100 protein-coding genes and 3 pseudogenes (1 of these 103 only partly in view) are annotated in these 114,189 nt (G+C 63.0%); 52 read left to right on the top strand and 51 right to left on the bottom strand.

Annotated features, from left to right (window positions below; genetic code table 11):
* Positions 1–386: the final stretch of a GlxA family transcriptional regulator gene (locus tag ACNFCH_RS00515; RefSeq protein ID WP_167358094.1), read on the top strand. It extends 511 nt beyond the left edge of the window; the window shows 386 of its 897 coding nt (coding positions 512–897); its start codon lies off the left edge, out of view; the stop codon is at positions 384–386.
* Positions 387–492: 106 nt separating this feature from the next.
* Here the strand turns inward: ACNFCH_RS00515 and zapE are convergent, their stop codons facing one another.
* From zapE to ACNFCH_RS00500, 3 genes are all read right to left on the bottom strand, one after another.
* Positions 493–1,587 (bottom strand): cell division protein ZapE, encoded by a 1,095-nt coding sequence (gene zapE, locus ACNFCH_RS00510; RefSeq protein ID WP_070092326.1) that lies wholly within the window; start codon positions 1,585–1,587, stop codon positions 493–495.
* 217 nt (positions 1,588–1,804) lie between these two features.
* Positions 1,805–3,151, bottom strand: coding sequence for a tryptophan--tRNA ligase (locus ACNFCH_RS00505; protein ID WP_337158563.1), 1,347 nt, complete (start codon positions 3,149–3,151; stop codon positions 1,805–1,807).
* A gap of 25 nt (positions 3,152–3,176) precedes the next feature.
* Positions 3,177–3,812 (bottom strand): alpha/beta hydrolase, encoded by a 636-nt coding sequence (locus tag ACNFCH_RS00500; protein WP_416742081.1) that lies wholly within the window; start codon positions 3,810–3,812, stop codon positions 3,177–3,179.
* A 135-nt stretch (positions 3,813–3,947) separates the two neighbouring features.
* Here ACNFCH_RS00500 and ACNFCH_RS00495 point away from each other — a divergent pair, with 135 nt between their 5' ends.
* On the top strand, positions 3,948–4,385 hold the full coding sequence (locus ACNFCH_RS00495) for a YhcB family protein (protein WP_070092323.1): 438 nt from the start codon (positions 3,948–3,950) through the stop codon (positions 4,383–4,385).
* A 144-nt stretch (positions 4,386–4,529) separates the two neighbouring features.
* On the opposite strand, the gene mdeB is transcribed toward ACNFCH_RS00495, so the two are convergent.
* Positions 4,530–7,211, bottom strand: coding sequence for an alpha-ketoglutarate dehydrogenase (gene mdeB, locus ACNFCH_RS00490; protein WP_416742150.1), 2,682 nt, complete (start codon positions 7,209–7,211; stop codon positions 4,530–4,532).
* A 154-nt stretch (positions 7,212–7,365) separates the two neighbouring features.
* Entirely contained in the window at positions 7,366–8,562 is a 1,197-nt protein-coding gene (locus ACNFCH_RS00485; RefSeq protein ID WP_337158560.1) for a methionine gamma-lyase, read from the bottom strand.
* 127 nt (positions 8,563–8,689) lie between these two features.
* Here ACNFCH_RS00485 and ACNFCH_RS00480 point away from each other — a divergent pair, with 127 nt between their 5' ends.
* Positions 8,690–9,169, top strand: coding sequence for an Lrp/AsnC family transcriptional regulator (locus tag ACNFCH_RS00480; RefSeq protein ID WP_043207451.1), 480 nt, complete (start codon positions 8,690–8,692; stop codon positions 9,167–9,169).
* 357 nt (positions 9,170–9,526) lie between these two features.
* Here the strand turns inward: ACNFCH_RS00480 and ACNFCH_RS00475 are convergent, their stop codons facing one another.
* On the bottom strand, positions 9,527–9,730 hold the full coding sequence (locus tag ACNFCH_RS00475; protein WP_416742080.1) for a hypothetical protein: 204 nt from the start codon (positions 9,728–9,730) through the stop codon (positions 9,527–9,529).
* Between the two features lie 597 nt (positions 9,731–10,327).
* Positions 10,328–10,441: pseudogene (locus tag ACNFCH_RS00470) on the bottom strand (hypothetical protein); the annotation flags it as partial.
* A 156-nt stretch (positions 10,442–10,597) separates the two neighbouring features.
* Between ACNFCH_RS00470 and ACNFCH_RS00465 the strand changes: the two are divergent.
* Both ACNFCH_RS00465 and ACNFCH_RS00460 read left to right on the top strand, forming a co-directional pair.
* A complete protein-coding gene (locus ACNFCH_RS00465; protein WP_416742079.1) occupies positions 10,598–12,946 on the top strand; it encodes an S-type pyocin domain-containing protein in 2,349 nt (782 codons plus the stop codon).
* Positions 12,943–13,206 carry a bacteriocin immunity protein gene (locus ACNFCH_RS00460; protein ID WP_043207449.1) on the top strand — a complete coding sequence of 88 codons (264 nt, stop codon included), beginning with the start codon at positions 12,943–12,945 and terminating at the stop codon, positions 13,204–13,206. Before ACNFCH_RS00465 ends, ACNFCH_RS00460 begins: the two co-directional genes overlap by 4 nt.
* A gap of 285 nt (positions 13,207–13,491) precedes the next feature.
* Here ACNFCH_RS00460 and cysN read toward each other — a convergent pair whose 3' ends face one another.
* The 3 genes from cysN to ACNFCH_RS00445 form a co-directional block, all read right to left on the bottom strand.
* On the bottom strand, positions 13,492–15,393 hold the full coding sequence (cysN, locus tag ACNFCH_RS00455; protein WP_416742078.1) for a sulfate adenylyltransferase subunit CysN: 1,902 nt from the start codon (positions 15,391–15,393) through the stop codon (positions 13,492–13,494).
* Between the two features lie 15 nt (positions 15,394–15,408).
* Entirely contained in the window at positions 15,409–16,326 is a 918-nt protein-coding gene (cysD, locus tag ACNFCH_RS00450) for a sulfate adenylyltransferase subunit CysD (protein ID WP_023378799.1), read from the bottom strand.
* A gap of 351 nt (positions 16,327–16,677) precedes the next feature.
* Entirely contained in the window at positions 16,678–17,436 is a 759-nt protein-coding gene (locus ACNFCH_RS00445; RefSeq protein WP_070576226.1) for a Nif3-like dinuclear metal center hexameric protein, read from the bottom strand.
* A 309-nt stretch (positions 17,437–17,745) separates the two neighbouring features.
* On the opposite strand from ACNFCH_RS00445, the gene algW reads away from it, so the two are divergent.
* Complete coding sequence (gene algW, locus ACNFCH_RS00440) at positions 17,746–18,906, top strand: Do family serine endopeptidase AlgW (RefSeq protein WP_196163028.1); 1,161 nt, start codon at positions 17,746–17,748, stop codon at positions 18,904–18,906.
* A 170-nt stretch (positions 18,907–19,076) separates the two neighbouring features.
* Here algW and ACNFCH_RS00435 read toward each other — a convergent pair whose 3' ends face one another.
* From ACNFCH_RS00435 to ACNFCH_RS00420, 4 genes are all read right to left on the bottom strand, one after another.
* Complete coding sequence (locus ACNFCH_RS00435) at positions 19,077–19,841, bottom strand: amino acid ABC transporter ATP-binding protein (RefSeq protein WP_043207442.1); 765 nt, start codon at positions 19,839–19,841, stop codon at positions 19,077–19,079.
* Positions 19,842–19,851: 10 nt separating this feature from the next.
* Positions 19,852–20,949, bottom strand: a complete 1,098-nt coding sequence (locus tag ACNFCH_RS00430; RefSeq protein ID WP_337158558.1) for an amino acid ABC transporter permease — start codon at positions 20,947–20,949, stop codon at positions 19,852–19,854.
* 10 nt (positions 20,950–20,959) lie between these two features.
* Entirely contained in the window at positions 20,960–22,138 is a 1,179-nt protein-coding gene (locus ACNFCH_RS00425; RefSeq protein WP_196163026.1) for an amino acid ABC transporter permease, read from the bottom strand.
* Between the two features lie 65 nt (positions 22,139–22,203).
* Complete coding sequence (locus tag ACNFCH_RS00420; RefSeq protein ID WP_043207439.1) at positions 22,204–23,232, bottom strand: amino acid ABC transporter substrate-binding protein; 1,029 nt, start codon at positions 23,230–23,232, stop codon at positions 22,204–22,206.
* A gap of 338 nt (positions 23,233–23,570) precedes the next feature.
* Between ACNFCH_RS00420 and ACNFCH_RS00415 the strand changes: the two genes are divergently transcribed.
* From ACNFCH_RS00415 to ACNFCH_RS00395, 5 genes are all read left to right on the top strand, one after another.
* Positions 23,571–24,227, top strand: coding sequence for an alpha/beta hydrolase (locus tag ACNFCH_RS00415; protein WP_070092314.1), 657 nt, complete (start codon positions 23,571–23,573; stop codon positions 24,225–24,227).
* A 102-nt stretch (positions 24,228–24,329) separates the two neighbouring features.
* The gene (gene rhlB, locus ACNFCH_RS00410) at positions 24,330–25,769 is read left to right on the top strand and encodes an ATP-dependent RNA helicase RhlB (protein WP_337158557.1); all 1,440 of its coding nucleotides are present in this window, start codon (positions 24,330–24,332) and stop codon (positions 25,767–25,769) included.
* 225 nt (positions 25,770–25,994) lie between these two features.
* Positions 25,995–26,945: an ornithine cyclodeaminase family protein gene (locus ACNFCH_RS00405; RefSeq protein ID WP_416742077.1), complete on the top strand. Its 951-nt coding sequence runs from the start codon at positions 25,995–25,997 to the stop codon at positions 26,943–26,945.
* Positions 26,946–26,955: 10 nt separating this feature from the next.
* Positions 26,956–28,086, top strand: a complete 1,131-nt coding sequence (locus ACNFCH_RS00400) for an NAD(P)/FAD-dependent oxidoreductase (protein ID WP_416742076.1) — start codon at positions 26,956–26,958, stop codon at positions 28,084–28,086.
* 74 nt (positions 28,087–28,160) lie between these two features.
* A complete protein-coding gene (locus tag ACNFCH_RS00395; protein ID WP_337158554.1) occupies positions 28,161–28,787 on the top strand; it encodes a helix-turn-helix transcriptional regulator in 627 nt (208 codons plus the stop codon).
* Positions 28,788–28,863: 76 nt separating this feature from the next.
* Here the strand turns inward: ACNFCH_RS00395 and ACNFCH_RS00390 are convergent, their stop codons facing one another.
* The 6 genes from ACNFCH_RS00390 to ACNFCH_RS00365 form a co-directional block, all read right to left on the bottom strand.
* Entirely contained in the window at positions 28,864–29,640 is a 777-nt protein-coding gene (locus ACNFCH_RS00390) for an ABC transporter substrate-binding protein (protein ID WP_337158553.1), read from the bottom strand.
* A 185-nt stretch (positions 29,641–29,825) separates the two neighbouring features.
* Positions 29,826–30,272, bottom strand: a complete 447-nt coding sequence (gene moaE / locus ACNFCH_RS00385; RefSeq protein ID WP_337158552.1) for a molybdopterin synthase catalytic subunit MoaE — start codon at positions 30,270–30,272, stop codon at positions 29,826–29,828.
* Positions 30,273–30,274: 2 nt separating this feature from the next.
* Positions 30,275–30,520 carry a MoaD/ThiS family protein gene (locus ACNFCH_RS00380; RefSeq protein WP_337158609.1) on the bottom strand — a complete coding sequence of 82 codons (246 nt, stop codon included), beginning with the start codon at positions 30,518–30,520 and terminating at the stop codon, positions 30,275–30,277.
* On the bottom strand, positions 30,520–30,990 hold the full coding sequence (gene moaC, locus ACNFCH_RS00375; protein ID WP_070092306.1) for a cyclic pyranopterin monophosphate synthase MoaC: 471 nt from the start codon (positions 30,988–30,990) through the stop codon (positions 30,520–30,522). Before moaC ends, ACNFCH_RS00380 begins: the two co-directional genes overlap by 1 nt.
* Before the next feature lie 150 nt (positions 30,991–31,140).
* The gene (locus ACNFCH_RS00370; protein ID WP_337158551.1) at positions 31,141–32,535 is read right to left on the bottom strand and encodes a PhoH family protein; all 1,395 of its coding nucleotides are present in this window, start codon (positions 32,533–32,535) and stop codon (positions 31,141–31,143) included.
* 272 nt (positions 32,536–32,807) lie between these two features.
* The gene (locus tag ACNFCH_RS00365) at positions 32,808–33,932 is read right to left on the bottom strand and encodes a polysaccharide deacetylase family protein (RefSeq protein ID WP_337158550.1); all 1,125 of its coding nucleotides are present in this window, start codon (positions 33,930–33,932) and stop codon (positions 32,808–32,810) included.
* Positions 33,933–34,068: 136 nt separating this feature from the next.
* On the opposite strand from ACNFCH_RS00365, the gene yaaA reads away from it, so the two are divergent.
* The 15 genes from yaaA (at position 34,069) to ACNFCH_RS00290 (ending at position 53,951) form a co-directional block, all read left to right on the top strand.
* On the top strand, positions 34,069–34,848 hold the full coding sequence (gene yaaA, locus ACNFCH_RS00360; protein WP_337158549.1) for a peroxide stress protein YaaA: 780 nt from the start codon (positions 34,069–34,071) through the stop codon (positions 34,846–34,848).
* Between the two features lie 1,348 nt (positions 34,849–36,196).
* On the top strand, positions 36,197–37,513 hold the full coding sequence (locus ACNFCH_RS00355) for a UDP-glucose/GDP-mannose dehydrogenase family protein (protein ID WP_337158548.1): 1,317 nt from the start codon (positions 36,197–36,199) through the stop codon (positions 37,511–37,513).
* 62 nt (positions 37,514–37,575) lie between these two features.
* A complete protein-coding gene (locus tag ACNFCH_RS00350) occupies positions 37,576–39,057 on the top strand; it encodes a glycosyltransferase family 2 protein (protein ID WP_196163017.1) in 1,482 nt (493 codons plus the stop codon).
* Between the two features lie 36 nt (positions 39,058–39,093).
* Complete coding sequence (locus ACNFCH_RS00345) at positions 39,094–40,257, top strand: alginate biosynthesis protein Alg44 (RefSeq protein ID WP_337158547.1); 1,164 nt, start codon at positions 39,094–39,096, stop codon at positions 40,255–40,257.
* Between the two features lie 13 nt (positions 40,258–40,270).
* The gene (gene algK / locus ACNFCH_RS00340; protein ID WP_416742075.1) at positions 40,271–41,788 is read left to right on the top strand and encodes an alginate biosynthesis TPR repeat lipoprotein AlgK; all 1,518 of its coding nucleotides are present in this window, start codon (positions 40,271–40,273) and stop codon (positions 41,786–41,788) included.
* Positions 41,785–43,263, top strand: coding sequence for an alginate export family protein (locus tag ACNFCH_RS00335; protein WP_196163015.1), 1,479 nt, complete (start codon positions 41,785–41,787; stop codon positions 43,261–43,263). Before algK ends, ACNFCH_RS00335 begins: the two co-directional genes overlap by 4 nt.
* 19 nt (positions 43,264–43,282) lie before the next feature.
* Positions 43,283–44,845 (top strand): mannuronan 5-epimerase AlgG, encoded by a 1,563-nt coding sequence (gene algG, locus ACNFCH_RS00330; RefSeq protein ID WP_416742074.1) that lies wholly within the window; start codon positions 43,283–43,285, stop codon positions 44,843–44,845.
* Positions 44,846–44,858: 13 nt separating this feature from the next.
* Entirely contained in the window at positions 44,859–46,304 is a 1,446-nt protein-coding gene (locus tag ACNFCH_RS00325) for an alginate O-acetyltransferase (RefSeq protein WP_337158544.1), read from the top strand.
* Positions 46,305–46,311: 7 nt separating this feature from the next.
* Positions 46,312–47,433, top strand: coding sequence for a mannuronate-specific alginate lyase (locus tag ACNFCH_RS00320; RefSeq protein WP_416742073.1), 1,122 nt, complete (start codon positions 46,312–46,314; stop codon positions 47,431–47,433).
* Positions 47,434–47,598: 165 nt separating this feature from the next.
* Positions 47,599–49,056 (top strand): MBOAT family O-acyltransferase, encoded by a 1,458-nt coding sequence (locus ACNFCH_RS00315; protein WP_416742071.1) that lies wholly within the window; start codon positions 47,599–47,601, stop codon positions 49,054–49,056.
* A gap of 10 nt (positions 49,057–49,066) precedes the next feature.
* Complete coding sequence (locus ACNFCH_RS00310) at positions 49,067–50,224, top strand: alginate O-acetyltransferase (RefSeq protein WP_337158542.1); 1,158 nt, start codon at positions 49,067–49,069, stop codon at positions 50,222–50,224.
* Positions 50,225–50,237: 13 nt separating this feature from the next.
* Positions 50,238–50,885 (top strand): alginate O-acetyltransferase AlgF, encoded by a 648-nt coding sequence (locus tag ACNFCH_RS00305; protein ID WP_070092294.1) that lies wholly within the window; start codon positions 50,238–50,240, stop codon positions 50,883–50,885.
* 33 nt (positions 50,886–50,918) lie between these two features.
* Positions 50,919–52,373 carry a mannose-1-phosphate guanylyltransferase/mannose-6-phosphate isomerase gene (locus ACNFCH_RS00300; RefSeq protein WP_070092293.1) on the top strand — a complete coding sequence of 485 codons (1,455 nt, stop codon included), beginning with the start codon at positions 50,919–50,921 and terminating at the stop codon, positions 52,371–52,373.
* 155 nt (positions 52,374–52,528) lie between these two features.
* Positions 52,529–52,993: a multidrug transporter gene (locus ACNFCH_RS00295; protein WP_416742070.1), complete on the top strand. Its 465-nt coding sequence runs from the start codon at positions 52,529–52,531 to the stop codon at positions 52,991–52,993.
* A gap of 133 nt (positions 52,994–53,126) precedes the next feature.
* Entirely contained in the window at positions 53,127–53,951 is an 825-nt protein-coding gene (locus tag ACNFCH_RS00290) for an SDR family oxidoreductase (RefSeq protein ID WP_416742069.1), read from the top strand.
* 109 nt (positions 53,952–54,060) lie between these two features.
* Here ACNFCH_RS00290 and ACNFCH_RS00285 read toward each other — a convergent pair whose 3' ends face one another.
* From ACNFCH_RS00285 to ACNFCH_RS00270, 4 genes are all read right to left on the bottom strand, one after another.
* Positions 54,061–55,500: an efflux transporter outer membrane subunit gene (locus ACNFCH_RS00285; RefSeq protein ID WP_416742068.1), complete on the bottom strand. Its 1,440-nt coding sequence runs from the start codon at positions 55,498–55,500 to the stop codon at positions 54,061–54,063.
* Positions 55,497–56,558: an HlyD family secretion protein gene (locus ACNFCH_RS00280; RefSeq protein ID WP_196163006.1), complete on the bottom strand. Its 1,062-nt coding sequence runs from the start codon at positions 56,556–56,558 to the stop codon at positions 55,497–55,499. Before ACNFCH_RS00280 ends, ACNFCH_RS00285 begins: the two co-directional genes overlap by 4 nt.
* A gap of 28 nt (positions 56,559–56,586) precedes the next feature.
* Positions 56,587–58,128, bottom strand: coding sequence for an MFS transporter (locus ACNFCH_RS00275; protein ID WP_337158538.1), 1,542 nt, complete (start codon positions 58,126–58,128; stop codon positions 56,587–56,589).
* A gap of 740 nt (positions 58,129–58,868) precedes the next feature.
* The gene (locus tag ACNFCH_RS00270) at positions 58,869–59,777 is read right to left on the bottom strand and encodes a LysR family transcriptional regulator (protein WP_337158537.1); all 909 of its coding nucleotides are present in this window, start codon (positions 59,775–59,777) and stop codon (positions 58,869–58,871) included.
* Positions 59,778–59,946: 169 nt separating this feature from the next.
* Between ACNFCH_RS00270 and ACNFCH_RS00265 the strand changes: the two genes are divergently transcribed.
* Positions 59,947–60,396, top strand: coding sequence for a universal stress protein (locus ACNFCH_RS00265; protein WP_416742066.1), 450 nt, complete (start codon positions 59,947–59,949; stop codon positions 60,394–60,396).
* A gap of 277 nt (positions 60,397–60,673) precedes the next feature.
* Here ACNFCH_RS00265 and ACNFCH_RS00260 read toward each other — a convergent pair whose 3' ends face one another.
* From ACNFCH_RS00260 to ACNFCH_RS00245, 4 genes are read right to left on the bottom strand one after another with little or no spacing between them, the layout of a single operon-like run.
* Positions 60,674–61,534 carry an HlyD family secretion protein gene (locus ACNFCH_RS00260; RefSeq protein ID WP_337158535.1) on the bottom strand — a complete coding sequence of 287 codons (861 nt, stop codon included), beginning with the start codon at positions 61,532–61,534 and terminating at the stop codon, positions 60,674–60,676.
* Positions 61,535–61,544: 10 nt separating this feature from the next.
* The gene (locus ACNFCH_RS00255; protein WP_043207396.1) at positions 61,545–61,745 is read right to left on the bottom strand and encodes a DUF1656 domain-containing protein; all 201 of its coding nucleotides are present in this window, start codon (positions 61,743–61,745) and stop codon (positions 61,545–61,547) included.
* Positions 61,735–63,912: an FUSC family protein gene (locus tag ACNFCH_RS00250; protein ID WP_337158534.1), complete on the bottom strand. Its 2,178-nt coding sequence runs from the start codon at positions 63,910–63,912 to the stop codon at positions 61,735–61,737. The genes ACNFCH_RS00255 and ACNFCH_RS00250 overlap by 11 nt, the downstream gene beginning before the upstream one ends.
* The gene (locus ACNFCH_RS00245; protein WP_337158533.1) at positions 63,909–65,435 is read right to left on the bottom strand and encodes an efflux transporter outer membrane subunit; all 1,527 of its coding nucleotides are present in this window, start codon (positions 65,433–65,435) and stop codon (positions 63,909–63,911) included. Before ACNFCH_RS00245 ends, ACNFCH_RS00250 begins: the two co-directional genes overlap by 4 nt.
* 180 nt (positions 65,436–65,615) lie before the next feature.
* Here ACNFCH_RS00245 and ACNFCH_RS00240 point away from each other — a divergent pair, with 180 nt between their 5' ends.
* Together ACNFCH_RS00240 and ACNFCH_RS00235 are read left to right on the top strand one after the other, a co-directional pair.
* Positions 65,616–66,563, top strand: a complete 948-nt coding sequence (locus tag ACNFCH_RS00240; RefSeq protein WP_070093305.1) for a LysR family transcriptional regulator — start codon at positions 65,616–65,618, stop codon at positions 66,561–66,563.
* Positions 66,564–66,751: 188 nt separating this feature from the next.
* Positions 66,752–67,726, top strand: a complete 975-nt coding sequence (locus tag ACNFCH_RS00235; RefSeq protein ID WP_416742065.1) for a 2-hydroxyacid dehydrogenase — start codon at positions 66,752–66,754, stop codon at positions 67,724–67,726.
* A 103-nt stretch (positions 67,727–67,829) separates the two neighbouring features.
* Here the strand turns inward: ACNFCH_RS00235 and ACNFCH_RS00230 are convergent, their stop codons facing one another.
* Entirely contained in the window at positions 67,830–68,732 is a 903-nt protein-coding gene (locus ACNFCH_RS00230) for a DMT family transporter (RefSeq protein ID WP_416742064.1), read from the bottom strand.
* Positions 68,733–68,903: 171 nt separating this feature from the next.
* Here ACNFCH_RS00230 and ACNFCH_RS00225 point away from each other — a divergent pair, with 171 nt between their 5' ends.
* From ACNFCH_RS00225 to ACNFCH_RS00215, 3 genes are all read left to right on the top strand, one after another.
* Entirely contained in the window at positions 68,904–69,779 is an 876-nt protein-coding gene (locus ACNFCH_RS00225) for an AraC family transcriptional regulator (protein WP_337158530.1), read from the top strand.
* 197 nt (positions 69,780–69,976) lie between these two features.
* Complete coding sequence (locus ACNFCH_RS00220) at positions 69,977–70,324, top strand: HPF/RaiA family ribosome-associated protein (RefSeq protein ID WP_070093309.1); 348 nt, start codon at positions 69,977–69,979, stop codon at positions 70,322–70,324.
* A gap of 126 nt (positions 70,325–70,450) precedes the next feature.
* The gene (locus tag ACNFCH_RS00215) at positions 70,451–70,744 is read left to right on the top strand and encodes a DUF3509 domain-containing protein (protein ID WP_337158529.1); all 294 of its coding nucleotides are present in this window, start codon (positions 70,451–70,453) and stop codon (positions 70,742–70,744) included.
* Between the two features lie 11 nt (positions 70,745–70,755).
* Here the strand turns inward: ACNFCH_RS00215 and ACNFCH_RS00210 are convergent.
* Positions 70,756–70,884, bottom strand: a pseudogene (locus ACNFCH_RS00210) (phosphate-starvation-inducible protein PsiE); the annotation flags it as partial.
* 272 nt (positions 70,885–71,156) lie between these two features.
* On the opposite strand from ACNFCH_RS00210, the gene ACNFCH_RS00205 reads away from it, so the two are divergent.
* Positions 71,157–71,879 carry a DUF4225 domain-containing protein gene (locus ACNFCH_RS00205; RefSeq protein ID WP_337158528.1) on the top strand — a complete coding sequence of 241 codons (723 nt, stop codon included), beginning with the start codon at positions 71,157–71,159 and terminating at the stop codon, positions 71,877–71,879.
* 473 nt (positions 71,880–72,352) lie between these two features.
* On the opposite strand, the gene ACNFCH_RS00200 is transcribed toward ACNFCH_RS00205, so the two are convergent.
* Complete coding sequence (locus ACNFCH_RS00200) at positions 72,353–72,823, bottom strand: phosphate-starvation-inducible protein PsiE (protein ID WP_043207367.1); 471 nt, start codon at positions 72,821–72,823, stop codon at positions 72,353–72,355.
* A 239-nt stretch (positions 72,824–73,062) separates the two neighbouring features.
* On the opposite strand from ACNFCH_RS00200, the gene ACNFCH_RS00195 reads away from it, so the two are divergent.
* The gene (locus tag ACNFCH_RS00195; protein WP_070093311.1) at positions 73,063–73,326 is read left to right on the top strand and encodes a YebG family protein; all 264 of its coding nucleotides are present in this window, start codon (positions 73,063–73,065) and stop codon (positions 73,324–73,326) included.
* 103 nt (positions 73,327–73,429) lie between these two features.
* Here the strand turns inward: ACNFCH_RS00195 and ACNFCH_RS00190 are convergent, their stop codons facing one another.
* A complete protein-coding gene (locus ACNFCH_RS00190) occupies positions 73,430–74,449 on the bottom strand; it encodes a Glu/Leu/Phe/Val dehydrogenase (protein ID WP_337158527.1) in 1,020 nt (339 codons plus the stop codon).
* A gap of 124 nt (positions 74,450–74,573) precedes the next feature.
* Here ACNFCH_RS00190 and ACNFCH_RS00185 point away from each other — a divergent pair, with 124 nt between their 5' ends.
* Positions 74,574–75,380, top strand: coding sequence for a SirB1 family protein (locus tag ACNFCH_RS00185; RefSeq protein WP_337158526.1), 807 nt, complete (start codon positions 74,574–74,576; stop codon positions 75,378–75,380).
* Positions 75,381–75,398: 18 nt separating this feature from the next.
* Here the strand turns inward: ACNFCH_RS00185 and ACNFCH_RS00180 are convergent.
* The 4 genes and pseudogenes from ACNFCH_RS00180 to hmgA all read right to left on the bottom strand — a co-directional run bounded on the left by ACNFCH_RS00180 (position 75,399) and on the right by hmgA (position 81,405).
* Positions 75,399–77,938, bottom strand: a pseudogene (locus ACNFCH_RS00180) (autotransporter outer membrane beta-barrel domain-containing protein).
* 227 nt (positions 77,939–78,165) lie between these two features.
* Entirely contained in the window at positions 78,166–78,795 is a 630-nt protein-coding gene (maiA, locus tag ACNFCH_RS00175; RefSeq protein ID WP_416742063.1) for a maleylacetoacetate isomerase, read from the bottom strand.
* Between the two features lie 12 nt (positions 78,796–78,807).
* A complete protein-coding gene (gene fahA, locus ACNFCH_RS00170) occupies positions 78,808–80,100 on the bottom strand; it encodes a fumarylacetoacetase (RefSeq protein WP_337158523.1) in 1,293 nt (430 codons plus the stop codon).
* A gap of 3 nt (positions 80,101–80,103) precedes the next feature.
* Entirely contained in the window at positions 80,104–81,405 is a 1,302-nt protein-coding gene (gene hmgA, locus ACNFCH_RS00165; protein ID WP_337158522.1) for a homogentisate 1,2-dioxygenase, read from the bottom strand.
* Between the two features lie 199 nt (positions 81,406–81,604).
* Here hmgA and ACNFCH_RS00160 point away from each other — a divergent pair, with 199 nt between their 5' ends.
* Positions 81,605–82,387 carry an IclR family transcriptional regulator gene (locus ACNFCH_RS00160; protein ID WP_337158521.1) on the top strand — a complete coding sequence of 261 codons (783 nt, stop codon included), beginning with the start codon at positions 81,605–81,607 and terminating at the stop codon, positions 82,385–82,387.
* Between the two features lie 43 nt (positions 82,388–82,430).
* Here ACNFCH_RS00160 and ACNFCH_RS00155 read toward each other — a convergent pair whose 3' ends face one another.
* From ACNFCH_RS00155 to ACNFCH_RS00140, 4 genes are all read right to left on the bottom strand, one after another.
* Positions 82,431–85,592, bottom strand: coding sequence for a dermonecrotic toxin domain-containing protein (locus ACNFCH_RS00155; protein ID WP_416742062.1), 3,162 nt, complete (start codon positions 85,590–85,592; stop codon positions 82,431–82,433).
* Positions 85,593–85,946: 354 nt separating this feature from the next.
* Positions 85,947–86,852, bottom strand: coding sequence for an alpha/beta fold hydrolase (locus ACNFCH_RS00150; protein ID WP_416742061.1), 906 nt, complete (start codon positions 86,850–86,852; stop codon positions 85,947–85,949).
* A 176-nt stretch (positions 86,853–87,028) separates the two neighbouring features.
* Entirely contained in the window at positions 87,029–87,715 is a 687-nt protein-coding gene (locus ACNFCH_RS00145; RefSeq protein ID WP_337158518.1) for an LrgB family protein, read from the bottom strand.
* Complete coding sequence (locus ACNFCH_RS00140) at positions 87,705–88,091, bottom strand: CidA/LrgA family protein (protein ID WP_337158517.1); 387 nt, start codon at positions 88,089–88,091, stop codon at positions 87,705–87,707. Before ACNFCH_RS00140 ends, ACNFCH_RS00145 begins: the two co-directional genes overlap by 11 nt.
* Before the next feature lie 100 nt (positions 88,092–88,191).
* Here ACNFCH_RS00140 and ACNFCH_RS00135 point away from each other — a divergent pair, with 100 nt between their 5' ends.
* Positions 88,192–89,079: a LysR substrate-binding domain-containing protein gene (locus ACNFCH_RS00135; protein WP_416742060.1), complete on the top strand. Its 888-nt coding sequence runs from the start codon at positions 88,192–88,194 to the stop codon at positions 89,077–89,079.
* 279 nt (positions 89,080–89,358) lie between these two features.
* Here the strand turns inward: ACNFCH_RS00135 and ACNFCH_RS00130 are convergent, their stop codons facing one another.
* The gene (locus ACNFCH_RS00130) at positions 89,359–89,814 is read right to left on the bottom strand and encodes a flavodoxin (protein ID WP_337158515.1); all 456 of its coding nucleotides are present in this window, start codon (positions 89,812–89,814) and stop codon (positions 89,359–89,361) included.
* Between the two features lie 105 nt (positions 89,815–89,919).
* Here ACNFCH_RS00130 and ACNFCH_RS00125 point away from each other — a divergent pair, with 105 nt between their 5' ends.
* The gene (locus ACNFCH_RS00125; protein ID WP_337158514.1) at positions 89,920–90,357 is read left to right on the top strand and encodes a PAS domain S-box protein; all 438 of its coding nucleotides are present in this window, start codon (positions 89,920–89,922) and stop codon (positions 90,355–90,357) included.
* Positions 90,358–90,416: 59 nt separating this feature from the next.
* Entirely contained in the window at positions 90,417–91,010 is a 594-nt protein-coding gene (locus ACNFCH_RS00120) for a hypothetical protein (protein ID WP_337158513.1), read from the top strand.
* On the opposite strand, the gene ACNFCH_RS00115 is transcribed toward ACNFCH_RS00120, so the two are convergent.
* Positions 91,007–91,939: a MerR family transcriptional regulator gene (locus ACNFCH_RS00115; protein ID WP_337158608.1), complete on the bottom strand. Its 933-nt coding sequence runs from the start codon at positions 91,937–91,939 to the stop codon at positions 91,007–91,009. The genes ACNFCH_RS00120 and ACNFCH_RS00115 overlap by 4 nt on opposite strands.
* Positions 91,940–92,157: 218 nt before the next feature.
* Between ACNFCH_RS00115 and ACNFCH_RS00110 the strand changes: the two genes are divergently transcribed.
* From ACNFCH_RS00110 to ACNFCH_RS00095, 4 genes are all read left to right on the top strand, one after another.
* Positions 92,158–92,730 (top strand): antibiotic biosynthesis monooxygenase, encoded by a 573-nt coding sequence (locus ACNFCH_RS00110; protein WP_416742059.1) that lies wholly within the window; start codon positions 92,158–92,160, stop codon positions 92,728–92,730.
* A gap of 79 nt (positions 92,731–92,809) precedes the next feature.
* Positions 92,810–93,502: a dihydromonapterin reductase gene (gene folM, locus ACNFCH_RS00105; protein WP_416742149.1), complete on the top strand. Its 693-nt coding sequence runs from the start codon at positions 92,810–92,812 to the stop codon at positions 93,500–93,502.
* A 9-nt stretch (positions 93,503–93,511) separates the two neighbouring features.
* On the top strand, positions 93,512–93,808 hold the full coding sequence (locus ACNFCH_RS00100) for a DUF1244 domain-containing protein (RefSeq protein ID WP_070093328.1): 297 nt from the start codon (positions 93,512–93,514) through the stop codon (positions 93,806–93,808).
* Positions 93,801–94,142 (top strand): HopJ type III effector protein, encoded by a 342-nt coding sequence (locus ACNFCH_RS00095; RefSeq protein WP_196162976.1) that lies wholly within the window; start codon positions 93,801–93,803, stop codon positions 94,140–94,142. The genes ACNFCH_RS00100 and ACNFCH_RS00095 overlap by 8 nt, the downstream gene beginning before the upstream one ends.
* Before the next feature lie 148 nt (positions 94,143–94,290).
* On the opposite strand, the gene ACNFCH_RS00090 is transcribed toward ACNFCH_RS00095, so the two are convergent.
* From ACNFCH_RS00090 to ACNFCH_RS00080, 3 genes are all read right to left on the bottom strand, one after another.
* Positions 94,291–95,199 carry an alpha/beta fold hydrolase gene (locus ACNFCH_RS00090; protein WP_337158511.1) on the bottom strand — a complete coding sequence of 303 codons (909 nt, stop codon included), beginning with the start codon at positions 95,197–95,199 and terminating at the stop codon, positions 94,291–94,293.
* 178 nt (positions 95,200–95,377) lie between these two features.
* Positions 95,378–96,589, bottom strand: a complete 1,212-nt coding sequence (gene fabV / locus ACNFCH_RS00085) for an enoyl-ACP reductase FabV (protein WP_070093331.1) — start codon at positions 96,587–96,589, stop codon at positions 95,378–95,380.
* A 249-nt stretch (positions 96,590–96,838) separates the two neighbouring features.
* Entirely contained in the window at positions 96,839–97,699 is an 861-nt protein-coding gene (locus ACNFCH_RS00080; protein ID WP_337158510.1) for a LysR substrate-binding domain-containing protein, read from the bottom strand.
* A 134-nt stretch (positions 97,700–97,833) separates the two neighbouring features.
* Here ACNFCH_RS00080 and ACNFCH_RS00075 point away from each other — a divergent pair, with 134 nt between their 5' ends.
* From ACNFCH_RS00075 to ACNFCH_RS00060, 4 genes are read left to right on the top strand one after another with little or no spacing between them, the layout of a single operon-like run.
* Entirely contained in the window at positions 97,834–98,889 is a 1,056-nt protein-coding gene (locus tag ACNFCH_RS00075) for an agmatine deiminase family protein (RefSeq protein WP_416742058.1), read from the top strand.
* Positions 98,886–99,782, top strand: a complete 897-nt coding sequence (aguB, locus tag ACNFCH_RS00070) for an N-carbamoylputrescine amidase (protein WP_416742057.1) — start codon at positions 98,886–98,888, stop codon at positions 99,780–99,782. The genes ACNFCH_RS00075 and aguB overlap by 4 nt, the downstream gene beginning before the upstream one ends.
* A gap of 3 nt (positions 99,783–99,785) precedes the next feature.
* Entirely contained in the window at positions 99,786–100,880 is a 1,095-nt protein-coding gene (locus ACNFCH_RS00065; protein WP_416742056.1) for an extracellular solute-binding protein, read from the top strand.
* 3 nt (positions 100,881–100,883) lie between these two features.
* A complete protein-coding gene (locus tag ACNFCH_RS00060; protein ID WP_416742055.1) occupies positions 100,884–102,002 on the top strand; it encodes an agmatine deiminase family protein in 1,119 nt (372 codons plus the stop codon).
* Positions 102,003–102,015: 13 nt separating this feature from the next.
* Here the strand turns inward: ACNFCH_RS00060 and ACNFCH_RS00055 are convergent, their stop codons facing one another.
* Positions 102,016–102,543: a cytochrome b/b6 domain-containing protein gene (locus ACNFCH_RS00055; RefSeq protein ID WP_416742054.1), complete on the bottom strand. Its 528-nt coding sequence runs from the start codon at positions 102,541–102,543 to the stop codon at positions 102,016–102,018.
* Positions 102,543–102,812: a PepSY domain-containing protein gene (locus ACNFCH_RS00050; protein ID WP_416742053.1), complete on the bottom strand. Its 270-nt coding sequence runs from the start codon at positions 102,810–102,812 to the stop codon at positions 102,543–102,545. Before ACNFCH_RS00050 ends, ACNFCH_RS00055 begins: the two co-directional genes overlap by 1 nt.
* Positions 102,813–103,030: 218 nt before the next feature.
* Between ACNFCH_RS00050 and ACNFCH_RS00045 the strand changes: the two genes are divergently transcribed.
* Together ACNFCH_RS00045 and ACNFCH_RS00040 are read left to right on the top strand one after the other, a co-directional pair.
* Positions 103,031–104,209, top strand: coding sequence for an acetyl-CoA C-acetyltransferase (locus ACNFCH_RS00045; RefSeq protein WP_416742052.1), 1,179 nt, complete (start codon positions 103,031–103,033; stop codon positions 104,207–104,209).
* A 209-nt stretch (positions 104,210–104,418) separates the two neighbouring features.
* Entirely contained in the window at positions 104,419–105,018 is a 600-nt protein-coding gene (locus ACNFCH_RS00040; RefSeq protein ID WP_337158502.1) for a TetR/AcrR family transcriptional regulator, read from the top strand.
* Between the two features lie 33 nt (positions 105,019–105,051).
* Here the strand turns inward: ACNFCH_RS00040 and ACNFCH_RS00035 are convergent, their stop codons facing one another.
* Together ACNFCH_RS00035 and metE are read right to left on the bottom strand one after the other, a co-directional pair.
* Positions 105,052–105,807, bottom strand: a complete 756-nt coding sequence (locus tag ACNFCH_RS00035; protein WP_337158501.1) for a hypothetical protein — start codon at positions 105,805–105,807, stop codon at positions 105,052–105,054.
* A 161-nt stretch (positions 105,808–105,968) separates the two neighbouring features.
* Positions 105,969–108,263, bottom strand: coding sequence for a 5-methyltetrahydropteroyltriglutamate--homocysteine S-methyltransferase (gene metE, locus ACNFCH_RS00030; RefSeq protein WP_416742051.1), 2,295 nt, complete (start codon positions 108,261–108,263; stop codon positions 105,969–105,971).
* Between the two features lie 281 nt (positions 108,264–108,544).
* On the opposite strand from metE, the gene ACNFCH_RS00025 reads away from it, so the two are divergent.
* Together ACNFCH_RS00025 and ACNFCH_RS00020 are read left to right on the top strand one after the other, a co-directional pair.
* Entirely contained in the window at positions 108,545–110,098 is a 1,554-nt protein-coding gene (locus ACNFCH_RS00025) for a methylenetetrahydrofolate reductase C-terminal domain-containing protein (protein WP_416742050.1), read from the top strand.
* A gap of 209 nt (positions 110,099–110,307) precedes the next feature.
* Positions 110,308–112,002, top strand: coding sequence for a zinc-ribbon domain-containing protein (locus ACNFCH_RS00020; protein WP_416742048.1), 1,695 nt, complete (start codon positions 110,308–110,310; stop codon positions 112,000–112,002).
* Between the two features lie 271 nt (positions 112,003–112,273).
* On the opposite strand, the gene ACNFCH_RS00015 is transcribed toward ACNFCH_RS00020, so the two are convergent.
* Complete coding sequence (locus tag ACNFCH_RS00015) at positions 112,274–112,498, bottom strand: hypothetical protein (RefSeq protein ID WP_337158497.1); 225 nt, start codon at positions 112,496–112,498, stop codon at positions 112,274–112,276.
* Positions 112,499–113,092: 594 nt separating this feature from the next.
* Here ACNFCH_RS00015 and ACNFCH_RS00010 point away from each other — a divergent pair.
* Entirely contained in the window at positions 113,093–113,311 is a 219-nt protein-coding gene (locus ACNFCH_RS00010) for a hypothetical protein (protein ID WP_070093346.1), read from the top strand.
* Positions 113,312–113,434: 123 nt separating this feature from the next.
* Here the strand turns inward: ACNFCH_RS00010 and ACNFCH_RS00005 are convergent, their stop codons facing one another.
* Complete coding sequence (locus ACNFCH_RS00005) at positions 113,435–114,028, bottom strand: hypothetical protein (protein ID WP_416742047.1); 594 nt, start codon at positions 114,026–114,028, stop codon at positions 113,435–113,437.
* Between the last annotated feature and the right edge of the window lie 161 nt (positions 114,029–114,189).

Below are 114,189 nucleotides of genomic sequence, written 5' to 3'. Positions count from 1 at the left end.
AAGTGCAACGCAGCTACACGCCCGGGCGCATGGGCTTTGGCGGACAGAAGCTGCACCAGGACCTGATCATCCTGCAGATCCAGCACTGGCTGGAGGAGCACTTCGCCGATAAGTTCCGCTTCGAAGACGTGGCGCGCAATCACGGCATGAGCATCCGCAACTTCATGCGCCGCTTCCAGAGCGCGACCGGTGACAAACCCCTGCACTACCTGCAACGTCTGCGCATCGAGACCGCCAAGGGGCTCTTGTCGAGCACGCGCAAGAGCATCAAGACCATCAGCTATGAAGTGGGCTACGACGACGCCAGCTTCTTTGCCCGGCTGTTCCGCCAGCACACTGAATTGTCACCGAACCAATATCGGCAGCAGTTCGTTCAGGAAGCCTGAATACAGGAAACCCGCGCCCACAGGACCTGCGATGATCCTTGTGGGAGCGGGTTTACCCGCGAAGCGAACACCGCGAAAAGACAGGTGCTCCCAGAGAAAATCGACGTTAGGGCTTGTGCGCCCGCGCCAGGAACTCGTGGGATTGCATCTCCAGCAGACGGCTCAGCGTGCGCTGGAACTCGAAGCTCAGACGGCCACCGGTATACAGGTCCTTGAGCTCGACCTCGGCGGAGATGATCAGCTTGACGTTACGGTCATAGAACTCGTCGACCATGTTGATGAAGCGTCGGGCGATGTCATCTGTGGTCACGCCCATCTGCTCGACATTACTCAGCAACACGGCATGGAAGATCTTGCCCAGTTCGATGTAATCGTTCTGGCTGCGCGGACCATCGCACAAGGCGCGGAAGTCGAACCAGGCGACGTCATCACACGTACGGATCGCTTGGATTTCGCGGTTCTCGATCACCAGCACGTCGTTTTCCACAGCCTGGGTGCACTCGGGCGTCAAGGCGCGGAAGCTCTGGCGCAGGCTTTCATGGGCGGCGTCATCGAGCGGGAAGTGATACAGCTCGGCCTGCTCCAGGTGACGCAGACGATAGTCGACCCCGCTGTCGACGTTGACCACTTCGGTGTTCTGCTTGATCAGCGCGATGGCCGGCAGGAAGCGCGCACGCTGCAGGCCATCCTTGTACAGGCCGTCGGGGACGATGTTCGAAGTCGCCACCAGGGTCACGCCATTTTTGAACAGCTCTTCCATCAAGGTGCCGAGGATCATCGCATCGGTGATGTCGGAGACGAAGAATTCGTCGAAGCAGATCACCTTGGCTTCGTCAGAAAAGCGCTTGGCAATGATGGTGAGCGGGTTCTTCTCGCCCTTGAGGGTCTTCATCTCCTCGTGCACACGCTTCATGAAGCGGTGGAAGTGCGTGCGCATCTTCTGCTTGAACGGCAGCGCCTCGAAGAAGGTATCGACCAGGTAGGTCTTGCCGCGGCCCACGCCACCCCAGAAATACAAGCCCTTGACCGGTGCCTGCTCCTTCCTGCCGAACAGCTTGCCGAACACACCGGGCTTGTTGTTCTGCGCCGCCAACAGGTCGTCGTACAGGCGCTGCAGGTGACGCACCGCAGTTTCCTGCGCCGCATCATGGAAGAAGTCGGGACGTTTCAGATCTGCTTGATATCGTTCGAGGGGCGTCATGATTCGTTAGCGAGGCAACAAAAAACGGGCCGTCACTGTAGCGACAGGCCCGCTTAATGGCAATCATACATACGGCCATTACGCCGCTGGGCTGTGCGCTACCGGTAAGCAAGCCCCAATTCGGATTGTCTGTTCCAACCCTTTCGCGGGTGAACCCGCTCCCAAAGGTACAGCGGATTCACCCACGAAGACCGGCGAAAAGCCGGTGCCCTACGCCTCAGTCTTGAGGCTGCAAGGCTGCGCGCAGGCTCTCGATGGCCGCGTCACGGGCCTCGCCGGTCTGGAACTGCGGCCCATCGGCCACCTGCTCGCCGTTCAGCCAGAGCGAGAAGCCCAGGCCTTCGATACGCACATCCGCTTCCCCCCCCTGCTGCAACTGCTTGCTCACGGCGCCTGCGCTCTTGCCGTCGGCGAAGCTGCGCGAAAGCAGCAGTTGCTCGCCATCGGCGGCCAGCAGGCGGAAGCGGAAGCTGCCGTCGTCGTCGCGGAAACTGATGAAGCGCGCAGTCTTGGCGGCTTTCTTCTTCACTTCGGCGTTGGCCTGGACGCTGGTGCGGAACGAACGCAGGCCTACCGCCTCGCGCAGTTGCTCGAGGAACGGCGTGGCGATCTTGCGGGCCTTGGCGGCACCCGCCAGGAGAATGTCTTCGAGGTCGGATGGGCGCGAGATCAATTGGTGGTAGTGCTCGCGCTTTTCGGCCAACTGGCCGTCGAGCAACTGGAACAGACGCTGCTTGGCCTCGCCCCAACCCAGGCCCTGCAACAGCTCTTCGCGGAATTCGGCCGACTGCGCAGGTGTGGCGAAGGCCTGGAACAGGGTGAACAGGTGCGAGTTGTCCGCGTCCTTCGGCTCGCCCGGCGCGCGGGAGTCGGTGACGATGCGCGAGATCGCGTCCTTCATGTCCTTGGCGCTGGTGAACAGCGGGATGGTGTTGTCGTAGCTCTTGGACATCTTACGACCGTCCAGGCCCGGCAGCGTCGCCACGGTTTCCTCGATCACCGCCTCCGGCAGGGTGAAGAAGTCCTTGCCCTGGCCGAAGAGGTGGTTGAAGCGCTGGCCGATGTCGCGAGCCATTTCCACGTGCTGGATCTGGTCACGGCCGACCGGCACCTTGTGGGCATTGAACATCAGGATGTCCGCAGCCATCAGCACCGGATAGCTGAACAGGCCCATGGTGACGCCGGCGTCCGGGTCTTCGCCGGCTTCGACGTTCTTGTCCACCGAGGCCTTGTAGGCGTGGGCGCGGTTGAGCAGGCCCTTGGCGGCGACGCAGGTCAAAAGCCAGGTCAGCTCGGGGATCTCAGGGATGTCGGACTGGCGATAGAAAGTGACCTTGTCCGGATCCAGGCCACCGGCCAGCCAGGTGGCGGCGATTTCCAGACGCGAACGCTGGATGCGCTGCGGATCGTCACATTTGATCAGCGCGTGGTAGTCGGCCAGGAAGTAGAACGAGTCGGCACCGGGCTGCTGGCTGGCGACGATCGCAGGGCGGATGGCGCCGGCGTAGTTGCCCAGGTGCGGGGTGCCGGTGGTGGTGATACCGGTGAGAATGCGCGTAGTCATGGGTGTTCGCTTGATCAGGCTTGGCTCAGTTCGAAAGACGCGGCAGCACCAGATCCTTCAGATCGGTCAGCTTGCCATGGAAAAAGTGTCCGCATTCTGCCACTTTCAGCAGCTCATGGGGGCGCGGCAGGTTGTCGGACCAGTCGTATACCAGCCGGGGGTCGACAACTTCATCGGTGTCCGGCTGCACCACGGTCAGCGGGCAACGCTGGGCCAGCGGGAACTGTTCGCTCAGGCGCATCACCGCCGGGGCGATCATGAACAAGTGCTGCAACGTCACCTCGGCAGCCTCCAGGCGCCCCGCCAGGCTGGCCGCGACGAATCCACCGAAGGAGAAGCCCATCAGCACCAGCGGCAGCTCAGGGTGCTTGGCCCGCAACCAGGCGGCAGCCGCCTGGGCATCGTCGACTTCGCCTGCGCCCATGTCATGGGTGCCGGCGCTCTGGCCTACACCACGGTAGTTGAAGCGCAAGGTGATGTAACCTGCGTCACGGGCGGTACGCTGCAGGGTCGAGACCACCTTGTTGAGCATGGTGCCACCCTGGACCGGATTGGGATGGCAGATCAGCACCGCACCACGGGCATCGGCCACATCCAGGTACAAGGCTTCAAGCTGGCCGCAGGGGCCATCAATGAACAAGGGGGTTTCGCGGATAAGCAAGGCACTACTCCGTGACCTCGGTGAAGGTCGACTCGTCTAGCTGAAGAATTCTGTTCTGATTTGCGATCGCTCGCGGTATACAGCGCAGGTCTGAGCCGTTAACGTAAAGCAAAGCCGTTTATAGAGGAAGGACTCGTGGAACTCTCGCTCCTTGTTTGGTTGTTGCCGACCCTGGCCCTCGTCGTCGGCGTGGTGGTGGGCTTCGTCGTCGCCCGTCTGCTGCCCAACGCAGCGCCCAGCAGTACCCAACGTCAGCTGGATGACATCCAGCAGCGCTTCGATAGCTACCAGAACGAAGTGGTCACCCACTTCAACAGCACTGCTTCGCTGGTCAAGAAACTGACCCAGAGCTACCAGGACGTCCAAGACCACCTGGCCGACGGTGCCAACCGCCTGGCCCTCGACGACGTGACCCGCCAACGCCTGCTGGCCGCCCTGCATTCCGAAGCGGCCCAGGGCCCACGTGATCGCCTGACACCGCCAAAAGACACCGCCGAAGTGCCTCGCGACTACGCGCCCAAGACGCCGAACTCGCCGGGCATGCTCGATGAGAGCTACGGCCTCAAGCGCTGAACATCAAAAAGGCCTCGCAAGAGGCCTTTTTTGTGGGCGAGCAAGAAATGCTCGTAAGAGCTGGCAAAGCCTGCGATGGGCCGCAAAGCAGCCCCTGGATGAAATGAGCTAGCCTTCCACCACGAGCCCTTGCCAGCCCGCCGCTCATCGACACCAAGGGGCCACACCGCCGGCGATCTCATACCGCGCCCTCGCCTGCCCCAATACCTCTTCGCCCAGTCGCCCTTGCCTCACCAGGCTGTACAGCGCCGCCATCACCACACTGTACCGATCCACCTCGAAGAAGCGCCGCAGTTGCTGACGTGTATCGCTGCGCCCAAAACCATCGGTGCCCAGTGTCATGTAAGGCGCCTGCACATATTCGGCGATCAGTTGCGGCCAGGCCCGGGCATAGTCGCTGGCGGCGACCACCGGGTCATCGCCGGCCAGGCACTGGCTCACATAGCTGATGCCCTCATGCCCCTGGGTCGCCGCCCGTTGCGTGTCCCGTGCCTCACGCGCCAGTTCGCTGAAACTGGTGACACTGAAGACGTCGCTGTCCACCTGCCATTCGGTGGCAAGCAGCTCGCTGGCAGCGATCACTTCACGCAGAATCGCACCGGAGCCAAGCAACCGCACCCTGGCCCGTGGCTGCAGGGCCTGCTGCCTGGCGAAACGGTACATGCCGCGCAGCACATCGCCCCGTACGGCCTCTGGCAGCGAAGGCTGTGGATAGTTTTCGTTCATCACAGCCACGTAGTGGAACTCGTCGCACTGCTCCACCAGCATGCGCCGGGCCGCGTGATCGAGAATGACCGCCAGTTCGCCAGCAAAACACGGGTCCCACGCTCGGCAATTGGGCACCAGCGCCGCCATCACCAGGCTAGAGCCGTCCTGGTGCTGCAACCCTTCGCCGCCCAAGGTAGTACGCCCGGCCGTGGCGCCCAGCAGCAGGCCACGGGCGCGCTGGTCAGCGGCGGCCCAGATCAGATCGCCCACGCGCTGGAACCCGAACATCGAGTAATAGATGTATACCGGCAACATGGGCTCGCCGTGTACCGCGTAGGACGTGGCCGCCGCCACCCACGAAGAGATCGCCCCAGCCTCGGTGATCCCCTCCTCCAGCAGTTGGCCGTCCCGTGCCTCTTTGTAGCTGAGCAGGGACCCGGCATCCTCAGGCTCGTAGCGCTGCCCGCAGGACGAATAGATACCGATCTGTCTGAACAAACTGGCCATACCGAAGGTACGCGCCTCATCGGCGACGATCGGCACCACCCGTGGCCCTAGCTCCGGCGCTTTCAACCAATGCCCGAGCAGCCGCACGGCGGCCATGGTGGTGGACATTTCCTTGTCCGCGGCATGCAAGGCAAAACCGCCGAAGGCTTCCAGATCCGGCAGCGCCAAGCGACGACAGTCGCTGCGCCGCACCGGCAACGGCCCGCCCAGCGCGGCCCGTTGTTGGCGCAGGTAACGCATTTCCGGGCTGTCCTCGGCAGGCCGATAGAAGCGCAGTTGCTCCACGGCGTCGTCCGACAGCGGCAAATGGAAGCGATCACGAAACGCCAACAGCGCCTGCACATCGAGCTTCTTGGCCTGGTGCGCAGTCATCCGCGACTCACCGGCGCTGCTCATGCCATAGCCCTTCTTGGTCTTGGCCAGGATCACCGTCGGCCGCCCCTTGCAGGCCTTGGCCGCGGCATAGGCCGCGTGCAGTTTGCGAAAATCGTGACCACCACGCTTGAGGGCGTTGATTTCGTCGGAGCTCATGTGCGCCACCAGACGTCGCAGCGCCGGCTGCTGGTTGAAAAAGTGCTCAAGGTTGTAGGTGCCATCTTTGGCGCCAAGGGTCTGGAACTGCCCGTCTGGCGTCGCCGCCAACTGACGCAGCAACACATGCTCGTGGTCGCGAGCGAACAGGGCATCCCACTCCGAACCCCAGAGCACCTTGATCACGTTCCAGCCTGCGCCGCTGAACAACGCCTCCAGTTCCTGGATGATCTGCCCATTGCCACGTACCGGGCCATCCAGGCGTTGCAGGTTGCAGTTGACGATGAACGTCAGGTTGTCCAACCCTTCGCGCGCGGCCAGGGTCAGGCCCGCCGTGGATTCTGGCTCATCCATCTCGCCATCGCCGAACACGCCCCAGACATGCCGTGAATCAGTCTCGAGCACGCCGCGATGCTGCAGATAGCGCATGAAGCGCGCCTGGTAGATGGCATTGAGCGGGCCAATCCCCATGGAGCCGGTAGGAAACTGCCAGAAGTCCGGCATCAACCAAGGGTGTGGATAAGAGCACAGGCCACCGCCGGCGACCTCCTGACGATAGCTCGCCAGTTGCGCCTCGCTCAGGCGCCCTTCGAGAAACGCCCTAGCGTAGATGCCCGGCGCAGAATGGGGTTGGAAGAACACCAAGTCCGCCGTGCGTCGCTCACCACCGCTCTCTCCCCGGAAAAAGTGCTGGAAACCCACCTCGAAGATCTCCGCCGCCGAGGCATAACTGGCGATATGCCCGCCCAGATCGCCATAGGCGTGATTGGCCCGCACCACCATGGCCAGGGCGTTCCAGCGCAAGATGCCGGTGATGCGCTCGTCCATCTCCAGGTCGCCCGGATAGGCGCCTTGCTGCTCCACCGACAAGGTGTTGCGGTAGGCAGAAAATGGCAGGGCATCACGCGCCAACCCTAACTCCAGGGCATGGCTTTGCAGGCGCTGCAATAGATAGCGCGCCCGGGCTGGTCCGCAATGGGCCAAGGCCGATTCGAGCGCTTCGCACCATTCGCGGGTTTCAGCCGGGTCGCTGTCCAGGTCGGTATCCTGGGCCGTCAATGGCTCGTTCGGATTCATCATCGCCACCATCGGGCTTATCCTTCATATTCCGGGCATGATTCGCGGGTAAACCCGCTCTCAGCGGTTTTACCTGTTCTCAGAAATGTCGCGGTGTCTGTGGGAGTGGGTTTGCGCGCGGAGCAAGACCGTTGCTCCCACAGTTTCTGACGCTGCCTCAGGCGCAGGCCTTCAATGCCTGGGCGATATCGGCCATCAAGTCATCGATGTCCTCCAGCCCCACCGACAACCGCACCAAACCTTCAGAGATGCCATGGTGGGCACGCTCCTGCGGCGTGTAGCTCGAGTGAGTCATGCTCGCCGGGTGCTGGGCCAGCGACTCGGCATCACCCAGGCTCACCGCCCGACTGAACAGCTGCAGGGCATTCATGAACCGCCGCCCCGCCTCGATCCCACCCTTGAGCTCGAACGCGATCATCCCACCCGGCAGACGCATCTGCCGCTGGGCCAGCGCATGCTGGGCAAAACTCGGCAGGCCCGGATAGTGGATCAACTCCACCTGTGGCTGGCGCTCCAGGTATTCGGCCAACTGCTGAGCATTGCTGCAGTGGCGCTCCATGCGCAGGGCCAGGGTCTTCATGCCACGCATCAGCAGCGAGGCATCGTGAGGCGAGAGCACCGCACCGGTCATGTCCTTGAGGCCCTCCAGGCGGATGCGGTCGATCAACGCCTTGCGCCCGACCACCAACCCCGCAGTGATATCGCCATGACCACTCAGGTACTTGGTGGCCGAGTGCACCACCAAGTCGGCACCCAGCTCCAGCGGGCGCTGCAGGTAAGGCGTGCAATAAGTATTGTCCACCACGATGTGGATGTCGCGACCGTGCACCGCCTGCGCGACGGCCGCGATATCGACCAGGTGCATGTTGGGGTTGGCCGGGCTTTCGAAGTAGATCATCCGGGTCTTGGGCGTGATGGCCGCCTTCAGCGCTTTTTCGTCGTTGAGGTCAATGTGCAGGATCTTGACCCCGAACTCGCCGATGCCATGGTGCAGGTAGGCGAAGGTGCAGCCATACAGGGTACGCCCCACGATCAGTTCATCGCCCGGTCGTAGCAGCGTCCATAGCGTCGAGGTGATGGCGCCCATGCCCGAAGCCAACGCCAGCCCTGCTTCGCCACCTTCGAGCGATGCCATGCGTTGTTCGAGCAAGGCCAGGGTCGGGTTGGAAATGCGGCTGTAGAAATGCCCACTCTCCTCACCTGCAAAACAGGCGGCGCCGTACTCGACGGTCGGGAAGGCATAGGTGGCGGTCTGATACACCGGCGGCACCAGCGCGCCGCCGTGGGAAAGCGGGTCATAGCCATGATGGATGGCCCGCGTGGAGAAACCGGTGTTGTTATTGGAGTCGCGCATGGCAACAGCCTCTGGTGGTTTGTTATAAGCTTATGCCACCGGATCGCGGGTAATTTTCCAAAATCGCCCACGCATTCGCCTATCTTTTGGCATAAAAACAACAAACCAAACACCAGGAGGGCAAATCATGCCTTCAACCCTCGACCGCACCGACCGAGCCCTGCTCGCGGCCTTGCAGGACAACGCCCGCCTCACCGTCGCCGAACTCGCCGACCAGGTTTCCCTGACCACCTCGCCCTGCTGGCGGCGCGTCAAGCTGCTGGAGGACAACGGCTACATCACCGGCTATCAAGCCATCCTCTCGCCCAAGTCGCTGGGCTTCGGCGTGACCGCCTTCGTGAGCATCATGATGGATTCGCACACCAAGGAAATGGCCCTGGCCTTCGAGAAACGGCTGCTGGAAATCCCCGAGATCGTTTCCTGCCACAATATTTCCGGGCGCTATGACTTCTTGCTGGAGATATTGGCAAGGGATTTGGAGTCGTTTGGGGAGTTCACGCGGGAGGTGTTGCAACGTTTGCCGGGCGTTAAAGAGATCTATTCGAGCTTTTCGTACAAGGCGGTGAAGGAACGGCGAGTGATTCCGGTGTCGGAAAAACACATATGAAACAGCTGACAACCTTCATACCCAGCGACTCCACCCGACACCACAAAAACCAACTTGCGCTTGTTTTCATCCGGTCGATTCATCTACACCCCATGAAAGCACGCACCCGCCCTCCTACTGATCGCTGAAATCCATAGAGCGCAACGCTCCATGTAAGACCCGTCTCCCACTAATGAGGGGAGCTTCCTACTTGAACTTGTGAAAAAGCGAAGTATCCCGCAACAGGGTTCATGGTGAAAATAATGTCCCCCTAGATGCGCGAGCACACCATGAAACGACTCAACCTTACGATCATGTTTTTTCTTTCCGGGTGCGGCAACGACTGGATGTGGATCCCTGATAGACAAGACATAAAATTCAAATGTGACATGGACCCCTATCGGCAAGGTTGCGAAAGAAGAATAGATTATCAAGAGCATTACAAACTGATTCAAAAGCCGAAAAATTAAATAAATCAAACTTCCCAACCTGAAGCGCAGCCGCAGCAGCTCCAACCCACGCCAATAAACCCAGCAGCTTTGCAAAGCTCAAGCAAACCAGAAGTCTTCCTTCTATAGCCACCAGATTCTCCCTACGGCCGCAGCCGAGGTATCGCACAATATATAGCCAAGCGTTTAACCAAAATCCTTGCCAGACTCTAGAAACCCACAACACGTTAACCACAAAAGAATAATCAATGCCCGACTTACCCTACTCAACCATTAAAGAGCTGACTGCTCTATCAGCAATCTTTCTAGCAGGTTGCAATAACGACATGTCTTTATTCTTCCCAGACCGATAAGCGGTTCATTTCAAATGCAACATGGATCCTTTGCGGCAAGGCTGCGAACGGCAGATGGACTATCAGGAGCACTTTCGATGGATCAAGCAACCCCAGTCCTAGGCGTCTTGAAACAGTCACTTCTCACCGGCCTCCTACTCCTATCAGCCTGTAGTGCCGGCGCCCCCTACCTGGTGCCAGACAGCTCAGATCAACGCTTCAACTGCGACATGGCCCCCTACAGCCCAGCGTGCGCGCAACGCAGCGATTATGACCGGCATCTGGAAATGATCAGGACCGAAAAACAGACCCGGCGTCTGTTGCGCAACTAGTCCGACTCCACAAATTAAAAAACCGTCCAAAGGCGGTTTTTTAATTCGCAATAGTCGAGAATCGAATTATGCCGTAATGACGCAGTATATCCAACATCTAACGCCGTCCTCCAAACTGGTGGTTTGGGTATCGATCACCAAGTCCGCATCCAGCGGCACATCGTATGGGAAACTTTTCCCCAAGGTGTAGTTTCAGAGTTAAAAGGTACATATGAATCCTACAACGTGCTCCTACGGCGCTTACCGCGCCTTCGTTCACAGCCCTGCTATATACCCGACAGAATCCTCTCAGCCAATTCTCAATAATCGCCATGACCGTTCAACTTGGAGAGACTCATGGCCCCACAAAAAATCGGAAGCACTTATTATCTAGATGAAGGTCTCTATATCAATGCTTATCGCGACAAGCCATTTACAGGTGGCATAGGTGGCGGTGGAAGCGGCTCGGGTGGTTGGGGACTGAACGACGGCCCACGTAGGGGAGAGGGGCAAGGGTCTCAACGCCCGCGTCATGACATCATACCTGGATGGAACACTATATTATTTGACGAACTAAAAGGCATCAATGCTGATATCGATAAAAAAATGGCGCCTCGCTACAAAGCGCTTTCCAAAACAATAGAGATCGAAATCAACGAAGCAAAAATTCGCCATATTTCAAAAGGCGCCACGCCTTACATTAAAGCCAAAGCCGAACAGCGTGGGTTGTTTGAACTCATCCACAGCAAACGAGGCGAATACACCACCCACCTTGAAAGAGAGCTTTCATTCTGGGGTAGCAGCATCTTCTACAAACCCCCAATCTATTTTATTTCCAAAGGCACGAAGCTCCTGAAGAAAAACAAACTAGATGCGGCATTCTTGGGATACGAAACCTCTTTACAATCTGCCCATGAGCGAAAAATAATTGACCGAATATTCGAAGCCATCCGCCCGCACCTTCATGCTACAGCGAAAGCGTTGGAAACCACTGAAAATCTTGCCCAACTTGATTACGCCCTAACAATAAAAATCCTCGATGAAAAAGCCGACGCCATCCGGATCGAACAAGTATTTTATTTCCAGGCCCTCCCTGGCTTCTTACAAAATGATTTACTGAAGGCATCTCCGAAGGCAAGCCAACAAAACTCGGTACAAACGTTGGCCTACTATGAACAAGCACTACGGACGTTGGCTGCTAATAGGGCTAAAGCGATAACCCCTTATCTCAAGGCCAATCCCAACATTAAGGCACCTCTGACAAGCGCTGAGCTGGAAGCACTTGATAGCCTGATCCAACATCAACAGCTCAAAGGTGTCGGGCCACGTTGGCTCGACTATCACAAGTCACTGCTCAACAAGGAGTCTGCTCGGATACTGAACGACACACTGACGGCATTTTCCGGACTGAATGCCCGTGCAAAACGAGTGGAGCAACAGCGAACCGCCGCCAACGCGCAGGAAGCGGCTCGCAAAAAAGCAGAAGCTGAACGCAAAGCCAAAGAGTTGGCTCAGCAAAAAGCGGACGCAGCGCGCAAAGCCGAAGAGCTCGCGCGCCAAAAAACCGAGGCTGAACGCAGAGCAAAAGAAGCTCAGCAGAGGGCTGAAGCTGAACGCCAACAGATCAGTTTCATCGCGCTGGAAGGCGCTTCGGTCTCCTTACCGCTGGCGCTTCCTATCGGTGCAGCCACCTTCGCGATTCCACAAACAGCCTACATTGCACTGCAAAACGCCATACAGGAGGCCGTGACTGGTTTGGCCCGCATTGCAGCGCCAGTGGTCGGTAACATCCTTGTTGGCACTCTGTTTCTGGCTTGGCCTTCGACATTGGGAAACAGCGAACGGCGCTACCTGGTCAGCGTCCCTCTCACAGACCTTTCTACACCTGACAGACCAGACTTAGCAGCCCTGGCTCTGAAATCGGAAAGTATCGACCTGCCCTATCTGATCGCAAGCAGCGGAAGAGGGGCCGAACTAGATCTGTACCTCACCCCCGGAGGTCGGGCGGTTCCTGTTCGCACCGCCACGTTCGACAGCCAACGCCAAGTTTACAGCCTGGCACTGGACAACCCGCAGCGCATTCTTACTTGGACGCCCGCCAACGCACCAGGTAGCGAACATGGGAGCTCCACCAGCCTGCCACCCATCCCGCCCGGCACTGTCGTCTACACCGGCAGCAGCTTGAATCCGGTCAAGACGGAGCAACAGGGCTATCCTGCGCTGGATCTGCTGGATCAAGAACGGCTGATCGTTACCTTTCCGGCTGATTCGGGTTTGCCACCGATACTAGTGATATTCAAAGATCCTCGTCTGGATCCGGGGGAACATTATGGGCAAGGCTTGCCCACCTCCGGCGTCTGGCTTGGAGATCAAGCGCGTAGCTCAGGAGCGCCTATCCCATCGCAGATTTCAAAGGCGCTATCGGGTAAAGCGGTGCGAGACATGAAAGAATTCCGAGAGGATATTTGGAAAGCGGTGGCACAAGACAATCAACTTTCCGCCCAGTTCTCCGAAACCAACCTGAAGCGCATGGCATCAGGGCTAGCTCCAAAAGTACAAAGTATTGATCGGCACAAGTCACAGTCTACTTTTGTACTTCATCATCACATTCCTGTTTCAGCAGGCGGTGCGGTCTACGACCATGACAATATTCGAGTCGTCACCCCAAAAGCTCACTTGCAAATCCATTACGGAGAGCAGCCATGAAAGAGAAAAGCAAAATTTCTGACTATACTGAATCAGAGTTCCTCGACTTTTTGAAATTAATATTCGAGACAAACGGATCCAGCCCTGATGAAATACTGGACCCATTACTGGATCATTTTGAAAACATTACCGAACACCCGCTGGGGACTGATCTAATTTTCTGGCCAGAAACGGCTGAATTAGGAAAGCCAGAGCAAATTGTTCGAATTGTCAAAGAGTGGCGCTTGGCAAATGGCAAGGACGGCTTCAGAGCTTCATAAAATTGGGCCAGTCAAGGCCCCTTATGAAACGTCAGCGCTCACCGGCCTCCTGCTCCTATCAGCCTGTAGTGCCGGCGGCCCCTACCTGGTGCCAGACAGCTCAGATCAACGCTTCAACTGCGACATGGCCCCCTACAGCCCAGCGTGCGCGCAACGCAGCGATTATGACCGGCATCTGGAAATGATCAGGACCGAAAAACAGACCCGGCGCCTGCTACGCAACTAGTCAGGTGCCATAAACAAAAAACCCCGCCGAAGCGGGGTTTTCTGTTTATGGCAAGCGGATCAGATCGCGCCGCGCTGACGCAGCACATCCAGCACCTGCTTGACGCCGTCTTCAACGCTGGTGGTCTGGGTGTCGATCACCAGGTCCGCGTCCAGCGGCACATCGTACGGGAAGCTTTCGCCCGGGATGTTGTCGCCGCCCGCAGCGTACAGGCCCTGTGGGTCGCGTTCACGACAAGCGATCGGCGAGGCCTGGACGTAGACGGTGACCAAGCGCTCCTTGCCGATCAGCGCCTTGGCCTGCTCGCGGCCTTCGGCGTCCGGGGCCACGAAAGCAGCCAGGGTCAACATGCCGGCTTCGTTGAACTGACGCGCCACGTGGGCGGCGCGACGCCAGTTCTCGGTGCGACCAGCGCGGTCCTGTGGCAGGCCTTTGTTCAGGTCATGGCGCAGGTTCTGGCCATCGAGCACATAGACCGCACGGCCCATGTCGAACAGCTTGCGTTCAACGGCATAGGCCAGGGTGCTCTTGCCCGCGCCGGAGAGGCCGCTGAACAGCACGGTGGCTGGCTGCTGGCCGAAGCGCAGGGCACGCTCTTCGGTGGAAACGTGGGCGAGCTTGCCATGCTGACCAGTGCTGCCGTGCGGCAGGACCGGCGGGGCGATGATCATGCCGGCGCCGACGGTGCCGTTGGTCAGGCGGTCGATGACGATGAACGCGCCGGTGGTGCGGTTGCTGTCATAGCCGTCCAGGGCGATGGCGGCATCCAGGCTGACCTTGACGCGACCGATCTCGTTCAGTTGCAGGGCACTGGCGGCGCCTTGCTCCAGGGTGTTCACATCGACCTTGTGGGTGATGCTGGCGATCGAGCCCGGCACGTAGCTGGTGGCGCGCTTGATGTCGTACTTCTTGCCCGGGAGCATCCGCTCCTCGGCCATCCATACCAGCATGGCGTCGAACTGGTCGGTAACCGGCGGAACGTTGTCGGCATGCACCAGCAGGTCGCCACGGGAGATGTCGATCTCGTCTTCCATGGTCAGGGTCACGGCCTGGCCAGGGCCTGCGTTTTCCAGTTCACCTTCGAAAGTGACGATGGACTTGACCCGGCTGCTCTTGCCCGACGGCAGCACGACGATTTCGTCGCCCTTGTGCACCACGCCGCTGGCGATGGTGCCGGCGAAGCCACGGAAGTTCAGGTTCGGACGGTTGACGTACTGCACCGGGAAGCGCAGGTCGGTGAAGTTGCGGTCGGCCGACACTTCGACGGTTTCAAGGATTTCCATCAGCGTCGGGCCGGCGTACCACGGCGAACGCTCGCTGTGGTTGACCACGTTATCGCCCTTGAGCGCCGACATCGGCACGAAGTGCAGGCTGCTCGGGGTCAGGTTGATGGCTTCGGCGAACTTCAGGTAGTCGGCCTTGATCGATTCGAAGACGTCCTGATCGAAGCCCTTGAGGTCCATCTTGTTGACCGCGACCACGATGTGCTTGATGCCCAGCAACGAGGCAATGTAGCTGTGGCGACGGGTCTGGGTCTGCACACCGTAGCGGGCGTCGACCAGGATGATCGCCAGGTCGCAGGTGGATGCGCCGGTGGCCATGTTGCGGGTGTACTGCTCGTGACCCGGGGTGTCGGCGATGATGAACTTGCGCTTGGCGGTGGAGAAATAGCGATAGGCGACATCGATGGTGATGCCCTGCTCACGCTCGGCCTGCAGGCCGTCGACCAGCAGGGCCAGGTCGACTTCCTCGCCGGTGGTGCCGACTTTCTTCGAGTCACGGGTGATGGCCTCGAGGTGGTCCTCGTAGATCATCTTCGAGTCATGCAGCAGGCGCCCGATCAGGGTGCTCTTGCCGTCGTCGACGTTGCCGCAGGTCAAAAAGCGCAGCAGTTCCTTGCGCTCATGCTGGGCCAGGTAGGCGAGGATGTCCTCGCTGATCAGATCAGATTGGTGCGACATGATGAAACCCTGAAATTAGAAGTAGCCTTGGCGTTTTTTGTCTTCCATCGAGCCTGCACCATCGTGGTCGATGACGCGGCCCTGGCGCTCGGACGTACGGGTCAGGAGCATTTCCTGGATGATGTCCGTCAGGGTCTCGGCTTCCGACTCGACAGCACCCGTCAACGGGTAGCAGCCGAGGGTACGGAAACGCACCTTCTTCTTGACGATGCGCGCTTTCTCTTCATCGGTGAGATGCTCGAGGATGCGCTCGTCGTCGATCATGATCAGGGTGCCGTTCTTCTCGATGACTTCACGCTCGGCGGCGAAGTACAGCGGCACGATCGGGATGCCTTCGAGGTAGATGTACTGCCAGATGTCCAGCTCGGTCCAGTTCGACAGCGGGAAGACGCGGATCGACTCACCCTTGTTGACCTTGCCGTTGTACACGTTCCACAGTTCCGGGCGCTGGTTCTTCGGGTCCCAGCGGTGCTTGCTGTCACGGAACGAGTACACACGCTCCTTGGCCCGCGATTTCTCTTCGTCGCGGCGCGCACCACCGAAGGCGGCGTCGAAGCCGTGCTTGTCCAGCGCCTGCTTCAGGCCCTGGGTCTTCATGATGTCGGTGTGCTTGGAGCTGCCATGGGTGAAGGGGTTGATGCCCTGCGCCACACCTTCAGGGTTGACGTGGGTGATCAGCTCCAGGCCCATCTCCTCGACCATCTTGTCGCGGAAGCGGTACATCTCCTGGAATTTCCACTGGGTGTCGACGTGCATCACCGGGAACGGCAGCTTGCCTGGGAAGAAGGCCTTGCGCGCCAGGTGCAGCATCACGGCGGAGTCCTTGCCGATCGAGTACAGCATCACCGGGTTGTCGAACTCGGCGGCCACCTCGCGGATGATGTGGATGCTCTCCGCCTCCAGCTGTTTCAAGTGCGTCAGTTTGTCGACCATGGCTACTCACGAAAAACGATCTTATGGACGGCCTGCGGGCCGTGTTCGAGCGAGGAACTGTATCACAGCGCCTGATTCTATTTAGGAGGCTGACTAGACCGAAAGAATCTAACGATATGACTGCGGGTTTGGGGTGAATCGAGGGCGCCAGGTCGCTCCCCTCGGGGGCGGCGATCTTCCTGTCCTTTCTCGATCTGAAGGCTTGTGCTGACGCTTGCGGGTTTACCCGCGAACACGGGCAAAGCCCGTGCCATCCACCGCGTTGCTCGCTTCGCGGGTAAACCCGCTCCCACAGGATTTGAGTCGTTCGCAGATATCGGGGCATGCAGCCCCATGCGGGAGCGGCCTCGGTCAGATCGGATTGGGGCAATCGATGAACAGGTGCTCCACCGCAAAGCGCCGCGCCAGGTAGTCGCCCAGCGCCTGCACGCCGTAACGCTCGGTGGCATGGTGCCCGGCGGCGATGAAGCTGATGCCGTTCTCCCGGGCGCTGTGGAAGGTCTGCTCGGACGCCTCGCCGCTGAGGAACAGGTCCACACCAGCCGCGATGGCGGTGTCGATGTAGCCTTGCCCGCCACCCGTGCACCAACCGACCCGGCGCACCAGTTGCTCGCCCTCGATCACCAGCGGCTCACGGCCCATCACCTCCTGCACCCTGCGGGCGAAATCGCGCGCCGACATCGGCTCGGCCAGGGAGCCCACCAGGCCGACCACCTTGGGGTTCTGCGGGTCCAGCGGGCCCTCGACGGTGATGTCCAACTGGCGGGCCAATTGCACGTTGTTGCCCACCTCAGGGTGCACATCCAGCGGCAAGTGATAGGCCAGCAGGCTGATGTCATGCTTGAGCAGGGTTTTGATACGGCGCTGCTTCATGCCCGTAATGCACGGGTTCTCGCCTTTCCAGAAGTAACCATGGTGCACCAGCACCAGGTCGGCCTCTGCCTCCACGGCCGCGTCCAGCAATGCCTGGCTGGCGGTGACGCCACTGACGATCCGGCTGACCTGCGGGCGGCCTTCGACCTGCAGGCCGTTGGGGCAGTAATCCTGGATCTTCGCGCTGCCCAGGTAGCGCTCGGCTTCCTCGACCAGAGTGTTCAGGGCGACGGCCATGGAAAATCTCCTCGAAATCTGCACGTTCGGCGGGCGCAACGCCCGTATAATGGCCGCCATTATGGGCCGTCGCCGGCTTCGGGGAAACCGGCGGCAGTCGCCCGGGGGCAAGCTCGTGGTGCTGCCATTCGCGGGTAAAGCCGCTCCCCACAGGACCTGACGCCAACCCTGTGGAAGCGGGCTTACCCGCGAACGCTGCGCCGCGGTCAAGACCGTCGCCTGATCGGCTGTTTCACGTGTATGATCGCGCGCGCTCGCACCCCTGCTGCGTAGCCAACTGGCCCCTGCCCTACTCCCAGGATTCATTCGATGCTCAAGGCTCTGCGTTATTTTGGCTGGCCCCTGCTTACCGGTGTGCTGGTCGCCCTGCTGATCATCCAGCGCTTCCCTCAGTGGGTCGGTCTGCCCAGCCAGGATGTCAACCTGCAGCAGGCCCCGCAGACCACGCGGATCGTGCAGGGCCCGGTGTCCTATGCCGACGCCGTGACCCTGGCCGCGCCAGCGGTGGCCAACCTGTACACCACCAAGGTGGTCAACAAGAGCGCCCACCCGCTGTTCGAAGACCCGCAGTTCCGCCGCTTCTTCGGTGACAACCTGCCCAAGCAGCGGCGCTGGGAGTCCAGCCTGGGGTCGGCGGTGATCATGAGCCCCGAAGGCTACCTGCTGACCAACAACCACGTGACCAGTGGCGCCGACCAGATCGTAGTGGCACTCAAGGACGGTCGCGAGACCCTGGCCCGGGTCATCGGCAGCGACCCGGAAACCGACCTCGCGGTGCTGAAGATCGACCTGAAGAAACTGCCGGCGATCACCATCGGCCGCTCCGACACTATCCACATCGGCGACGTGTCCCTGGCCATCGGCAACCCCTTCGGCGTCGGCCAGACCGTGACCATGGGCATCATCAGCGCCACCGGTCGCAACCAGCTGGGCCTGAACAACTACGAAGATTTCATCCAGACCGACGCGGCGATCAACCCCGGCAACTCCGGTGGCGCGCTGGTCGACGCCAACGGCAACCTGATCGGCATCAACACCGCGATCTTCTCCAAGTCAGGCGGCTCCCAGGGCATCGGCTTCGCCATCCCGGTCAAGCTGGCGCTGGAGGTGATGAAATCGATCGTCGAGCATGGCCAGGTCATCCGCGGCTGGCTGGGCATCGAGGTGCAGCCGCTGAGCCAGGAGCTGGCCGAATCCTACGGCATGCAGGGCCGTCCGGGCATCGTCGTGGCGGGCATCTTCCGCGATGGCCCGGCCCAACGCGCCGGCCTGCAACTGGGCGATGTGATCATGAGCATCAATGGCGAACCGGCCGGTGACGGTCGCAAGTCGATGAACCAGGTGGCGCGGATCAAGCCCAACGAGAAGATCACCATCGAGGTGATGCGCAACGGGCAACAGCTCAAGTTGATCGCTGAGGTGGGGCTGCGACCGCCACCAGCACCGGTCGCCGCCCAGGAAGAAAAGTAACGAAAGGGGCTGCCCTGCCCCTGTGAAGCGGGTTTATCGAGGTGGCGAGCCAGCGCGTCGCCTGCTTCGCGGGTCAATCGGAGCGCCGAACGGCCACTCCCACAGGTGCAGCGGTGGTCTTGAGCGCACCGCAGAACCTGTGGGCAGGGCTGCCTAGCCATCCAATGGCATCAATGCAGGATCTGGCTCAGGAACAGCTTGGTCCGATCACTGCGCGGCCGGTCGAAGAAGTCATCCGGTGCGGCCTGTTCGACGATCTCGCCCTTGTCCATGAAGATCACCCGGTTCGCCACGGTCCGGGCAAAGCCCATCTCGTGGGTCACACAAAGCATGGTCATGCCGTCTTCGGCGAGCCCCACCATGGTGTCGAGCACTTCCTTGACCATCTCCGGGTCCAGCGCCGAGGTCGGCTCGTCGAAGAGCATGATCTTGGGCTTCATGCACAGCGCCCGGGCGATCGCCACCCGCTGCTGCTGACCACCGGAGAGCTGCCCTGGGTACTTGTGCGCCTGCTCGGGAATGCGCACCCGCTCCAGGTAGTGCATGGCGATTTCCTCGGCTTTGCGCCGGGGCATCTTGCGCACCCACATCGGCGCCAGGGTGCAGTTCTCCAGGATGCTCAGGTGCGGGAACAGGTTGAAGTGCTGGAACACCATGCCCACCTCGCGGCGGATCGCCTCGATCTGCTTGAGGTCGTTAGTCAGTTCCACGCCATCGACCACGATGCGCCCCTGCTGGTGTTCCTCCAGGCGGTTGAGGCAGCGGATGGTGGTGGACTTGCCCGAGCCGGACGGGCCGCACAGCACGATACGCTCGCCCTGGCGCACATTGAGATTGATGTCCTTGAGTACGTGGAACTGCCCGTACCACTTGTTCACACCCTGCATCTGGATGATGCCTTCGGGGCCGACAGGCTGCTTGATCGCTTCACTCATTTCGAGACTCCTAACGCTTGTGGCCAGTGTCCAGCTTGCGCTCCAGGTGCATGGAGTAGCGGGACATACCGAAACAGAAAATCCAGAAGACCAGGGCGGCGAACACATAGCCCTCGGTCGCCATGCCCAGCCAAGTCGGGTCGGCCGCAGCCTGCTTGACGCTGTTGAGCAGGTCGAACAGGCCGATGATGATCACCAGGCTCGTGTCCTTGAACAGAGCAATGAAGGTGTTGACGATGCCCGGAATCACCAGCTTGAGCGCCTGGGGCAGGATCACCAGCCCCATCGACCGCCAGTAGCCCAGGCCCATGGCCGCAGCCGCCTCGTACTGGCCCTTGGGAATGGCCTGCAGGCCGCCCCGGACCACCTCGGCGATATAGGCCGACTGGAACAGGATCACCCCGATCATCGCCCGCAGCAGCTTGTCGAAGCTCATGCCTTCAGGCAGGAACAACGGCAACATCACCGAGGACATGAACAACACGGTGATCAGTGGCACGCCACGCCAGAATTCGATGAAGGTCACGCAGACCACCTTCACCGCCGGCAGGTTGGAACGCCGTCCCAGCGCCAGCAGGATGCCCAGGGGCAAAGCGCCGACGATGCCGACGGTGGCGATCACCAAGGTCAGCATCAGGCCGCCCCACTGGCTGGTCGGTACCGTGCTCAGGCCCAGGTAGCCACCGTGCAGCAACGTGTAGGCGATGATCGGGTACAGCACCAGAAAGCCCAGGCCATAAGCCACCTTGCGCGGGAAGCGCTTGATGAACAGCGGCGCGGCACCCAGCACGGCGAGCCAGACGGTCAGGTCGACCCGCCAGCGCAGTTCCACCGGGTAGTAGCCGTACATGAACTGGCCGAAGCGTTGTTGGATGAACACCCAGCAGGCGCCTTCCTTGGTGCAGTCGGCGCGGGTGGTGCCGACCCAGTTGGCATCGATGAACGCCCACTGCACCAAAGGCGGCACGATCAGCCACACCAGGTACAGGGCGAACAGCGTCAACAGGGTGTTGAGCCAACTGGAGAACAGGTTCGCGCGCATCCATGCGAGCGCGCCGACGGTCTTGACCGGTGGCGGCATGTCAGGTTTGAAAACATGGGCAGTCACTGGCGTATCCTCACCGCTCGATCAGCGCGATGCGCTTGTTGTACCAGTTCATCAGCAGCGAAATGCTGATGCTGATGGCGAGATAGACACTCATGGTGATGGCGATCACCTCGATGGCCTGACCGGTCTGGTTGAGCACGGTACCGGCGAACAGCGAGACCATCTCCGGGTAGCCGATACCGGCGGCCAGGGACGAGTTCTTCGCCAGGTTCAGGTACTGGCTGGTCAGCGGCGGCACGATCACCCGCAGCGCCTGGGGGATGATCACCTTGCGCAGGGTCGGGCCCTCGCGCAGGCCAAGAGAGCGCGCGGCTTCGGTCTGGCCATGGCTGACCGAACGGATCCCCGAACGCACGATCTCGGCGATGAACGCGGCGGTATAGATGGTCAGCGCCAAGGTCAAGGCCAGCAGCTCGGGGATCAGCACCCAGCCGCCGACGAAGTTGAAACCCTTGAGCTGCGGCACTTCCCAACTCAGCGGATTGCCGAACAGCAGCACGCACACGCCCGGTATCCCGATGAACATCAGCAGGCCCACCCAGAACTTGTGGAACGGCTCGCCGGTTTCATCGAAGCGCTTGTTGGCATGACGCACCATCAACACGATGGCGACGATCGCCAGCACCACGGCGCCCACGAACGGCCAGAAGCCCTCGGCCATGGAAGCACCGGGCATGTTCACCCCGCGGTTGCTGATGAAGAAGGTGTCCTGCAGGTTGATACTGCCCCGCGGCCCTGGCAGCGTGAGGAACACCGCGAAGTACCAGAACAGAATCTGCAGCAACGGCGGAATATTGCGGAATGTCTCCACATACACCGTCGCCAGCTTGTTGATCATCCAGTTAGGCGACAGCCGCGCCACGCCAATGATGAAGCCCAACAGCGTGGCCAGGATGATGCCGATGAAGGTGACCAACAGGGTGTTGAGCAGGCCGATGAGGAACACCCGGGCGTAGCTGTCCGACTCCACGTAGGGAATCAGGTGCTGGGCGATGCCGAAGCCTGCGCTGCGCTCGAGAAAGTCAAAGCCCGAGGTGATCCCCCGGTGTTGCAGGTTGGTCTGCGTGTTGTGGAACAGGTACCAGCCCAGCCCCACCACGAAGACCACCGTGACGATCTGGAACAGCCACGCGCGCACACGTGGATCGCTCAGGGAAAACCCCTTCTGCGCGCCAATTTGATTTTGCATGTAATGCCCCGAAAGGATGGGATCGAACAACCTGCGGCGGCGCAGTGCCGCCGCAGGTGCAACCATCAGCGCACTGGAGGCGCGTACTGGATGCCGCCGTTGTTCCACAGGGCGTTCATGCCACGATCGATCTTCAGGTCAGTGCTCTGGCCCAGGTTCTTCTCGAACACTTCGCCATAGTTACCGACCTGCTTGACGATCTGCACTACCCAGTCCTTGGGCAGCTTCAGGTCCTTGCCGTACTCGCCGTCGGCGCCGAGCAGGCGGGCGACGTCAGGGTTTTTGGTGGATTTGGCCTCAGCCTCGACATTCTTCGAGGTGATGCCTGCCTCTTCGGCGTTGAGCATGGCGAAGAGGGTCCACTTGACGATGCTGAACCACTCCTCGTCACCCTTGCGCACGACCGGGCCCAGAGGCTCCTTCGAGATGGTCTCCGGCAGCACCACGTATTCGCTTGGCGCGGCCAGCTTGGAGCGCTGGGCGAACAGCTGCGACTTGTCGGAGGTCAGCACGTCGCAACGGCCGGATTCCAGCGACTTGGCGCTTTCATCGGACGTGTCGAAGGTGATCGGGGTGTATTTCAGGCCATTGGCGCGGAAGAAGTCGGAAACGTTCAGTTCGGTAGTGGTACCGGCCTGGATGCAGATGGTCGCGCCATCGAGCTCCTTGGCGCTGGAGACGCCCAGCTTCTTGTTGACCAGGAAACCGACGCCGTCGTAGTAGGTGACGCCGGCGAACACCAGGCCCATGCCTGCATCGCGCGAACTGGTCCAGGTGGTGTTGCGCGACAGGACGTCGACTTCACCCGATTGCAGCGCCGTGAAGCGCTCTTTGGCGTTGAGTTGGCTGAACTTGACCTTGGTCGCGTCGCCGAAGACGGCGGCGGCCACGGCGCGGCACACATCGGCGTCGATACCGACGATCTTGCCGGTGCTGTCCGGTACCGAGAAGCCCGGCAGGCCGTCACTCACGCCACACTGGACGAAGCCCTTCTTCTTTACCGCATCGAGCGTAGCGCCAGCGTGGGCGAAGCTGGTGGCGCCCAGCGCAGCAGCAGCGGTCAGGACTGCCAGGGTGGTTTTCAACATCTTCATTCACAACCTCCAATCGCTCTTGTTGTATCGAGCCGGAATTGCACCGCACCCTTATGAGGCGCATCCGACCCCTTGTTGGCTTGTTATTGGGTCAATTGGCGCAATGGGCCGTTCTGTTGACAGCCTTCTATCCGCACGAAGGGGTGTTACCGTCACCGGCCATCCCCTCGCATCGATTGATTCATAGCAAAGGGCGTACCACAGTCCTGGGCTTAAGCGTTTAAGGGGTCGTCAAGCTGGAAAAGTTGTAGAGTTGCGACATCTTCTTGTGGCATTACCCATGCACGCCTTTATTTCATGCACTCGATCAGGCGCGTGCGCACACTTTCGGAGCCGTCATGACCAACCCGTTGATCCTCGAACCCCAGAACACCGCGGACGCCTGTGTGATCTGGTTGCACGGCCTGGGGGCCGACCGTTACGACTTCCTACCGGTGGCCGAAGCGTTGCAGGAACACCTGCTCAGCACCCGCTTCGTAATGCCCCAAGCGCCGACACGTCCGGTAACGATTAATGGCGGCTACGCCATGCCCAGCTGGTACGACATCAAGGCCATGACCCCTGCCCGCGCGATCGACGAAGCGCAACTGGAAGCGTCCGCCGACCAGGTGGTGGCGCTGATCGAGGCTGAACGGGCCAAGGGCATCGACCTGGCGCGGATCTTCCTGGCCGGTTTTTCCCAGGGTGGCGCGGTGGTCCTGCACACCGCCTATATAAAGTGGCAGGAAGCCCTGGGCGGCGTGCTGGCACTGTCCACCTACGCGCCCACCTTCAATGACGGCCATCAGCTCAGCGCCTGCCAGCAGCGCACCCCGGCCCTGTGTCTGCACGGGGTGCACGACCCCGTGGTGATCCCCTCCATGGGCCGCACGGCCTATGAGCACCTCAAGCAGTGGGGCGTCGAGGTGACCTGGGAGGAGTACCCGATGGAGCACGAAGTGGTGCCCCAGGAAATCAACGACATCTACAACTGGCTGGTGCGCCACCTGCGCTAGCGGTGCAATCTGCTGTAGTTGTAGGCGCACCGCACTACGCCCTGCCCGGTTCTTGCATTACACTGCCGGGCGTACATTCCTTAACCAGTTGACGAGACGATCGTGCTCAAGGCACTCAAGAAAATTTTCGCCAAGGGCGACGCCGCACCCCAGGCCACCGCGCCTGCCGCTGGCGTAATGACGCCCCCACCTGCGCCCGCGGTCGAACCGCCGGCGCCCCCAGCCTCGCCGGTCGACTCGACCGAGGCCACGCCACCTCTTCGCGACGACAAGCCCGCCAAGGACAAGCCGCGCCGCGAACGCAAACCCAAGCCCCAGGCCAGCCTGTGGAAGCCGGAAGACTTCGTGGTCGAGCCCCAGGAGGGCAAGACCCGCTTCCATGACTTCAAGCTCTCCAACGAGCTGATGCACGCCATCCACGACCTGGGCTTTCCTTATTGCACGCCGATCCAGGCCCAGGTGCTGGGTCATACCCTGCGCGGCAAGGACGCCATCGGCCGGGCCCAGACCGGCACCGGCAAGACCGCGGCGTTCCTGATCTCGATCATTTCCCAGCTGCAGCAGGTGCCGCCGCCCAAGGAACGCTACATGGGCGAGCCACGTGCGCTGATCATCGCGCCGACCCGCGAACTGGTGGTGCAGATCGCCAAGGACGCCATGGCCCTGACCAAGTACAGCGGCCTGAACGTCATGACGTTCGTTGGCGGCATGGACTTCGACAAGCAGCTCAAGGCCCTCGAAGCGCGTCATTGCGACATCCTGGTGGCCACGCCGGGCCGCCTGCTGGACTTCCACCAGCGTGGCGAAGTGCATCTGGACATGGTCGAAGTGCTGGTGCTCGACGAAGCCGACCGTATGCTCGACATGGGCTTCATCCCCCAGGTCCGGCAGATCATTCGCCAGACCCCACCCAAGAGCGAGCGTCAGACCCTGCTGTTCTCCGCCACCTTCACCGACGACGTGATGAACCTGGCCAAGCAGTGGACCACCAACCCGGCCATCGTCGAGATCGAGCCGGAGAACGTGGCGAGCGAAACGGTCGAACAGCACGTCTATGCAGTGGCCAGCAGCGACAAGTACAAGCTGCTGTACAACTTGGTCACCCAGAACAAGTGGGAACGGGTGATGGTCTTCGCCAACCGCAAGGATGAAGTGCGCCGCATCGAAGAGCGTCTGGTGCGCGACGGCATCAACGCCGCCCAGCTGTCGGGCGACGTGCCGCAACACAAGCGCATCCGCACCTTGGAGAACTTCCGCGAAGGCCGCATCGCGGTATTGGTAGCCACCGACGTGGCAGGCCGCGGCATCCACATCGACGGTATCAGCCACGTGATCAACTTCACCCTGCCGGAAGATCCGGACGACTACGTGCACCGCATCGGTCGTACTGGCCGCGCCGGCACCAGCGGCGTGTCGATCAGCTTCGCCGGCGAGGATGATGCCTACCAGCTGCCGGCCATCGAAGAGTTGCTGGGGCGCAAGATCAAGTGCGAGATGCCACCGGACGAACTGCTGGCGTCGATACCGCGCAAGCACCACTGAGCCGTGTACCTTGGGGCACCTTGTGCCCCTTCCCGAGCGGTCCGGCGCCCCGGCAGGACTGCTCCCACACGCACTGCGCCGAGCCGCAGTGCCTGTTCTCTGGCAAAGCCCTTCCTCCTCTACCCCTTTTCCGCGCTGCGCTGAACCCAACCTTTTTACGCCCGCGATATTGTCCAAATAAACAAAAAGTCCATAATGGAAAAAATAGTTTATCTGGAGCCTCGCATGACCGCGCCCCTTGTCGTCGATCAACAACACGCCCGCCAATTGCTCGCCCAGGTGGATGTTCCACACATCCTGCGCAACTTGTTCCGTGACTTGGCCAGCGGCCAGGCAGTACAACCGCCGCAACAACTGGTGGAGTTTCCGGCTGGCCGGGGCGACTTCATCAACTATGGCGGCGTGTTGGCCACGGAGCGGGTCTATGGGGTGAAAACCTCGCCCTACATCGTCCGCGACCAAGGCCCCCTGATCACCGCCTGGACCCTGCTGATGTCCATGGACAGCGGTCACCCCCTGATGCTCTGCGACGCCAGCGAACTGACCACCGCACGCACCGCCGCCACCACTGCCGTGGCCATCGACGCGCTGGCTCCAGGCCATGCCCGTCGCCTGACGGTAATCGGCAGCGGCCCGATCGCCCGCGCTCACCTGCACTACGTGCGTGACCTGCGCGACTGGCAGGACATTCGCCTGTATTCCCCCAGCCTGGGCCAGCAGAGCGCGGGGCAACGCGAACAACTGGCCGGCCTCGACAGCCGCCTGCAACTGTTGGAGAACCTCGAGCAGGCCCTGGACGATGCCGACGTGATCATGCTCTGCACCTCCTCAGCCGTGCCAGTCATCGACCCGCGCACGCTGAGCAAACCTGCGCTGATCACCTCGATCAGCACCAATGCCGTGCGCGCCCATGAAATCCCGCCAGCCTGCCTGGCCGAGATGGATGTCTACTGCGATTACCGGGTGACCACCCCCGCCAGCGCGGGCGAAATGCGCATCGCCGCCGAACAACTGGGGTGGCAGGCAGACGCCATCGTCGGCGACCTGCCGCAACTGCTCAGTGGCAAGGCCCCTGCGCCCGCCTACCAACGCCATGCTTTCTTCCGCTCAATCGGACTGGGCCTGGAGGACATTGCCCTGGCCAATGCCCTGTATCAGTTGCTGCGCGAAGCCTGAGGAGAACAGCATGCAGACTGCCGACTACATCATCGTGGGCGCGGGTATCGCCGGCGCCTCCACCGGCTACTGGCTCGCAGCCCATGGCCGCGTGCTCGTGCTCGAGCGCGAATCCCAGCCCGGCTATCATTCCACCGGCCGTTCGGCAGCGCTCTACACTGCCGCCTATGGCACGCCACAGGTACGCGCCCTGACCCTCGCCAGCCGCGCCTTTTTCGATCAGCCGCCCAGTGGTTTCGCCGAGCACCCACTGCTCACCCCGCGCGGTGAGATGACCGTGGACTTCAACGGCGACCCCGCCGAACTGCAACGCCAGTACCTCAGCGCCAAGGCCTGCGTGCCCGAGTTCGAGCTGCTCGATGCCGACCAGGCCTGCGCCCGTCTGCCGGTGCTGTGTCGAGACAAAGTCCATGGCGCCCTCTACGACCCGAGCGCCAGCGATATCGACACCGATGCCCTACACCAAGGTTACCTGCGTGGCATTCGCCGACAGCAGGGCGAGGTGCACAGCGATTGCGAGGTGCAACGTGTGGAGCGTGACGCCCAAGGGCTGTGGCAGGTGCATACCAACCACGGCAGTTTCAGCGCGCCCGTGCTGATCAATGCCGCGGGCGCCTGGGCGGACCACCTCGGGGTGCTGGCCGGTGCTCGCCCCCTCGGCCTGCAACCCAAGCGCCGCGCTGCCTTCATCTTCGCTGCCCCCGAGGGCGTCGACTGCCACCACTGGCCGATGCTGGTCAGCCTCGATGAGTCCTTCTACATGAAGCCAGATGCCGGCATGCTCCTTGGCTCCCCCGCCAATGCCGACCCGGTGGAGCCGCACGATGTACAGCCCGAAGAGCTCGACATCGCCCTGGGCATCTACCAGATCGAAGAAGCCACCACCCTGCGCATCCGCCGCCCTACCCGCACCTGGGCCGGGCTACGCAGTTTCGTTGCCGACGGCGATCTGGTCGCCGGCTTCGACCCGCAGGTACCCGGGCTGTTCTGGGTCGCGGGCCAAGGCGGCTACGGCATCCAGACCTCGCCCGCCATGGGCCAGGCCAGCGCCGCCCTGGTGCGTGGCGAGGCGCTGCCGGAACACCTGCAGGGCTTTGGCCTGACGGCCGCCATGCTGTCCCCGGCGCGCCTGTCGGGATGACGCGCCGCCGCGATTGCGGCACACTCGCAGCGCCCTAGCCGCAAGGGCGCTGACACAGCCTGGAGCCTGCCTCAATGCCATCCCCTCGCCCTGACCCGGCCCTGGACAACTACCGGGCCATCGCCGATGCCATCGCCACGTTGTTCTTCCCCCACGCCGAAGTGGTGCTGCACGACCTGCGCACCCAGAAGATCGACTACATCGCCAACAATCTGTCCAAGCGCGAGATCGGCGACCATGCGGCCCTGGAAGACATGTTCGAGCACGGCACCGATGAAACCAACATCGGCCCCTACGAAAAACTCAACTGGGACGGGCAGAAGATCCGCTCGTTGAGCACTGTGTTGCGCGATGCCGCAGGCAATCCCCTGGCGATGCTCTGCATCAACCTGAACATCTCATTGTTCGAGAACGCCAAGGCGGCGCTGGACCTGTTCCTTTCGCCCAGCCGATTGATTCCCCAACCCGACGCGCTGTTTCGCGACGACTGGCAGGAACGCATCAACACCTTCCTCAACGGCTGGCTGCGCCAACGTCAGTTGAGCCTTAATGTGCTGACCCGCGATCACAAGCGCGAGCTGGTCTTGGCCCTGCATGCCGAGGGCGCCTTCAAGGGCAAGAGCGCGGCCAACTATGTGGCCAACGTGCTGGGAATGGGACGGGCGACAGTGTACAAGCACCTGAAGGAGCTCAAGGCCTGAGCGGTTCAGGTGTCCCTTGACGATTGCCGGGGCCCGGAGCGGTCGGAAAGGGGCGCAAGGCGCCCCAGGGCTTGTTTCAGTCGCCGTAGATATCCGATTTGAAGTACTTGGCCTGGATCTTCTGGTATTCACCGTTGGCGCGGATGGCATCGATGGCGCTATTGAGCTGGCTCACCAATTCGGTGTTGCCTTTGCGCACCGCGATCCCGGCACCTTCACCGACGTACTTGGGGTCCTTCAGCTCCGGCCCTACGAAGGCATAGTCGGCGCCACGAGGCATCGACAGGAAATCCTCCAGGGGAATGGTATCGGCAAAAATGGCATCCACACGCCCGGACGCCAGGTCCATGTAGATCTCTTCATTGTTGCTGTAGCGGTTGACCTTCACCCCCTTGGGCTCGAGCACTTCGGTGGCGTAGCGGTCGGTAGTGGTGGCGCGCTGCACGCCGATGGTCTTGCCCTTGAGGCTCTGGTATTGGTCATCGACCACCGCCCCCTTCTTCATCACCAGGCGCGATGACGTGAAGTAGTACTTGTGGGTGAAGTCCACCGATTGCTTGCGCTCTTGGGTAATGGTCATCGACGACAAGGCCGCATCGATCTTCCTGACCTTCAACGAGGGGATCAGCCCGTCGAACTCGACCTCGTTCCAGACACACTTGACCTTCATCTGCGCACACAGGGCATTGCCGATCTCGTAGTCGAAGCCCACGATTTCGCCCTTGTCGTTTTTCGAAGCAAATGGCGGGTAAGCGGCCTCGATACCGATACGCAGGACGTTCTCGGCTGCGTACAGGTTGCTACCGGCCAACAGGCCCAGGGCCAGACCGCTGATCAGGGTGAGCTTTCTCATGGGGATCTCTCTCGCTCGTTATTGGAGGTGTGGTGCAAGACAGAGCAAAGGTGACAGGCGCATGGCTGCCTGGAATCATTTTGTACTTATGATTCCATACTGGACTTTTTTGTATAGAAACTCAACTACCAACCACAACGTGCAGCAAGGGCAGACGCATCCGGCCCGCCCGTCCCCCGGCAGGTTCACCAGCGACCGGCGGCATCCTGGTCGCTTTGCCGGCCTTCGACCCAACGCGGGCCATCCTGGGTGTTCTCTTTCTTCCAGAACGGTGCCCGGGTCTTGAGGTAGTCCATGATGAAATTGCAGGCATCGAACGCTGCCTGGCGGTGCGCGCTGGCCACACCGACAAAGACGATCGGCTCGCCCGGCTCCAGCGCGCCGATGCGGTGCAGTACCTCGACCTTGAGCAGTGGCCAGCGCTGCTCGGCCTCGACGACGATCTTGGCCAATGCTTTCTCGGTCATGCCCGGATAATGCTCAAGGAACATCCCCGCCACTTCACGGCCATCGTTGAAATCCCGCACATAGCCGACGAACCCCACCACCGCCCCCACACCGACGTTGGCCGCGTGCATCGCGTTGACTTCAACGCCTGGATCGAAGGCCTGCACCTGTACTCGAACACCCATCTTCAACCTCCCGTGACCGGCGGGAAGAACGCCACTTCGTCGCCCTCCTCCACCGGCTCGGCCAGCTTGCACAGATCCTGGTTGCGTGCGCACATCAGGTTCTGCTCGGCCAGCAGCTCATATTGGCCGCCCTTGGCCACCAGCGCCTGGCGCACATCGTCAAGGGTCGCGAAGGTCCCTTCGAGCGGCTCACCGTCGAGCCCCAGCAATTCACGATAACGGGCGAAATACACCACCTGAACCTTCATCACGCCTCCACCTGGTAATGGCCGCTCTTGCCGCCGACCTTCTCCAGCAGGCGCACCTGCTCGATCACCATGCCTTTGTCCACGGCCTTGCACATGTCATAGATCGTCAGCGCCGCGACACTGGCAGCGGTCAGCGCCTCCATCTCCACGCCAGTCTGCCCGGCCAGCTTGCAGCGGGCGACGATGCGCACCGCGTCAGTGCCCTCGGCGCTGAGCTCGACCTTGACGCTGGTGAGCATCAGCGGATGGCACAGCGGGATCAGGTCGCTGGTCTTCTTCGCCGCCTGGATCCCGGCGATGCGCGCCACGGCGAACACATCGCCCTTGGGATGCTCGCCATCGACGATCATCTGCAACGTCTGCGGCAACATGCGCACGCGCGCTTCGGCCACCGCCTCACGAGCGGTCACGGCCTTTTCGGTGACGTCGACCATGTTGGCGCGCCCCTGGGAATCGAGATGAGTCAGCACTGCATTGCTCCTGTGAAGGGAACAAAGAGTGTAAACCCGCAGGTCAGGTTTGAGCAGTGGTTGTGTCGCAGGCAAGCCAAACCCTTCGCGGGTAAACCAGCGAAGGGTTTGGTCCAGAGGCCGGGCGGCGAACCGCCCGGCAGGCTGCTGTTACAGGTGAGACTCGGCGTACTCGGCCAGCACCGAGCGTGGCACGCCCTGCAAGGTGATATGAACGCCGTGAGGGAAGTCCTTGAAGCGTTCGGTGAGGTAGGTCAGGCCGGAACTTGTGGCCGACAGGTAAGGGGTATCGATCTGCGCCAGGTTGCCCAGGCACACCACCTTGGACCCTGCCCCGGCACGGGTGATGATGGTTTTCATCTGGTGCGGAGTGAGGTTTTGACACTCGTCGATCAGGATCAGGCTCTGCTGGAAGCTGCGCCCGCGGATGTAGTTCAGCGACTTGAACTGCAACGGTACCCGCTCGAGGATGTACTCGACGCTGCCATGGGTGCTTTCGTCATCCATGTGCAGGGCTTCGAGGTTGTCGGTGATGGCGCCCAGCCAAGGCTCCATCTTCTCGGCCTCGGTACCTGGCAGGAAGCCGATCTCCTGGTCCAGGCCCTGCACGCTGCGGGTGGCGATGATGCGCCGGTAGCGCTTGCTGACCATGGTCTGCTCGATGGCCGCGGCGAGCGCCAGGATGGTCTTGCCGGAGCCGGCGGCACCGGTCAGGTTGACCAGATGGATATCCGGGTCGAGCAGCGCGAACAGCGCCAGGCTCTGATGGATGTCGCGCGGCTTCAGGCCCCAGGCTTCTTGGTGCAGCAGCGGTTCCTGGTGCAAGTCGAGCAGCAGCAGTTCGTCTTCGCGGATGCCTTTGATCCAGCCGACGAAGCCTTGCTCGTCGATGATGAACTCATTGACGTGCACCGCCGGCAGGTTGTCGGTCAGTTGCACCCGATGCCAGGTGCGGCCGCGCTCCTGGCGGGTCTCGACCTTGCTGACGCGATCCCAGAACGAACCGGTCACCGAGTGGTAGCCCTTGGACAGCAAGGAAACGTCATCGACCAGTTGGTCGGTGCTGTAGTCCTCGGCGGCGATGCCGCAGGCACGCGCCTTCAGGCGCATGTTGATGTCCTTGGTCACCAGCACCACATCCAGATCGGCACGGCGGGCACGCAACTCCAGGAGCTGGTTGATGATGATGTTGTCGTTGAGGGTTTCGGGCAGCAGCCGGTTCGGCTCGTTGCGTGGACTCATCAGGATCGACAGGAACCCTTTGGGCCCGCTCTTGCCGCGCTGGATCGGTACGCCCTGCTCGACATCGCTGGGCGAGGCATCGCCGAGGGTCTGGTCGATCAGGCGGATGGCCTGGCGGCATTCGGCGGCGATGGTGTGCTTGCCGGTCTTGAGCTTGTCGAGTTCCTCCAGCACCGTCATCGGAATGGCGACATGGTGCTCCTCGAAGTTGAGCAACGCGTTTGGATCGTGAATCAGGACATTGGTATCGAGCACATACAGGATTGGCTGGGTGGAGGAAGAGTTGCGTCCTTGGTCATCCATACTCGGTCACCTTATGTGAAAGCCACACGACGCGTAATGCTGCGCCGCAGAGTGACCGCCGTTCTCCCCGTATCCGCGTTGTTACGGGCGGGGAGCGCACCTGGCAAGGAGGGCCTGGATGACGCCACCTGTGCTGCAGGATTCGGCTGTCTGGTTCCTACATACCGCATTAATGATGACCAAAAAAAGTCTTTTTACGTTCCTTTGAACTTTATTTTTCCGATTGACGTTCAGGGCTTGGCTTGAGCCCGGAGCGGTACTAGAGTCAAAGATCAAGCCCCTTCATGTTGCCCATACTCCAGGCAATCTTCCCAACCGATCCCACTCTGCGCCGTATTGCGCAGCAACCAATCCACCGCCGGTTGTGCCTTGGGCAGGTTGTCGTGGAACTGGATCACCCCCTTGCGCCACAACAGCATCAGGGTCAGCACCCGATGCGCCGAGGCCTCGGCGCTGAGCGCGCCGTCGTCCTGGGCGTCGATGTCCCACAGCGAAACCTTGAGTTTCTGGCTGGCCATGAATGCCTCGCCATCGGCCCGACGCTGCCCATAGGGGGGGCGAAACAGCGGCACGTACTGCGCCGGCAGGTCGGACTGGACCCTGGCCTGGGCTCGACGCAATGACGCCTGCCAATCTTGCCACTGGGCATGGGAGCGGTACTCCCAACCCTGGATACCCACGCATTGCCCAGCATAAAGCGCCCCTACCGGTGTACTGGACGCGCGCTGCTGCAAGCGATTGCCAAGCACGAAGAACAGGCCACCGAGCTTCTGCCGGCGCAGGTAGTCGGCCAGTTCGTCAGTGGCGCCGCCCTCGGGCGTGGGGCCGCCGACGAAGGTCAGCAGGAACATCCGGTCGTTGAGCTCATCGCCCGTGCGCTCGCTGTCCGACAGGCGCTCGACCTCGCTGCTGGTCTGGGGGAACACCGCCGCCTTGCGCAGTTGCTCGTCCAGGTAACGGGTGTGGAATGCCCGGCTGGGCTCGAGCCAGCCGCTGTAGAACTCGCCCACGCTGGGGGTGAAGGTGGCGGCCAGGGTTCGCAGCTCGGCCATGGACTCCAGCGGATAGCAGAAGGACGCGTCCTGCTCGCAACTGCGTTGAGCCTGCTGGTAGTTTTCCCACAGTCGCTGCCACATGCGCGCACGCACCGCGCGAATCACCGCCAGGTTGATCTGCCGCAGTTGCAGGCGCGCCGCCAGGGCCGGCTCATCGAGCATTTCGCTCTCCTGCAGCACCTGGGCGAACGACAGGATCTCGGCGCGCGAGGCGACATCGAACAACGCTGGGCTGTCCAGTTGTTCAGGCCACAGGGTGCGGTCCAGGGTGGCCTGAGGCAAAGGGGCGGCCTGGGCGGCCACGCTCAGCAGGCCGGCCAACAGGACGAAGGCAATACGCACGATCGAGCTCTCCGCAGCATCATGACGCGCACTATAACGTGACGCTTGGCGATGGTCCGTGACTATCGTCGCGATAGTTTGGTCTTGCCGGCCTCAGCCCGTAGAATCCGCCTCGACGATTCCAGGAGCCGACCCGATGCTGACGGTGATTTCCCCCGCCAAGACCCTCGACTACGACACCCCGCCGGTGACCCAGCGCTACACCCTGCCCCAGTACCTGGACGATTCCCAGGCGCTCATCACGCAACTGCGTGAGTTCACACCGGCGCAAATCAGCGAACTGATGCACCTCTCGGACAAGCTCGCCGGCCTCAACGCCGCCCGCTTCGGCAGCTGGACCCCGGACTTCACCCCGGCCAACGCCAAGCAGGCGCTGCTGGCCTTCAAGGGTGACGTGTACACCGGGCTGGATGCCGAAAGCCTCGGCGAGGACGACTTCAGCTACGCCCAGGACCACCTGCGCATGCTGTCGGGCCTGTACGGCCTGCTGCGGCCGCTGGACCTGATGCAGCCCTACCGCCTGGAAATGGGCACCAAGCTGGCCAACGCCCGCGGCAAGGACCTTTACGCCTTCTGGGGCACGCGCATCAGCGAATGGCTGAACCAGGCCCTGGCCGAGCAGGGCGACGACGTATTGCTGAACCTGGCCAGCAACGAGTACTTCAGCGCGGTCAAGCGCAGCGCCCTGAAGGCACGGGTGATCGATGTCGACTTCAAGGACTTGAAGAACGGCCAGTACAAGATCATCAGCTTCTACGCCAAGAAAGCCCGCGGGATGATGAGCCGCTTCGTGATCCAGGAGCGCATCAACGACCCCGAACAGCTCAAGCGCTTCGATGTGCAGGGCTACTACTACAGTGCCGAGCAGTCCAAGCCAGACCACCTGGTCTTCCTGCGCGACCACCCTGGCGAATGAGACCTTCTGGACCTGCGCGCTACCGGTGACAGCAACGCTCTTGCGTTGCCTGCGCCGGCCCCTTCGCGGGTAAACCCGCTCCCACAGGTACAGCGGTGCTATTGAGAGCGCCACAGAACCCTGGGAGAACTGCGGTGCTATTGAGAGCACCACAGAACCCTGTGGGAGAACTGCGGTGCTATTGGGGGCGCCACAGACCCCTGTGGAAGAACTGCGGTGCTATTGAGAGCACCACAGAACCCTGTGGGAGAACTGCGGTGCTATTGAGGGCACCACAGAACCCTGTGGGAGAACTGCGGTGCTATTGAAAGCACCACAGAACCCTGTGGGAGAACTGCGGTGCTATTGAGAGCACCACAGAACCCTGTGGGAGAACTGCGGTGCTATTTAGAGCGCCACAGAACCCTGTGGAAGAACTGCGGTGCTATTGAGAGCACCACAGAACCCTGTGGGAGAACTGCGGTGCTATTGAGAGCACCACAGAACCCTATGGGAGAACTGCGGTGCTATTGGGGGCTCCACAGAACCCTGTGGGAGCGGGTTTACCCGCGAAGAAGACACCACTGAGCAAGGCAGTGGCTCCCCCCGTCATGTCACCGCATCCGTCAGCCCTGCAACAGGGCAGGCTTCAAATGGCCATCTCGCCATGATTCCGACGCCAAAAAAACCACACCCCTCGCTTTATTGCAAAACGCCATAAGACCGTTCGTAGTTTTTTGACGAATTTTGAAAAAAATTTTCGCATGCTGGCATATAACCATCCCGCTTCGATTTCGCCCTTTATATATAGGGGCGAAACTGTCGCGTGCCATCAGATTGAAAGTATTTGCCACTGAAAAAATATTTAGAAATCTTTCATACGTGCGAAACCCACCCCGGAACTTCTGCTACCGGCAATCGCTCATAGGACCCGTAACGATTTTCTTGCCGCTGCCGTGAGAGATGACTTACAGATGACAACCGGCCGGTAACCACTACCGGCTCCGATAACTTCGACAGACGCAACGGTATCAACCGAACGCCCTGTCCACGAAGGAGAGACGCGCCCCTACTAATCGTCCTAGTGGTTGATTTCATAGGATTTTTCCAATTGAAAGAGCAAGCACAGCAGTAGGCGTAATAGCACACTGCAATAAAGACGGCTGCATTTCAGGGCACGCCTTTTAATACTGGCCATTTAACTGCCAACTTTGAGTGCACAACTTTGCGCGCTCTGGATTTATTCATGCCTGCGTTCGGTGATATGTGCAATCGCCATGGCACCGTGCGCCTGAAAACTGCTGGTTAATCAACCCGGTCCGGCTCTTTTGCGAAGGAGCCGACGTGATAAACACACGAGGTGAATACGATGCGTATCAGCATCTTTGGTTTGGGTTATGTGGGTGCGGTCTGTGCAGGTTGCCTGTCGGCACGGGGTCACGAAGTGATTGGCGTGGACGTGTCCAAGACCAAAATCGACCTGATCAACCAGGGCAAGTCGCCCATCGTCGAGCCGGGTCTGGAACAGCTCCTGCAGCAAGGCATCGCCAACGGTCGCCTGCGTGGCACCACGGACTTCGCCGAAGCCATCCGCGCCAGCGACGTGTCGATGATCTGCGTTGGCACCCCCAGCAAGAAGAACGGCGACCTGGGCCTGGAGTACATCGAGTCGGTCTGCCGCGAAATCGGCTACGTGCTGCGTGACACCGAGCGTCGCCACACCATCGTGGTACGCAGCACCGTGCTGCCGGGCACCGTCAAGAACGTGGTCATCCCGATCCTCGAGGACTGCTCCGGGAAGAAGGCCGGCGTCGATTTCGGCGTCGCGGTCAACCCTGAGTTCCTGCGTGAAAGCACCGCCATCGCCGACTACGACCGCCCACCGATGACCGTCATCGGCGAGCTGGACAAGGCCAGCGGCGACGTGCTCCAGGCCATCTACGAGGAATTGGACGCGCCGATCATCCGCAAGCCGGTCGAAGTGGCCGAGATGATCAAGTACACCTGCAACGTCTGGCACGCCACCAAAGTCACCTTCGCCAACGAGATCGGCAACATCGCCAAGGCCGTGGGCGTCGATGGTCGCGACGTGATGGACGTGGTCTGCCAGGACAAAGTCCTGAACCTGTCGCAGTACTACATGCGCCCAGGTTTCGCCTTCGGCGGCTCGTGCCTGCCCAAGGACGTGCGTGCCCTCACCTACCGCGCCTCCAGCCTGGACGTGAAGGCCCCGCTGCTCGACTCGCTGATGCGCAGCAACGAGTCCCAGGTGCAGAACGCCTTCGACATCATCGAAAGCCACGACAAGCGCAAGGTCGCCCTGCTGGGCCTGTCCTTCAAGGCCGGCACCGACGACCTGCGCGAAAGCCCGCTGGTGGAACTGGCCGAGCGCCTGATCGGCAAAGGCTACGAGCTGAACATCTACGACCAGAACGTCCAGTACGCCCGTGTCCACGGCGCCAACAAGGACTACATCGAGTCGAAGATCCCCCACGTCTCCTCGCTGCTCAATGACGATCTGCAGCATGTCATCGACAACGCCGACGTGATCATCCTGGGCAACCGCGACGAGAAGTTCCGCGCCCTCGCCCAGCAGGCGCCGGCAGGCAAGCAGGTGATCGACCTGGTCGGCTTCATGACCAAGACGACCTGCAACACCAGCCGCACCGAAGGCATCTGCTGGTAACCCCCGGCCGGGCAGCGGGCGACCGCTGCCCTTCCCCCTGATTCGCGCGACGGATGCTGAACATGCAAAGACTCCAGACAGTGCTGCTGCAGTGCGCCGGATGGCTGCTCTACGTGAGCCTGCTCATGTTGATCGCCCTGGCCCTGCCCAGCGACATCTTCGACTCGCAGTCGAAGCACTTCATCTTCCTGGTCGGCGCGGTCGGCATCTGGCGCTACTCCATGGGCGCCACCCACTTCATCCGTGGCATGGTGTTCCTCTACGGCGTCTATCCCTACCTGCGCCGTAAAGTGCGCAAGCTGGGCAAGGCCGCCGACCCGTCCCACGTGTACCTGATGGTCACCAGTTTTCGCATCGAGGCCCTGACCACCGCGCAGGTGTACAGCTCGGTGATCCGCGAGGCGATCGAATGCGGCTACCCCACCACCGTGGTCTGCTCGCTGGTGGAGATGTCCGACGAGCTGCTGGTCAAGAGCCTGTGGGCCAAGTACAACCCGCCCGCCCACGTCAACCTGGACTTCGTGCGCATCGCCGGCACCGGCAAGCGCGATGGCCTGGCCTATGGCTTCCGGGCCATCTCGCGGATGATGCCGGACGAGCATGCCGTGGTGGCAGTGATCGACGGTGACACCGTGCTCGGCGAAGGCGTGGTGCGCAAGACCGTGCCGTGGTTCAAGCTGTTCCCCAATGTCGGTGGCCTGACCACCAACGAATTCTGCGAAGTGCGCGGCGGCTACATCATGAGCGAGTGGCACAAGCTGCGCTTCGCCCAGCGCCACATCAACATGTGCTCCATGGCCCTGTCCAAACGCGTGCTGACCATGACCGGGCGCATGTCGATGTTCCGGGCAAGCGTGGTGACCGACCCCGAGTTCATCGCCGACGTGGAAAGCGACTCGCTGCACCACTGGCGCCTGGGCCGCTTCAAGTTCCTCACCGGGGACGACAAGTCCAGCTGGTTCAGCCTGATGCGCCTGGGCTACGACACCTTCTACGTGCCGGATGCGGCCATCAACACGGTCGAGCACCCACCGGAGAAGAGCTTCATCAAGGCCAGCCGCAAGCTGATGTACCGCTGGTACGGCAACAACCTGCGGCAGAACTCCCGCGCCTTGGGCCTGGGCCTTAAGCGCCTGGGGCTGTTCACCAGCATCGTCCTGCTCGACCAGCGCGTGTCCATGTGGACCAGCCTGCTGGGCCTGACCGTGGCGGTGATCGCCAGCCTCAAGTTCGGCCTGGGTTTCCTGCTGGTGTACCTGCTGTGGATCGGCATCACCCGCCTGATCCTCACCATCATGCTGCTGTGCTCGGGCCACAACGTGGGGCCGGCCTACCCGCTGATTCTCTATTACAACCAGATCGTCGGCGCGCTGATGAAGATCTACGTGTTCTTCCGCCTCGACAAGCAGTCCTGGACCCGCCAGCCGACTGCCCTCAAGCGTGACCTCGAAAGCTTTCAACAATGGTTCAACACCTGGTCTTCACGGACCATGACCTTCTCGGCAGCCAGCATCTTCGTCGCTGTGCTGTTCATGGTCGTGTGAGCCCCTCGGAACGGATCTAACAGGAACGAAATCGCCATGAATACCGCCGTGAACGCCAATGTCGTGCATGAGTCCGAAGCCCAGCGCCAGCACGTCCGGGTACGTATCCCCGCCAAGCTGCGCTACCTGGACCGCAATCGCGAACCGCACGATGTGAAGGTGGACGATCTCTCCGCCGGGGGCCTGTCCTTCCACACCAGCAAACCCTTGAACGTCGGCGACGTGCTGCGCGGCCGCCTGCAGTTCACGGTCGACAACCTGGGCCTGTCCATGGACGTCGAGTTCCAGGTGCGCTCCTACCAGAGTACCGGCCGCACCGGCGTGCAGTTCCAGAACCTCGAACAGCGCGACGTGGCCACCCTGCGTCACATCATCACCACCTTCCTGTCCGGCGAGATGATCAACGTCGGCGGCGTGCTCAGCACCCTGCAGCGCGACAACTTCACCAAGGCGCGCAAGCAAAAAGACAACGGCTCGGGCCTCTCCGCCTTCGGCCGCCTGCGCGCGGTGACCGTCAGCCTGGGCGTGTTCGTGGTCGGCGTGGCGGCGTTCGGCTTCATCGCCAAGTCGCTGTACGGCATGTACTTCGTCAGCCACGCCGAGGCCGGTGTGGTCGCGGTGCCCACCACCAACGTCACCATGCCCCGCGACGGCAGCGTGCAGAGCCTGGTGGAAAACGGCGCCCAGGTCGTCAAGGGCGCCCCGCTGGCAAGCTTCAGCACCAGCATGCTCGATCTGCTCAAAGGCCACCTGGACGACTCGCAGCTCGAGCCCGCCAAGGTCGAGGAACTGTTCGGCAAGCAGCTCTCCGGCACCCTCACCAGCCCGTGCGACTGTGTGGTCGCCCGCCAGCTGGTGGATGACGGCCAGTACGCCAGCAAAGGCCAGCCGATCTTCCAACTGGTGCCACGCACCACCAACCCGATGGTCGAGGCGCGCTTTAGCTATCGCCAGTTCGACCAGGTCAAGCCAGGCACTCGCGTGCAGTTCCAGGTGGCCGGCGAAGACGAGATGCGCACCGGCAAGATCGTCAGCAGCGCCAGCCTCAACAGTGAAGACCTGGCCTCGGACATCCGCGTGCAGATCAAGCCCGACAGCGGCCTGCCTGCGGAACTGGCCGGTCGCCCGGCGGCCGTCAATGCCGACCGTGGCCCGTCCCTGGACTGGCTGATCGATAAAGCCGCGGCCCGTGGGCTGTAAGAGGGACCTGACCATGAACCCTTCCAAGCGTATGACGCCGCTGGAGTCGATGGGCGCCCTGTTCGCGGGTGAACCCGCTCCCACAGGGATCGTGTCCAGCGCTGCCCCCGTAGGGCGTGCTCGCCCACTGGCCTGGTGCGGTCTGGCCTTGGCCGTCGCCCTGGCCGGCTGCTCGGGCCTGCCTGACCAGCGCCTGGCCAACGAGGCCATGAAGCGCGGCGACACCGCCCTGGCCGAGCGCAACTACAAAGCCCTGGCCGACCTTGGCTACAGCGACGCCCAGGTGGGCCTGGCCGATATCCAGGTCGCCACCCAGGACCCCGCCAAGCTCAAGGCCGCCGAAGCCACCTACCGCGCTGCCGCCGCCACCTCGCCACGGGCCCAGGCACGCCTGGGTCGCCTGCTGGTGGCCAAGCCCGGCACCACCCAGGCCGAGCGCGAGGAGGCCGAGACCCTGCTCAAGCTCGCCGCCCAGCAAGGCGAGCGCAACACCCTGATCCCGCTGGCGATGCTCTACCTGCAGTACCCGCAGAGCTTCCCCAAGGTGAACGCCCAGCAGCAGATCGACCAATGGCGCGCCGCCGGCAATCCCGAGGCGGGCCTGGCCCAGGTGCTGCTCTATCGCACCCAGGGCACCTACGACCAGCACCTGGGCGATGTGGAGAAGATCTGCAAGGCCGCGCTGGACACCACCGACATCTGCTACGTGGAACTGGCCACCGTCTACCAGAAGCGCGCCCAGGCCGACCAGCAGGCCGCATTGATCCAACAGCTCAAGGCCGCCTATGGCCGTGGCGTCGTGCCGGCCACCCGGGTCGACAGCGTCGCCCGCGTGCTGGCCGACCGTAGCCTGGGGCAGACCGACGAGAAAACCGCCAAGGAACTGCTCGAACAGGTGGCCCCGGCCAACCCGGCGTCCTGGGTGAGCCTGGCGCAGTTGGTCTACGACTTCCCGGAGCTGGGCGACAACGACCAGTTGCTCGCCTACATCGACAAGGGCCGCGAAGCCGAACAGCCGCGCGCCGAACTGCTGCTCGGCCGCCTCTACTACGAAGGCAAGACGCTCCCGGCCGATGCCGCCAAAGCCGAAGAACACCTGCAAGCCGCCGCCGCAGCCGGCGAAGTCAGCGCCCATTACTACCTCGGCCAGTTGTACCGCCGTGGCTACCTGGGCCACGTCGAGCCGCAGAAGGCCGTGGACCATCTGCTCAGTGCCGCGCGCGGTGGACAGAACAGCGCCGACTACGCCCTCGCCCAGCTGTTCAGCGAGGGCCACGGCATCCGCCCTGCCCCGGCCAACGCTTGGGTATTCGCCCAGCTGGCCCAGGCCAACCCGTCGCCGCAATCGGCCGAGCTGCTGCAAAAGCTCGACACGCAATTGAGCCCAGACCAGCGCAACCAGGCCCAGCGCCTGCTGGACCAGGAAAAGCAGGCACGCGGCAGCATGGCTCAGGTCGGCTCCAACCCCCTGGCCTTCGAAGCCCTGCAAGACGACGCCAAAGAAGAAGTAGACGGTGAGGACTCGCTATGACGCTCAATCCCTTCGTGAAAGCCGGCATTGGCCTGAGCTTCGCCCTGCTGTGGTCGTGCCCGACCCTGGCGGACATGACCGCCGAGAAGAACTTCGGCCTGGACATCAAGATCACCGGCCAGTCCGAGGACGACCGCGACCTGGGCACCCGCTCCGGCGGTGACGTCAACGGCCTGGGCCTGGACCTGCGCCCTTGGGTCTACGGTGAGCGCGGCAACTGGAGTGCCTTCGCCATGGGTCAGGCGGTGGCGGCGACCGACATCATCGAGACCGACACCCTGCGCCAGTCCGAGGACGGCAGCACCGTGGACAACGCCGATGACAGCCGCAAGCCAGACAAAAGCTACCTGGCCATGCGCGAGTTCTGGGTCGGCTACAGCGGCTTCACACCCTACCCTGGCGAGCAGTTGCGCCTGGGCCGCCAGCGCCTGCGCAGTGACGACGGGATGTGGCGCGACACCAACATCGAAGCGCTGAACTGGACCTTCGACACCACCCTGCTCAAGGCCGACCTGGGCGTGGCCCAGCGCTTCAGCGAATACCGCACCGACCTCACCGAGCTCGCCCCCGAGGACAAGGACCGCACCCACGTGTACGGCAACGTCGCCACCCAGTGGACACCTGGGCACTGGGTCGGCGTGCGCGCCCACCATTCCAGTGACAGCGGCAGCCTGAAAGACCCTGGCGAAACCGTCGACCCACTGGACAAGACCCGCACGGGCGATCTGACCTGGCTGGGCCTGGAAGCCAACAGCGACGCCTACAACTGGCGCAACGACCACACCGTCAACTACTGGGGCAGCGTCACCTGGCTGACCGGCGACCGCGACACCCTCAGCACCCAGGCCGTGGGCAACGACCAGGTCGCTACCGGCAAGCAGAGCGGCGACGTCAATGCCTGGGCCACCGACTTGGGCGTGCGCCTGCGTCTGGACCCCAACTGGCAGGTCGGTGCGGCCTATGCCCGTGGCAGCGGCGGTGGCGGCAGCGACGGCTCGAGCAACTACGAGCAGACCGGTCTTGAGAGCAACCGCTCCAACTTCACCGGCACCCGCTCGCGCGTGCACCGCTTCGGCGAAGCCTTCCGTGGCGAGCTGGGCAACCTGCAGGCGGCCACCCTGTTCGCCTCCTGGCAGCTGCGCGACGACTACGACGCAAGCTTCATCTACCACAAGTTCTGGCGCGTCGATGACCAGCAGAACATCGGTTCCAGCGGCATCAACGCCGTGGTCGAGGACAACGGTGTGAACCGTCCGCTGATCAACGGCGAGAAGGACCTGGGCCAGGAAATGGACGTGGTCGTCACCAAGTACTTCAAGCAAGGCCTGCTGCCGGCTTCGATGAGCCAGGCCATCGACGAGCCTTCGGCCCTGGTGCGCCTGCGTGCCGGCGTGTTCAAGCCAGGCGATGCCTACGGCAGCGAAGCGGATTCCTACATGCACCGCGCCTTCGTCGACGTGATCTGGCGCTACTGAGGCCCGGGAGAGGACACTCATGAACCTTCACCCGCATTTTCGCCACGGCCTGCTGGCCAGTGCCCTGCTGCTTGCCAGCAGCGGCCTGGCCTATGCCGAACCGGTCAAGCCGGTGGTCAAGGAGTTGCAGCAGGCCAAGTCCTACACGGTCTCCAGCGCGCCGATCGAGCCGCTGCAGATGGACCCGCCCAAGCTGCCCGACCTCTCCGGCTATACCTTTGATGCGGTACAGAAAAAGCTCGACCGCAGCCACAAGGGCAAGGTCAGCGTGCGCCGCATGCTTCAGGAGGAGTCGCTCAAGGAGTTCATCGGCGGCGACAACAAAGGCGCCGAATGGGTTCGGCGCCAGCAGGGCATCCCCCAGGCGATCTTCGTCGATGATGGCCATGTGGACCTGGTGCAACTGAGCAAGCAGGTGCCCAAACAGTACCTGCGCGAAACCGAGCCAGGCGTGTACCTGGCGCGCCTGCCGATCGTGGTCGGGCGCAAGGGCGTGCTGGAGATCAATGGCAAGGTCAAGGAACTGCGCCTGTCCCAGGAGGGCGGCTCGTTCCTGATCAACGACGGCAAGCTGTTCGTCACCGACACCCAAGTCACGGGCTGGCGCGAGAAGGACAACGGCCCGGCCACCTTCCGCAAGCCGGACGAGTTCCGTCCCTTCCTGCTGTCGTGGGGCGGCACCGAAACCTACATCGTCAACACCAAGATGGCCAGTTTCGGCTATGCCAAGTCCAAGTCGTACGGCGTGAGCATCTCCCAGTACACGCCGAACATGGCCAAGCGCATGGGCCGCCCGGAACCCACCGGCTGGATCATCGGTTCCGAATTCAGCGACATGTGGTATGGCTTCTACTGCTACGAAACCCAGGACTTCGTGGTCAAGGACAACACCTATCGCGACAACATCGTGTATGGCATCGACCCCCACGACCGCTCGCACCGCCTGATCATTGCTGGCAACACCGTCTACGGCACCAAGAAAAAGCACGGGATCATCGTCTCGCGCGAGGTCAACGACAGCTGGATCATCAACAACAAGAGCTACGACAACAAGCTCTCCGGCGTGGTCCTGGACCGTAACAGCGTCAACAACCTGGTGGCCTACAACGAGATCTACCGCAACCACACCGACGGCATCACCCTGTACGAAAGCGGCGACAACCTGATCTACGGCAACAAGCTGCTCAACAACCGCCGCCACGGCATCCGCGTGCGCAACAGCGTGAACATCCGTCTGTACGAAAACCTCGCCATGGCCAACGGCCTGGTGGGCGTGTACGGGCACATCAAGGACCTCTCCGACACCGACCGCGACATCGCCCTGGACCCGTTCGATACCAAGGTCTCGCTGATCGTGGTCGGCGGCGAACTGGCGGCCAATGGCTCCGGCCCCTTGTCGATCGACTCGCCGCTCTCGGTCGAGCTCTACAAGGTCTCCATGCTCGCCCCGCGCAAGGCCAACGGCATCAGCCTCAACGGCGTGCTCGGCGAGCGCCAGGACGAAATCCTCGACCTGCTGGTGCGCCAGCAGAAGGCCGTGCTGATCGACCCGGTCGAACGCCAGACCGAAATGATCGATTAAGGAAGCCCAGACCATGACTCCGCATCTGATGAAACTGCTCGGCCTGTCCGCTGCCCTCCTGGCCATCAGCCAGGGCGTGCGCGCCGCCGATGTACAGGCCCCGAGCTTCACCGCCGAGCCTTGCTGCCAGCTGTGCCCCGAGGCCCACGACGCCAGCCGCTACGTGACCCGCTACCAGCAGAACTTCACCACCCTGGTCCAGGCCAAGGGCGACTGGCTGTTCCGTACCCGCGAAGACCTGCGCACCGAATTCAACACCACCCCGGCCGGCTACAAGCGCCTGCAGCAGGTGCATGACGCGTTCAAGAAGCGCGGTGTCGAGCTGGTCGTGGTGTACCAGCCAACCCGTGGTCTGGTGAACCGCAACATGCTCAACCCCGCCGAAAAGGCCGCCTTCGATTACCAAAAGGCCCTGGGCAACTACCAGGCCATGCTCAAACGCTTCGCCAGCATGGGCTACAACGTGCCCGACCTGTCGCCGCTGACCAACGAGCAATTGGTCGCCGCCGACCAGGGCAAGGATTTCTACTTCCGCGGTGACCAGCACTGGACACCCTACGGCGCCGAGCGCGCGGCCAAGATCGTGGCCGACACCGTGCACAAGATGCCGGCCTTCGAAGGCATCCCGCGCAAGGAATTCGAAACCCATAGATCCGGACGCATGGGCAAGACCGGCACCCTGCACAACGTCGCCGGCCAGCTCTGCGGCACCAGCTATGCAGTGCAGTACATGGACCAGTTCGCCACCGAGCCCAAGGGCGGCGCGAGCGGGGGGGACGACCTGTTCGGCGATTCGGGCAATGCCAAGATCACCCTGGTCGGTACCAGCCACAGTGGCAAGAACTACAACTTCTCGGGCTTCCTGCAGCAGTACATCGGCGCCGACGTGCTCAACGTCGCCTTCCCCGGCGGCGGCCTGGAAGGCTCGATGATCCAGTACCTGGGCAGCGAGGAGTTCCAGAAGAACCCACCGAAGATCCTCATCTGGGAGTTCTCGCCGCTGTACCGCCTGGACCAGGAAACCATCTGGCGGCAGATCCTCGGCCTGCTCGACGATGGCTGTGACGACCGTCCTGCCCAGATGAGCGCCAGCGCCACCCTCAAGCCCGGCAAGAACGAGCTGATGGTCAATGGCAAAGGCGGCGTGATCAAAGACCTGATCAACCGCAACCACCAGCTGGACATCAAGTTCGAGGACACCTCGGTCAAGGTCCTGCAGGCCACCCTCTGGTACCTCAACGGCCGCCACGAGGACATCAAGATCGAGAAGCCGGAAACCTCCGACACCGACGGCCGCTTCGTCTTCCAGATGCGTGAAGACGAGGACTGGGCCAGCCAGAACCTGCTCGCCCTCGAGATCCAGGGGCCGGAAACCGGCACCCAGAAGGTCGAGGCCAAGCTGTGCAAACGCAACAACTTCGCCGGCCCTGCGCAGCACACCGCGCAGGCCGGCCAGTGAGGCGACCATGAATCCATTGCGCACAATCACCGCCCCCGCCCTGCTCGCCCTGGCCCTGCTCGCCCTGGCCCTGTTCGGCCCGGCCGCGCAGGCCAGCGGCCTGGTGCCGCCACAGGGGTACTACGCCGGGATCGAAAAACTCAAGAAAGGCGACGGTAACTTCCGCTGCGAACCTGCGCCCAAGCCCTACACCGGCCCCCTGCAGTTTCGCAGCAAGTACGAAGGCTCCGATGGTGCCCGGGCGACGTTGAACAAGGCCTCTGAAAAGGCCTTCCGCCAGTCCACCGAGGACATCACCACCCTCGAACGTGGCGTCAGCAAGATGGTTGGCCAGTACATGCGTGACGGCCGCCCGGCCCAGCTCGACTGCGCCCTGACCTGGCTGGGCACCTGGGCGCGGGCCGATGCGCTGGCGTCCACCGACTACAACCACACCGGCAAGTCGATGCGCAAATGGGCGCTGGGCAGCATGAGCGGCTCGTGGCTGCGCCTTAAGTTCTCCAACTCCCAGCCGCTGGCCGCGCACCAGGCCGAGGCCGAACTGATCGAAAAATGGCTGGCGCGCCTGGCCGAACAGACCGTGCGCGACTGGAGCGACCTGCCGCTGGAGAAGATCAACAACCACAGCTACTGGGCGGCCTGGTCAGTGATGGCCACCGCCGTGGCCACCGACCGACGCGACCTGTTCGACTGGGCGGTGAAGGAATACAAGGTCGGCGCCAACCAGGTGGACGACCAAGGCTTTTTGCCCAACGAACTCAAGCGCAAGCAGCGGGCCCTGGCCTACCACAACTATGCCCTGCCGCCGCTGGCGATGATCGCAAGCTTCGCCCAGGTCAACGGCGTGGACGTGCGCGGCGAGAACAACAACGCCTTGCAGCGCCTGGCGCAGCGAGTGCTAAGCGGGTCGAAAGACCCGAGCGCGTTCAAGACCCGCAACGGCGAAAAACAGGACATGCACGACCTGAAGATCGACAGCAAGTACTCGTGGATGGAGCCCTACTGCAGCCTCTACGCATGCAGCGGGGACACCCTCCAGCGCAAGCGCGGCATGCAGCCGTTCAACAGTTTCCGATTGGGCGGAGACCTGACCCGGGTCTATGACCCGAGCGCGGAAAGCAAGAAGTAACACGACACCCTGTGGGAGCGGGTTTACCCGCGAAGACGCCCGTTGAAGCTGCTGATGCATTCGCGGGTAAACCCGCTCCCACAGGGCCTAGGTATCCCCCACTTTCGAGTGGGGGGTTTGGGGGGCGCTTTGCCTCGGATGCTGTGAACAAAAAGGAGAACCGGGATGGTCTTCTCGTCCAACGTGTTCCTGTTCCTGTTCTTGCCGATATTCCTCGGCCTGTATTACTTGAGCGGGCAGCGCTATCGCAACCTGCTACTGCTGATCGCCAGCTACATTTTCTATGCCTGGTGGCGGGTCGACTTCCTGGCGCTGTTCGCCGGCGTCACCCTGTGGAACTACTGGATCGGCCTCAAAGTCGGCGCCGCAGGCGTGCGCACCAAGCCGGCGCAGCGCTGGCTGCTGCTGGGCGTGGCGGTCGACCTGGCGATCCTAGGCTACTTCAAGTACGCCAACTTCGGCGTCGAGAGCCTCAACGCCATCATCACCTCGTTTGGCCTCGAGCCGTTCATCCTCACCCACGTGCTGCTGCCGATCGGCATCTCGTTCTACATCTTCGAGTCGATCAGCTACATCATCGACGTGTACCGCGGCGATACCCCGGCCACACGCAACCTGATCGACTTCGCGGCGTTCGTGGCGATCTTCCCGCACCTGATCGCAGGCCCGGTGCTGCGCTTCAAAGACCTGGTGGACCAGTTCAACAACCGCACCCACACCCTGGACAAGTTCTCCGAAGGCTGCACCCGCTTCATGCAGGGCTTCATCAAGAAAGTGTTCATCGCCGACACCCTGGCGGTGGTCGCCGACCATTGCTTCGCCCTGCAGAACCCGACCACCGGCGATGCCTGGTTGGGCGCCCTGGCCTATACCGCGCAGCTGTACTTCGACTTCTCCGGCTACAGCGACATGGCCATCGGCCTGGGCTTGATGATGGGCTTTCGCTTCATGGAGAACTTCAAGCAGCCGTACATCAGCCAGTCGATCACCGAGTTCTGGCGGCGCTGGCACATCAGCCTGTCCACCTGGCTGCGCGACTACCTCTACATCACCCTGGGCGGCAACCGCAAAGGCACCTTCAACACCTACCGCAACCTGTTCCTGACCATGCTGCTGGGCGGGCTTTGGCACGGTGCCAACTTCACCTACATCATCTGGGGCGCCTGGCACGGCACCTGGCTGGCCATCGAGCGCGCCCTGGGCATCGACACCAACCCGCAGCGCTTCAACCCGATCAAGTGGGCGTTCACCTTCCTGCTGGTGGTGGTCGGCTGGGTGATCTTCCGCGCCGAGAACCTGCACGTGGCCGCTCGTATGTACGGCGCCATGTTCAGCTTCGGCGAGTGGCAGCTGTCGGAACTCAACCGCGCCCAGCTCACCGGCCTGCAGGTGGCGACCCTGGTGGTGGCCTACATCACCCTGGCGGTGTTCGGCCTGCGCGACTTCTACCGCAACGCCAAGCCCACGCCCAAGGCCACCCCGGTGCAGATCAACGCCGACGGCTCCGTGGGCCTGGACTGGACCCGCGTCATGACCCGCGCCCTGGTCCTGCTGCTGTTCGTTGCCTCGGTGCTCAAGCTCTCGGCGCAGAGCTACTCGCCGTTCCTCTACTTCCAGTTCTGAGGACAGGACCATGAACCGGACACTACGCATCACCTATTCCCTGTCGTTCCTCGGCCTGCTGACCGGACTTGGCGCCTGGTCGGTCGGGGGCCTTGAAAGCTTCAACCGCACCGAGCAGATGACCCTGCTCAACGGCAAGCTGGCCAAGGCCGCCGAGACCCACTACGACGAGCAGTTCCCGATCAAGCGCATCGGCACCAACCTGTGGGCGGCGCTGGACTACAAGCTGTTCAACGAAGGCCGCCCCGGCGTGGTGCTGGGCCGCGAGCAGTGGCTGTTCAGTGACGAAGAGTTCAAGCCCACCGCCGGTGCCGAACAACTGATGCAGGAGAACCTGGCGCTGATCCGTGGCGTGCGCGACACCCTGCAGCGCCAAGGCACGCAGCTGGTGCTGGCGATCGTCCCGGCCAAGGCGCGGATCTATTCCGAGTACCTGGGCAAGGCCGTGCCGACCCGTCTGCACGAGGACCTGTACAACCAGTTCCACGCCCAGGCTCGCCAGGCCGGTGTGTTCGCCCCCGACCTGCTCGCGCCCCTGGAGCAGGCCAAGAGCCGTGGCCAGGTGTTCCTGCGCACCGACACCCACTGGACGCCCATGGGCGCCGAGGTCGCGGCCCAGGCTCTGGCCGAGGCGGTGTCGCGCCAGAACCTGCTCAATGGCGACCCGCAAGCGTTCATCACCGAAGCTGGCGCCACCAGCCCATACAAGGGCGATCTGACCAACTTCCTGCCGCTCGATCCGCTGTTCAGCAACCTGTTGCCGTCACCGGACAACCTGCAGCAACGCAGCACTCGCCCGGTCGAGGCCGCAGGCGAAGCCGGCGACGCTCTGTTCGCCGAAACCCGGATTCCGGTGGCGCTGGTCGGCACCAGCTACAGCGCCAACCCACACTGGAACTTCCTCGGTGCCCTGCAGCAAGCCTTGCGCAGCGACGTGGCCAACTACGCCGAAGACGGCCATGGCCCTCTGCTGCCGATGCTCAAGTACCTGCAGAGCGACGCCTTCAAGGACGCCGCCCCGCAAGTGGTGGTGTGGGAATTCCCCGAACGTTATCTGCCAATGAAAAACGACCTCAGCGCCTTCGATCCGACCTGGATCGCCCAGCTGAAGAACACCCGCAAGACCGAAGAAAACCTGGCCCTGTCGTCCAATCGGACGGTTCACTGAAGAGGACATCAACATGACCAACAAACCTTCCTTCGCTAAAGCTTTCACCCTCGCTGCGGGCTTGTCCCTGCTTTCGCTGCAGGCCCTGGCCGGCGCCGATGCGGCGCTCTATGGCCCGAGCGCGCCGAAAGGCTCGACCTTCGTGCGCCTGTACAACGCCGCCTCCAGCCCTGCCGCGGCGTCCGTGGGCAACACCCAGATCAAGCCGGTCGGCGCCCAGGCCAGCAGCGATTTCAGCTTCCTGCCAGGGGGTGACTACACCGCCCAGGTCGGCGGCAAGAGCGTCCCGGTCAAACTGGCCGCGGACAAGTACTACACCCTGGTCAACAACGCTGGCACCAGCCCGCAATTGATCGAAGAACCCCCGTTCAAGAACAAGCAGAAAGCCCTGGTGCGCGTGCAGAACCTGAGCGACCAGTCGCTGACCCTCAAGACCGCCGATGGCAAGACCGAAGTGGTCAAGCCGGTGGCCGCCAAAGGCCGTGGCGAGCGTGAGATCAACCCGGTCAAGGTCAGCCTGGCCCTCTACGAAGGCGACAAGAAAGTCAGCGATCTCAAGCCGGTCGCCCTCGAGCGCGGCGAAGCGGCCGTGCTGTATGTCACCGGATCCGGCAGCAGCCTGTCGCCGGTCTGGGTCACCCGTCCTGTCGCCAGCAACTGATCCCAAGCCCTATCGACCTTTTGGAGAAACATCATGATTCCGGTAATTCTTTCTGGTGGTAGCGGTTCGCGTCTGTGGCCTTTGTCGCGCAAGCAGTTCCCCAAGCAGTTCCTGGCCCTGACCGGCGAGCACACCCTGTTCCAGCAGACCCTCGAGCGCTTGGTGTTCGAGGGCATGGACAGCCCCATCGTGGTCTGCAACAAGGACCACAAGTTCATCGTTCAGGAGCAGTTGGCCGGGCTCAACCTGCAGACCCAGGGCATCCTCATGGAACCCTTCGGGCGCAATACCGCGCCCGCGGTGGCCATGACCGCGATGAAGCTGGTCAACGAAGGCCGCGACGAGCTGATGCTGGTGCTGCCGGCCGACCACGTGATCGAGGACCAGAAGGCGCTGCAACGCGCCCTGGCCCTGGCCACCGTGGCCGCCGAGCGCGGCGAGATGGTGCTGTTCGGCGTGCCGGCGACCAAGCCTGAAACCGGCTACGGCTACATCCGCTCCAGCCAGGACGCCTTGCTGCCTGAAGGCGTGGCGCGCGTCGCGCAGTTCGTCGAGAAGCCCGATGAGAAACGCGCCAACGAGTTCGTCCGCGCCGGCGGTTACTTCTGGAACAGCGGCATGTTCCTGTTCCGCGCCAGCCGCTTCCTCGAAGAGCTGAAAAAGCACGACCCGGACATCTACGACACCTGCCTGCTGGCCCTGGAACGCAGCGACGAAGAAAACGACGTGCTGAGCATCGACGCCGCGACCTTCGCCTGCTGCCCGGACAACTCCATCGACTACGCGGTGATGGAGAAGACCCAGCGCGCCTGCGTGGTGCCGCTGTCGGCGGGCTGGAGCGACGTGGGCTGCTGGTCGTCGCTGTGGGATGTGCACGAGAAAGACGACAACGGCAACGTCACCAAGGGCGACGTGGTGGTGCAGGACAGCCATAACTGCATGATCCACGGCAACGGCAAGCTGGTGTCGGTGATCGGCCTGGAGAACATCGTGGTGGTCGAGACCAAGGACGCCATGATGATCGCCCACAAGGACAAGGTCCAAGGCGTCAAGCAACTGGTCAACACCCTCGACCAGCAAGGCCGCAGCGAGACCCAGAACCACCTGGAGGTGTACCGCCCGTGGGGCTCGTACGACTCGGTGGACATGGGCGGGCGTTTCCAGGTCAAGCACATCACCGTCAAACCGGGGGCGAGCCTGTCGCTGCAGATGCACCACCACCGCGCCGAGCACTGGATCGTGGTGTCCGGCACGGCCGAGGTGACCTGCGACGAGAACGTGTTCCTGCTCACCGAGAACCAGTCGACCTACATCCCCATCGCCTCGATCCACCGCCTGCGCAACCCGGGCAAGATCCCGCTGGAGATCATCGAAGTGCAGTCCGGCAGCTACCTGGGCGAAGATGATATCGAGCGGTTCGAGGACGTGTACGGCCGGACCTCGACGCCGGTGGAGCGCGGAATCTCGATCAAGACCATCGCGCAGTAATGACACAGGGGCCGCGCTGCGGCCCTTTCGCGGCACAAGGCCGCTCCTACCGCTGCGCAAGAACGGTAGGAGCACAGCCTTGTGCCGCGCCCTTTTTGAGGCCACCGCGATTTAAAGCTAGGATGACCTGACCGCTGCAACCAAGGTCCGCTTCCATGCTTATCGGCGCCCTGCTCATCCTCACCTGGCTCGCTCTGTTGCTGCGCTACCCGGCCAAGGCCTTGCCGATCTCCCTGGCGGCCGTGTTCGGCCTGGGGTTGGTGGCGCTCGGCGTGGTCTGGCAGGACAGCCGCGAAGCCTCGCAACTCGCGCGCCTGGACCTTCGCCTGCGCTATGCCCCCGACCAATGCCCCGCCGACCGCACCCTGCAGGTGCACATGAAGAACGGCAACGACGTCCCTCTCAGCGAACTGCGCTGGCGCGTCGCCGCCTATGCGCCCGGGGACACCGTCAACCTGGCCGAGAACACCTACAACGCCCCTCGCTACCGCGGCCCGGGCGAGCTGCAACCTGGCGCCGAATGGACCGACTGTCTGCCCCTGCCGCCGCTGCGCAGCGGGTACCGACCACAGACGCTGGAATTTCGTGCCGAGCATCTGCAAGGTACATTCGCCAATTGATCTACAGTCAGTTCCGGCCCTTTCGCGGGTAAACCCGCTCCCACAGGGCTAGCGGTGATCCCTGTGGGAGCGGGTTTACCCGCGAAGAGGCCAGTACAGACAACACAAATCTCTCAGACCCAAGGCCTTCTCCATGCCCACCGTCCTGATCACCGGTTGTTCCAGCGGCATCGGCCGCGCCCTGGCCGACGCCTTCCGCGATGCCGGCCACGAAGTCTGGGCCACCGCCCGCAAGCCTGAGGATGTCGAACGACTGGTCGCCGCAGGCTTTACCGCCCGACAACTGGATGTCACCCACCCCGCTGACCTCACCCGCCTGGCCGATGAACTGCAAGACCGCCATGGCGGCCTGGACATCCTGATCAACAACGCAGGCTACGGCGCCATGGGCCCGCTGCTCGACGGTGGCGTCGAGGCCATGCGCCAACAGTTCGAGACCAATGTCTTCGCCGTGGTCGGGGTCACCCGCGCGCTGTTCCCGCTGCTGCGTCGCAACCGAGGCCTGGTGGTGAACATCGGCAGCGTGTCGGGTGTGCTGGTCACACCGTTCGCCGGTGCCTACTGCGCTTCCAAGGCGGCCGTGAATGCCCTGAGCGACGCCCTGCGCCTGGAGCTCGCACCGTTCGGCATTCGCGTGATGGAAGTGCAGCCCGGGGCGATCGCCTCACAGTTCGCCGACAATGCCCAGCGCCAGGCCGAAGACGTGCTGGCGGCGGATTCGCCGTGGTGGCCACTGCGCGATTACATCCAGGCACGGGCCCGTGCTTCGCAAGACAAGCCGACACCGGCTGCGGTGTTCGCCCAAGGGGTGCTCGCCGCCACCGGCAAGAACCCGGCGCCCGCCGTGGTGCGCCTGGGCAATGGCAGCACCGCGTTGCCGCTGCTGGCCCGGCTGCTGCCACGGCGGTTGCTGGACAAGGTGCTGCGCAAGCGGTTCGGCTTGCTGCGTCCACTGTGATACCGCGCCGCGCCTTTTACGGGTAAACCCACAGGTTGCGCGCGCCCTTGAAAGCCATGCACTACCTGTGGGGGCCGGCGAAGCCTGCGATGGCCCGCATAGCGGCCCCTTACACCTTCTCGTCGAACGCCTGCCAGCCGCCGCCCAGCGCCTTGTACAGCCCCACCAATGCCTGGGACACCGCCGCCGAGCTGTCGATCCACTGCTCCTCGCTGGCCAGCAGCGCACTCTGTACGGTCAGCACATTGAGAAAGTCCACTGCCCCTTCCACGTACTGGCGCTGGGCGGTCTCCAGGGCGACGCGGTTCTGCTTCACCGCCTCGGCCAGATGATCCCGGCGCAGTTGGCTGGCGTTATACAGACGCAGCACATCGTCGATCTCATGCCACGCGCCCAGCACCACCTTGCGGTAGTTGAGTGCCGCCTCCTGCTGTTGCGCCTCGCGCAGTTCGAGGGTGCCCTTCAAGCGTCCGCCCTCGAAGATCGGCAGCGACAATTGCGGGCCGAAGGCGAAACGCCGGGCATCCCACGCACCGAAATCTGACAGCTGCATGGCCTGGAAACCGACACTGCCAGACAACCGAATGCTCGGGTAGAAGTCGGCCTTGGCCACGCCGATGCTCGCGGTGGCCGCATGCAGTCGCGCCTCGGCCTGGCGGATGTCGGGGCGGCGTTCGGCGAGTTCTGACGGCAAGCCGATGGCAAAGCGCTGCTGCGGCGCCGGCAGCTCGCCGGGCGCCAGCAACTCGCTTTGCAGGCTGCGCGGCGGTTCAGCGGCGAGCAGGCTCAGGGCATTGATCAGGTCGTCGCGCCGCGCCTCCAGCGTTGGCAGACGTGCCTCGATCGACGCCACCTGGGCGCTGGCCTGGGCCACGTCCAGGCGCGTGGCGACGCCTTCGGCCTGGCGATCCTCAGAGAGCTTGAGGCTATGCCGGGCGACCTTGAGGTTGTCCTGTGTGACCTCCAGGGTGTGTTGCACGGCGCGCAACTGGATGTAGTCACCGGCCGTTTCGGACAAGAGCGCCAGAAGCACACCGCGTCGGTCGTTCTCGGCCACCGCCACCGAGGCATCGGCCGCCTCGACCTGACGACGCACCCGCCCCCAGAGGTCCAGTTCCCACCCTGCCACCAAGTCGCCCTGCCACAGGTTGAAGGCAGATTTGCCCGCCTTGCCGGACGGGTCGTTCAGGCCTTCGGCGCTGTTGCGGGCGCGGCTGTAGCCGGCGTTCACGTCCACCGAAGGCACCTCGTCGGCCGCCACGGTGCTGCGCAGGGCGCGGCTTTGCAGCAGGCGCGCGCTGGCCATCTGCAGGTCCAGGTTACGTTCGGCGACGCGCTGGATCAGCGCGCTCAGGCGCGCATCGTGAAAGCTGTCCCACCAGCGCAGCTCCAACGGCTCGGCGGTCGGCTGGCTCGCCGCCGCCTCGCCTTGCACCTGACTCCAGGCCTGAGGGGCCTGGCTGTCCGGGCGCTGGAAGTCCGGCCCAAGGGTGCAGCCGGCGAGCAGCACGGCCAACAGCAGAGGGCTTATGCGTGTTGCCGGTTTCATCGCGCACTCACCTCTTTGCCGTCGAGGGTGTCACCGTGGGTGTCGATGGTCGCCACCACCGACATTCCCACCCGCAAGCGCTCGAGCAGCGGCTGGCCATCGTCGAAGACGATCTTCACCGGAATCCGTTGCACGACCTTGGTGAAGTTGCCGGTGGCGTTGTCCGGTTTGACCGCGGCGAAGGTGACGCCGGTGGCCGGGGCGATGCTCTGCACATGGCCGTGCAGTTTCTCGCCGGAGAAGGTGTCGACGCTGATGCTCACCGACTGGCCCGGTTGCACATGAGTGAGCTGGGTTTCCTGGAAGTTGCCCACCACGTAGGCCTGCTGCAGCGGCACCACCGATAGCAGACGCGCACCCGGATTGACGTAGGCGCCGATGCGCAAGGCGCGCTCGCCGACCATGCCGTCCACCGGCGCGGTGATGCGGGTGTAGGAGAGATCGAGCTGGGCTTTTTCAACACCCGCCTCGGCGCGCTTGAGCTGGCCTTCGGCGCTGGCCACCTGGGCCGTGAGAATGTCCACCTGCTTGCGCGTGGCGACCAGCGCCGCCTGGGCGTTAGCCAGTCGTGCTCGGGCCTGGTCGACACGGCTGCGCGCCTGCTGGGCGTTCTGCACGGTGCCGGCGCCCTGCTCGGCCAGGCGGCTGTAACGGGTGACCTCGTGATCGGCAAAGGCCATTTCGGCTTGGGCCGCCCGCACGGCCGCTTCGGCCTGGGCGATCAACGATGCCTGACGCTCCAGGGTGGCGCGGGCATCGGCACTTTGCGCCTTGGCCACCAGCAATTGCGCCTGGGCAGCATCGAGGGCCGCGCGGTAGTCGCGATCATCGATGGTCGCCAGCAACTGGCCAGCGCTCACCTGCTGGTTGTCCTCGACGAGCACATCCTTGATGAAGCCAGGGACCTTGGGCGCGACCACGGTGTAGTCGGCGGTCACATAGGCGTCGTTGGTGCTTTGCTGGTGGTCGCTGCCCAGCATCCAGGGGGTCACCAGCGCAGCGAGCACAGCCACGCCGAGCACCGAGCCGATCACGAGGGTCTTGCGGTTGTTGGTCATTTCTACAGTCTCGAATTCATCCAGGACGTCATGCCACCGCGCGCGGTGGGTAGATCCGGGTAGGCACGAAAGGAATCAGGCAAATCAGGGCCACGGCGACGCCGGCCATGACCAGGTACAGATCGGCCGACGTCAGCACTTGGGCTTGTTCATGGAGGCGCCGGGCCAGGCCTGCGGCCTGGTCATCGACCAGGGGCGCGTTGCCCAGGCTGTCCACCAGGTGGTTGGAATGAAAATGCCGGCGCACGGTGCCCAGGACGTCCAGCAGGCCGGTGGCGATTACCGAGGACAGGCCCTTGACGGTGTTGAACCAGCTCGATGCAAAGGGGCCTTCCTGGGGCGTCATGCCGTTGGTGGAGAGCATCAGCAGCGGCAGCACCGACATCGGCTGGCCGAACACCTGCAGCAAGTAGAAGGGATAGAAGTCGCCGCGGATCCACTGCGAGGTCAGCAGGCTGCTACCCACGCACGACACCGCCAGCATCCCCAGGCCCAGCGCCAGCACCCAGCGGCAATCCACCGCGCGGATGTTGCACAGCGCCGCCGTGAGCGGCAGGGCGATCAATTGCGGCATGGCCACCAGCATCATCAGCGGGCTGGTCTGCGCCGGGCGATAGCCCTGGATCTGCGCGAGATAAGCCGACGGGATGCTGCCCACACCCGACAGCACGATCAGCACGCCCGCCAAGGTCACCAAGGCAAAGCTCAGGTTGCGCCGCGACAGCAAGCGCAACTGGAAGAACGGCAATGGCTCGGACCATTCGTTGTACATGAACAGCACCAACAGCAGCACGCCACCGCCGAGCAGCCAGCAGATCAGCGGTGAGTCGAACCAGCCCCAGCGATCGCCCAGGGACAGGCCCAGGACGATGCAACTGATGGCCGGCAGGCCGAGCACCACGCCACGCCAGTCGAACTGCTTGAAGCGTTCCAGGCGCAGTGGGTCCTGGGGCAGGCCCCAGCCCACGCAGAACATGGCCAGGCCCGATGGCAGGATGATCTGCCAGAACGCCCACTGCCAGCCGACGTACTCGGTCCAAAGGCCCGCCAGGGGCGTGCCGAGATTGGGGCCGAACGTGGCGGTCAGGGCATAGCAGGCCAGGCCATAGATCTTGATGCCTGGGGGCAGAAAGCGCAGCGCCACGGTCATCAGCATCGGCGGCAAGGCGCCGGAGGCCAGGCCCTGGACGATGCGCAGCAGCATCAGGCTGTGCAGGTTGGGAGCGAAGGGTTGGACCAGGCCCAGCACGGCAAACAGGCCGATGGCGCAGATCGTGAAGCGGCGCAGGGAAAAGGTGCCGGCCATCCAGGGCGCGAAGGCCATCGCCGAGACCGACGCGGCCGAATACACCGCCAGCAGCCATGCGCCTTCGTCGGCACCGATGCCCATGGCGCCGCGGATATCGGCCAGGGAAATCTTCGTCACCGCTTCATTCAGACCTGCGCAGAGCACCGCCAGCAGCACGCCGAACAGCCCGACCACCACCCGCAGGCCAAACGCCGTCTGGACCGGTGCGGCCGGTGCAGGCGCAGCGGCGGGCACTGCGAGGGGCGTGGACAGGGAACTCATGGACAGACATCTCCAGCAACAATTTGGGGCAGGAGAGAAGTCTAAAAAGGTCGAATGCTGACGAAAACTGACTTATTGGCAGTTTTATGTTGCGTCTGGCGCAATCCATCCCCCGCGCCCCACCTATCACCGCAGCCCTCTGTGGGGTTTACCCGCGAATCAGCCAACGCGGTGAATGGCACGGGCTGCGCCCGTGTTCGCGGGTGAACCCGCTCCCACAGGGGTGGCTGCGTGGCACCCCCAGGTACGCATAACGCGTTTTTGTGGGAGCGGGTTTACCCGCGAATCAGCCAACGCGGTGTGTGGCACGGGCTACGCCCGTGTTCGCGGGTGAACCCGCTCCCACAGGGGGGCTGCGTGGCACACCCGGATACGCATAACGCGTTTTTTGTGGGAGCGGGTTTACCCGCGAATCAGCCAACGCGGTGTGTGGCACGGGCTTCGCCCGTGTTCGCGGGTGAACCCGCACACAGGGGGCTGCGTGGCACACCCAGGTACGCATAACGCGTTTTTGTGGGAGCGGGTTTACCCGCGAATCAGCCAACGCGGTGTATGGCACGGGCTTCGCCCGTGTTCGCGGGTGAACCCGCTCCCACAGGGGGGCTGCGTGGCACACTCGGGTACGCATAACGCGTTTTTGTGGGAGCGGGTTTACCCGCGAATCAAGCAACGCGGTGTGTGGCACGGGCTGCGCCCGTGTTCGCGGGTTCGGTGCTTCGGTTTATCCGCGAGAGGCCCCGTCAGGGGTCGACGCTGCAACAGGCCTTGAGCGTCTGGCGCAACCAGCGATGCGCCGGGTCGTTCTGAAAGCGCGGGTGCCAAGCCTGCATGACGGTCACCTGCTCCAGCGGCAATGGGATCCGGAACGAGAGCAGCGGCAAGCCTAGCTTGTTCACGCTGTTGAGGATGTTGGCCGGCATCGGCAGGATCAGGTCGGAATCGGGCAGCGAGAACATCGCCGAGTGAAAGCTCGGAGTAATCAGTGCCACACGCCGCTGAGCTTTGAAGTTGGCGAGTTCCACATCGATCGGCCCGTTGGCCCGGCCGCGCCGCGAGACACTGATCTGCGGGTAGGCCGCAAAGCGCTCCGGGGTGATCTCGGTGTCGAAGATCGGGTGGTCGCGGCGCGCCAGGCCGATGTACTCGGTGTGAAACAGGCTCTGGACCTTGATCTCCGGCCCGAACTCCACGGTCGAGCTGATGATCAAGTCGGTGCGCCCGTCACGCAGCACGCTGTCGTCGTCGCCGCCCGGGCTCTCCGGCACGAACCTGAGCACCGTGCGCGGCGCCTGCTCGTGCATCATGCGCAACAGCTGGGCGCCGTACAGGGCGATGAACAGGTCGTTGGTGCGGATGTTGAAGGCCCGCTCCAGGCTCGGCAGGTCCACATTGTCGCCACTGCGAAACACCTGCCCGGCCTGCTCCACCAGGGCCGACACCTGCTCGCGCAGGGCCAATGCCCGGGGTGTGGGTACCAAGCCCCGGCCTGCGCGCACCAGGATCGGGTCGCCCAACGCATCGCGGATCCGCCCCAGGGTGCGGCTCATGGCGGCCGGGCTCAGGTTCATGCGCTGCGCCGCGCCGACCACACTGCCCTCATCGAGCAGGGCATCGAGGGCGACGAGCAGGTTCATATCGGGCAATTGCATGGGCCGTTTTCCGTGACAGCTGTGAGAAAAGACATCTTATCAGGCTGGATGATTGCGTCTGGCGCAATGTCCCCGTGCGTGGTGGGCCATTTATCCAGGTCGGCGGAACGATCGAGAATGGTGCGAACAGCTATCCGCGAAAAGCCGCCACCGAACCCAAGGAACCTCCATGCCCCGCCCGGTCCTGATCGCCATCGACGCCTCCCCCGCCGCCAGCGCCCTGCTCGACCTCGCCCTCCGCTATTGCCAGCCCGGCGAGCACGAGCTGCACGTGCTGCTGGCCATCGACTCGACCTTCGCCGTGCACGATCACCCGATGGCCTACACCGAACAGGAGCAGGAGGAGTACCCGGCCGCCTGCGAAGAACAGCACCTGGCCGACCAGGCCGTGGCCACGGCCGTGAGTGCATTGCGCGACGCCGGTTTCAGCAGCCACGGCTGCATGGTCGCCGCCGAACCGGTCGAGGCTATCGTCGGCAAGGCCCAGGCGCTGGACTGCGAGCTGATCATCATGGGCCATCGCCACCTGTCCCGGCTGGGGCGGTTGCTGGATCCGTCGATCAGCGCCAAGGTGATCGACCGGGTGCAGATTCCCGTGTTGGTGGGGGCGGCGGGTTAAGCCCACAGGCTCGGGGCTGCCACAGACGCATTCGCGGGTGAACCCGCTCCCACAGGTTCAGCGGTGTTCTCAACAATACCGCTGTGCCTGTGGGAACTGCGTCAGGGCTGGTATTTGCACGGTTGAAAAGTGTCAAGGAATGCCAATCGAAGGCGATTCGAGCTTGTCCGGCACCATAGAATCTCCCACAGGTACGGCGCAAGCTTGAAGTCTGCGCTGAACCTGTGGGAGCGGGTTCACCCGCGAATGCGTCAGAAGCCTCAATGCCGAATTCGGATCAGCCCTCGCTCGGCTTGACCACCACCGTGCAGGTCGTCCCCGCCGCCAGCAAAAAGCCTTCCGGCACTTCGTCGATGTGAATGCGCACCGGCACCCGCTGGGCCAGACGCACCCAGTTGAATGTCGGGTTCACATCGGCAATCAGCTCGCGGCTCTGCGGGTTGTCGCGGTCGTAGATACCGCGGGCGATGCTCTCCACATGCCCCTTGATGCGCTCGCCGCTCATCATCTGCAACTCGGCCTGGTCGCCCACCTTCACGTGGGGCAGCTTGGTCTCCTCGAAGAAGCCATACACCCAGAACGAGTTCTCATCCACCACCGCCATCACCGCCTCGCCGGTGCGGGCATAGTCGCCCTTGTGGATGTTCAGGTTGGTCACATAACCATCGACCGTGGCGATGATCCGCGTGCGCTTGAGGTTGAGCTCGGCGGCCGCCAGTTGGGCCTGGGCCTGCTGGTAGTCGGCCAGCGCGGAACTTGCGATGTTGCTGGCGTCATCGCGGTTTTCCTTAGAGATCACCAGGTTGTCCAGGTCGGCGCGGCGCTTGGCGTTGACCTTGCGCATCTCCCACGTGGCCTTGCGCGAGGCGACCAAGGCCTTGGCCTGGTCCACCGCCAGTTGGTAATGCTCGGGGTCGATCTGGATCAGCAGGTCGCCCTTCTTCACCCGCTGGTTGTCCTTGACCGGCACATCCACCACATAGCCCGGCACATCGGCTGCGACGTTGATGATGTCGGCGCGCACTCGGCCGTCGCGGGTCCAGGGGGTGGTCATGTAGTGCAGCCACAACTGGCGGCCGATCACCACGGCGCCCGCCAGCACCAGCAGGGTGGCGATCAGGCTGAAGAACTTTTTCATCGAAGGATTCTCACCAGTAGACAGACAGCGCCATGGCGCCGAAGAGGCAGATGAACAGGCACAGGCGCAGCAACGCCGGATGCCAGAAGAAGCGGTAGCCGTCATGGCTTGCGATGAAGCGGTCCAGGCCCCAGGCCAGGCCGGCGGCGAACAGGAACATCAAGGTCATGGTGGGCATGTACACGCCATGGAAGGCGATTTCACGAGGCATGGTGCAATCCTTTGGCCGGAGCCAGGGGCGACTTGGGGTCGAGCAGGGAGGTGCGGATGAAATGCAGGTAGCTCTGCACCCGGCGCAGCACTGAGGTGTCGAAGTGCCGGGCGAAGGGTTCGTCAGTGGCCTGCACGCGGCTGATGGCATGGTCCACCGCCACCAGCGCGCGTTCGTGGTTGCTGGCGTTGGGCTGCAGGAACAACCGCGCCAAGGCCCGGCCCATTACCCGGATCGCCTGGCGCCAGGGCTGGCTTTCGGCATAGGCCGGGTGGATCGGCGCGCGCACCTGTTCTTTGCGCAGCTCGATGATCGCGTGGCCGATTTCCAGCACCGTGAACATCCAACGCATCAGCTCGCTCTGCACCTGCGGCCTGCCGGCAGCCAGGCCGTAGGCTTGGTGCAGCAGGTCGCGGGTGCGGCTCTCAAAGGCCGAACCCAGCCCCCGTAGCCGACCGGTGATGGCGAACAGCACTTGCTCGCGCAGGTCCTGCTCCAGACGGCTCCACAGCCAGCGGCTGTTGGGCGGCAGGATGATGGCCCCGGCGGCGGCGCAGACCAGCATGCCGATGACCATGCCGATGTAATCGTTGATGAACACGTAGGGGTCGTACACGGTCAGGTTGTTTGGCACCGAACCGATGGCGAAGAACACCAGCAGGCCGATGCCGTAGCCGGCATAGGCCGGGCGCGAAGAAAGAAACGCCCCCAGCACGAACACCGGCGCCAGCACCATGCACAGCAGCGCGAAGCCGTCGATCCAGGGGAAGACGAAGAAGGTTTCGAAGAAGCCGACGAAGGCCCCGATCATCGTGCCGCATGCCATCTGGAAGGACATGCGCTTGGGGTTCGGCGAGGCCGCCGACAGGCCCACGGTGACCGTGGCGATCAGGGTCATCATGGCGCCGCTGGGCCAGTCGCTCAGCAGCCAGTAGCTGCCCAGCAGCAACAGCACCGCCGAGGCACGCACGCCGGCGGCCAGCGACACCAGCCAGCTGGTCTGGGCTACGTAGGGCTCGTCCCACTGTTCGCGCTCGTGCTTGTGGGCAGCGAGCGAGGCGTGGGTCTGGGCATAGCTGTACATCTCGTCGACGAAGCGGTACAGCAGCTCGAAGGCCGTGTGGAAATCGAGCAGGTCCGATTCGCTGGGGTCGGTTTCGAGGTAGTCGGCGCGCAGGCCGCGTACCTGGGCTTGCAGGCCTTCCTTGTAGGCCGCCAGCTCCAGGGTCAGGCGCAGCGCATCGGCGTCGGTCAGCGCGCGGCCCACATAGGGATCGAGCAGTTCGGCAAGGGTCGCCAGGCCCGGTTCGATGGCCCCGACGATCTGTAGCGGCCCGCGGGCGCGCAGGCGCTCCAGCAGGCTGTGCAGGGCATTGAAGCGGGTGGTGATGGCCATGAATTCGCTGTTCATGCGCACCAGCCGGCCTGAGCGCCTGCGCATGTGCGGGTCTTCGAAGGCCGTGACGTTGCGCAGGCTCTCAAGGCCCACAGCCTCGGCGATGAAACGCACGTTGCTGCTTTCATAGCGGTCCGGCTGGCTGTCGCCACGCAGGGCCTCGACCACCACCCCGGCGAATACCCCAAAGCGCTGGTACAGGGCATTACGCATGGCAGCGCTGGCCGACTGGGGCAGGATCGCCGCGCTGACCAGGGTCGAGACCAGGATCCCCAGAGAGATCTCCAGCACCCGCCACACCGCCGCCATGAACGCCTGGTCGGGGTGTTGCAGCACCGGCAGACCGATCATCGCCGCGGTGTAGCCAGCCAGCACGAAGCCGTAGGCCTGGAACGTGCGATAGCGCATGGCGCCGGCCGAACACAGGCCGACCCACAGGGCCAGGCTGGGCAGGAACAGCTCGGTGTTCTGCGGAAAAAGGGCGACCAGCGCGACCATCATCGCCGAGCCCGCCAAGGTGCCGAGCACCCGGTAGAAGCTCTTGGCGAACACATGCCCGCTCTGTGGCTGCATGACGATGAACACGGTGATCATCGCCGTACGCGGTTGCGGCAACTCCAGGCGCATGGCCAGCCACAAAGTGATGAACGCCGCGGCCAGGACCTTGAAAATGTAGACCCAGGTCACCCCGTCGGTCCGCGCCCAGGCAAAGAAGCCCCGTCGCCATTCCAGGCTTTGCAGCCAACGCAGGGGCAGGCTCGATGTGCTCATTCGGCGTGGCTCGGGGTGTCGAAGATGGCCAGGGTCGCTGGCGTTTTCGGAGCGGCCTGACGCTGCTCGTCGGGCACGTCCTGACCGGCCTGCAGCCCACCGCCGAGGGCGGTGACCAGCTCGGCATGGGCGCTCAGGCGTGCGGCCTGGACCTGTTGCTGGATCTGCTGCTGACGGAACAACAAGGTCTGGGCGTTGAGCACGTTAAGGTAGTCGGTCAGTCCACGCTGGAAGGCGACCATGGCGATGTCGTAGGTCTTCTGGGCAGCGGCCACGCTCTGGGCAGCGAAATGCGCCTGCTCGTTCATCGATTCGCGGCGGATCAACTGGTCGGAGATGTTCTTCAGCGCGCCCACCACCGTCTGGTTGTAGCGCGCCACGGCCATGTCGTAGCCGGCGGAGGCCACGCCCAACTGCGAGCGCAGGCGCCCACCGTCGAAGATCGGCAGGCTGATGGCCGGGCCTACGTTGTAATTGAACTTGCGCCCGGTCAGAAACTCCAGCGGGCCACCACCGGTGGCCATGAAGCCCAGGCTGCCGACCAGGTCGACGTTGGGGAAGAATCCAGCATGGGCCACATCGATGCCCCGGGCCTGGGCCGCCACCTGCCAGCGGCTGGCGACCACATCGGGACGCTGGCCGACCAGTTCGGCCGGCAGGTTCGACGGCAGCTTGAGCGGCGCGCCGAGGGTCAGGGTGGGACGCTGGATCTGCGCACCCTCCCCCGGCCCCTTGCCGGCCAAGGCCGCCAACTGGTTGCGGGTCAGGGCGATTTCTTCGTTGAGGCTGTCTAGCTGACGATGGGTCTCCGGGAGCGGGGCCTCGGCCTGGCTGACTTCGAAGTGCGTGCCAAGGCCGCTGTCGAGGCGGCGCTTGGCCAGGGCGAGGATCTGCTCTTGCTGCTCCAGCTCGGCCTTGACGATATCGCGCTGGGCAAAGTGCAGACTCAGTTGGATGTAGGTGCGCACCACGTTGTTCTGCAGCTCCAGCTGGGCCTGGCGGGCTTCGGCGACGCTCATGTGCGCCTGGTCCACGGCCTGCTCGCTGGCATTGCGCTCGCGGCCCCAGAGGTCCAGGGCGTAGCTGAAGCCGATGGCGGCGTTGTTGTCCCAGGTGTTGGCACCGGACAGCGCGCCAGGGCCGTAGAACTGATCCTCCGGCCAGTTATGGCGCTTGAGGGTGGCCTGGCCGTTGACCTGGAGCTTTTCCGCCGACTCGATCACACCGGCCATGGACTTGGCCTGGCGCACCCGCGCCGCAGCCATGGCCAGGGTCGGGCTGCCGCTCTGGGCCAGCTCGACCCAGCGATCGAGCTGCGGGTCACCATAGGCGCGCCACCACTGTTGCGCCGGCCAATGGGCGTCGGTGGCAGCTTCGCGGATCGCGTCGTCGGTGGTCAGGGTATTGGCTTGCAGCGTCTTGCTTTGCGGGGCGATGCCCCAGGTTCCGATACAGCCGCTCAAGGTGAGGCTAAGGGCACAGGCACTGAGCGCATTCAGCGCTCTGATGATGCGACGCGGCACAGCTGCGATTTCCCGAGGATGAGGTGAAGAGGCCGGGCAATTCTAGGGGGCGGTCGCACTGGCGATAAGCGTATATTCCTGCGAATCTTTGTTACCAAAACAGCGATAATCCGGCTTTAGTCTGAAGACCGTTTCGGTTACTTCATGTCACAATTTTGTCCTCTACCTTGAGAGTGACCCATGGACACCCTGCAAAACATGCGTGCTTTCAGTTGCGTAGCCCAGCTCGGCAGCTTCACCGCCGCCGCGGCGCAACTGGATACGACCACCGCGAACGTCTCGCGGGCGGTCTCCAACCTGGAAGCCCATCTGCAAACCCGCCTGCTCAACCGCACCACCCGGCGTATCGCGCTGACCGAGGCTGGCAAGCGTTACCTGATGCGCTGCGAGCAGATCCTGACCTTCGTCGAAGAAGCCGAGGCCGAGGCCAGCGATGCCCACGCCCGCCCGGCCGGGCAGTTGAAGGTGCATTCGATGACCGGTGTCGGCCAGCATTTCGTGGTCGATGCCATCAGCCGCTACCGCGAATCGCACCCGGACGTGACCTTCGACCTGACCATGGCCAACCGTGTGCCGGACCTGCTCGAAGAGGGTTATGACGTCTCCATCGTGCTGGCCAGCGAACTGCCGGACTCCGGCTTCGTCTCCCAGCGCCTGGGCATCACCTACAGCATCGTCTGCGCCTCGCCCGAGTACGTGGCCAAGCACGGCACCGCGCACAAGCCGGCCGACCTGCTCAAGCATTCGTGCCTGCGCATGGTCAGCCCGGTGATCCCGCTGGAGAAGTGGCTGTTCGACGGCCCGGAAGGCCAGGAGATGGTCAACATCACCACCTCGCCGTTCCAGGTGAACTCGGCCGACGCCATGAAGACCGCGATCCGCAGCGGCATGGGCGTGGGCGTGCTGCCGATCTACTCGGCCATCGACGGCCTGCGCGACGGCAGCATCGTGCGGATCATGCCCGACTACCGGCTGCAGGAGCTGAACCTCTACGCGATCTACCCCTCGCGTCAGTACCTGGATGCGAAGATCAAGACCTGGGTCGAATACCTGCGCAACTCGCTGCCGGAGATCCTCGCGGCGCACGAGGCGGACCTCAAGACCCACGAGTTACTGATCGCCAACTGAAAAAGCTGCTGCACCGAGGCAGGGGACAATGGTAGGTTGCTATCCATTGGTTCTGTGATCCACAGCGTTCACCACAGTCCTTGTGGGAGCGGGTTTACCCGCGAATACGTCGGCCAATTCACTGCCGCATTCGCGGGTAAACCCGCTCCCACAGGACCTCACTAAATCCTGCCTTGCAGAGAAGCCCGATGAAAAAGACCGTCCTGGCCTTCAGCCGTATCACCCCGGCCATGGCCGAACGCCTGCAGCAAGACTTCAACGTGATCGTGCCCAACCCCAAGCACGGTGACATCGCCGCCCAGTTCAACGAAGCCCTGCCCCAGGCCCATGGCCTGATCGGCGTCGGCCGCAAGCTCGGCCGGGCGCAGCTCGAAGGCGCGGGCAAGCTGGAGGTGGTGTCCAGCGTCTCGGTCGGCTACGACAACTACGACCTGGACTACTTCAACGAGCGCGGCATCGCCCTGACCAACACCCCCGACGTGCTCACCGAAAGCACCGCCGACCTGGCCTTCGCCTTGGTCATGGGCTGTGCCCGCCGGGTCGCTGAACTCGATGCCTGGACCAAGGCCGGCCAATGGCAGGCCACCGTCGGCCCGGCCCATTTCGGCAGTGACGTGCATGGCAAGACACTGGGCATCGTCGGCCTGGGCAACATCGGCGCCGCCATCGCCCGGCGTGGCCGCTTTGGCTTCAACATGCAGGTGCTGTACAGCGGCAACAACCGCAAGCCGGCGCTGGAACAGGAGCTCGGCGCCCAATACCGCAGCCTGGAACAACTGCTGGCCGAGGCCGATTTCGTGTGTTTGGTGGTGCCGTTGTCGGACGCCACGCGCAAGCTGATTGGTGCCTCCGAGCTCAAACTGATGAAGCCCAGCGCCTTTTTGGTCAACGTTTCCCGTGGGCCGGTGGTGGACGAGGCGGCACTGGTCGAGGCGCTGCAAAACGGCACCCTTCGCGGCGCCGGGCTGGACGTGTACGAGAAAGAGCCGCTGGCCGATTCGCCGCTGTTCGCGCTGCCTAATGCCCTGACCCTGCCACACGTGGGCTCGGCCACCGCTGAAACCCGCGAGGCCATGGCCAACCGGGCGATCGACAACCTGCGCGCGGCGCTGCTGGGCGAGCGGCCTCGGGATCTGGTCAACCCGCAGGTCTGGAAGGGCTGAGTCGTCTATCAGGACGCCTTCGCGGGTGAACCCGCTCCCACAGGTTCGCCGTTGTTCTTGAAGCCGGCGGAGCACCTGTGCGGGTTACCCGCGAAAGGGCCGCCTACCTCACGCCGACCGCACTTCCCATCACCTTGGCCTTGGGCTTGCGAAACACCAGCACGTTACCTGCCATCACCGCCACCAGCCCGAGCAGCGCGGGCGCCGTCCACTGATAGCCCTCAGCGACCGCGGAGACATTCAGCGCCACCAGCGGGAACAGCACCGTGCAGTACGCCGCCCGTTCCGGCCCCATGCGTCCGACGAGAGTCAGGTAGGCAGTGAAGCCGATGACCGAGCCTGGGATCACCAAGTACAGCAGCGAACCGATGTAGCGGGTGTTCCATTCCATGTCGAAGGGAATGCCGCTGAACAGGCAGTACAGCGCCAGCATCGTCGCGCCATACATCATGCCCCAGGCGTTGGTGGTCATGGGCTTGAGCCCTGCCTTCTGTTGCACGCTGGACAGCATGTTGCCGGCCGAGAAGCACAACGTGCCGAGCAGTGCCAGGCCCAGGCCATACAAGGTCTCGCGGCTGGCGGTGTGGCTGAACAGCTCTGGCCAGAACAGCAGGCCCAGCCCCACCAGGCCCAAGGCGCCACCGCCCAGCACGTTGGCGGCGATACGCTGGCCGAAGAAGATCCGCGCGTTGAGCGCATTCCACAAGGTGGCGGTGGAGAACACCACGGCGATCAGCCCGCTGGCGATCCACTGGCTGGCAGTGAGGAAACACATGAAGTTGACGCAGAACAGGCAAAAGCCTTGGGCCAGGCACACCATGTGCGCGCGCCGGTTCATCGGTTGCAGGCGGCGGGTGAGCAGGAGGATGGCGAACAGGATCAGCCCCGCCAGGGCGAAGCGATAGACGATCGACACCGGGATGGCGACCACGCCCAGTTGCAGTTTCAGGGCGATCCAGGTGGTGCCCCAGATCAGGACGGTGAGCAGGTAGAGCGACAGGTTCATGGTATGGCTTCCGTGGCGGTCACAAGATCTGGGGCTGCGTTGCAGCCCTCGCCGTGATCTCCAGTCTCCACCTGCCATCGATCCCTGCGCTTGCACAAACTTGCGCATTTGCCATTTCCGCAGCTGTCAGCCCGAACGCCACGCAGTAGGATGTCGACAGAGGAATCGCCCATGACCCCACTGACCCAGCTGCAAGTCTTCAATGCCATGCACGCCTCGCCCAATGCCCGGCTGGAGCTGAGCGCGCACCTGGGCGACGGCCTGGCCGCGGCGCTGTGGAGCAACCGCGACGATGCCCGTGACTACCAGGCGCCGAGCCACCATACCCTGTCGTGCTACATCGCCGACGGCACCGGCACCTTCCGACGCCAGCGCCCGGCGGACAAGGGCGCGCCGGACAAACTGTGCATCATGCCCGCCGGTCACGAGTCCAATTGGGTGGTCAACGGCCAGATCCGCCTGGCCCACCTGTACATCAGCGAAGAACAGTTCTCCCTCGGCTGTATTCGCCTGCTCGACCGTGAACCGCGAGAGATGCAGTTGCAGGAGGCAACCTTTCTCGATGACCCGCAACAGGCCCGACGCTTCCGCCAACTGGTGACCTTGGACTGGGACGAGCCCGGCGAACGCCTGCTGGCCAGCAGCCTGGCCCATGAGATCATCGACCACGCCGTGCTCAGCCAGGCAGGTTTACGCCAGGGCCTGCGCCTCAAAGGCGGCCTGGCACCGCACCAGCGTCGACAGTTGATGGACTACATCGAAGCGCACCTGGACCAACCCATCACCCTGGGTGAGCTGGCCGTACGCTGCAACCTGTCCGAATACCACTTCGCCCGCATGTTCCGCACAAGCTTCGGGCTGCCGCCCCACCAGTACTTGCTGGCGCGCCGCCTCAACCGGGCCTGCCAGCTGCTGCGCCAGGGCCAGTTGCCGTTGGGCCAGGTGGCCCTGTTGTGCGGGTTCGCCAGCGCCAGCCACTTCAGCAATCGCTTCCGCCAGGCCCTGGGCGCGACGCCCGGAGATTACCGGGCAGCCTTTCGCGGCTGATCGGTACACGCACTTCACCCATGAAAACCGGGTGGCGACAATTTTCCAGGACCGATTTGCAACAGAAAATTTATTTTCAAAAGGGGCTTGATTTCGTTTCGCCGTTGGCTGACTTTAGGGTCAAGAGGCGAAGAAATTCCAAGGGCCTCAAAGGCCTAGGCACGTCTCTTGCGAGCAAGCTGAATAAGGATTGAATCATGCAAATCCAGGTCAACAGCAGCAATCACATCGAAGGCAACATCCGGCTCAACGAGTGGGTTCGCAGCACGCTTGAAAGCACGCTCGAACGCTACGAGGACGACCTCACCCGCATCGAGGTCCACCTGCGTGACGAGAATGGCACCAAGCCCGGCCCGCATGACAAACGCTGCCAGATGGAGGCTCGCCCGAAAGGCCATCAACCGATTTCCGTGACCCACACCGCCACGTCCCTGGACCAGGCTGTGGATGGCGCCGCCAGCAAGCTGAACAACGCGCTGGACCACTTCTACGGCAAGTTGCGCAGCAAACGCGGGGTCCTTCAGATGAGCGACCCTGAAGCCTGAACCCTGCGATCGATCCAAAACGCCCGGCATTGCCGGGCGTTTTCATGTCCACCGATCAATGGCCCTGAACCAACCCTGCGATCCTCCGGTCAACTTCTGCAGTCATTCATTGCAGACCGACCGATCATGAACAATCCCTTCGACCAGATCAGCGACGCCTTCGCCCCCGAATACCGGGTCAACCTGAGCATCGAACGCCTGGACGGCAGCATCATGCTCACCCTTTCCGATGACAGCGGCGTGGTCGCCAAACGCCTGATCAGCGCCGCCCAGCGCAACGATCCGCAGCGCTTGCAGCGCGTGATCGACAGCATTCGCCTGGGCCTGGCCATCGAGCTGGGCCAAAACCCGCTGGAGGTCCTGGCAGCCCTCACCCACGCCCACGCCAGGACTTGCGCCGCATCCCCGTCGCTGGCATAGCCAACTGAGCGCTACTTGCCGTCCTCGACTTCCTTGCCGTTGGCATCCAGTACCTTGGTGGACGGATAGCGGTACGAGGCGTAGCGCACCACGAGGATCGAAAACGCCAGCAACAGGATGCCGCCACACAGGTACAGCATGCTGCGCCCGAGTAATGCACCTAATCGGTCTCACAGAGCATCACTACAGTTGCACCGCCAATTGCCGACAGAGCCAAAATAGTAATACCACGTAAAGCTTGAAAAACTCCTACAGCACGATTTAAACGCTTGCAATAAAGTACTCGAGCGGTGAGCAGAAAGCTTCGCCTAGATAATCATGGTTACATGGCCATAGCCGTAGAGGCTCAAGGATCTATTTCAGCGGACTGCTCAACCCAGAACTCAATCGATCAAGCGCACGCAAGCAAAGAATGAAATCGACAAGCAAAAGTTGCACACCTGACAACTGTGACTATTGGATGATCAGTGACGCGGCAAGAAAGCTTCGAAGGCAAGCCAGCATACTAGGTGCCAAGTACATCAACGACAGCACGCTGCGCTTGCAATTCAACCACGAAATTTCCTATTACTCGAGGCAAATAGTAAATAATGTCGCGAAGGGTAAAAAAAGCCCTGAACAAGGCCTAAACGAACTTAAATGCGAGCAGGATAGCCTGCTCAGTCAGGCACTAGAAATGACTCAAAAAGGCGTGGGGGTAATTGCCGGAGCACTTCAGTTCGCAGCAGGCGCAGGGATATGCTATGGATCAGCGGGCACGTTGTGCTTTTTTGCTGGGGCTCCTCTGATGGCGCATGGTGCCAATAATACGTATGAAAATGGGCGAAACTTATGGGCGGGCCGCTCAAATGTACAGGGACCTGTGAGGAAGGCTTATCAAAAGGCTGCAGAAGTGATGGGCGGTGGCGCCTTTGAAGGAAATGTGGCTTATGCCTCCGTTGACTTGGCCCTCTCGGCATACAGCCTTAGCAAACTGATATTGAAACCAGATGCATGGCGCTTATTTAGGTATGTGCGCAGTGATTATGTTCGCGGATATGAGAATTCAAGCAAGGCGGCATTAGCACTTGAAGTCATTTCCGACACTACCACAATCAATTCCCTGTATCTGGAGACCCAAAGCGTTGACAAATAACCCGCCACTAACAGAATCCTTATATATACTGATATCCTTGGCGGTCTTCCTGGCTTTTTACTCGATATCAAAAAGAATTTCGGGACCCCGTCTTACACCTGGAATATTTTGGATTTTTTTTGCACTGCTCATACTCTGGGGAGCGAACCAACTCAGTGTTGCTCGCCACGGCTATATTCTCTTCTATCCTTCCCGGGATTTTTTGGGAGGTGATTACATCATCCGCTGGATTGCTTTTATAAGCGCTCTGCTTCAAATTTTTTGCCTGCCCCGCAAAGACATCTAAACATCCTGAAACTTAGAGCCACGACAGCCATTCGACCCCACTCAGCGATACCTTCGCCACCGAGTACAGTGTCAGCCTGAGCATAATGCGGGGGACGCCAGCATTATGCTCACCCTCTTAGCGCAACGCCCCGTAACGCTGGTAGCACGTTATCGACAGCATTCACCTGAGTCTGGCCAACTGAGCGCTACTTGCCGTCCTCGACTTCCTTGCCGTTGGCATCCAGTACCTTGGTGGACGGATAGCGGTACGAGGCGTAGCGCACCACGAGAATCGAAAACGCCAGCAACAGGATGCCGCCACACAGGTACAGCAGCCCGACGTCGGGCGCCTTGTGGTGCGATACATCGCCTATCAGCAGGCGGGTCAGCGCGGTGATTGCCACGTACAGCAGGAAGCGGATCGGCATGTGGTTGGTCTTGAAGTAGATCCCGACCATCGCCCCCAGCTCCAGGTAGATGAACAGCAGCAGGATGTCATCGACGCTGACCCCGCCTTTGCCCAGCATGTCCAGGAAGGTCACCACCGCCGCATAGGCGGTGATGGCACCAATGCCGAACAACGCCAGGTAGTGAAACGCCTCGACGCACAAATTGCCCAGCGAGTCGGCCGAGCCATGCAGGCCCTTGCGCAGTTTTTCTGCCCATTTGATGTTCACGATGTTCGATTCCCCGATACGCGCTGAAGGATGATGCGTCACCTCTGTGACGCTTGTGCCATGCAGTAAAAAGGCCAGGCCCCTGCCTTGGAAGGCGACCGATTGCCGCAAGACACCTCTGGGCTAGGCTCTGAAGGGAAAAGGCCATCCTGTGAGTTGCATCCCGGTGGCCTAAACAAGTACTGTATATAAATACAGCAAACCCCTAACCCCAACAGCAAAAGGCACAGAGGTGATGAATGGCCGTCGAAGTGGTGTATCGCAGCAGCCGCGATCCGGAGCGCTTGTTCATGGATAAGGCCGAAGCAGACCGTCACGACAAGATGCTCGAGCTGGCCGAGCGCCTGGCCGAGGTGCTGCAAAAGGCGGTGCCATCATTGAGTGAACAGCAGGTCGAGGAAGCCGGCATCTACATGGCCAAGAACCGCGACGTGTTCGCCCGGGCGTTCAAGAACCAGCCAGATGCCTTGGCCGAGCTGCTCGAGGGCGGCGCTGCCGAGTGATAGGGTTTGGTAGCGCCGTGCCCCCTTGTAGGAGCGGGTTTACCCGCGAACACCGGCGCCGCCGATGACATGAATTGTCTGCATCAATCAGCAGCTTCAGCGCTCATCCGTAGAGCAACCGCTCCGCCAGCATCTGCGCCACCCGCGCTGGCGAACGCTTCTCCGCCTGGGCATGGGCAAACACTTCGGTCAGCCGCGTCGGAATACGCGCCAGGTGCGCGGTGATAGTGCCCAAGTCCTCGCCACGGTGGGTCAGTGCCACGTAGATGAGGCCACCGGCATTGATCACGTAGTCCGGTGCATAGAGGATGCCGCGCTTTTCCAGCTGGTCCGCCACCTGCAGCGTGGTGAGCTGGTTGTTCGCGGCTCCCGCCACCGCTGCGCAGCGCAGTTGCATCACGCTCTGGCCGTTGAGCACCGGCCCGATGCCACAGGGCGCAAAGATGTCGCAGGGCGTGCTGATCAGCGCATCGTTGGTCACAGGATGCGCCCCTAGCTGCTCCACGGCCAGGCGCACTCGCCCGGGGTCCAGATCGCTGACCAACAGCTCCGCGCCCGCGGCGTGCAACTGCTCGGCCAAGGCATAGCCGACATTGCCCAGCCCTTGCACGGCGATGCGCAGCCCTTCCAGGTTATCGCTGCCCAGGCGTGCCATGGACGTAGCGCGAATGCCCGCGAACACCCCCATGGCCGCGTGGGGTGATGGATCACCCGAAGCGGTTGTGCTGGTGACATGAGGCGTAGTCTGGGCGATGCAGTCCATGTCCAGGGTGGAGGTGCCGCTGTCCACGGCGGTGATGAAACGCCCCTGCAGAGAGTCGACGAAGCGACCGAACGCTTCGAACAATGCGGCGCGGTTTTCCACGTGAGGGTTGCGCACGATCACGGCCTTGCCGCCGCCCAGCGGCAAGCCCGCCAGTGCCGCTTTGTAGCTCATGCCCTGGGCCAGACGGATGGCGTCGGTCATGGCGCTTTCGTCATCGGCGTAGGGTAGATACCGACAGCCGCCCATGGCCGGGCCCAACTGCTCGCTGTGAATGACCACGACGGCCTTGAGGCCTGTGGGCGGATCGATGCACAGGTGCAGGGACTGGGTGCGAGTGCTTTGCATGAGCGCGAACATCGACGGGCTCCCCCGAGAGGTGCTCCTACCAGTATAGGCAGGCCACCACGCTGCGATCCCCTGGCGGACCACTGGACGAAAGCACGCGCCAAGGCTAAAAGATAAGCGTATGCGGAGAGTGCCCATGAACCCACGCCAAGCCTGCCTGGCCTGCCTGGATCGCGAGCCTGTCGCCCTGCTGGAAGCAACGCTGTGGATAGCGGCCGAGCACGACCGGACCGTAGAGCCGGCGGCGAGCCTCGCCCAGTTGCACGACTTGCAGCGAGAAATCAGCGCCAACCTGCCAATGCTGCCGCTCCACGAGCTGGCCCAACCGCTGCTGCGCCAACTCAGTGCCCTGGGCTTCGCGCAGGATGAATACCACCCCTTGCGACCCCAAGTGGCCTTGATGGACAAAGTCCTGCAGCGCCGTCGCGGCCAGCCGTTGACCCTGGCCATCCTCGCCCTGGAACTGGCGCGGCGCTTGTCGATCCCTCTGGAGGGCGTGAATTTCCCCGGCCACTTCCTGCTACGCGTGCCCGGAGCCGACCACCTGCTCGATCCCTGCGGTGGTCGACGGTTGTACCCCACCGACTGCCGCGAACTGCTGGCCCGCCAGTTCGGCCCCCATGTACCGTTGACTGCCGAACACATGCACAGCGCAGCGCCCATGCAGATGCTCCAGCGTCTGTCGCGCAACCTGCGCCACCTGCACAGCAGCAACGAAAACGATCTGGCCGCCCTGATCGACGCCGAACGGGTGATGCAACTGGGCCCGGTGCTGGCCAGCGACTACCTGGCCCGGGCCACGCTCTACCAGCACCTGGATTGCCCCCAGGCCGAGCGCTACGACCTGGAGCATGCCCTGCTCCTGACTGACGACCCCATCCAGCGTTTGAAGTTGAGCGAGCGCCTTGGCCACTTGCCGCCGGCCAAGCGCTCGCTTCACTGACAGGCGCTTCGGCAGTGGTCACCAGCTGATCCTGACCCCTGCGTTGGCACTGACACCTTCCAGGTCATTGGTATCCAGGTTGGTGTTGTAGTCCGCCGCGAGGTATACACCGACTGTCGATGACAAGGTTGCGACGACCCCGACACCAAGATCAGCGGACGTTGACTTGTGATCACTCTTGATCCGGTCGACATCGTCGTAGGTCACTGTGTCGTGACCGCCGAAGGTCCTCCAGGCATTGACGCGAACATAGGGCTCGATCGGCGTGCCCTGCACCACGTAGCGCCCTTTCAGGCGCGTGCCCAAGCGACCGGTCCAATAATCCTGCGCATCGTAGGACACCTTGGAAATGCCATCGTGCTGGCTGTCCATGTCGATCTGCTGATTGATCACCTGCACCTGCGGCTCCACCACCCAATGCTCGGATACGGCGATGGGATAGCCGGCTTCGGCGGACAACGCCAAGGCATGGCCGCGGTTGTCCATTTTCACACCACGGTCGGACTTGTTGTCCCCATCCAGGCGTGTACCCATGGCCACGAGGTCCAGGTACCAGCCGATCTTGGGGTCAGTCAGGGTCCAGTAGGCGCCGTAGTTGTCGCCGTCGAGCTTGACCCGGCCAGAACGATGGTCCTGGAAGCCCTCGGAGAAACCTTTGACATCGCCGTCCAGGCGGCTCTGACCAATGAAGACACCCGCACGCTGGACATATCCCGCGTTGGTTTCAGCGGCAAACAGGTCGTGGCCCACCTGATACCCCTTGATCGAGCCGTCGAAACTCGGCGACACAGTGCCTGACCAGTGCTTGTCGAAGTCACTGCCATAGGCACGACCCCAACCACCCAGACCGTTCTTGCCCAACAGGCTTTGCTCCCCCTGACGGTCATGGAAAGTGCCCAGCGCTTGCAGGGTCATCAATTGGGCGGCGGGCACCACCACCGAGTACACCGGTACTTCCTGGCGGTACAGGGGAATCGGCTCGGCGCCGGGGGCCGGAGTGGGCAGCGGCGGCGTGGTGTCCGAAGGCTGTGGCGAGACTTCAGCCGGGTCCGGCGCGGGCGACGATGGATCGGAAGGCTCCGTAGGCGGCGGCACGGCGACCACCGAGGAGCGTAGGTACCAGTTGTTTTCCGAACCGGCTGTCACTCCGCCCTTGAACAAGTAGTACTGGTAAGCACCGCGGAGACTGGCCCTCGAAGGGCAAAGGCATTGGCATTGCTGACCGCCCCATTGAGCGCCTGTACGACTTCGATCCCGCTGTCGCGGGTAAAGCCACCATGTCCACCAAGATTGCTCACCACCAGTTGGGTCCGACCGGTGATCGTTCCGCCGGAAACCGCAAGTTTGTCACTGGCGGAGCTATCGTCACCGAGCTGCGTCTGGAGCCGCAACAGGCCATTGGCGCCGACATAGTTGCCATGCACCGTCAGGACGTCCGTGGCGCTGGCGTTGCCGGTGGTCATATCGACGGTGCCGGCGTTGACCAACGTGGCGTCTCGGCCGGCGGTGAAAGGCCGGATGTCACCCTGGGTCACCGCCAGCACGCTGCTGTCGTCGATAGAGAACGTACCCGTGTTGCTGGCGCTATCGCCAAGCACGAAATGCCCCGCCAGGTCGAACTGCGAGCCATTGTCGAGATTGACGGTTTCCCACCCGCGGTAACGAGCGGGGCTGCCGGAAGCGGTGCTGTCGAAGGTCAATCGGTCGTTGCCAGGCCCCCCATCGACAAGAGGTGTTGAAGCCAGCAGGCTTTCGCTCAAACCGCTGAGCAACGCGGTATCGTTGCCATCCCCCATCAACACGGCCGAGTTGATCTGCCCGCCCTCGCGCCAGGTGAAGGTGTCGTTGCCGACACTGGCGCGGATTTCGCCATCGATGACACCACCACTGACCGTGATGCGATCATCGCCGCCGCTGGTGCTGATGTTGCCGCCGATGGTCCCGCCGGAGACGGTGATCGTGTCGATATCGAAACCGGTGACCAGGTTGCCACGGATCGTGCCGCCGGACATGTCGTAGATGTTCTTGTCCAGCTTCATGTCGACCCGGCCAATGGTGCCGCCGGTCTGCCGCGCCACATCCCCGTCTTCGAACGCACCGACGATGACACCGTCGGTCATCAGGAAGGTGTCGCGCGCATCGCCCTGGGCAAGCGACCCGATCTGTCCACCGGTCATGACAAAATCATCGATGCCATTGCCTTGGGAAACAGCACCGGTCACGGTGCCTGCACTGATACGGAATCGATCCGCCCCATCGCCCTGGATGACTGACCCTACGAGGGTTCCGGAACTCATGTCGACCACATCCGCCCCCGGCCCGGTGACCACGTTGCCGTTGAGGGTGCCGGTACCGCCGGCGGGGAACGTCAGCGTGTTGTTACCTTGCAGGTCCGTGAGCCCGGTCGCGCTAGTGCCGCTGTCGCAGACGAAAGCGTCATCGCCAGGGCCAGGCGTAAAGGCGCACGCCGCGTGCGCTTGTTGCACCGCCACACTGAGAAGAGAGAGAACCCCCACGCCAAACAGCTGGCGTTGTGAGTAAAAGCGTTTCGTACGCATAAGGCTAATCCATGGCTTGCTTTTAATAGCACCACTGGATGTAGCACACACGTTCCACTTGCGCGGATTGTTACGCGGCTTTTGAGAACTTGTCGCCATTTATCAGGCAAATTCAATACAGATTCTGCCTAAGCCTGAGCCAAATCCCATGCAGATTCACGCGGGCGCCGCTGGGCAGCCCCGCGTGATGACCCGTGTAATCGAGCCGCGCCCTGTCGGAGCGGGGCTCAGGCCGGTGTATCCGGCTGGCAGGAGGGATGGGCCTCGGCGAAGGCCGGGTGGGCCTGCGCCAGAGCGGCCACGCGGGCAATTCGCGGATAGCCACTGAGGTCGACATTGAAGCGCTCGGCGGCGTAGAGCTGCGGGATCAGGTAGACATCCGCCAGCCCTGGCTCATCACCGAAGCAGAAGCCTCGATCGCCGATCAACTGCTCTACCGCCGCCAGACCCTGGCCGATCCAATGGGCGATCCACGGGTTGACCTGTGCATCGTCATGGCCCAACTGACGCAGTTGGTTGAGCACGCTGACGTTGTGCAGCGGGTGAATGTCGCAGCCGATGATCGCCGCCACGCCCCGCACCTTGGCCCGTGCCTCGGCACTGGCCGGCAGCAGCGCGGGCTGTGGATAAACCTCTTCGAGGTACTCGATGATTGCCGGGGACTGCACCAACAGCTCGCCGCCATCGGTGCGCAGAGCCGGCACCCGGCCCTGAGGGTTGAGCGCCAGGTATTGCGCTCCACGTTGCTCACCCTTGAGCAGGTTGACCGGCAGGGCCTGGTAATCCAGGCCCTTGAGCGCCAGGGCGATGCGCACCCGATACGAGGAAGTGGAACGGTAATAGGTGAACAGCTCCATCGCCCTGCCCTCTCAGTTGGCCGAGATGATCTTGCCGCGGCATTCGCCGAAGCCGATGCTCGCCACGCCGTCGCGGGTGCAGCGGGCGCGCAGGATGATCTCGTCGCCGTCCTCGAGGAACTTGCGGACCTCGCCACTGGCCAGTTCCACCGGGTGCTTGCCGCCTTCGGTGATCTCCAGGAGGCTGCCGAAGGAGCCGGGCGCGGCACCCGACAGCGTGCCCGAACCGAACAGGTCGCCCGGCTGCAGCTGGCAGCCGTTGACGCTGTGGTGAGCCACCATCTGCGCCACGGTCCAGTACATGCTGCGGGTATTGCTCAAGGTCAGGCGGTGGGCCGGCAGGCCCTGTTCGCGCATGCGTTCGGTGAGTAGCAGCACTTCCAGCTCGATATCGAAGGCGCCAGCGGCCTGGTCGCGTTTATCCATCAGGTACGGCAGCGGCTGCGGATCGCCTTCCGGACGCGGCGCCTGGGCGCAGCGGAACGGCTCCAGGGCTTCGGCGGTGACCACCCAGGGCGAGATGCTGGTGATGAAGCTCTTGGACAGGAACGGGCCCAGCGGCTGGTACTCCCAGGCCTGGATATCGCGCGCCGACCAATCGTTGAGCAGGCAGTAGCCGGCCACGTGCTCGGCGGCGTCGCTCACCGGGATGGACTGGCCCATGTCGTTGCCCTGGCCGATCCAGATGCCCAGCTCCAGTTCGTAGTCCAGGCGCGCGCAGGGGCCGAAGTTCGGCTCGGTCTGCCCGGCCGGAAGGGTCTGGCCCTTGGGACGGCGTACGTCGGTGCCGGAGGGACGGATGGTCGAAGCGCGGCCGTGGTAGCCGATAGGCACGTACTTATAGTTGGGCAGCAACGGGTTGTCCGGACGGAACAGCTTGCCGACGTTCTTGGCGTGCTCGATACCCACGTAGAAGTCGGTGTAGTCGCCGATCTTTGCCGGCAGGTGCAGTTGGCACTCGCTGGTGGGGTAAAGGGCAGCTTTCAAGGCCGCTTGATGCTCGCTGTGCTCGCCCAGCAGCGCCAGCAGGCGCTCACGCAGGGCCACGCGGGCTTCACGGCCCAAGGCGAAGAAGGCGTTCAGCGCGCCGCCACAGGTGGCTTGGGCCGCGATTTTGGCCTGGCCGTCGAACAGGCCAGCGGCGAGCACCGCTTCCAGATCGAGGATCGCGTCGCCGATGGCTACGCCGCAACGCGGTGCCTGGCCTGGACGGCTGAAGATGCCCAGGGGCAGGTTCTGCAACGGGAAGTCGCTGTGCCCGTTGGCGTGCTCGACCCAGCTACGGGCGATGGCGGTCTGGTTCATGGGTTATCTCCGATTCGGGTTGAAGGTGCTCGGCAAGGTGGCCCAGCAACTATCGTAGTCGGCCTGCAACTGCGGGCACTCGAGGGCATGACGGCTCGGACGCAGCACCTGGCTGGTCTCGAACATGAATGCCATGGTGTTGTCGATCTTGTGCGGCGCCAGATCCGCGGCGATGGCCTTGTCGCAGGTCTCGGCGTCCGGCCCGTGGGCGCTCATCACACCGTGCAGCGAAGCACCGCCGGGCAGGAAGCCCTCGGCCTTGGCGTCATAGGCGCCCTGGATCAGGCCCATGAACTCGTTCATCAGGTTGCGGTGGAACCACGGTGGACGGAAGGTGTTCTCGGCCACCATCCAGCGTGGCGGGAAGATCACGAAGTCCATGTTGGCCATGCCGTGGACGCTGGTCGGCGAGGTCAGCACGGTGAAGATGGAAGGATCGGGATGGTCGAAGCTGACCGTGCCGATGGTGTTGAAGCGACGCAGGTCGTACTTGTACGGCACGTTGCTGCCGTGCCAGGCGACCACGTCCAATGGTGAATGCTGCAGCTCGCAGGCCCAGTGCTCGCCGAGGAACTTCTGCACCAGTTGCACGGGCCCGCTGGCTTCTTCGTAGTGGGCCACTGGGGTGAGGAAGTCACGCGGATTGGCCAGGCCATTGCTGCCGATCGGGCCCAGGTCCGGGATGCGCAGTGGCGCGCCATGGTTCTCGGCGATGTAGCCACGGGCCTGGCCATCGAGCAGTTGGACGCGGAACTTCATGCCCCGTGGGATCACGGCGATCTCCAACGGCTCGACCTCCATCACCCCCAATTCGGTGGCAATGCGCAGGCGGCCTTGCTCCGGCACCAGCAGCAGTTCGCCGTCAGCGTTGAAGAACACACGCTCCATGGAGCGGTTGGCGCGATAAATGTAGATGCTCACACCGGCCGGCTTCTCCGACGCCGAGTTGGCCACCATCGGCAGCCAGCCTTCGATGAAATCGGTGGGCTCGGACGGGATCGGCTGCGGGCTCCAGCGCAGGCGATTGGGCGTGATCGCGCCCAGTGGGCCGGTCAGCGGCTGGCGCTCCAGGCGCTCGAAGCGCGGGTGCAGCGCCGAAGGGCGAATGCGGTACAGCCAGGTGCGACGCAGCTCGCTGCGGCTCATGGTGAACGCGGTGCCCGAGAGCAATTCGGCATACAGGCCGTAGGGGGCTTTTTGCGGGGAGTTCTGCCCGACCGGCAGGGCGCCAGGCAGCGCTTCACTGGCGAACTCGTTGCCGAAGCCGCTCAGGTACTGCAGATCAGGGGAAGAATCGAGATTCATCGGTGCCTCCGGGCTCGATGAGAGCCGTTGCTGGCAGCTGGCTGCTGGCCCTGTCCGGCGCGTTCCGGTGAGTACTCCAGGCGTTGCAGCGCGTCTGCATTGTTTTTATCGTAATCAGATTACGAATAACGTAATTTGATTGCCGAAAGGCGTCAAGCTATAAAGACGCCCACCTGTCTCCCCCTGGATGCCCAACCCCATGGCCAAAGCCAGCTCCCCTGCCGACAACGGCAAGCAGAAGGTCCGCTCGGCAGAAGTCGGCACTGACATTCTCAAGGCCCTTGCCGAACTCTCCCCGTCCACTTCGCTGTCGCGACTGGCCGAGCACGTGGACATGCCGGCGAGCAAGGTGCACCGCTACCTGCAGGCCCTGATCGCCAGCGGTTTCGCCGAGCAGGACCCTGCCACCAACCATTATGGGCTGGGGCGTGAGGCACTGCGGGTGGGCATGGCGGCGCTGGGCAGCATCGATGTGCTGAAGGTCGCGGCATTGCCACTGTCGCAACTGCGCGATGAGCTCAACGAGAGCTGCTTCATTGCCGTGTGGGGCAATCAGGGGGCGACGGTGGTGAGCATCGAGCCTGCGGTGCGCGCGGTAACGGTGGTCACGCAGATCGGCTCGGTCCTGCCGCTGCTCAGTTCGTCCACTGGCCTGGTGTTCGCCGCCCACCTGCCCGAACGCGAGACCGTGGAGTTGCGCGAGCACGAGCTGGCCACCATGAACCAGCCGTTCAGCGACTACGCGCCACTGCTGGCACAGATCCGCTCACGCGGGCTGCATCACGTACACGGTTTGCTGATGCCCGGCGTGGATGCGTTGTCGGCGCCGGTGTTCAACGCCATGGGCCAGATCGCTGCTGTGATGACGGTGGTCGGCCCGACATCGATCTTCCATGCCGACGAGCAAGGACCTGCGGCGAAACGCCTGCTGGCGGCGACGGGAGCCGTCAGCAGGCGAATGGGGTATGAACCACAGGCATAGCTCAGCCATTGAGGTGCTGTCTCTAATCCCCGATGTGGCTGCTTCAGGTGAACTGACGAGGGACTGACTTCTCTCGAGAAACGACCAGTTGCGTATACCACGACAACTCTTCCTCGAATCGATTATTCAACGGTTCGATTCCCGCTGAGCCAAGCTCCTTGAACACCTCATGCCGCTCATAGAACGCTTTGAGTACCTCAAATTGCTTCTTCACCCACACACTCAGCGCGGATGACTCACCAGGAAACAACGTCGACCAGAGTTTGCTGCCTCGATCAAACAGCTGAGTACCATAGAGCTTCACCACCTCGGTAAACCCAGGCAAGCTGGCGACGCCCCTGAGCAGGGATAACAGCGCCGCCGTCTTGTCACCATCGCGCAGCGCCACGAGGCTGCGGTAGAACCCTTGACCGGCCTTGATAAAGCCCAGGACGATTCGCGCGGGCGGGAATGCCAGGGCAATGGCATCCGCCACCAGGCCGACCAGCCAGAACACTTCTTGGGTGATGCGCTTCGCCGCACTGTAGGCGTCGCGTTCCGCGTCGGCCAGCAAGCGTTTTATACGCTGACGTAGAGCCACCGACAGGTCACGGATGTTGTACAGCACCTGCAACGACCGGGCGATCCTGTCATTCGCCTTGTCACCTGACGCATTTGAAGAGAGCTTGCGCACGTCCTCATTCAGTTCGCGGATCAACAGTTCATCGTCAACCGAAACATGCTCGAAGATCCAATCTTGCATAGCGTCGCTTTGCCACTGCTCGATGAAGTCCGCGACCGTGAAGAGGTGCCGCCCACCAGGTCCATCGCTGAGATAGACCAATGTGCCCTTCGCCTCACTCGACTGCAACAGGTATCCACCAACTACAGCGGCACCGTTGAGCTTCAGCATTGCCAACTTGCAATCGGTAACGAAACTGTCCCGATGAAACGCCATGCAGACCGGTTTCAGCCAATCGACATGCTCCTCGAGGCGTCCGCTTTGCAGCTCCACCAGACAGTCCCGTTGAATTTTCATGCCCGTGATATGGCGATGCAGTTCCAACGGCCTGGATTGGGCATCCCCCTCCGGATCGAGATAACTCTTGCGGATTTCAGCGCAATATCCCTCACCCAGCCTGGCGGCCCGGATGTAGCCATCGATCGCCCGATTGTCCAAGTGGGAGAGGTTCTGGCCAACGGTTGAAGTCAGCCGGGCGAAGTCCCTGAAGTTGAAGTCGGCGGGGTACCCACTGGCCACTACTTGGGTCAAGGACTGACGGACGCCATCTTCCAGCTCGACCAGAACGGTATCGGCATCGATCCAGCCCCCTTTGTTACCTGGATAACGGTTGATCCGCTCGCTGACGCGTTCACGGGCATAGGCCATGAAAGTCGGTACCTCGGCCGCAGCCTGGTAATCCGTCATGAGCACACGCAGCTCGTGGTCGATGTCATTCACGCGTCGCTGCAGCGTCTCGTCCGGCTTGGCAGGCACCACCGGCCTGACTTCCTCGAGATCGTCGAGCACCTTCATCACCCTCTGCTCGGTCCAGTGCTGGATCACTTGGTACCAGCCATCGACGTCCTGCGGGTGAACATTGATCGTCTCGTGTGACCACTCCTGAGGCAGTCTGGCTACAAGCTTCAAGTACCGAGTCAACGCAGGGCGGTCGGCATGCCGGACATGCTTGACGAGATAGTCGCGCCCCGCAGGCGTGGCACTCAGTGCCCCCAGTGCGAAACTCATATGCCCAGATGAATTGAACGCCTGTAGATCGCCCGATGGCGATCCTGGTGCATAGAGCACGTGGATATCGTCGTTGTAGATGTACAGGTGATCGGTCAGGCACATTTTTCCATTGATGGACAACCTTGCCACATTGATCTTGCGTTTATCGGAAGATTGCGCCCATGTGTTCTGTGCGGCCTGCTCAAGCAGTCGCACCGCTTTGCGATCAAGGCCCTGGAAGTCCGCTGCCTGCTTGGCGAGTTGCAGTTTGGCATTCAGCGCCTTGCCCAGCAGTTGGCGGATTTCGTCACGCTTATAGGTCTGTTCGACATGCTCGGCATAACCGCGATGCAGCTGCAACTCGTCGGCGACCAAGCTCACACCTTTATCCCCGAGGGCGTTGCGCAAGCCCTCGTGGGAGATCTCCATGGTCAGGTGCTTGCCGTGGTAGGCACCGCCACAGACCCACTCGAGCAGTGAAACCATGTGCCGTGGCGCATCCGCCGTGAAGTCATGTCGAAGATGCAGTTGTACTTTTTCGGCAGACAATTCCGGGAAGCCTTTAGCCGCCAACCAATGGCCAAGGCGCTGACGAGCATAGGCGTAGAAATCGCTGTGCTGGGACTGCTCGGCCAGTTGAGTCTCGGTTTCGATCACCGCCCGATGGAGCATCGTCAACTGTTCGCTCTCGCCGGGCGGCAGGTAGCGCAGCCAGTGCGGCGTCTGGTCCTTGCGCAACACGCCAACGGCATCGGCCACAGTTCCTTGAAGTTGCGCGAACAAGGGAGCCAGGGCAACGGCGGTCTCGTTGTCATCACGCGAGGCTGCGAGCCCATCGATGACCAGCCGACGTTGTAACGACCGCATATCGTCAAGCAGATAGACCTCAGCTGGCCCCTGCAGCGGGCTCAGACTCAGCTCGGCGGACGTTGCATCGGCCAGGGACGCTCGCGCCTGTGCGGACAGGCCCCGTGTCCAGCACCTATCGGTTCGCAGATAGTCGAGCAACGTGTAGGTCATACGCTGACGGTTATCGAACCAGACACCGGCACCCAACCCGTAGAGCACAAAAGGCTTCCCGTCATTGGATAGCTTGTGGCTCAACGCCAGAAAGCCAGGAATGCGTACCTGCTCGCCGGCGTCGGTGCGCAGCGAGACGGTTCCCAAAACCGAGCCAGCCTCTGATAGCAGGGCCTCTATGTCCTGCCTGGGGGCGCCACGGCGCAGGGCACGGAATCGCACCTGCAATGCCAGCAACGCCCGTAATTGCTCGCCCAGCACGGGGGACTGCTCCGCCCACCAGCGATCAGCATCGACCTGCCAATGTTCATCCAACCACCGCTCAGGATCACCGAAGAACGCATCACGAGGCGGCAGCCCGGGTGCAAGAGCAACTTCGGCCTGCAGCATCATGCTCAACACGACAACAGCGCTGAGGACGTCCTGAGCGCCAGCAGGCGAGGCCATGGAAGGAAAGGTCAAGGGAGAATTCATGATTTCTATCTCAATGCGATGTAGGAAATCGCAATGTGCAGAAATCAGAAAAAACAAAGCGGATGGAAATGCAGGTGTACGAACCTACGTTCAAACCTGATGAAGCCACTGAAAACGCCGCAATGGACCTCAAGACGGGGGGAAGATTATCGCGGGCAATGTAAAGGTGAATGTCATAAGGAGGTGTTTTTCCCACCTCAGGATGCGCCTATTCTTACCCCATTGGATCGGCACGAAGGCTCCCCCCAGCCTTTTGGGCCACCAAGGTTCACCGACGTTGATTTTGAAGCTCCTTGATCTAACGTCTCGATTGGCCGCTGCTGTTGCAGCGGCCTTTTTTATGCCCGCAACATGCTAGGACCAGGCCACTTTGCGTGGTGCCTCGATCATCGGCTGCTCACGAAACGACAGGTAATGGCGCAGCACCTGCTGCGGTGCCTCGGTGTGCGGGTAATGCCCGATGCCCGGCAGCGCCACAGTGTCGGCGTCGGGTACCAGTTGCCGGTAGCGCTCGAGCATCCGCGCGCCGGAAAGCGGGTCGGCCACACCGTTGATGAACCGTAGCGGCACACATCGTCGCAGCAATGCCCCCACCCAGCGCTCACGGTGGTGGCGTCGCTCGGGCAGGTAACCGATCAGCTTGTGCAGGATGCGTGTGCCGCGATTGGCGACGATCAGGCTCCAGTAGTCGTCCAGGGCACTTTCGCTCGGGTGCGTGCAGGGTCCGTAGATATGGCTGACGTTGCGCACCAGATCGTCGCGCCCGAAGCTACGTGCCACCAGCCAGCCCAAAGGGCTGAGCAACAGCTTCTGCACCAGCATGATCTGATAGCACTCCGGAAACAGCCCACTGTTGAGGAACGCGCAACTGGCGATCTCGATGCGTTGTTCACAGTGGCGCGCCAACAGTTCCTGGGCAACGGTGCCGCCGTAGTCGTGGGCCAGCAAATGCACGGGCTGGTCAATGTTCAGGTGGGCGAGCAAGGCCTGTTGCAGGTCGGCTTGCTCCATCAGGCTGTAGTCGTGGTCCAGGGGCTTGGCCGAATCGCCGAAGCCCAGCATGTCGCAAGCGATTACACGAAAGCGCTGGGTCAAGGGTACCCACAGGTAGTGCCAATCCCAGCTGGCCGTGGGGAAACCGTGAAGTAGAAGCAGTGGCTCTCCCTGCCCTGCAGTCCAGTAGCGGATGGTCTGGCCCCGAAAGGCGAAACTCTGAGCTCGGGTACGCCAGACGCACAATGGTATTTCGGCCAGTGGCATCAGTGTTGTCCCGGTGGATAAGTGTTGGCGTCATAAGGCAGGGCTGCGTTCATTGCAAGTTACCTCGGCACTTACATGTGCTCTCTATGTCGAGGCTCAGTCTAGCCAGCGCACCGGGCGGCGAAACTTGCGTTGGCAGCCAGCTTGCTGGCTTTGCAGGTCAGAGGAATGAACGGTCACAGCAGCCTTGCCAGCAGGGGCCCGGCGAACAGGTTGAGCAGGCCGGTAAGCACCATGACTAAACCGGCCACCGAGCCTTCCTCGCGGCCCACCTCCTGGGCACGGCTGACCCCGGCGCCATGGGCACCGACGCCAAAGAGCGCGCCACGGGCCAACGGCGTGCGTAAGGGCAGCACGCGCAACAGCACGCCGCCAAACATCGCGCCGAGCACGCCGGTGAACATGACGAACACTGCAGTCAGCTCAGGCACGCCGCCCAGGTCCTGGGCCAGGGGCATGGCAAAGGGCGTGGTGATCGAGCGCGGCAACAACGACAGACTCACCGCATTGTCCAACGCCAGCAGGTGCGCCAGTCCCCAGGAACTGGCGATCGAGGCCATGCTGCCAGCCAGCATGCCCACCAGCAGGGCCGGCCAATGGCGCGCCAGCATCGCCCGCTGCTGCCAGATCGGCACTGCGAAGGCGACGGTCACCGGGCCGAGCACGCCCATCAACCAGTGGGTATCGCGCGCATACTCGGCATAAGCGGTGTGCAGAGGCACGGCCACCGCCAGCAGCAGGGCCGGCACCAGAATCAATGGCGACAGCACGTAGCGCCCACTGCGCCGGTACAGCCAACGGCTGCCCAAGTAGGCTCCGAGGGTCAGGGCCAGCCAGAACAACGGCATCGGCTCAAGGCTCATGGCGCAGCCTCCAGCGGCAGACCAGTTCCACCGTGACAGCGGTCACCACCATCACCAATAAGGTACTCACCGCGATCACCAGCAAGATGCGCCAGCCATCGCTGCGCAGAAGACCACCGTAGTCGAGCAGGCTCATCAACGCGGGAATGAAGAACAGCAGCATTTCAGCCATCAACCAACCCGCGCCAGCCTGCAAGGCGGAGGGCTTGAGCACGCCTAAGGCGAACAGCAGCAAGAGCAAGGCCAGCCCCATCACCCCGCCGGGGATCGGCCAGCCCAGCCAGCTGGACAGCTGGCCGCCCAGCAGGAACAAAGCGAGCAGGATCGCCAGCTCGACGAGCAGGCGCAGGTATTTTTTCAGTAAGGCGGGTTTCATTGGGAAGGGGTCCTCGGCTGGGGTCCATTTTAGGATTTCCCCTCCCTAGGCCAGAAGCGAATTGTTAGACTGCCAGCCATTCCAAAATGGAATTCTCATCATGGAATTCAAGCAGCTACGCAGCTTTATCGAAGTGGTGCACCGCGGGGGCTTTACCCAGGCGGCGCAGACGCTGCACATCAGCCAGTCCGCCGTGAGCAAGCAGGTCGCCCAGCTCGAGCAGGATCTCGGCCAGCCCTTGCTGGAGCGTCAAGGCTCGCACTTGCATCTGACCGCCGCCGGGCGAATCGTCCTGGCGCGCGGCGAGGCCTTGCTACGCCAGCGCCAAGAGCTACAGAACGAGCTGGACGATCTCAGCCAGATGACGCGCGGCGAACTGCGCCTGGGGTTGCCGCTGCTGGGCAGCGATGCGCTGTTTGCGGGTCTGTTCGCCGAATACCGACGGCGTCACCCGAACATCTCGATCCAGCTGATCGAAGGCGGCAGCCGCACGGTGGAGCAAGCCGTCAGAAGTGGCGAACTGGAGCTCGGCGGCTGCATCACGCCCACGGACCCTGCGTTCGAGTACCAGCCGTTCTGCGATGAGCCGCTCGATGCGCTGTTGCCACAGGCGCATGCCTTGGCAGGGCAAACCCAGGTAGAGCTGCAGCAGTTGGCGGACACGCCGTTTCTGCTGTATCAGCGCAGCTTCGTGCTCAATGACCGCTTGCTCGGCGCCTGCCAGCAACTGGGTTTCACGCCCAAGGAAGGGGGGCGCAGCGGGCAGGCGGACTTTCTCGTCGCGCTGGTGGCGGCCGGGCAAGGGGTGGTGTTGCTGCCCCGGGTCGTGGCGCGGGCATTGGAGCGGCCGGGGGTGGTGCGGGTGGCGCTGAACCCGCCTGAGTTGCGCTGGGACATCGCCTTCATCTGGCGGCGCGGGGCCTACCTGTCGAAGGCGGCGCAGGCGTGGTTGCAGCTCGTACGCGACCGGTCTGCGTCCGGCCTCTAGCAGCGGCGTCACCCCCTTCGCGGGTAAACCCCACCTGGATTGTGCTGACCCGGTGGAATCAGTGAGATCCCTTTCGCGGGTAAACCTATTCCCACAAGGATCGCGCTGACCCGGTGGAATCAGTGAGATCCCTTTCGCGGGTAAACCCATTCCCACAAGGGCTGCGCAGCCCCTGTGGGAGCGGGTTTACCCGCGAAGCAGGCGCCGCCGAGCAGGCCCGTTGCACCCACCCGCTCGGCGCCCCCGACTGCTCCGCGAAAGAAGCGTGTTCTACCGAGATCAGGCCTTGAGTGCGGCCGCGAACTCGGCCAGCCACGGCTCGGCATCCGCCTCGGGGGTCACAGTCTCGCTGGCATCCAGGCGCAGCATTGGCAGCACTTCACGCACACCCAGCTCAGCGAACAGTTCACGCATCTGTTCGCCACCCCCGCAGTAGGTATCGCCGTAACTGGAATCCCCCAGGCCAATCACCGCGCCAGGCAAACCACGCCAGGCGGCCGGCAGGGTGTCGCGAATCGTGCTGTACAGCGGCATCAGGTTGTCAGGCAACTCGCCCATGCCAGTGGTCGAGGTCACGGCCAGAAACGCATCCGGGGCAAAACCCTGCAGGTCCTGCAGCGTGGCGCGGGCGGCATGCCAGGCGTCGAAACCGGCGGCCTTGAGCAGGGACTCGGCGTGACGGGCGACTTCTTCGGCGGTGCCATACACCGAGCCTGAAATAATGGCGACTTTCATCGGGCAGAGGATTCCGAAACTGAGTGAAAACGTAGGATACTAGCATTCACCAGTGGCAAAAGGCCGCACTCCCACCAAAGTCCCCCGCTTGCCCAAGGCCCGGACATGATCAACGCGCAACTGCTGCAATCGATGATCGATGCGTCGAACGACGGGATCGTGGTCGCCGAACAGGAAGGCGACGACACCATCCTGATCTACGTGAACGCAGCGTTCGAACGCCTGACCGGCTACGCCCGCAATGAAATCCTCTACCAGGACTGCCGCTTCCTGCAGGCCGATGACCGCGACCAGCTCGGCCGCGCGCGGATCCGTCGGGCCCTGGCCGAAGGCTGGCCGTGCCGGGAAGTGCTGCGCAACTACCGCAAGGATGGCAGCGCCTTCTGGAACGAGCTGTCGATCACACCTGTGCACAACGCCGCCGACCAGCGCACCTACTTCATCGGCATCCAGAAGGACGTCAGCCGCCAGGTGGAGCTGGAGCGGGCGCTGGCCGAGGCCCGAGCCCAACTCGACGCGCTGAAATCCGACGAACGTAGCTGAACGAAGCGCGTTACGCGCGGTCCATCCCCTTGAAGAAATCGCCGACTTCGAGCCCGAACATGCAAGCACAGGCCCTCCTGACCCAGGACGAACTGGATTTCATCCAAGACATGCAGCATTCGCCTCAATTGAACCTGGCCGACTCCATGTCGAGCCTGCTGGTCAATGGCGACCGCCACGTGCAGGAACTGCTCGCCCGCCTGGTGGCCAATGAGCACGTCACGCTCCAGGCCCAATACAACAACCAGCAGATCAGCTTCCCGCTGCAACTGGTCGAAGACGAGTTCCACGCCGTTCACCTGCAACTGGGCTCGCCTGAAATCTTCGAAGATGGCCCTACCCTGCGCCCCTGGCGCCTCTCCCTGGAGCAGCCGATCGCATTGCTGGATGCCCATGGCAAGCAGAGCGGCCTGTGGATCCGGGACATCTCCACCAAGGGCACCCTGGTGCAAGTGCGGGATCTACCCGAGGCGCCCGTGCGCTTCAGCCTGACCTTCGCGCCTGAAGGCATCGAACCCATCCGCCTCAAAGGCCTGCTGCGCCGGCGCATCGGCCCGGACCTGGCCGCCTACGACCTGTACCGCAGCCCGGCCGACGACCTCGAGCGCCTGCGCGAGTACATCCTCCAAGCCCACCAGCAGCTACACAGTTAAGTATCCAGTTGCCCGGCCAAGTACTGGCGCAAGCGCCTGCGCATCAGGCTGCCCTGCGCACCAAGGCAGGCGACCGGGCTACCGGCCAGGTGGTCTTGGGCCAGCTCCGCCACTTCTCCGGCCAGCAACACCGGGCAGCCCACACCCAAGGTCAGCCGCCCCAGGCGCTTGCCCAGCTCCTGGGTGAGTTGCTGATGGGAGAACAGCACCAGCGCATCAGGCGCCAGGCGCTCGCACACCACCGCCAGCTCCTCCAGCGGCTGCCCGCTCGCCAGCACCGTGACGCCCACCTCGTCGCTGCCCAGCAACAGCCCCGTCACCAGCAGTTCCAGCTCATGGCATTGACCTGACAGCGGCGCCAGCACCACGCGCTGGCTCCAAGGCCCACGCGCCAGTTGCAGACGCAGCAGCACCTTGCCGCGCAAAAACTGGTCGAGGAACAACCACTCGCTGATCCGGCCAAAGCCGCCCTGCGTCGCACGCAAGTCATGCCAGACAGGCATGAACACCTCATCGAACACCGGGTCCAGGGCATGGCAGGCGAAGACCTGGTCGAACACCCGCTCCAACGCCACGCCATCGAAGTGCTGGACCGCCTCCTGCACCTGGGCACGCCAGCGGGTGAGTTCGTCGACGCTGCCGCCCCCCTGGACATCCTGCACCCCGGCCTGATGGCGGGCGAGGATGCTGCCCACCTTGCTCACCGCGACGCCACGCTCCAGCCAGCCGAGGATACGGCGGATGTCGTCGATATCGGACTGGGAATAGAGACGATGGCCACTGTCGGTGCGGGTGGGCTGGATCAACCCGTAGCGGCGCTCCCAGGCGCGCAGGGTCACTGGGTTGACGCCTGTCAGCCGGGCCACTTCACGGATGGGGAACAGCTCTTGGTGTTCCAGGTCGGCCGAGGCGGCCACCTGATCATTGATGTGCACGGACAACGGCCTCTTGTGTCAGAACCTGCATTCTACGCCGGGACGCCCCGCCAGGTCAGCGCAACCACTCACCGGACTGACACTGACCGGTCACAAATCCTGAGCGATAATCCGTGCCCGATTCTTGCAAGCCTGCTCGCATCGCCCACCACCCCGGGCGATGAAAGCCTAGGGGCCAGCTACCCGCCAGCCCCGTCGCCAGGAGATACACGATGTCTACCCCTCCCGTCACCCTGATGGTGTCGCGCCGCGCCGCCCATGGCCGCTACCAGGACCTGCTGGCCTGGCTCCATGAAGGCGAGCAGTTGGCCACCGACTTCCCCGGTTATTTGGGCTCGGGCATCCTCGCGCCACCGGCCGAGGGCGATGAGTTCCAGATCATCTTTCGCTTCACCAACGAATCCACCCTGCACACGTGGGAGCATTCGGCCTCGCGCCGGGCCTGGCTGCAACGTGGCGACGGGCTGTTCGAACGCCCCAAAGAGAGGCGCGTCAGCGGCCTGGATGACTGGTTCGGCACCAATACGGTGCAGAAACCACCACGCTGGAAGCAGGCGACTGCCATCTGGCTGGCGTTCTTTCCGGTCTCGCTGCTGTTCAACCTACTGTTCGGCCACTGGCTGGCGCCGCTGGACCTGCTCGCGCGGGTACTGATCAGCACCCTGGCGTTGACGCCGATGATGGTCTATCTGTTCATCCCGCTCTCCACCCGCCTGCTGGCCGGCTGGCTGAACCCCGCGCCCTCCTCTACGCGCCAGACATCGCGCGGGCTGCGCAGCCGCTAAGGCGCAGCCACGCAAGAGGGAAACAGTTCGGGTATGCTGGGGCATCAATGCAAGGACAGACAAGTTGACGCCCCTGATCATGAACAGCCCAATTCTCGTCACCGGCGCCAGCCAGCGCGTCGGGCTGGCCCTGGCCCTTGAACTGGCACAGGCCGGCCATACGGTGGTCAGTGCCAGCCGCAGCATTCATCCACAAAGCCCGCATCCGAACATCGTGCAGTTTCGCGCCGACCTCTGCCAGGAGGCCGACCGCCAGGCACTGATCGAGTACCTGCACGCCCACTACGATGGCCTGCGGGCGATCATCCACAACGCCTCGCTATGGCTGGATGACGGCCTGGACAACCTGCAGACCATGTTCCGCCTGCACGTCGAAGCGCCCTATCACCTGAACCTGGCCCTGGGCGATCTGCTGGGCAAGGTCGAGAAGGCCGACATCATCCACATCTGCGACGAGACCTCTTCACGCGGCAGCAAGAGCCACATCGGTTACGCCGCAACCAAGGCAGCGCTGCAGAACATGGTGTTGTCGTTCGCCGAAAAATACGCGCCGAAGATTCGCGTCAACGGTATCCTGCCGGGCCTGCTGATCCTCAAGGAAGGAGGCGACGACGCCTACCGCCAGCAGACCCTGAAAAAAGCCCTGCTGGAGTTCGAGCCCGGCGCCCGCCCGCTGATCGAGGCGGTGATGTTCCTGCTCGAAAGCCAGTACAGCACCGGCAGCCAGGTGGTCATCAACGGTGGCCGCCACCTGAAGAATCGCATGACCTGAGGGAAGCCCATGACCCCGCAACAACAGCTCGAACTCGAGGCCGCCGCGTTCCGGCGCCTGGTCGAACACCTGCAAAAGCGCACCGACGTGCAGAACATCGACCTGATGAACCTCTCCGGCTTCTGCCGCAACTGCCTGTCCAAGTGGTACAAAGCCGCCGCCGACGAGCGCCAGATCGACGTCAGCCTGGACGATGCCCGCGAGCACGTCTACGGCATGCCTTACGCCGACTGGAAAGCCCAGTACCAGAAAGAAGCCAGCGCCGACCAACAAGCGGCGTTCGAAAAAGGAAAGCCACGTGACTGATCTGACCACCCTGCGCACCCGCCTCGCCAGCGGCGAACATGTTTTCGCCGACACCCTGGCGTTCATCGCCGCGAACTACAGCTACCAGCCCCAGGCCTTCAACAACGGTGGCGTGGAGAATGCCGCCGGCCAGAACGAAGGCTCGTGCAAGACCCTGGGCCTGGCCCTGCTCGAAGGCTTGAGCGATCAGGAAGCCCTGCTGGCGTTCGGCGAGCACTACCGCAGTGTGCTGGCCACCCCCGAAGGCAGCGACCATGCCAACATCCGTGCGCTGATCAAGCATGGGCTGGCCGGCGTCACCTTCGCCGAGCAGCCGCTCACGCGTAACGCCTGATATCGCCGGGGCCGCCTTGCGGCCCATTCGCGGGTGAACCCGCTCCCACAGGTTCAGCGGTGATCCTTTTTACCCGCGGCGAAAAGAAAGCTGCAACTGATCCCGCACCACCTGCACTGTCCCCGCGAACAGGCCGGCGCAGGCAACCTCAGCTGATGAGCCGTCCCGGCACCGCCTGAGGCAACCCGCCCTGCTGCAACCAGGCCAAGGCAATCGGCCACAAGGTCTCGCGGAACCGGTCATGGAAGAACGCGAAATGCCCGACCTGCGCCACCGAGATATCCCCAGGCGCCAGCCGCAGGTGTCGCCGCTCGGCGTGCTGAAGGTATCCCAGTAACCGCTCGGTCGCCGCCACTGTCCCGAACGGGTCATCCGTGAGGCTGATCGCCAAGGTCGCCGCCCGCACCTGGGCAAACGGCAATTGCGTCAGCGTCCGCCCGCTCGGGCGGTGCTCGTAGCGCGGCGTGCGGGTGGTCCAGTCGTGCACCACACCCGCCGGCGTGTCCTCCATCCAGCCCAAGCGCTTGCCGGGGAAATACCCACACAGGCGGGTCAGCAACGGCATCACCACATGCCATTTGCCCACCAGTCGCCAGCGCTCGCTCGCCGAGTAGTCCCGCCAATAGGCAAACTGCGCGCCCACCATCACCACCCGCCGCACCACTGCGCCAGACGGCGCCAGCCCCACCGCGCAACCGCCGAAGCTGTGCCCCACCACATTTACCGGCTGGCCCGCGAAGCGCTCGGCGGCCAGTTGCAGCATCGCCTCGAAGTCCAGCTGCCCCCAGTCGCTCCATGACGCCTTGAAGCCACGCAGCGACGCCGGCCGCGACTCGCCGATACCCCGGTAGTCGTAGGTCAGCACGTCGAAGCCTTGGGCGAACAGGTAGTCGGCAAAACGCGAGTAGTAGCGGCAGCGCACCGAGGTGGCGGCGTTGATGATCACCAGCGGACGCTGGGAGTCGGGGGTAGCGTGGCGCCAGAGAAAGCCTCCGAGGCTGTAGCCGTCGGCGGTGGTATGGCGAAAGGCGGTGGCGGGCTGGGTCAGGCTGCTCATGACGCGCTCCCTGCTGTGGTGCGCCAACGCTAGCAAAAACAGAAAGGCTGTGGGAGGGCTTTGCCCGCCGATCACGGCACAAGGCCGCTCTTACAGATTCACCGCAGCATCAAGCAATGCGATGAACCTGTAGGAGCGGCCTTGTGCCGCGAAAGGGCCGCAAAGCGGCCCCATACGCTTACAGCTCGACGCAGTCGAACTTCACATCGGTGGCGACGTCTTCGTCGTAGTTGACGTCAGCGCGCTCGAAGCCGAACAGGTTGAGGAACTGCTTCTTGTAACCGGCGTAGTCGGTCAGCTGGAACAGGTTCTCGGTGGTCACCTGCGGCCACAGGGCCTTGCAGGCGTCCTGTACGTCGTCGCGCAGTTCCCAGTCGTCCAGGCGCAGGCGGGCCTTTTCGTCCACCGGCATGGCGGCGCCGTCGGCGCGGTACATGCGGTCGCGGAACATGCGGTCCAGCTGGTCCTGGGTGCCTTCGTGAACGCCCTTCTCCTGCATGATCTTGAAGACCATCGACAGGTACAGCGGCATCACCGGAATGGCCGAGCTGGCCTGGGTGACGACGGACTTGAGCACGGCCACGTTGGCGCCGCCTTTGATTTCACCGGCCAGCTTCTTGTCCAGGCGCAGGGCGGTTTCGTCCAGGTCCTGCTTGGCCTGGCCCAGGGCGCCGTGCCAGTAGATCGGCCAGGTGATTTCAGTGCCGATGTAGCTGAAGGCCACGGTACGTGCGCCTTCGGCCAGCACGTCGGCTTGGCTCAGGGCGTCGATCCACAGCTGCCAGTCCTGACCACCCATGACGGTGACGGTGTCGGCGATTTCCTGCTCGGTGGCCGGCTCGATGCTGGCCTCGATGATGGTGTCCTTGTTGGTGTCGATGGCAGTCGACTTGTACGGCTGGCCGATCGGCTTGAGCGCCGAGCGCACCAGTTCTCCGGTCTGCGGCAGCTTGCGCACTGGCGAGGCCAGGGAGTAGACGACCAGGTCGACCTTGCCGCCCATTTCGTTCTTGATCAGCTCGATGACCTTGGCGCGGGCTTCGTCGGAGAAGGCGTCACCGTTGATCGACTTGCTGTACAGGCCAGCTTCTTTGGCGAACTTGTCGAAGGCAGCGGCGTTGTACCAACCCGCAGTACCGGCCTTGGTCTCGGTGCCCGGCTTTTCGAAGAACACGCCCAGGGTGTCGGCCTTGAAGCCGAAGGCTGCGGTGATGCGCGCCGCCAGGCCGTAGCCGCTGGATGCGCCGATGACCAAGACCTTCTTCGGACCATCCTCGCGCACGCCCAGCTTGCGGGTGGCTTCGATCTGGTCACGGACGTTGAGCTCGCAGCCCTTCGGGTGAGTCGTGGTGCAGATGAAACCGCGAACCTTAGGATGAATGATGGCCAATGTCTGTACCTCTTCAGGTTTGTGCCGAGGAAGCGCGCCGCAGGGGACGGTTCCGTTTGATCAGAGGGTGAGACTACCCCCGCAGGTTATCCGACACATATTACGGGCTGAACCGGGGGATTCAAAACAGCGGTTGGCCTGTGCCGGCCCCTTTCGCGGGTAAACCCGCTCCCAAGGTATTGCGCAGCACTCAAGACCTGCGCGGTCCCTGTGGGCGGGTTTACCCGCGAAGGGCCGGTACAGACGACTTCAACCTATCGATAGCGCCGCTTTCAACCACTCCAGAAACTGCCGGGCCAGCGGGTCATCCTGGCTGTCCCGATGCACCAGGCACGCCCACGCAGGCCCCCGCACCCGCTGCGAAGACAACGCCTGCAAGCGCCCCTCACCCACCGCCCGCTGCGCCAGCAACTGGCTGACCAGGGCAACTCCCAGCCCCTCGCCCGCCGCCTCCAGCAACAAACCCGGGTCGGAAAAATTCAGCCCCTTGCCCTGCTGCCCGACATCCTCGCCGCCCTCCAACTGCCAATGGCTCCAGTCCATTTCGCGCTCACCGTGCAAGGTGGTGCGCCGGGCCGCCGGGGTCGCCAGCAACGAGGGATGGCAGGCCGGATAGAGTTCGTCCTGGTGCAGCACGCTGAAGCTGCATTCGGCCTGGGCGCTGAGGTCGTCGCGCACGGCCAGGTCGATGGTCTGGGTGGTCATGTCCGGGGCCTCGAAGCTGGTGAACAGCCACAGGTCGACATCCGGGCAACGCTGGTGAAAGTCCCCCAGGCGCGGCAGCAACCAATGGCGGGCAAAGGCCGGCGTGGTGTTGACCACCAACTGGTTGGGCTTGCGGTATTGGTCCAGGCGCCGGATGCCCACCGCCAATTGCTGCAACATCGCCTGGGTGGTGCTGAGCAGATCATGCCCGGCATCGGTCAGGCTGACGCTGCGGCCATTGCGATGAAACAACGGCTGCTCCAGGTAGCTCTCCAGACTGCGGATCTGCTGGCTGATCGCCGACTGGGTGAGGTTCAAGGCCTCGGCGGCCTTGTGGAAGCTGCCCAACCGGGCAGCGGCTTCGAAGCCGCGCAGGGCGTTGAGCGGGGGCCAATGCTTGAGCATGCTGATAAGCCTGACTGATCAGAAATACGCTAAATCTATCGTTTGTCGCCGCTGCTTCATAGCCATAGCATGGACATCGACACCCGCGACGGCGGGCTTCGTTGATAAAAATCCCTAATAGATCGGAGTTCACTATGCACCTGTCCCACGACAGCGGCTGGCGTATGCCTGCCGAATGGGCCCGCCACGCCGCCACCTGGATGATCTGGCCGCACAACCAAGCACTGTGGGAAACCAGCTGGGGCGTGACCCTGGCCGACGTGCAGCGCGACTATGCCCGGGTGGCCACGGCCATTGCCCGCTTCGAGCCCGTGAAAATGGTGGTCGACCCGTCCGCCGTGGACAGCGCCCGGGCCCTGTGCGGCGCCGGTATCGAACTGATCGAGCTGGCGGTGGACGACAGCTGGTGCCGTGACAGCGGCCCGAGCTTCCTCGTCCATCCGCAACTGGGAGTCGCGGGCTTGAGCTGGCGCTTCAATGCCTGGGGCGGCAAGTCCGAGCATGGCCTGGACCGCAGCCTGGCCCGGCGCATGCTCGATCACCTGGGCCTGCAAGGCTTCAGCACGCCATTGTGCAACGAAGGCGGCGCCATTCATGTGGACGGCCAGGGCACCTTGATCACCACCGAGTCGGTGCTGCTCAACCCCAACCGCAACCCAGGCCTGAGCAAAGCGGACTTCGAAGAGGTCTTCGCCCGCCTGCTGGGCATCCACAAGACCCTCTGGCTGCCGGGCGACCCGCAGTACGTCACCGGCGACATGACCGACGGCCATGTCGATGGCGTCTGCGCCTTCGCCCGCCCAGGCGTGCTGCTGGTGGACGCCACCCACGACCACGACTCGGTGTACGCCGAGGTCGCCCGGGAGAACCGCCGAGCCCTGGCGCTCGCCACCGACGCCCAAGGCCGCCATTTCGAGTTGCTCGACCTGTACGAAGCCAGTGCCGCCGTCGACCCGAGCGCCGAGGTGTTCTGCGCCTCCTACACCAACTTCTACCTGGCCAACGGCGCGGTGATCATGCCCGCCTACGGCATCGACGCCGACCAGGCCGCAGCGCGCCAGCTGGCCCTGGCCTTCCCTGAGCGGGAGATCGTCCCGGTGCGTATCGACCACATCGCCCATGGTGGCGGCGGCATCCACTGCATCACCCAGCAACAGCCTGCCTGGCCCCTGCAGGAGGCACGTCCATGAGCGGCTTGCGCATCGCCACCACGCAGATGGCCTGTGACTGGAACCTGCCCGGCAACCTCGACCGCGCCGAGCAACTGGTGCGCCAGGCCGCCGCCCAAGGCGCCCAGGTGATCCTGTTGCAGGAGCTGTTCGCCACGCCGTATTTCTGCATCGAACAGTGCCATCACCACCAGGCGCTGGCCGAGGACTACCACGACAGCCCGCTGCTGCGACGCTTCGCGGCCCTGGCGCAGGAGCTTGGCGTGGTGCTGCCGCTGAGCTGGTACGAACGCGCCGGCAATGCGTTCTTCAACTCGCTGACCGTGGCCGACGCCGACGGCCGCTTGCTGGGCGTCTACCGCAAGAGCCATATCCCCAACGCCATCGGTTACCAGGAGAAGGAGTACTTCAGCCCCGGCGACACCGGCTTCAAGGTCTGGGACACCGCCTTCGGCCGCCTGGGAATCGGCATCTGCTGGGACCAGTGGTTTCCCGAGACCGCGCGCTGCCTGGCGCTGATGGGCGCCGAGGTGCTGTTGTTCCCGACCGCCATCGGCTCCGAACCCGGCGCCGCCGAACTCGACTCCCGCGACCACTGGCAGACCGCCATGCGCGGCCATGCCGCGGCCAACCTGGTGCCGGTGGTGGCCGCCAACCGGGTCGGCCAAGAAGTGGCGGGCAGTGACGACACCCTGTCGATGCGCTTCTACGGCTCGTCGTTCATCTGCGACCACAAAGGCGCCCTGCTCGCCGAGGCCGACCGCCACAGCAGCGGCGTCTGGCTGCATGACCTGGACCTGGCGCAAATGCGCGAGGATCGCCTGAGCTGGGGCATCTACCGCGATCGCCGCCCCGATCTGTACGCGCCGCTGATGACCCTCGACGGCCGCACACCTCAACCCACGGGAGCCTGACCCATGCCACGCCGTCCATTCCAATGGCTCGCTGTTCTCGCCCTGGCGAGCGGCGCCAGCCTCGCCCAGGCCGAGCAGGAGCCCCTGCGCCTGTACAACTGGGCTGACTATTTTGCCGAGGACACCCTCAAGCGCTTCACCGCCGAAACCGGCATCCCGGTGATCTACGACGTCATGGACGGCAGCGAGGTGCTCGAAGCCAAGCTGATGTCCGGGCGCAGCGGCTACGACTTGGTGTTCCCCGGGGACACCGTGGCCGAACGGCTGATGCGCGCCGGCAGCCTGCAACCGCTGGACCCGTCCAAACTGACCGCGCTGGACGACATCGACCCGGGCCTGCGCAAGCTGCACGCCCAGTACCCCAAGGCCAGCCAGGCCACCGTGCCCTATACCTCGGGCACCATCGGCCTGACGGCCAATGTGCAGAAGATCCGCGAGCGCATGCCCGACGCGCCGCTGGACAGCCTGGACTTGCTGTTCAAACCGGAGCTGGCTGCCAAGTTCGCCGACTGCGGCATCTCGATGATCGACTCGCCCGATGAAGTGCTCGCCGTGGTGCTCCACTACCTGGGCCGCGAACCGCGCAGCGCCAAGCGCGAGGACCTGGCCGCCGCCAGCGAACTGCTCAAGAACATCCGCCCCTACGTGCGCAAACTGCAATCGCAACCGGTGACGGAGCTGGTCAACGAAAACATCTGCCTGTCGCTGGGCTACAGCGGTGACGTGATCCAGGCCCAGCGCGCCACCGAGGCGGCCGGCAAGTCCATCGACTTCCAGTACCGCGTTCCGCGTGAAGGCACCACGATCTGGATGGACACCATGGCGATCCCCGCCGACGCGCGCCACCCCGATTACGCCTATCGTTTCATCAACTTCGTGATGCGCCCGGAAAACATGGCCGCGATCAGCAACGCCACCGGCTACCCCACCGCCAGCGCCAAGGCACGCCCGCAGGTGGACGCGCGCCTGCGGGACAATCCGGACATCTACCTCGATGAAGCCACCTACGCCCGGTTGATCCCCGGCAAGGACATCCCCCAGGCCGACATGCGTGCGCGCATGCGCGTCTGGACCCGCTTCAAGACCGCACAGGACTGACCCATGCCCACTCGCCGCACCTTCCTCCAGCAACTGTCGATCGCCGCAGGCATCGGCGCTGCCGCCAGCCTTGGGCTGCCTTTGGGCAGCGCCCGGGCCAGCGAGACCGATCGCTGGTTCATGCCCGACGAAGGCGAACCCCAGCAACGCACCTACCTGGCCTTCGGTGCCCAGGACGCGATCTGGGAAGACTTCACCTCGGACGTGCAAGCCGCGCTCGGCCGCATCGCCCAGGCCATCGCCGGCTACCAGCCGGTCACGGTGTTCTGTCGCGCCAGCGAGCGTGCGCTGGCCGAAAAACACTGCGCCAGCACCAACACCACCTTCGTCACCACCGAGCTGGACGACATCTGGATGCGCGACATCAGCGCCAATTTCGTGGTCGATGACAGCGCAGCCCTGGGTGCGGTGGGATTCAACTTCAACGGTTGGGGCAACAAGCAGCGCCACCGCAAGGACACCCAGCTGGCGGCCCTGGTGGCGAAGCTTGCCGGCGTACCTTTGCAACGCAGCGAGCTGGTCGGGGAAGGCGGCGGCATCGAAGTGGACGGCCACGGCACCGGGATCATGACCCAGAGCTGCTGGGTCAATGCCAACCGCAATCCGGGCTGGAAACTGGCCGAGGTCGAGGAGGAGCTCAAGGCGCGCCTGGGCCTGCGCAAGATCATCTGGCTGCCCGGCATCGCCGGCAAAGACATCACCGATGCCCACGTGGACTTCTATGCCCGCTTCGTGCGCCCTGGCGTGGTAGTGGCCAACCTGGACAACGACCCGCAGTCGTACGACTACGCGGTGACGCGCAAACACCTGGAGATTCTGCGCAAGGCCACCGACGCCGATGGCCGCCCGCTGCAGGTACACACGATGTCACCGCCGCTGTCGCCACGGCGCAGCAAGTTCAGCCAGGGCAATCCGGATTTTGCCGCCGGCTACATCAATTACGTCGTCCTCAACGGGGCGGTCATCGCGCCGCAGTTCGGCGATCGCGACGCCGACGAAAAGGCACGCGCACTGCTGGCCCGGTTGTACCCGGGCCGTGACGTGGTGCAGTTGAACATCGATGCCATCGCCGCCGGGGGCGGCGGCATCCATTGCGTGACCAGCCACTGCCCGGCCGTGTGAGCGACCCGCGCCTTCAGTCCTTGGAGGCGCGCCGTCGCCCGGTGAGCATCGACAGGGGCAGGTTCTCCTTCAGGCGCACGCTCTCGACCAAAGCCGCGAGCAGGTGCACGCAGACCAGCGCCAGCAGCGCGTTGGCCAGGAAGCTGTGCACATCGTTGGGCCAATCGACGCCCCACAGGGCGTCCACCTCCTGGGACAACCAGCCGGTCACGCCCAGCCCGACGACGCAGGTGAGCATCAGCACCATCACCAACCCGCCGATCGGCGTGTGGCCCATGCGGTGGTAATGCTCACCCCGCCACAAGGCCCGGGCATGGGTCGCAAGGCGCGTCGGGGTCGGCCAGAAGTCCGCCCAGCGCGCACTGCGCGGCCCGACGAACCCCCACACCAGGCGCACGATCACCACACCGAACGCGTAGTAGCCCAACCACTGGTGCCAGTCGTCACCCTCCTCGTTGAAGAACGAGTTGGCAAAGAACACGAACACCAGCGACCAGTGGCAGCACCTGAGTAACGGGTCCCAGAGCCGCACGCTGGCCATCAGTCATGGATCTCGCTCTTGACCGCCTTGCCGCTCACCGGGTCGTGGTAGATCTCGACCTTGCGTCCGTCCTTGTCGAGCCCGTAGATCTCGTAGCAGTTGCCCTTGGTGATCTTGAACTTGTTGATGCGATAACCCTGCTCCTTGAGCTGGGCCTGGAACTGGTCGGCATCTTGCCAGGTGCTGCGCTCGGCGGTGGTGCATTGGGGTTCGGCGAAAGCGCTGGCACTGGCGAGGACCAAGGCAGTGGCGATCAGGATATTGCGCATGACGGGAAGCTCCGTTTGTGATTGGAAGCCGCAGTGTGCGACGCGAAGCTGAAGCCAAGCTTAGTGCCGGCGGCGTGCAGCCGCCCTATAAGCGACCGCATTGATTTGAATTTCAGATCAATGCAAAAGAAAAACAAACTTAACAAATGAACCAAACCCGCCGATGCTGCCGGTAATACGCCGAGCCGGCGTCCACCCCTTGCACGGAGAACAACAAGATGAACGACGTGGTCATCGTCGCCGCCACCCGTACCGCCATCGGCAGCTTCCAAGGTGGCTTGGCCAATGTGCCTGCCGTGGACCTGGGCGCCGCCGTCATCAAGCGCCTGCTGGAGCAGACCCAACTGGACCCGGCCCAGGTCGACGAAGTGATCCTCGGCCAGGTACTGACCGCCGGCGCCGGCCAGAACCCGGCGCGCCAGGCCGCGATCAAGGCCGGCCTGCCCTACAGCGTGCCCGCCCTGACCCTGAACAAGGTCTGCGGCTCGGGTCTCAAGGCCCTGCACCTGGCCGCCCAGGCCATCCGCTGCGGCGATGCCGAGGTGGTGATCGCGGGCGGTCAGGAGAACATGAGCCTCTCGCCCTACGTGCTGCCCTCGGCCCGTACCGGCCAGCGCATGGGCCACGGCCAACTGGTCGACACCATGATTACCGACGGCCTGTGGGATGCCTTCAACGACTACCACATGGGCATCACCGCCGAGAACCTGGTGGAAAAATACAGCCTCACCCGTGAGCAGCAGGACGCCTTTGCCGCCGAGTCCCAGCGCAAGGCGGTGGCCGCCATCGAGGCGGGCCGCTTCAAGGACGAGATCACTCCGATCGTCCTGCCACAGAAAAAGGGCGAGCCGCTGGTGTTCGACACCGATGAGCAACCCCGCCCCGGCACCAGCGCCGAAGCCCTGGGCAAACTGCGCCCGGCCTTCAAGAAAGACGGCAGCGTCACCGCCGGCAACGCCTCCAGCCTCAACGACGGCGCCGCCGCCGTGCTGCTGATGAGCGCGACCAAGGCCAAGGCCCTGGGCCTGCCGGTGCTGGCGAAGATCAGCGCCTACGCCAGTGCAGGCGTGGACCCGGCGATCATGGGCATCGGCCCGGTGTCGGCCACCCAGCGCTGCCTGGACAAAGCCGGCTGGCAGTTGGGCGAGCTGGACCTGATCGAGGCCAACGAAGCCTTCGCCGCCCAGGCCCTGGCCGTGGGCAAGGCACTGGAATGGAACGCCGAGCGCGTCAACGTCAACGGCGGTGCCATCGCCCTGGGCCACCCCATTGGCGCCTCGGGCTGCCGCGTGCTGGTGACCCTGCTGCACGAAATGATCAAGCGTGACGCCAAGAAAGGCCTGGCGACGCTGTGCATCGGCGGCGGCCAAGGCGTGTCGCTGGCGATCGAGCGCTGATCCGCAGCCCAAAAGCCGCTGCAGGCTTCGTCTGCGCCTAATCGCGCTGTACCTATTTAGGCGCTGGCGAAGTCTGCGATGGGCTGCAAAGCAGCCCCGACCGCCACAGCGCTATATACTTTTCCAATAGCGCTATGGCACTGTAGCGGCACCCGCTTTCCCGTATGCCGTAGCCATGCCTATCCGTTATCCGTTCCTGCGATGCCCCAATGTCCAACATTCGCGAGCGTAACCGCCGCCTCATCGTCGAGGCCGCCGCCGCTGAATTCGCCAGCAAGGGGTTCGAGGCCTCCAAGGTCGAAGACATCGCCGCCCGCGCCGGCCTGCCGAAGGCCAACCTCTACTACTACTTCGAAAACAAACGCGACCTCTATGCCTGCGTGCTCGACAGCGTCATGGAGCCGATCCTGCGTGCGGCGCGCAGCCTCGACCCGCAGGCCTTGCCCGAGCAGGCGTTGCAGCGCTACATCCGCGTGAAGATGAGGGTCGTCAGGCAGTACCCGCACGCCTGCAAGGCGCTGGTGCGGGAGATGCTGCACGGCGCCCACCACGTCTCGGGGCGACGCGCCGAGACCCTGCGCGACACCGCCCGCCAGAACCTGCACTGCCTCACGGCCTGGATGGACAAAGGGCTGATCACCCGCACCGCTCCGGAACACCTGCTGCTGTTTTTGTGGGCGATGCCGATGGCGCACATTTTGGTGGCCGATCAGCCAGGGCTGACGCAACCGCGCGGATCGTCAGAGAGCACCGTGATGCGGATCGTGTTGCGTGGGTTACGCCCAGAGGTAGCGGCGAGCGCCACGTAGGCATTGGGGGCAGCGCCCCCACAAATCAGGTTTTCACACCTTGCCCTTGGCATCCTTCACATCGCCCGCCAGGCCACCCGCGGCCCCCGCGATGGTGGCACCTGCACCCGGCACCACCTGGGTCACGGTTTGCGTCACGGTCGCCTGCACATTGCGGGTGTACTCGGCCACCTGAACGCCTGCGCGCATGTGCGCCGAGACTGTCTGGGGCGTCAACACCGTGCGAGTGAAGGTCGAGCTGACGGTGCGGAACAGGTTGCCCAGCGCCGAGACGATGGACACGATGGTCAGCACCACGAACGGAATCGACAGCCACATGATGCTCATCTTGAACAGCGCCTGCTCCGTGCCCAGCCCCTGCAGGCGACGGCAGTACTGCACGCACACGCACAGGTAGATCAACGCCAGGACCGCGATGGCCAGCAGGTCACGCACATCGAACGCCACCCGCGCCGTCAGCAGCCCATAGATCAGCGCACTGACCAACACGTCCGGCATCAGCACCTTGAGCCCCTCCACCGCCTTGGCGATGTTGTAGAGCACAAAGCCAATGAGCACGATCCAGCCCAGAACCGGCACGAAACTGAAAGCGATCACCAACAGCGACAGCAAGATGCCCTGGAGCATCCCGTGATAGAGCTTGTGGCGAATGAGATAAAAGACGAAGTAGCCAAACGAGAACGCCGCGATCGCGAGCAGAGAAGCGGTCATCATCTCGCGATCGAGGAAAAAACTCGGGAAGCCAACGGCGATCATGAACGCCAGGCACAGGTATCCGCTCTTTTGCATCGAAGTATCATCCATGGGGGGAAGCCGTGATCGGTGGGGCCTCCATCGCGGGCATGGATGCTACTAATGTGCCACCACCCTGTCGAGGGTGACTTCGTCTCTGTTACCGGCACAAAAAAACGCTACATCGATCGCGATGTAGCGTTAGCCCAGTGCTCGAGTCAGGCCAGCGCCGTACGACGCAACTCACGCGCCGCAGCGACCATGTTGACCAGCGCCGCCTCGGTCTCCAGCCAGGCGCGGGTCTTAAGGCCGCAGTCCGGATTAACCCACAGACGCTCGGCCGGGATACGCTGGGCCGCCTTGTTCAGCAACCCGATGATGTCGTCCTTGCTCGGCACGCGCGGCGAGTGGATGTCGTACACACCTGGGCCGATCTCATTCGGGTAGTCGAAACGCTCGAAGGCCTCCAGCAGCTCCATGTCCGAACGCGAGGTCTCGATGGTGATCACATCGGCGTCCATGGCCGCGATCGACTCGATCACATCGTTGAACTCGCTGTAGCACATGTGGGTGTGGATCTGCGTCTCGTCACGCACGCCCGAGGCGCACAGGCGGAAGGCCTCGGTGGCCCACTCCAGGTAGTGCGGCCAGGCGCCACGGCGCAGCGGCAGGCCTTCACGGAAAGCGGCCTCGTCGATCTGCACGATCTTGATGCCCGCCGCCTCCAGGTCCACCACCTCGTCGCGGATCGCCAGCGCCAGCTGGCGGGCCTGGACTTCGCGGCTCACATCCTCCCGTGGGAAAGACCACGTCAGCATGGTCACAGGGCCCGTCAGCATGCCCTTCATCACCTTGTCGGTCAGGCCCTGGGCGTACTGAATCCAACCAACGGTCATGGCCTTCGGGCGGCTCAGGTCGCCGAAGATCACCGCCGGCTTCACGCAGCGCGAGCCATAACTCTGTACCCAGCCGAAGCGGGTGAAGGCATAGCCCTCGAGCTGCTCGGCGAAGTACTCGACCATGTCGTTGCGCTCGGCCTCGCCGTGCACCAGCACATCCAGGCCGAGGTTTTCCTGGATCTGTACGGCATGGCGGATCTCACTCTGCATGGCCTCGATGTAGTCGGCTTCGGTCAGCTTGCCCTGCTTGAACGCCTGACGCGCCAGACGGATCGCCGACGTTTGAGGGAAAGAGCCAATGGTCGTGGTCGGAAACGCCGGCAGCTCCAGCCCCGCCCGCTGCTTGGCGATGCGCTGCTCGAAAGACGACTGACGCTGGCTGTCCTTGGGCTGGATCGCTGCCACACGGGCCTGCACCGCCGGCTTGTGGATGCGCGGCGACGTAGCGCGGCTGGCCTGCACCGCGCGGCTCTGGGCCAGCGCCGCGATCACCTCATCCGCCTCAGGCGTGTTGATCGCCTTGGTCAGCAGTGCCACCTCCTGGCACTTCTGCACGGCGAAGGCCAGCCAGCTCTTGAGCTCGGCATCGAGCTGATCTTCGCGGGCCAGGTCCACCGGGCTATGCAACAGCGAGCACGACGGCGCCACCCACAGGCGATCGCCCAGGCGCTCGGCGGCGTAACGCAATACGTCCAAGGCCTTGTCCAGATCGCAGCGCCACACATTGCGGCCGTTGACCACGCCCAAGGAGAGGATCTTGTAGGCCGGCAAGCGGTCGAGGATGGTCGGAAACTGCTCCGGCGCCCGCACCAGGTCGATGTGCAGGCCATCGACCGGCAGGTTGGCCGCCAGGCCCAGGTTGTCTTCCAAGCCACCAAAATAGGTGGCGACGAGCTTTTTCAGCGGCGCGCGTTGCAGAATGTTGTAGACGCGCTCGTAGGCGTTCTTCCAATCCTGGGGCAGATCCAACGCCAGGATCGGCTCGTCGATCTGTACCCACTCCACGCCTTGGGCGGCCAGGCGGTTGAAGATCTGGTCGTACAGCGGCAGCAGGCGGTCCACCAGCTCCAGCTTGTCGAAGTCCGCACCCTTGGTCTTGCCCAGCCACAGGTAGGTCAGTGGGCCGATCACCACAGGCTTGACCGCGTGGCCCAGGGCCTTGGCCTCGTCCACTTCCTCGAACAGTTGCTCCCAGCTCAAGACGAACGCTTGGTCAGCGGTGAACTCCGGGACCAGGTAGTGGTAGTTGGTGTCGAACCATTTGGTCATTTCCTGGGCATGGCCACCGCCACAGCAGCGGTCGCTGACGCCACGCGCCATGGCGAACAGGGTGTTCAAGGTCGGCTTGGCTCCCTCGTGGCCAGCAAAGCGGGCCGGGATCACCCCGAAGGTCAGCGAGTGGGTCAGCACTTGGTCGTACCAGGCGAAATCACCGACCGGCAGCTGCTCGATCCCGGCATCCTTCTGCACTTGCCAATGGGCGGCGCGCAGCGCCTGGCCCACGGCTCGCAGGCCGGCTTCGTCCAGCTCGCCCTTCCAGAACGCCTCCTGGGCCTTCTTCAGTTCGCGGTCCCGACCGATGCGCGGAAAGCCCAGGTTGTGCGCCAGTGCCATGTCTTATCCCTCAGAAATCTTGAAATTGAATGAGGGAATTTTCCCGGCTGAGCCTGTGTGAGACAAACTCATTAAATTTGAGATCAACTCAAGATTTGCTCATGATCGTCGCGCAGGTTCGAGAGCAACAAAGCACCTGTGGGAGCGGGTTCACCCGCGAAAGGGCCAGCACGGCCAACTCAAATGTCTCTTTCAGCGCATTTCCCTACGCAACCGGACATGACCCAACCCTCGACCTGCCCCACAATGCCACCGTGCCCCAACCCGATACCCGAGCGCCCATGAGCCAGCTGAAAACCGCGCTGCACGACAACACCTTCGTCTGCATCATGGAGTTCGTGCCCAAGTCCTCCAGCGAGCGCTTCGCCAGCATCGAAGCCCTCATGGCGCGCCAGCACCTGTGCGGCTGGCCCATGACCATGGCCATCGCCGACCGGGTCGGCAGCCCTTTCGAAATGTCGCCGCTGGACGCCTATTCAAGCCTTGAGCAACCGCTGCCCGCGCTGTTGCACTTCTCCGGCAAGGACCGCGAGCGCCACCACTTGCTGGAGCAGTTGCAGCAGATGGACGCCGCCGGCCTCGACCAGCTCCTGCTGCTCACCGGCGACCGCCTGCCCGGCCATGTCCCCGGCCAGCGCCCGGTGCGCTACCTCGAATCCATCGCCGCCCTGCAGACCGTTCGCCAAGCCCGCCCCGACTGGCTGCTCGGCGCCGGCATGCACCCGTTCAAGTACCGCGAGGAAGAAGGCGGCGCCCAATACTTCAAGGCCGAGAAGAAGCTTGCCGCCGGCGCGGACTTTCTGGCCCTGCAACTGGGCTACGACGCCAGCAAGCACCTCGAAGCCATCCAGTGGATGCGTCGCCAGCCCCACCCCAAGCCGCTCACGGCCTGCGTGATGGGCCTCACCCTGGGGCGCGCGAAGCTCTTCGAGCACGTCGCCGGCATCGTCGTCACCCCGTCCATGCACGATGTGCTTGCCGCCGAAGCCGCCGTCTCCAAGGCCCACGCCCAAGCCCGCAGCCTCGAACGCCTGGCCTTGCAGATCATCGGCCTGCGCCTGATGGGCTATGCCGGCATCCACCTCTCCGGCATCCACGACCTGGAGCAGCTGGACGCCCTGGAGCGCGCGCTCGAACACTGGCAAACCCGCCTGCATTCGCTGGAGCAATGGGCGCCCGCCTGGCACGCCTGCTGGCAGATGCCCGGCCTGCCGGATGTCACCTTCCACCCGCCCGGCGCCAACTGGCGGCTGGGCGAATCCCAGGTCACCGCCTCGCCCAAGGAGACCGTGCGCTATCACCTGCTGCACGCCCTGCACTCATTGCTGTTCAGCCGCCGCAACCCACTGAGCCAGGCCTTCGGCTGGGCCGTGCAACGCCCGCTGTGGAACACCCCCACCGGCGCCCGCGTGCTCCATCGCCTGGAACGCAGTGCGAAAAGGCCCCTGGTCGGGTGCGACACCTGCGGCACCTGCCGCCTGGAAGACACCCTCTACATCTGCCCGGAAACCTGCCCCAAAGGCCTGGCCAACGGCCCCTGCGGCGGCACTACGCTCAACCGCTGCGAGTTCGGCGACCGCGAGTGCATCCACAGCGTGAAGTACCGCACCGCCAAGGCCGTGCGGCAGACGGCGGTGCTCACCGAACGCCTGATCCCCTGCATCGACGCCGACACCCGTCACCGCAGCTCCTGGCCCACCTGGTTCCAAGCCCCCGCCGCGACCACCACCACCGCCAAGCCCTGTGGCAGTGGCCTTGCGCCGCAGTCGGCCACCGAGGTCGAGCCCAAAGCGCCTGCCCTGCACGCCAGCAAGGTGCCCGAGCTGGACAACTGACGATAAACGCCGTGCCCTGTAGGAGCGGGCTTGCCCCGCGATCGGGCCGGCTCAGCTACCGCAGCTGCATAGCAAGGGCTGCGCCCTTGATCGCGGGACAAGCCCGCTCCTACACGGGGCCTGCGTTACTGTGCGACAGGCTGGCCCTGCCCGCCCACCGCACTTACACTCACCGGCCATCAGGACGCCAACGCAGTTCAAGGACCGGCATGAACGAAACGCTCTATTGCACCCAATGCGGCGCGACCAACACGGCCGAAGCCAACTTCTGCCTCAAATGCGGCCAGGCCATCGCCAAGCACTACACCGGCGCCGCGACCTTGCAAGGCGCACAGCCTCGCCCCTCCCAGTCATCCAACTTCATTGCCAAACACTGGCGCGGCGAATACTCACTCGGTGTGTCCTATTGGCTGTTCGGTTTTCTCCTGACGCTGCTGATCATCGGCCTGTCCCTGGCGATAGATCCCATCAGCGATGCCATAAGGCTCGGCACCCAGGGCCACGGCGTGCTGATCGTCGGCTATTACCTGGGCATCCTGGCGGTGTCGGTCTGGCAGTTCGTCGGCGTGTTCCGCTCGGCCTCGGCCCACGTCTCGCGCGGCGGCAAAGCCTTCTGGGCCATCCTGGCCAAGGTGCTGGTGTGCCTGGGCGCCATCCAGATGGCGATCAGCGTGATCACCGACGGCGTCCCCATCCTGCGCGAAGGCGTGGACATGATCCGCGGCACCGACAACATCCCGCCCTATGCCCTGCGCCTGCTGCGCAACGACACCGAACTCGAAGTGGCTGGCGGCCTGCCCATCGGCACCACCGATGCCGTGCGCGACCTGCTCGATGCCTCGCCGAAGGTGCGCGTCATCCACCTGAACAGCACCGGCGGGCGCATCTACGAAGCCAACAAACTCGCCGACCTGATCGCCCAACGCCAACTGATCACCTACACCCGCACCAGTTGTTCGAGCGCCTGCGCCCTCGCCTTCCTCGCCGGTCGCGAACGCTACATTGGTGAAAAAGGCCAGATCGGCTTTCACAGCGCCTCGGTCCATGGCGCCACCGGCAGCGACGATCTGGACGTGAACGCCAGCTTCAGAACGGCACTTTCGCGAGTCGGCGCCTCGCCTGAATTCATCACCCGCGCCACCACCACCAGCCCCACGGACATGTGGTACCCCAACAAGGACACCCTCAAGCAACAGCACATCATCACCGAGCAGGTCGACTCCCGATACTTCGGGTTGTCTGGCCTTACGCAATGGCGCGACGCCAACCAGATCGAACAAGCCCTGTTGAAGCAGCCCGTCTTCGCCGCCCTGGCAGCCCATGACGCGGACAACTACGCCCACCTGAGAAAGATCGTGGTCGACGGCGTGCAGAGCGGCCGCTCGACCGTCGAGATCCAGGCCGGCATCCAAGCGCTGATCGCCACCTCGATCGTGCCCAACTACCTGGTCCGCGCCCCCGACCATGCCCTGCTGCGCTACTGGCGCGCGCAAGTCGAAGAAATGAAGTTCTTCGGCAAGACCAACCCCGCCCATTGCCTCACCTTCCTCGGCCTGGACAACAACACGCCCAAAGTCGAGTTGATTCACCAGATCCCCAAAGCCCAGGCCAACGAAGACCTGGCAGCGCTGGTCGACGTGGTGGAGCAAACGGCCAAACACCCCGTACACGCCAAACCCTTGTCGGTGTACGAGCAGGACTTTCGCCGCGTGCTGATGAGCGTCATGGCCAAAGACCGCCGCGCCGTGGAAATCGTGGCAAGCCCCGAGCAGTTCACCCACGAGCCCAGCGCGACCTGCAACAGCATGGTCCTGCTCTACGACACCATCCTGTCGCTGCCCGACACCGCCCTATCGGCCGGCCTGCTGCGCAGCATGGCCGCAGAAGTGGCCAACCCGCAGTAATGAGCAGCACGTCCTCCTGTGGGAGATTCTATGGTGCCGGACAAGCTCGAATCGCCTTCGTTGGCATTCCTTGGCACTTTTCAGCCCTGCAAATACCAGCCCTGGCGCAGTTCCCACAGGCACAGCGGTATTGTGAGAACACCGGAGAACTTGTGGGAGCGGGTTTACCCGCGAAGAGAACACCACCGCTCCCAACCGTCCCACCCACTTATCCACAGCCCAAACAAAAGCCGCGTCCTGACAACAAGACGCGGCTTCAATCAAGCACTGGCTAACTACCTAAGCACTCCTCATCCCCCAGCAACTTGCCACACTGCTCACTGGCCAACCGGCTGATGATCTTGATCGCCTGATGAATCCCCGCCGTGGCGCGAAAGCTCAATTGGGGTTCGTGCTCGCACTCCAGCTGCTCGTCGCGCTGCACCAGCGATTCGCCGAGCAGCTCGAGGGTCCAGACGTAGCTCTGGAGGGTGGTGAGGCGTTCGTGCTCAGTCATGGGGCACCTGCCTTGGGGCTGGCGTTGGGTTGCCCTGGGTGTGGATGGGGTAGAAGCGGTGGGAGGCCCGAGGAGTTGGGCGGTGGAGAGCGGATGCGAGGATCCGGAACAGACTTGTGATGGTCATGCATGAGGTCCTTTTCATTTGAAGCACCACGCTAACCGTCGCCAAACGATTAGGGTGGCAGCTGTACGCAGGTTGGCGAACCGAGGAAAAGGAACTCGGCAGACCCGAAGGTCTCCCACGCACAGCCGCCATTACACGAGACTGCGGGCACAAAAAAAGCGCCTGCAATCGTGATCTGGGCGCCATTGCGCCTTTTCGTTCGGGTCGCCAAACCCGGACGCGGAATTTGCCGCGACCGGGGGAATTTATCCCTGTGGCTCGATCCGCGCAAGGACTGGGGTTTGATCTGAAAGGTATTGCTACGAAATCCCGTCCCGCCCGGCCATAACCCGACGGATAGCCATACCGTTGGGTACAGAAACGTCATTGAAACGATGAGTGGTTAGGGCTGAAATCCAGCAAGACGGCATAATGGCATCGCATTTTTTACGACCCTCCCTCACCCCGCCGTCGCGAGCCCCTTTTTAATGAATACCGAAACACGCTACTCGATCATCCTGGAACACAGCGCCGAGGTACTCCTCGAAAACGCCTCCATGGCCCAGGTGGAAGCGTTTTGGGATGACAACGATGAACGGTATTTCGGGTTGCGGATTGAAGATGAGCGCAGTGCTCATGCGCGGGTGATTGTTACGGATGACGTGCCTGATGAGGAAGAGGATGGGGTGGTGGTGCTTTGCGCCTGACGTGCGGCGCTGGGCTGGGCTGGGCTGGGCTGGGCTGGCAGGAGTCGACCGAATTGCTTTGGCAGAGTAATAGACCCGCAAAGCGGGCTTCTTTCAAGCCTGGCTAAACGCCAATTCAATCCATTAATCCTGATTCTGGTTTGATAGATTGTAGGTCGCCAATGCAGTGAGCAGCATGGCAAAAACGCCGGCCAAGCAAATCAGCGCAATACCCGGGGTACTCAGCATGAATGCAAGCTTTCCATTCAACTCAGGCTTCTTCTGATCAATGCGTTCGAGCGTGGCCATACGCACCTTGGTTGCAACTTCCACCTTCATCGCGCCATAAGCGGAACGCTTGATGTTTTCTTCTACGTTTTTGTTCATATCCTTGTAAAAGACGTCCTTGTAGGCATCTATTGCGCTTTGGCAGTAGTAGTCCTTATTGGCGTCAACGCCCTTGCCAGCCTCAATGCATACATTAATGTAGTCCAGCGCACGCTGCGCTCTATTCTCCTTGTCAAAACGGTTGTTTTCAGCAAGAAACTCATCCGTACTCTTCCCATACTCCTCCACTAGAGTATTGACATAGTAGAGCGGCCCTCCCATCACCAAAATACCGACCACTGCCATCAGCAGCACTCTGCTCCAAGGCTTTTGAGCTGCCCTTTTTGCAATAAATGCGAAAGCATCCACGGCTTCGGTGACATTTTCAATCTTATCTTTTATCCAACCCATGACGTATTTAAACCATTATCCTTAGAGATGCCCCATAGGGCGTACGATACTGAATCGCCCCTGGTTTTCTAGACACTCTCCAAGCTCAGGAAATAGCGTTTCTCATACTCTACTGGAGACAGCTGCATAGCACTGCTGTGTCGGCGTTTAGGGTTATAGAA

Source organism: Pseudomonas sp. NY15354 (genome assembly GCF_048068075.1).
Lineage (GTDB): Bacteria > Pseudomonadota > Gammaproteobacteria > Pseudomonadales > Pseudomonadaceae > Aquipseudomonas > Aquipseudomonas guariconensis_C.
This window is presented reverse-complemented; position numbering and strand designations above follow the sequence as displayed.

Bases quoted from the DNA above. Each gene is read 5' to 3' on its own strand.
- ACNFCH_RS00135 (WP_416742060.1), top strand. From the start codon at position 88,192: ATGGAATTCAAGCAGCTACGCAGCTTTATCGAAGTGGTGCACCGCGGG.
- ACNFCH_RS00220 (WP_070093309.1), top strand. From the start codon at position 69,977: ATGCAAATCCAGGTCAACAGCAGCAATCACATCGAAGGCAACATCCGG.
- ACNFCH_RS00265 (WP_416742066.1), top strand. From the start codon at position 59,947: ATGCCCCGCCCGGTCCTGATCGCCATCGACGCCTCCCCCGCCGCCAGC.
- ACNFCH_RS00225 (WP_337158530.1), top strand. From the start codon at position 68,904: ATGACCCCACTGACCCAGCTGCAAGTCTTCAATGCCATGCACGCCTCG.
- ACNFCH_RS00465 (WP_416742079.1), top strand. From the start codon at position 10,598: ATGGCCCCACAAAAAATCGGAAGCACTTATTATCTAGATGAAGGTCTC.
- ACNFCH_RS00020 (WP_416742048.1), top strand. From the start codon at position 110,308: ATGAACGAAACGCTCTATTGCACCCAATGCGGCGCGACCAACACGGCC.
- ACNFCH_RS00380 (WP_337158609.1), bottom strand. From the start codon at position 30,520: ATGAAGGTTCAGGTGGTGTATTTCGCCCGTTATCGTGAATTGCTGGGG.
- ACNFCH_RS00110 (WP_416742059.1), top strand. From the start codon at position 92,158: ATGTCTACCCCTCCCGTCACCCTGATGGTGTCGCGCCGCGCCGCCCAT.
- ACNFCH_RS00235 (WP_416742065.1), top strand. From the start codon at position 66,752: ATGAAAAAGACCGTCCTGGCCTTCAGCCGTATCACCCCGGCCATGGCC.
- ACNFCH_RS00240 (WP_070093305.1), top strand. From the start codon at position 65,616: ATGGACACCCTGCAAAACATGCGTGCTTTCAGTTGCGTAGCCCAGCTC.
- ACNFCH_RS00015 (WP_337158497.1), bottom strand. From the start codon at position 112,498: ATGACTGAGCACGAACGCCTCACCACCCTCCAGAGCTACGTCTGGACC.
- algG (WP_416742074.1), top strand. From the start codon at position 43,283: ATGAACCTTCACCCGCATTTTCGCCACGGCCTGCTGGCCAGTGCCCTG.
- ACNFCH_RS00025 (WP_416742050.1), top strand. From the start codon at position 108,545: ATGAGCCAGCTGAAAACCGCGCTGCACGACAACACCTTCGTCTGCATC.
- ACNFCH_RS00005 (WP_416742047.1), bottom strand. From the start codon at position 114,028: ATGGGTTGGATAAAAGATAAGATTGAAAATGTCACCGAAGCCGTGGAT.
- ACNFCH_RS00100 (WP_070093328.1), top strand. From the start codon at position 93,512: ATGACCCCGCAACAACAGCTCGAACTCGAGGCCGCCGCGTTCCGGCGC.
- ACNFCH_RS00460 (WP_043207449.1), top strand. From the start codon at position 12,943: ATGAAAGAGAAAAGCAAAATTTCTGACTATACTGAATCAGAGTTCCTC.
- ACNFCH_RS00305 (WP_070092294.1), top strand. From the start codon at position 50,238: ATGACCAACAAACCTTCCTTCGCTAAAGCTTTCACCCTCGCTGCGGGC.
- fahA (WP_337158523.1), bottom strand. From the start codon at position 80,100: ATGAACCAGACCGCCATCGCCCGTAGCTGGGTCGAGCACGCCAACGGG.
- ACNFCH_RS00190 (WP_337158527.1), bottom strand. From the start codon at position 74,449: ATGTTCGCGCTCATGCAAAGCACTCGCACCCAGTCCCTGCACCTGTGC.
- ACNFCH_RS00090 (WP_337158511.1), bottom strand. From the start codon at position 95,199: ATGAGCAGCCTGACCCAGCCCGCCACCGCCTTTCGCCATACCACCGCC.
- cysN (WP_416742078.1), bottom strand. From the start codon at position 15,393: ATGTCGCACCAATCTGATCTGATCAGCGAGGACATCCTCGCCTACCTG.
- ACNFCH_RS00230 (WP_416742064.1), bottom strand. From the start codon at position 68,732: ATGAACCTGTCGCTCTACCTGCTCACCGTCCTGATCTGGGGCACCACC.
- ACNFCH_RS00350 (WP_196163017.1), top strand. From the start codon at position 37,576: ATGCAAAGACTCCAGACAGTGCTGCTGCAGTGCGCCGGATGGCTGCTC.
- ACNFCH_RS00335 (WP_196163015.1), top strand. From the start codon at position 41,785: ATGACGCTCAATCCCTTCGTGAAAGCCGGCATTGGCCTGAGCTTCGCC.
- ACNFCH_RS00160 (WP_337158521.1), top strand. From the start codon at position 81,605: ATGGCCAAAGCCAGCTCCCCTGCCGACAACGGCAAGCAGAAGGTCCGC.
- ACNFCH_RS00045 (WP_416742052.1), top strand. From the start codon at position 103,031: ATGAACGACGTGGTCATCGTCGCCGCCACCCGTACCGCCATCGGCAGC.
- ACNFCH_RS00445 (WP_070576226.1), bottom strand. From the start codon at position 17,436: ATGGCCGTCGCCCTGAACACTCTGGTCGAGGAAGCCGAGCGCTACCTG.
- aguB (WP_416742057.1), top strand. From the start codon at position 98,886: ATGAGCGGCTTGCGCATCGCCACCACGCAGATGGCCTGTGACTGGAAC.
- ACNFCH_RS00485 (WP_337158560.1), bottom strand. From the start codon at position 8,562: ATGCGCGACTCCAATAACAACACCGGTTTCTCCACGCGGGCCATCCAT.
- maiA (WP_416742063.1), bottom strand. From the start codon at position 78,795: ATGGAGCTGTTCACCTATTACCGTTCCACTTCCTCGTATCGGGTGCGC.
- moaE (WP_337158552.1), bottom strand. From the start codon at position 30,272: ATGGGTGTTCGAGTACAGGTGCAGGCCTTCGATCCAGGCGTTGAAGTC.
- hmgA (WP_337158522.1), bottom strand. From the start codon at position 81,405: ATGAATCTCGATTCTTCCCCTGATCTGCAGTACCTGAGCGGCTTCGGC.
- ACNFCH_RS00215 (WP_337158529.1), top strand. From the start codon at position 70,451: ATGAACAATCCCTTCGACCAGATCAGCGACGCCTTCGCCCCCGAATAC.
- zapE (WP_070092326.1), bottom strand. From the start codon at position 1,587: ATGACGCCCCTCGAACGATATCAAGCAGATCTGAAACGTCCCGACTTC.
- ACNFCH_RS00060 (WP_416742055.1), top strand. From the start codon at position 100,884: ATGCCCACTCGCCGCACCTTCCTCCAGCAACTGTCGATCGCCGCAGGC.
- ACNFCH_RS00320 (WP_416742073.1), top strand. From the start codon at position 46,312: ATGAATCCATTGCGCACAATCACCGCCCCCGCCCTGCTCGCCCTGGCC.
- ACNFCH_RS00250 (WP_337158534.1), bottom strand. From the start codon at position 63,912: ATGAGCACATCGAGCCTGCCCCTGCGTTGGCTGCAAAGCCTGGAATGG.
- ACNFCH_RS00435 (WP_043207442.1), bottom strand. From the start codon at position 19,841: ATGAGTGAAGCGATCAAGCAGCCTGTCGGCCCCGAAGGCATCATCCAG.
- ACNFCH_RS00260 (WP_337158535.1), bottom strand. From the start codon at position 61,534: ATGAAAAAGTTCTTCAGCCTGATCGCCACCCTGCTGGTGCTGGCGGGC.
- ACNFCH_RS00405 (WP_416742077.1), top strand. From the start codon at position 25,995: ATGACCGCGCCCCTTGTCGTCGATCAACAACACGCCCGCCAATTGCTC.
- folM (WP_416742149.1), top strand. From the start codon at position 92,810: ATGAACAGCCCAATTCTCGTCACCGGCGCCAGCCAGCGCGTCGGGCTG.
- ACNFCH_RS00400 (WP_416742076.1), top strand. From the start codon at position 26,956: ATGCAGACTGCCGACTACATCATCGTGGGCGCGGGTATCGCCGGCGCC.
- ACNFCH_RS00315 (WP_416742071.1), top strand. From the start codon at position 47,599: ATGGTCTTCTCGTCCAACGTGTTCCTGTTCCTGTTCTTGCCGATATTC.
- ACNFCH_RS00050 (WP_416742053.1), bottom strand. From the start codon at position 102,812: ATGCGCAATATCCTGATCGCCACTGCCTTGGTCCTCGCCAGTGCCAGC.
- ACNFCH_RS00055 (WP_416742054.1), bottom strand. From the start codon at position 102,543: ATGGCCAGCGTGCGGCTCTGGGACCCGTTACTCAGGTGCTGCCACTGG.
- ACNFCH_RS00370 (WP_337158551.1), bottom strand. From the start codon at position 32,535: ATGGATGACCAAGGACGCAACTCTTCCTCCACCCAGCCAATCCTGTAT.
- ACNFCH_RS00345 (WP_337158547.1), top strand. From the start codon at position 39,094: ATGAATACCGCCGTGAACGCCAATGTCGTGCATGAGTCCGAAGCCCAG.
- metE (WP_416742051.1), bottom strand. From the start codon at position 108,263: ATGGCACTGGCGCACAACCTGGGCTTTCCGCGCATCGGTCGGGACCGC.
- ACNFCH_RS00205 (WP_337158528.1), top strand. From the start codon at position 71,157: ATGAAATCGACAAGCAAAAGTTGCACACCTGACAACTGTGACTATTGG.
- ACNFCH_RS00285 (WP_416742068.1), bottom strand. From the start codon at position 55,500: ATGAAACCGGCAACACGCATAAGCCCTCTGCTGTTGGCCGTGCTGCTC.
- ACNFCH_RS00420 (WP_043207439.1), bottom strand. From the start codon at position 23,232: ATGAAGATGTTGAAAACCACCCTGGCAGTCCTGACCGCTGCTGCTGCG.
- ACNFCH_RS00425 (WP_196163026.1), bottom strand. From the start codon at position 22,138: ATGCAAAATCAAATTGGCGCGCAGAAGGGGTTTTCCCTGAGCGATCCA.
- ACNFCH_RS00415 (WP_070092314.1), top strand. From the start codon at position 23,571: ATGACCAACCCGTTGATCCTCGAACCCCAGAACACCGCGGACGCCTGT.
- ACNFCH_RS00065 (WP_416742056.1), top strand. From the start codon at position 99,786: ATGCCACGCCGTCCATTCCAATGGCTCGCTGTTCTCGCCCTGGCGAGC.
- yaaA (WP_337158549.1), top strand. From the start codon at position 34,069: ATGCTGACGGTGATTTCCCCCGCCAAGACCCTCGACTACGACACCCCG.
- ACNFCH_RS00075 (WP_416742058.1), top strand. From the start codon at position 97,834: ATGCACCTGTCCCACGACAGCGGCTGGCGTATGCCTGCCGAATGGGCC.
- ACNFCH_RS00125 (WP_337158514.1), top strand. From the start codon at position 89,920: ATGATCAACGCGCAACTGCTGCAATCGATGATCGATGCGTCGAACGAC.
- ACNFCH_RS00275 (WP_337158538.1), bottom strand. From the start codon at position 58,128: ATGAGTTCCCTGTCCACGCCCCTCGCAGTGCCCGCCGCTGCGCCTGCA.
- ACNFCH_RS00195 (WP_070093311.1), top strand. From the start codon at position 73,063: ATGGCCGTCGAAGTGGTGTATCGCAGCAGCCGCGATCCGGAGCGCTTG.
- ACNFCH_RS00140 (WP_337158517.1), bottom strand. From the start codon at position 88,091: ATGAAACCCGCCTTACTGAAAAAATACCTGCGCCTGCTCGTCGAGCTG.
- mdeB (WP_416742150.1), bottom strand. From the start codon at position 7,211: ATGATGAATCCGAACGAGCCATTGACGGCCCAGGATACCGACCTGGAC.
- ACNFCH_RS00040 (WP_337158502.1), top strand. From the start codon at position 104,419: ATGTCCAACATTCGCGAGCGTAACCGCCGCCTCATCGTCGAGGCCGCC.
- ACNFCH_RS00290 (WP_416742069.1), top strand. From the start codon at position 53,127: ATGCCCACCGTCCTGATCACCGGTTGTTCCAGCGGCATCGGCCGCGCC.
- ACNFCH_RS00145 (WP_337158518.1), bottom strand. From the start codon at position 87,715: ATGAGCCTTGAGCCGATGCCGTTGTTCTGGCTGGCCCTGACCCTCGGA.
- ACNFCH_RS00150 (WP_416742061.1), bottom strand. From the start codon at position 86,852: ATGCCACTGGCCGAAATACCATTGTGCGTCTGGCGTACCCGAGCTCAG.
- ACNFCH_RS00010 (WP_070093346.1), top strand. From the start codon at position 113,093: ATGAATACCGAAACACGCTACTCGATCATCCTGGAACACAGCGCCGAG.
- ACNFCH_RS00080 (WP_337158510.1), bottom strand. From the start codon at position 97,699: ATGCTCAAGCATTGGCCCCCGCTCAACGCCCTGCGCGGCTTCGAAGCC.
- ACNFCH_RS00255 (WP_043207396.1), bottom strand. From the start codon at position 61,745: ATGCCTCGTGAAATCGCCTTCCATGGCGTGTACATGCCCACCATGACC.
- cysD (WP_023378799.1), bottom strand. From the start codon at position 16,326: ATGGTCGACAAACTGACGCACTTGAAACAGCTGGAGGCGGAGAGCATC.
- ACNFCH_RS00505 (WP_337158563.1), bottom strand. From the start codon at position 3,151: ATGACTACGCGCATTCTCACCGGTATCACCACCACCGGCACCCCGCAC.
- ACNFCH_RS00310 (WP_337158542.1), top strand. From the start codon at position 49,067: ATGAACCGGACACTACGCATCACCTATTCCCTGTCGTTCCTCGGCCTG.
- ACNFCH_RS00035 (WP_337158501.1), bottom strand. From the start codon at position 105,807: ATGCAAAAGAGCGGATACCTGTGCCTGGCGTTCATGATCGCCGTTGGC.
- ACNFCH_RS00390 (WP_337158553.1), bottom strand. From the start codon at position 29,640: ATGAGAAAGCTCACCCTGATCAGCGGTCTGGCCCTGGGCCTGTTGGCC.
- algW (WP_196163028.1), top strand. From the start codon at position 17,746: ATGCTCAAGGCTCTGCGTTATTTTGGCTGGCCCCTGCTTACCGGTGTG.
- ACNFCH_RS00270 (WP_337158537.1), bottom strand. From the start codon at position 59,777: ATGCAATTGCCCGATATGAACCTGCTCGTCGCCCTCGATGCCCTGCTC.
- ACNFCH_RS00295 (WP_416742070.1), top strand. From the start codon at position 52,529: ATGCTTATCGGCGCCCTGCTCATCCTCACCTGGCTCGCTCTGTTGCTG.
- ACNFCH_RS00300 (WP_070092293.1), top strand. From the start codon at position 50,919: ATGATTCCGGTAATTCTTTCTGGTGGTAGCGGTTCGCGTCTGTGGCCT.
- algK (WP_416742075.1), top strand. From the start codon at position 40,271: ATGAACCCTTCCAAGCGTATGACGCCGCTGGAGTCGATGGGCGCCCTG.
- ACNFCH_RS00155 (WP_416742062.1), bottom strand. From the start codon at position 85,592: ATGAATTCTCCCTTGACCTTTCCTTCCATGGCCTCGCCTGCTGGCGCT.
- ACNFCH_RS00480 (WP_043207451.1), top strand. From the start codon at position 8,690: ATGCCTTCAACCCTCGACCGCACCGACCGAGCCCTGCTCGCGGCCTTG.
- ACNFCH_RS00120 (WP_337158513.1), top strand. From the start codon at position 90,417: ATGCAAGCACAGGCCCTCCTGACCCAGGACGAACTGGATTTCATCCAA.
- ACNFCH_RS00325 (WP_337158544.1), top strand. From the start codon at position 44,859: ATGACTCCGCATCTGATGAAACTGCTCGGCCTGTCCGCTGCCCTCCTG.
- ACNFCH_RS00185 (WP_337158526.1), top strand. From the start codon at position 74,574: ATGAACCCACGCCAAGCCTGCCTGGCCTGCCTGGATCGCGAGCCTGTC.
- ACNFCH_RS00130 (WP_337158515.1), bottom strand. From the start codon at position 89,814: ATGAAAGTCGCCATTATTTCAGGCTCGGTGTATGGCACCGCCGAAGAA.
- ACNFCH_RS00395 (WP_337158554.1), top strand. From the start codon at position 28,161: ATGCCATCCCCTCGCCCTGACCCGGCCCTGGACAACTACCGGGCCATC.
- ACNFCH_RS00355 (WP_337158548.1), top strand. From the start codon at position 36,197: ATGCGTATCAGCATCTTTGGTTTGGGTTATGTGGGTGCGGTCTGTGCA.
- ACNFCH_RS00280 (WP_196163006.1), bottom strand. From the start codon at position 56,558: ATGACCAACAACCGCAAGACCCTCGTGATCGGCTCGGTGCTCGGCGTG.